This is a genomic window from Nocardioides euryhalodurans (genome assembly GCF_004564375.1).
Taxonomy (GTDB): Bacteria; Actinomycetota; Actinomycetes; order Propionibacteriales; family Nocardioidaceae; genus Nocardioides; species Nocardioides euryhalodurans.
This window is the reverse complement of record NZ_CP038267.1, coordinates 3,063,874-3,174,954: the sequence shown is the minus strand read 5'-3', so window position 1 is coordinate 3,174,954 and position 111,081 is coordinate 3,063,874. Positions and strand designations below refer to the sequence as shown.

Genomic DNA, 111,081 nt, shown 5'->3' with positions numbered 1-111,081 from the left:
GATCGCGCCCGGGCACCGGGATCACCGGGCGGCCGGCATGGCCGCGAGCCGGCCGGACCGGCGCATCCGGGAGGCCGCGTAGAGCGTCAGCGCACCGACGACCAGCCCCATCGGCGGGAAGGTGATCGCCCCCACCGCGGTCATCGCGAGGCCGAGCAACGCGATCCGCTGCCAGCCCCGGTGCCGCGCAGCCTCCCGCTCGGCCTCCTCCGGCGAGGTAGGTGCCGCCTGCTCCCGCGATCCGAGCCCGCGCAGGCCCCACGCCAGGAGGGCGACCGCGGCCAGGACGAGCAGGCCGGCAGCCGCCGGCTCCCCCTCCTGCAGGCGGAGGAGCGAGAGCAGCGCGAGGCAGCCGGCGGCGACGAAGCTTCCGTGTCCCATGCCGGTCACCCCGCGAAGAGCTGCCAGGTCGACAGCAGTCCGAGGGCCATGAGCAGCACGCCGGAGACGATGACCCACCAGCGCGCGGCCCGGCCGAGCCGGTAGGCGGGCGGCAGCACCTTGTGCTCGGTCCACACGACGGCCAGGCAGAAGATGCCGCTCATGAGCAGCCCGCCCAGCACCGACGCCGGCGTCACGATCACCACCAGCTCCCCGACCGTCCACACCAGGATCAGCGCGGCGACCAGCATGTAGCCGTACATGTAGGGACGCACGGCCCGCTGGCCGGCGAGCCGGACCCTGTCCGAGACCGCCCCGAGGCTCTCGTACGCGGTGTAGCTGTACATCTCCCAGAACGCGTAGAGCGACCCGAAGAACGCGAAGAACACCGCCACGAAGTAGAGGTACTCGAAGGTCGGGTGGACCGCGGTCAGGAAGTCGGCCTGGTGGGTCAGCGTCTGGTCGTCGGTCGGGATCAGCCGCTCCTCGGAGAGGAGCGAGGCGCCGTTGGTCATGAACATGGCGGCGAAGAACGTGATCGCCGCGAAGGAGATCAGCGCGTCGCCGAGCGGGACCCGCGACCAGGCGCGCGCCTTGGCGACCTCGTCCGCGTCGTCGCTCAGCGGGAGCCGCTCGCCACGCCGGCCGGCGGTGGCGAAGCGGTCGCTCACCTTGTCGATCTCGCGCCGCGAGAGCATGCCCCACCGCTTCTCGCGCAGCATCCCGGAGTAGGCGATGTAGTCGTAGGTGCCGCCGCCGATAGCGCCGAGGTAGGCACCGAGCTCGAGCCAGGTGGGTCGCTCCGCGATCTCGGGGTAGTCCTGCGCGACCCAGGTCGGGTACTCCGGCAGGCTCGGGACCAGGCCGCCGAGGACGCCGAGCCAGTTCGGCTCCAGCACGACCACGCTGACGGCAACGGCGAGCAGCATGAACCCGACGATCACCGTCTGGGCCTTCTCGAGCCGGTCGTAGCCGCCGACCCACGACAGGATCGCCGACAGCACGATGAGCAGGGTCGCCCACATCGCTCCCGTGCCGACCGTGTTCTCCCCGATCAGGTCGCCGATCCCCAGCCCGAGCCCGCTCACCCACGACGGGACCACCGCGATCGAGGTGGCGCCGAAGACGATCGGGAACCAGCCGCGCGGACCCGGGAAGAGGGTGGCCCACCGGGTCATCAGGTGCTCGCCGGCGACGACGGTGTAGCGGTTCATGGAGTAGGCGAGCGCGGCCTTGGTGACGGCCGCGACGACGAAGGCCCACAGCAGGGTGTAGCCGAAGATCGACCCGCCCCGGGAGGCGAAGATCATCTCGCCGCTGCCGATGTTGGCCGAGGCGATGATGGCGCCGGGCCCGAGCACGGTCGCGGCACCGACGAGGGTGAGGCGCTCCCGCATCCGCGCGGGCGGCTCCGGGTAGGTCAGCCGGGCGGGCGTGACCGGCGTACGGCGGGGCGTGGTGCTCATGCCGCACCTCCGTTCGCGGCCGCCCGTTCCATGGCGTGCAGCTTCTCGACGCGACGGCGGAAGTCGGGGTCGGTGCTGAAGGTGGCCGACAGGAAGGAGCGGATCACGTCCTCGGCGATGATGGGGCCGACGATCCACGCGCCGAGGCACAGGACGTTGACGTCGTCGTGCTCCACGCCCTGGTGGGCGCAGTAGGAGTCGTGGCAGAGGGCCGCCCGGATGCCGGGCACCTTGTTGGCGGCGATGGAGGCACCGACGCCGGTGCCGCACAGCAGGATGCCGCGGTCGGCCTCGCCGGCGACCACCGGCCGGCACACCTGCTGGGTGATGTCGGGGAAGTCGACGGGCTCCTCGGTGTGGGTGCCGACGTCGACCACCTCGTGCCCGAGGCCCTCCAGCAGTCGCAGCACGTGGGGCTTGAGCCCGAGGCCGGCATGGTCATTTCCGAGTGACAGTCGCATGGTCTTCCTCCGGTGTGTGGGTGATCGGGGGCAGGTCCTCGACCCGGGGGATCGCGGTCTGCGCCCCCAGCCGGGTCACGGCCAGCGAGGCCGCGGTGACCGCCCGTCGTACGGCGTAGGAGTGGTCGCGTCCCTCGGCGAGGGCCGCGGCGAGGTAGCCGGCGAAGGTGTCGCCGGCACCGACGGTGTCCCGGGCCTCGACGGCCGGGGCGGTGACGTGCTCCTCGCGCCCGTCGGCCCCGCAGAGCACCGCGCCACGGGCGCCCAGGGTGACGACGACGTCGAGCGACGCGCCGGCCGCCAGGTCTCGCGCCAGGACGGTGGGGTCGCCGTCCTCGACCCCGCTGGCAGCGCGTACCTCGTGCTCGTTGACGACGAGGACGTCGACGTCGTCGAGCAGGCCGGGCACGGCCGTGTGGAGAGGAGCCGCGTTGAGGACGACGGTTGCCCCGCGGCGACGAGCGACGCGGGCGGCGGCGAGGGTCACCGCCGCCGGCACCTCCAGCTGCAGCAGCAGCACGTCGCCGTCCGTCACGCCGTGCAGCGCAGCGGGGGCGTCGCCGTCGTCCCAGTGGGCGTTGGCGCCCGGTCCGATCGCGATCATGTTCTCGCCGCCCTGCTCGACCAGGATGGTCGCAGTCCCGGTGGGGACGTCAGGGAGCCGACGTACGCCCGCCACGTCGACGCCCTCCTCGACGAGGGCGCCCAGGACGAGCTCGCCCCCGTCGTCGGCGCCGCACGCGCCGACCATGCGCACCCGGGCTCCGGCCCGGGCGGCGGCCACGGCCTGGTTGGCGCCCTTGCCTCCCGGGTGGCGGCGCAGGTCGCCGCCGGCCACGGTCTCGCCCGGGCGGGGCAGCCGCGGGACCTCCGTGACCAGGTCGATGTTGAGGCTGCCGAGCACGATCACGCCGCCCATCAGCGTCCTCTCCTGACCGGACGGGTGCTGTCGCGCCGGACCAGCTCGACGTCGAGCACGTCGTGCTGCTCGGGACGGCTGCCGACGGCTGCCTCCAGGAGGAGCGTCGCGGCGCGGCGGCCGAGCTCGTGGATGGGTTGCCGCACGGTCGTGAGCGAGGGGCGGAGGTAGCGGGCGAGGTGGATGTCGTCGAAGCCGACGAGGCTCACGTCGTCGGGGACCCGGAAGCCCGCCTCGTCGAGGGCGCGGAGCGCGCCCACGGCCGCCAGGTCGTTGCTGCAGAAGACGGCCGTGAACTCGCGGCGCCGGCGCAGCAGCGTGCGCAGGGCGTCGTAGCCTCCGGCCTCCCCGAAGTCCCCGTGCACGACGAGGGACTCGTCGGGCTCGATCCCCGAAGCCTGCAGCGCCTCCCGGTGGCCCGCGAGTCGCTCCTGCGCGACGGTCAGCGCCGCCGGACCCGCGATGTGGGCGATCTGCTCGTGGCCGAGCTCGACGAGGTGCTCGGTCGCCATCCGACCACCGCCGCGGTGGTCGGCGCGGACCGACCAGGAGGCCGGCCACCCGGCGTCGCGGTCGACGGTCACCACCGGCAGGTCGCCGACGGCGGCGCCGAGGTCGTCGGTCGCGGGCAGCCCGCCCACCAGCACGACACCGTCGACCCGCTTGCGGCGCAGGTGCCGCAGCTCCCGCACGGCGGTCGTCGGGTCCTCGCCGGTCTGGCAGAGCAGCAAGAGGTTCTCCTGCTCGTTCGCCACGGCCTGGATGCCGGCGACCAGCTCGGGGAAGAACGGGTTGGTGATGTCGGGGACCAGAACCGCGATGGTGCCGGTCGCCCCGCCGTGCAGGCTCCGGGCGAGGTCGTTGGGCTGGTAGCCGAGGCGGCGCGCCGCCTCGGCGATGCGGTCACGGGTGGCCGGGCCGACGTGGCCGTTGCCGCTCAGGGCCCGGGAGACGGTCGCCACGGACACCCCGGCGTCGGAGGCGACGTCGCGGATGGTCACCGGCACGCGTGGCTCCCCGGGCACGTGCACACGGTTCCAGCCGTGTCAGCCTGAGGATGTGGAAACGTTTTCACCCGGGTGACTGTAGTCACAGCACGCGAGGTGTCAAGAGGCGCCGACGTGGGGAGGGACCTTCGACCCTGATCCACCCACCCGCCGAGCGGTGAGGATGGCCGCATGGTGGCCGAACCCGTCGAGCTCGCTCCGTGGGAGTGCGAGTCGCTGCTGCGCTCGCAGGTGGTGGGGCGGGTGGGCCTGACCACGCCGGATGGCCCCTCGGTGCTCCCCGTCAACTACTCGGTCGTGGACGGCACGATCTGGATGCGGACCGCGCCCGACAGCCAGCTCGGCCGGATCACCGCCGGCACGGTGGTGGCGCTGGAGATCGACGAGTTCGACCACGGTCGGCACCGCGGCTGGAGCGTGCTGGCGCGGGGTCCGGCCGCCGCGCTCACCGAGCCCGACGTCGTGGCGCACCTGGAGCGGGTGTGGCCGCCGCGGCCGTGGGCGTGGGGCGACAAGCCGACGTACGTGGGGCTGCGATGGGCGACCCTCACCGGTCTCAAGCTCGGGGCCGGATGGGACCCGCGCCATGAAACCGAGGTGCGCCGGACCGTCTAGGGGTGCCTAGGGCGCCGGCGGCCGGTCGACGTCGCGGCCGGTGGCCAGGTCGCCGCACTCCACGAGGACGACGTCGTGCCGGCCGAGGTACGAGCGCGCCCCGGCGTCGCCCGCGGCCTCGGCGAGGATCGCGGACCAGTGGTCCCGACCCAGCAGGACCGGGTGCCCGGGGACGCCGTCGTACGCGGCGCGGGCCAGGCCCGCCGGTCCTGGGGCCGTCGCGAGCAGCCGGCGTACGACCTCGGGGCCGACGTCGGGGAGGTCGACGAGCGACACCACGGCGACGTCTCCGGCCGAGCCGGCCAGCGCACCCAGACCGGTCCGGAGCGAGGCACCCATCCCCTCGGCCCAGTCGTCGGCGACGACGGTGGTCACCGGTCCGGGCGGGACCAGCTGCGCCGCGTCCTCGGCGCCCGCGCCGAGGACGACCGTGACGGCATCGCACCCGCCCACGAGCAGGGTCCGGGCGCTCCGCGCCAGCCACGCCGTCCCGTCGTCGTCACGGACCAGCGCCTTGGGTCGGCCCATCCGCGAGCCCGAGCCGGCGGCCAGCAGCAGTCCCTCGACGGTCACGGAGCCACCCTGACAGACGGCAGGGCCCCCGGCCGTGACGACCGGGGGCCCTGTTCCGCGTGGACGGTCAGCGGCGCAGCTGCTCCGCGAGGCCGGCGAGCTCCTCGAGCTCGTCGAAGAGCCCGCCCAGCTCACCGTCACGACGCTCGGAGGGCACGAAGCCGTGCTCGCCGAAGTCGGTGAAGAGCGAGAGGGAGAGCTGGGTCCGGGCGTCGAGCATCGACATGTTGGCGACGACGGTGCGCCACTGCTCGACCGCGCGGACGCCGCCGTCGGCGCCGTACGCGACGAAGGCGATCGCCTTCTTCTGCCACTCCGGACCGAGCACGTCGAAGGCGTTCTTGAGCGCGGCGGGGACACCGTGGTTGTACTCCGGCGTCACCCAGACGAAGCCGTCGAGCTCGTCGATGCGGGCACCCCAGCGACGGGTCTTGTCGCTGGCGTACTGGCGGTTGGCCGCGCCCGGGACCACCGGGTCGTCGAGCAGGTCGAGGTCGAAGTCCGCGACGTCGACGATCTCGTAGTCGGTGTCGCGGCCGACGGCCTGCTTGGCCACCCACTCCGCGACGGCGGTGCCGAGACGGCCGGGACGGGTGCTGCCGAGGACGATGCCGATCTTCACGTTGCTCCTGGGGGTGCTGGGGGTCAGTACACCCGGGTCAACAAGTTGAACGCGAAACTATTCCGGCCGGCGTTCCGATAGTGCGTCACAGAACGGTCGTCGTTCACGGCGGATCACGACCCGTTCGTGACGCACTATCGGGGCGTACGAAGGCTCAGCCGCCGAACGCCTCGGCGTAGAGGTCGGCCAGCTGGGCGTCGTACGCCCCGCTGAACCCGCAGACCATCACCTCGCCGGCGTCGGCGGCCACGAGGTAGCGCTGACCCTCCTCGAAGGGCACCGCACCCACCAGGTCCTGCATCGACGCGCTCGCCTGGTCCACGGACACCTCGTCGGCCGGTCCGCCCGCGTAGAAGTCGCTCGGCACGAGCGTCACCTGCGAGCCCGTCACCTCCACGACCTCGCCGTCGAAGGCGACCGACGCCCCGCCGAGGACCTCGGCGTTCGGCACCATGCACCGTCCGGCCCCGGCCCCCTCCGGGACGGAGAGGGCGAGCACGACCGGCTCGCGCTCCTCGCCCGCGACCGGCGGCGTGGTCGGGCTGCTCCCCCGCCCGGCGAGGGCGAACACCCCGGCTGCGGCGATCAGCACCACGGCCGCGGCGGCGACCACCCAGGTCAGCGGGCTGCGGTGACGCGGGCCGGTGTCGCGCGACTCGGTCAGCTCGTCGTGGCTCATGGCGTCCTCCAGCAGACGGGACACCCGGTCGGGTCCGGCCGGGGGAAGCGACGCCGCGGGATCGGCAGCACGCACCCGAGCGAACAGGTCGTCGTGGTCGCTCATCCGCGTCGCCCTCCTTCCACTCCCTCATGTCCGGCACCGGCCTCGACCTTTCCGATCGCGTCCCGGAGCCGGCCGCGGGCCCGGTGGAGCCGGATGCTGGCGGCGTTGGGGGTCACGCCCAGCACGGTCGCGATCTCCGAGGGCGTGAGCTGCTCCCAGGCCCACAGCCGCAGCAGCTCGGCGTCGTCGGGGTCGAGCGAGCCCAGCGCCTCGTGGAGCGCGTCGTCCGCCGGAGCGTCGTCGGCCTCGCGCGGCGGGTCCACCGCGGCGACCCGGGCCGCCAGCCGCTGCTGGCGCCGGGCGGACCGCTGGGCGTTGGCGAGGCAGAGCCGCGCCACGCCGTACGCCCAGGGCAACGGGGGGTCAGGCAGCTCGTCGAAGCGTCGCCAGCAGGCGAGCAGGGTGTCGGAGAGGACGTCGTCGGCCGTCTCCGGGTCGGTACGGCGACGCAGGAAGCGCCGCAGCGGCTCGACCAGGACGTCCCGCACCAACGCCTCGAAGCGGGCGCGGCGGATGTTGGGGTGCTCCTCGGTGCCCACCACTCCACCGTGCCACACGGCTCCGACCTCCCGGCCCTCAGCCGGCGGTGCGCTGCCGGACGAGCGCGTCGACCTGGGAGAGTGCGACGCCCACGTCAGCGTCGAGGCAGGTGAGCCCGGTCGTGGCGGCCAGCGCCTCGGTCGCCCCGGCGCCGCCGAGCACGACGACCGTGTCCTCGGCGAGCCGGCGCCACGCGCTGGTCCTCGCCTCGAGCACGGTGGTCCGGGTGCCCGAGACCACGACGAGGTCGGGCCGGCTCAGCTGGCACGCCCGCGCGAGCGTGACCAGCGGGGTGTCGGCGCCGAGGAAGTCGACCCGCCACCCGGCGTCGACGAGCAGCGTCGCGAAGGCCAACGGGCCCAGGTCGTGCCGTTCGCCGGGTGGGCACGCGACGAGGACCGAGGGGCGGCCGTCGACCGGCTCGGCGGCGGCACCGACCACGCGCAGCAGGTGCTCGCGCGACAGGCCGCTCGCGAAGTGCTCGTGGGCCACGCTGCGGGTGCCCCGCTCCCACTGCTCGCCGAGCAGCCGGAGATAGGGCAGCAGCACCTCGCGCACGGCGTCCACGATGCCGAGGCCGGCTACGGCGTCGTGCCAGGCGGCGTCGAAGGCCAGGTCGTCGAGGTCGTCGCAGGCGCGGTCGAGGCGCTCGAGGAGGTCGCGTGATCGGGGGGAGGTCACAGGATGAGGACCCTGCCAGACCACGCGGGGCAGCCGCCTCACCCCGACGGGCGGGTGGCCCCGGGGACGCCGCAGGGCCCCGGTCCGAAGACCGGGGCCCTGCGGGTGGTGATGGGAGCGGGTGGACTCAGAAGGCTCCTGCCTGGAGCCTTCCTCCCTGCGCCCGGGGCGTCACGGTCCGTGCTCGGCGCACGGACCGCCCCGCGCTTCGGTCAGAAGTCCATGCCGCCCATGCCGCCCATGTCGCCGCCGCCGGGCATGGCGGGGGCCTTCTCGGGCTTGTCGGCCACGACGGCCTCGGTGGTGAGGAACAGCGCGGCGATCGACGCGGCGTTCTGCAGCGCCGAGCGGGTCACCTTGGCCGGGTCCAGGATGCCGGCGTCGATCATGTCGACGTACTCGCCGGTCGCGGCGTTGAGGCCGTGACCCGGGGTGAGCCCGCGCACCTTCTCGACCACGACGCCGCCCTCGAGGCCGGCGTTGACCGCGATCTGCTTGAGCGGGGCCTCGGTCGCGGCACGCACGATCGCGGCACCGGTGGCCTCGTCACCGACGAGCTCGAGCTTCTCGAAGGCAGCCTCGGCCGCCTGCAGCAGCGCCACGCCGCCGCCGGCGACGATGCCCTCCTCGACGGCCGCCTTCGCGTTGCGAACGGCGTCCTCGATGCGGTGCTTGCGCTCCTTGAGCTCGACCTCGGTGGCCGCGCCGACCTTGATCACCGCGACGCCGCCGGCCAGCTTGGCCAGCCGCTCCTGCAGCTTCTCGCGGTCGTAGTCGGAGTCGCTCTTCTCGATCTCGGCGCGGATCTGGTTGACCCGGCCCTCGATCTGGGCGGCGTCGCCGGAACCCTCGACGATGGTGGTCTCGTCCTTGGTGATGACGACCTTGCGGGCCTGGCCGAGCAGCTCGACGCCGGCGTTCTCGAGCTTGAGGCCGACCTCCTCGGAGATGACCTGGCCGCCGGTGAGGATCGCGATGTCCTGCAGCATGGCCTTGCGACGGTCACCGAAGCCCGGGGCCTTGACGGCGACGGACTTGAAGGTGCCCTTGATCTTGTTGACGACCAGCGTGGACAGCGCCTCGCCGTCGACGTCCTCGGCGATGATGACCAGCGGCTTGCCGGACTGCATGACCTTCTCGAGCAGCGGCAGCAGGTCCTTGACCGAGCTGACCTTGCTGTTCGCGATGAGGATGTAGGGGTCCTCGACCACGGTCTCCATGCGCTCGGCGTCGGTGACGAAGTAGGCCGAGATGTAGCCCTTGTCGAACCGCATGCCCTCGGTCAGCTCGAGGTCCAGCCCGAAGGTGTTGGACTCCTCGACGGTGATGACGCCTTCCTTGCCGACCTTGTCCATCGCCTCGGCGATGATCTCGCCGACGGTGGTGTCAGCGGCGGAGATCGACGCGGTGGCGGCGATCTGCTCCTTGGTCTCGACGTCCTTGGCCATGCCGAGCAGCTGCTCGGCGACCTGGTCGACGGCGGCCTCGATGCCGCGCTTGAGGCTCATCGGGTTGGCGCCGGCGGCGACGTTGCGCAGGCCCTCGCGGACCATCGCCTGGGCCAGGACGGTCGCGGTGGTCGTACCGTCACCCGCGACGTCGTCGGTCTTCTTGGCGACCTCCTTGACCAGCTCGGCGCCGATCTTCTCGTAGGGGTCCTCGAGCTCGATCTCCTTGGCGATGGAGACGCCGTCGTTGGTGATCGTGGGGGCGCCCCACTTCTTCTCGAGCACGACGTTGCGGCCCTTGGGACCGAGCGTGACCTTGACCGCGTCGGCGAGGGTGTTCATACCCTTCTCCAGCCCGCGGCGGGCCTCCTCGTTGAAAGCAATCAGCTTCGGCATAACTCCTGTGATTCCTTCTGGGAGCTGTGGTGGCACCCGGTGGGTTGCCCGCGACGGACGGCCCGTCCGCGCCGGCGAACCCTGCTCGCCGGTCGGTGCGGACCTCAACGCACACCAGGTCGGTGTTGTCACTCTCATGGTACGAGTGCCAGATCATGTTTAGCACTCGGGGTGGTCGAGTGCAAACAGCTCGTCGCAGGCCGCTCAGGGGAGGCGGATCAGCCGGATGCCTCCGCCGGCGGACCCGATCGCCGTCCGGAACACGTTGGCCATGTCGTCGCCGCTCGCCGCGCAGAAGAAGAAGTCTCCGTCGGCGTTCTCGGTGGCGCGCAGCGTGGCGTTGCCGCAGGAGTTGTCAGCGTCGCTGGCGTTCCCGTTGGAGTCGCGCGAGGCGGCGGCGGCGAGGGTGCCGGTCACGGTGGGTCCGGAGCTGCCCGAGCACCGGTCCGTCGACAGGTTGTAGGCGACCGTGATGACGAGGATGTCGGCAGCCTTGGCGTTGGTGGCGACGTTGCCCAGGTTGGTGCAGGCGGTGCCGCCGCTGGTGCTCCCCGGGTAGGAGTTGGTCGTCAGGTTGGTGCTGGTCCCGGAGAACGACTCGTTGGGCTGACCGTCGGTCTCGAAGATCAGCACCTTGCGCGGCGTGCCTGTGCGGGCCGGCAGCGAGGCGAGGTTGTTGGCGTCGTGGCCCAGCAGGTACCGGGCCGCGGCCTTCATCGGCGCCGCGAGGTGGGTGCCGGTGCTCGAGGAGCGGTTGAGGCAGTTGATCGCCTTCACCAGGTTGCTGCTGGTGTTCACGGTGGGCGTCGCTGCGGCCGTCAGGTAGTCGGTATGGAAGGGCAACGACATCCACTTCCAGCTGGTTCCGGTCGAGCTCAGCGACCCGGAGTACGGGTCGGACCGACAGGTGGTGCTGGTGGTCGTCGTGTCGCTCCTGGCGGGGCCGATCGTCCCGAGCGAGACGTACTGCTGCGACGGCGTCATCACGGTGAGCATCGCCTTGATGCCGTTGATCATGGAGTTGATGTCGGTGGAGCTCATCGAGCCCGTCCGGTCCGCCACCACCGCCACGTCCATCGGGTTGGGCACCTCGCTCCCGCAGGAACCCTTGCAGGCGACCGAGACCACCTCGCCGGTCGACCCCTCGTCGTACCCGATCACGGGCGCGAAGGCGTACGGGACGGTCTTGCTGTCGGCCACCCGGACGGTGTTGCACTGGTCGCCCTGGGCCGGGACGCACGGGATGGCGCAGATCGCGTCGTTGCAGCGCAGGCCGGGGTAGTTCCCCGGCGTGTACGGCGGCGACCCCGGGTTGCAGGTGGAGGGGATCTGGCTCGTGCTCACCGTCGGCGGGGTGCCGGTCGAGGCCACGACGCACCAGAGGTCCGTGACCGGATCGGCTCTCGGGTCGGCGGCCGTCGCCATCGTGGTCGCCGCGGCCGCGGCCCCCGCTCCGTTGGCCGGGAGCTCGTAGGCGCCCGCGTGGGCGGCCGCGTCCATGGTGTCGTGCAGCGACTGCTTCGAGGTCATCTGGCTGGCGATGTCGACACCCAGTGCCGCGGCCGCGAAGAGGACGACGACGAGCGCGGCCACCATCACCGCGACGGCACCACGGCCGTCCCGCGCCCGGCGGGAGACCCGGGGAACCAGCCTGCGGGGCGCGGCCATCACTCGATCCTCATCCGGGCGGTCCGCGACACGTCGACGGAGTCGCCGAACACCATGCTGATCGGCGTGATCATCTCGTGCACGTACGTGACCGTGACGATCACCGTGCCGCCGGCGGCCGCGTCGGCGTCGTAGCTCACCCCGCACGCCGTGCCGTCCGGCTTCGTGCAGGTGACCTCGGTCGACGTCCCGGGCACCCCCGAGAGCGCGTCGTCGGCGACCGCGAGGATCTCCGCGCTGGTCGCGTGCAGGCTCCCCTCGCGGGCCGCGTCACGGGCCGCGTTGTTGACCATCGAGCTGCGGTTGACCAGGTAGCCGAAGTCGATGATCCCGAAGACCAGCATCAGCAGCAGCGGGAGGACCAGCGCGAACTCCACCGCCGCGGCACCGCCCTGGTCCCTGCGGCACCTCCTGCGCATGCCGTCCACGGCGTCCTCCCCCGACTCCGCTGCCCGGCGGGGGGCCAACTGCCCGCCACCGTCAGGACCTCAGGTTAGGTAGACCTGATCTTTGCCTTCAGGCGAACGGCGAACTCTTTACGCAGCAGCGCGCGGGCTGTCTAGACACCGGGGCGGACCGGTGTCAGAGGGAGGAGGTGAGGACCGTCCGTCCGCGTACGTCGGTCACGAGCACCTCGGTCACGTCCTCCCGCAGCACCGCCGACTGGAGGAAGCAGGTCATCGGGTCGGCGCCGACGCCCAGGAACTCCCCGGCCGGGACGAGGTCGCCGTCCTCGGTGCGGAACGACGCACGGAAGGTGCGGCCCGCAGCGAAGCCCTCGGCCTCGATCCGCAGCTCGACGCCCCAGGTGTGGGCGACGAGGTTCGCGCTCTGGACGGTCACCCCGGAGTCACCCGGCGCCGCCATCGAGATCGGCTCGGTCGGCACGGTCGGTTGCTCCGGAGCGGTCGCCCGCCCGACCACGCCGCCCACCGCCACGCCGCCGATCACGAGTGCGGCGGCGACCAGGCCGCGACCCAGCAGGTGGCGCCGCCGTCCCCGGGCGTCGGTCGCTCGACGGGCGGCGAGCTCGTCCCCCTCCCGGACGGACCGCTCGCGCGAGACCTCGGCCCGGATCTGCTCCCCGAGACCGGCCGGGGGCGTCGGCGGCGAGGCGAACTGGGCGGGATCGACCTGGTCGAGCAGGCGCGCGACCGGCCGGATCTCCTGCAGGTCGGCGCGGCAGGCCGCGCAGCCGTCGAGGTGGGCCCGGACGAGCGCGGCCTCGGCCTCGTCGAGGTGGCCGAGGGCGTACGCGCCCAGCATCTCTCGCAGCACCTGGTGGCGGGGTTCGTCGCTCACAGGCTCACTCCCATCTCGTCCATGGCGGCGCGCAGTGCGCGCAGACCGTAGAAGACCCGGCTCCGCAGCGTCCCGACGGGGATCCCCAGCTCCACCGCCACCTCGTCGTAGGGCCGGTCCAGCAGGTGGGTCTGCACGATCGCCTGCCGGTGGTGGTCCGCCAGCCGGCGCAGCCCTTCCTCGAGGACCCAGGTGTCCATCAGCCGATCGGTGCCGTCGGCCGCTGCTCCCGCGATCTCCTGCACGCCGGGCGGGTCGACCAGGTTGGCCTGCCAGGGTCGCACCCCGGCCGCCCGGGCGTGGTCGATCATCGTGTTGCGCGCGATGCCGAAGAGCCAGACCCGCAGCGAGGACAGGTCCGGGTCGTAGCGGTCGGCGTGACGCCACGCCTTGAGGAACGTCTCCTGCGTGACGTCCTGCGCGGCCCCCGGGTCGCCGAGTCCCCGCAGCACGAACCGGTAGACCTCCGCGCCGTAGAGCCGGTACGCAGCATGGATCTCGTCCTCGTCCGCCAGCCCGGCGACAGCACGGGCACCGTCCCCCGCTGACATGTCGCCCAGTGTGCCGCTCACGACCGTGTGTACGGCGCAGGCGCGACCCACGTTCACGCGCGGCTCCTGCTGCCGGTGAACGCCGGCCCGCGCAGCGCCGTACACACCGGGCAGACGGCCGTGAGGCACGGCCGGCCGACGGGGATGACCGCCGGTGTCGCACCGACACGAAGGGCAGGCAGATGTCACGACGGAGCACCACGCGGGTGCGCATGCTCAGCGGGGCCGCCGTGGGCGCGCTCGCACTGAGCGCGCTCGCCACGATCCCGACCACGGCGGGGGCCGCAGAGCCCGCGGCCGGCCGACTCGCGGCCCAGGCCGCAGCCAAGGCCAACCGCACGATGGCCGTCTCGACCGAGAAGGAGCTGCGGATCGCCGTGGTCCGGGCCAACCGCACCGCCGGCCCCGACCGGATCCGGCTCACGGCGCCGATCACCTTCGACAAGCGACGTCCCGTCGACGGGGGTGCCCGCAAGGGCGACCTCGACGTGACCGACGACCTGGTGGTCCTCGGCCGCGGCAGGACGATCGACGCCCGCGGGGTCGACCGCATCTTCGACGTCGCGTCGGGCAGCAGGCTCGTGCTCCGCGGCCTGACCCTGCGCAACGGCGCTCCCGCCGCCGGCGAGAGCGGCGGGGCCATCCGCAGCCGCGGGTCGCTCGCGCTCTTCAACAGCGCCGTGACGGACAGCAGTGCCACCGGCACCGAGGCCTCGGGCGGCGCCATCATGAACGAGGGCGGCAGCCTCCGCGTGGTCGGCAGCACCCTGTCCGACAACACCGCCACCCGCGCCGGCGGAGCCATCGAGGCGCTCGCCGGTACGACGACGGTGGCACGCTCGGCCCTCACCGGGAACCAGACCGGAGCCGAACCGGGCAACGGCGGCGGCCTCCACCTCACGGGCGAGGGCAAGGTCTTCGTCAAGGACTCGCGCATCGTGGGCAACACCGCCTCGGCCGAGGGCGGCGGCCTCTGGAACTCCGCCACCGGCAGCTTCAGCGTCACCGGGTCACAGGTCCTCCGCAACACGGCGGCCGGCGCGGCCGCGGACCAGGGCGGCGGCGGCCTCTTCAACGACGGCGGCACCCTCACCGTCACCGGCTCCACGATCAGCGGCAACGAGGCGACCGGCGCGGCCGGCTCCGGCGGCGGCATCCTCAACAACCTCGGCACCCTCGAGGTCCGCGCGAGCGAGCTGGCCGGCAACAGCGCACCCCGCGCCGGGGGCGCAGTCGAGGCCAACGTCGGCGAGACCACGCTCCGCCAGACGACCCTGTCCGGGAACAGCACCGGCGCGGCCCCCGGCAACGGCGGCGGCCTGCACCTCACCGGCGCCGGGACGGTCGCCGTCGTCGGCGGGCTCGTCACCGGCAACACCGCGGCCGCCGAGGGCGGCGGCCTCTGGAACTCCGCCACCGGCACCTTCACCGTCGACAACACCCGGGTGACGGACAACTCCGCCGCGGGCGCGGCGGCCGACCAGGGCGGCGGTGGCCTCTTCAACGACGGCGGGACCATGACCGTCACCGGCGCGACGATCAGCGGCAACGAGGCGACCGGCGCGGCCGGCTCCGGCGGCGGCATCCTCAACAACCTCGGCACCCTCGAGCTCGACACCACCATGGTGGGCGAGAACACCGCTCCCCGCGCCGGTGGCGGCATCGAGGCCAACGCCGGCGAGACCACCCTGGTCCGCTCCACGCTGTGGCAGAACGGCACCGGTCCGGCCCCCGGCAACGGCGGCGGCCTGCACCTGACCGGCGCCGGCACGGTCGAGATCGGCAACAGCGAGGTCCGGGAGAACACGGCGGCCGCCGAGGGCGGCGGCCTCTGGAACTCCGCCACCGGCACGTTCACCGTCGACGACACCGTGGTCGCGGGCAACTCCGCGGCGGGCGCGGCCGCGGACCAGGGCGGCGGTGGTCTCTTCAACGACGGCGGCACGCTCACCGTCACCGGCTCCACCGTGTCCGACAACGACGCCACCGGCACCGCCGGCTCCGGCGGCGGCATCCTCAACAACCTCGGCACGCTCGAGGTCAGCGACACCGGGTTCGACGACAACAGCGCCCCGCGCGCCGGCGGCGCGCTCGAGACGAACGTCGGGACGGTCACCCTGGCGCAGGTCGACATGACCGGCAACAGCACCGGCGCCAACCCCGGCAACGGCGGCGGCCTGCACGTGACCGGCGCCGGGAACGTCACCTGGACCGGCGGCACCGTCACCGGCAACACGGCGACCAACGAGGGCGGTGGGCTGTGGAACAGCACCACCGGCACGATCATCGCCACGGCGCTGACGGTGTCGGGCAACACGGCTCCGACCGGGCCGAACGCCTACAACGACGGGGGCACGTTCGTGCTGAACGGCACCCCGGTCCCGCCGGGCGGCTGAGCCGGGCGTACGACGTGGGGGAGCTCGCCCCGGTGGCCGGACCGGTCGCCGGGGCGAGCTCCGTGCGGGCCCCGGGACGCAGCCCGGCGGACCCGCCCAGCTGAGCACTTGTACCCATGCGGCGGGGCCTCCGGCCGATCGACACTGGGGGCATGAGCACGCACGTGACCCCACGGCCGGACACCGGTCCCGGCACCCGCACCGCCACCCCGCGCCAGCTCGACTGGCTGCGGGGCGAGCTCTCGGCCTGGTCCCGCGAGGGACTCCTGGAGGCACCCCAGGTCGAGGAGATCCTCGGCCACTACCGAGCGTCGCGGCGGGTCTCGGTCGGTCGACTGCTGCTCGGCCTCGGCGCCGTCTTCGTCGGCGTCGGCGTGATCTGGTTGGTCGCCGCCAACCTCGACCAGCTCCCCCCGCTCGGCCGCTTCCTCGCGGTCACGGTGATCTGGCTGTCGCTGCTGGTGGGAGGCGAGGTCCTCGCCCACCGCACGGGCGAGCGCTGGGTCGCCGGCCGCGCCCTCGTCCCCGTCACCCGGCTGCTGGCGGCCCTGCTCTTCGGCGCGGTCGTCTTCCAGGCGGCACAGAGCCTGCAGGTCCCGGCGTACGAGCCCGCGCTCGTCGGCTGGTGGGCCGTCGGCGCCCTGCTCCACGCGTACGTCGTCCGCGACCTCGGCCCGCTGCTCGTCGGACTGCTGACCGGCGTCGGGTGGTTCCTCTGGCAGGTGCTGTGGACCGATCCCAGCGGGCTCACCGCGGTGATCGCGCTGCTGGCCGGGTGCGCCCTGGCCGTCGGTGTGGCCGCGGTCCACACCCGGGTGCTGCCGGTCTTCTCCCCGGCGTGGCGCGAGGTGGGCGCCCTGCTCGGGCTCGCCGGCCTCTTCGCGGCCGCGCTGCCGAACGTCTCGACGGAGGACTTCGGCTGGGAGCCCTGGCTGGTCGTCGGGGTGGCCGCCGCCGCGCTCGCGGTCGCGGCCGGGACGATCCTCGGGCAGGGCACCGCCCGGCTCGAGCCGCTCGCCGCCGTCGCGGTCTCGCTCCTCGCGGTCGTGCTCGTCCTGTGGGACACCGGCACCGACACCGACCAGCTGACCGCCGGCGACTGGCTGCACGCGCTCGTCAGCGTCGGGGCGTACGTCCTCGTCGCCGTCGGCGTCGCGGTCCTCGGCACGCTCCGCGACAGCTGGCGGCTGACCGCCCTCGCGACCGCGGCCCTGGTGGTGTTCACGACCTTCCAGAGCTTCGCCGTCTTCGCCCAGATCATCCAGGGCGCCTGGCTGTTCCTCGTCCTGGGGCTGGTGTTCCTCGGCACGGGGTTCCTCTTCGACCGGGCCCGTCGCGGCCTGGCAACCGCACTCGAGAACGAGGAGCAGCACCGATGATGCTGAAGATCGCAGCCCTGGCGGCCACCCAGCTGGCCCTCGTCGGCCTGGCCGTCGCCCCGCAGCTGTCCAGCCGGGTGACCGGCGAGGACTACCGGATGGCGGTCCGGCCGGTCGACCCGATCGATCCCTTCCGCGGGGCGTACGTGACCCTCTCCTACCCCGGCCTCCGTGAGGCCGGGCGGGCTGCGGAGCGTTCCGACGGCGGCGGGGACGTCTACGTCCCTCTCGTCGAGAAGGACGGGTCCTGGGTCGGCGACGGCTGGACCCGCGAGCGTCCCGACACGATGCCGTACCTCACCTGCGACGACCGGTCGTGGGAGCTCCGCTGCGGCATCGAGTCGTACTTCGTGCCGCAGGACCGGGCACAGGAGCTCGAGGACCAGCTCGTCGACGGGGGCGTCGCGACGATCCGGATCGACTCGCGCGGCAACGCCAGCGTGGTGACGGTGTCCGGCGACTGATGCCGTCTAGGACCGCGCGACGGGCGGGTGGTGTCCGTACGGCAGCTCGTCGTGCTCCCCCAGGGCGTGCAGCACCGACGGCAGCATGGCCTTCGCGGTCCGCTTGTAGCCCAGCCCGCTCGGGTGGAACCGGTCCAGGCTGAACATCTCCTCGGGGTTGGTAACGAAGAACGGCCCCACCACGTGGCGCAGCGAGACCGCGCGGGCTCCTGCCGCCGTGGCCGCCTCCCGCTGCGCCTCGGCCAGCAGGCGGGACATCCGCGACCCGAGGGCCCGCAGCGGCTGCGGCACCTGCTGCAGCGCCCCGAGGTCGGGGCAGGTCCCGACCACCACCTCGGCGCCGCGGGCACGCAGCGCCTCGACCGCCTCCGCCAGGTGGCGTACGGACTCGGCGACCGGCACCCGGTGGGTGACGTCGTTGCCCCCGACCACGATCACCGCCACGTCGGGGCGGTAGTCCACCGGGAGCGACCCGAGCTGCGTGGCGAGGGCGCTCGACTCCGACCCGACGACGGCCGCTGTCCGCAGCCGCACCGACCGTCGGGTCGCCCGGGCCAGGCCGCGGGCGAGCCGTGCGCCGAGGGTGTCCTTGCGCCGGTCCGCGCCCAGCCCGGCGGCGATCGAGTCGCCCAGGACGACCAGCTCGACGGGGTCGCCGTACCTCTTGCGCCAGGTGCGGTCGGCGTCGATCGCGTCCTCGCCGAGGGGCTTGCCGATCAGCTGCCGGGCGGTGGCGGCCTGACGGGCGAGCACCCGGCGACCGCCCCACCAGGCGCCCACGCCGATCCCGCCGACGACGCCGGCGAGGAGGGTCAGGCGGCTGCTGGTGCGGGACACGCTCCGGTTGAACCAGACCGGCCTGAACGGACGGCGAACTCCCCGGGGGTGTCAGGTGGAGACGAGGTCACCCTCCGGCGACCGCCGGGATCACCGAGATCTGGGCACCGTCGGGAGTCGGCGTCGACAGGTGGTCGAGGAACCGTACGTCGTCGTTGCCGACGTAGACGTTGACGAAGCGGCGCAGCTCGCCGCTCTCGTCGACGATCCGGCCCTTGATCCCCGAGTACTGGCCGTCGAGGTCGTCGAGCACCTCCGACAGCGTGGCGCCGCTGGCGCTCACCTCCGACTCACCGCTGGTGTAGGTGCGCAGGATGGTGGGGATCCGGACGGAGACGCTCATGGCTGACCTTTCGTGGGTGGGTCTGGTCGACGCTAGTCGGCGAGGCCGGTGGCCGTGAAGGCCGCGTACGTCGGGTCGATGGTGGCGGCCGGCCCGACGCGGTCGGCGACCGCGTCGAGGGTCTTGAGACCCATGCCGGTGTTGATGACGACGGTCTCGAGGGTCGGGTCGAGCCGACCGCTCTCGACCAGCTTGCGGAGCACGCCGACCGTCGTACCGCCGGCGGTCTCGGTGAAGATGCCCTCGGTGCGCGCCAGCAGCAGGATGCCCTCGCGGACCTCCTCGTCCGAGACGTCCTCGACGGCCCCGCCCGTACGCCGGCAGATGTCGAGCACGTAGATGCCGTCGGCCGGGTTGCCGATCGCCAGCGACTTGGCGATGGTGTCCGGCTTGACCGGGCGGATCGCGTCGGTGTCGGCCTTGAAGGCGGTGGCCACCGGCGAGCAGCCGGTCGCCTGGGCGCCGTAGACCTTGTAGGGCTTCTCCTCGACCAGCCCGAGGCTGATCAGCTCCTGGAAGGCCTTGTCGACCTTGGTCAGCTGCGCCCCGGACGCGACCGGGATCACGACCTGGTCGGGCAACCGCCAGCCGAGCTGCTCGGCGATCTCGTAGCCGAGCGTCTTGGACCCCTCCGCGTAGTAGGGCCGGACGTTGACGTTGACGAAGGCCCAGCCCTCCTCCTCGCCGGCGATCTCGGAGGCGAGCTTGTTGACGTCGTCGTAGTTGCCCTCGACGGCCACCAGCTTGTCGGTGTAGACGGCCGAGTTCACCTGCTTGGGCTTCTCGAGGTTGCTCGGGATGAAGACCACGGTCTTGATGCCGGCCCGGGCGCCGGCAGCGGCGACGGCGTTGGCGAGGTTGCCGGTCGAGGGGCAGGCGAAGACCTTGCTGCCCAGCTCGCGGGCGGCGCTCAGCGCACACGCCACGACCCGGTCCTTGAAGGAGTTGGTGGGGTTGGTGGAGTCGTCCTTGACCCAGAGCCGGGTCAGCCCGAGCTCGGCCGCGAGGTTGCGCGCCTCGAGCAGCCGGGTGAAGCCGGGCTCGGTGTTCGGCGAGTCCTCGATGTCTGACGGCACGGGGAGCAGCGCCTTGTAGCGCCACATGTTGCTCGGCCCGGCCTCGATCTCCTCGCGGGTCACCGCCGGGTAGTCGTAGGCCACCTCGAGCGGCCCGAAGCACTCCGGACAGGCGTAGTGGGGCCCGAGGGCGACCTGGTGGCCGCACTCGCGGCAGGACAGGGACGTGGCGTGCCCGAAGGCTCCTGCTCGGAGCCCGGCGTCGGTGCGTTCGGCCAGCGTGGCGCTCAAAGGATTCCTCCTCCTCATCTTCCCTGTGACGACTCTCGTCCCAGGCCGGAATTGGCACCGTCTCCACGACGACAGGAGTGTCGTGGCGGTTGCCGGGACGTCAACGGGCCGTTCCCTCAGTCCCTCTCGATGAGCTGTGCTCGACCCTACGCGGTGCGTCTCACGATGCGTACGCGGGTCCCAGATGCTGGATGCGCGCGGGGGTCAGTCGGCGCGGCGGGCGACCTGGCGCAGCAGGTCGAGGACGCCCTCGGGGCCCTTGACGAGGACGTCGGCGCGCGAGGCGAGGGCCGACTCCTCCTCGGAGAGGGAGCAGACCAGCAGCGTCGGGAGACCCTGCTCGCGCAGCTCCTCGACGGCCGCGAAGGCGTCGAGGTCGCCGAGGTCGTCGCCTGCGAACAGGAACCCCCCGGCGTCCTGCTCGGCCACCAGGGTGCGGACGGCGTGCCCCTTGTCCATCCCCGGGGAGCGCACCTCGATCACGTTGCGCCCGGGCTCGATCACCAGGCCGTGGCGCTCGGCGAGCTCCCGGATCGGGTCGAGCAGCCGCTCGCGGGCGGCAACGGGGTCCGGGAGCCGGCGCGTGTGGACGGCGACGGCCAGGCCCTTCTCCTCGATGTGGGCACCGGCCGCGTCAGCCCGGCGCAGCACGGCCGGCAGGTCGCGCTCGAAGGTGGACAGCCCGTGGGGCGGCCGCGGGGAGATCACGCGGCGCTGCGTCGAGGACCAGCGCTCGTTGCCGTACTGGCCGAAGACGAAGAGCTCCTTGCCGTGCTCGCCGAGCTCCGCACCGACCGCGTCGAGGTCACCGAGCGCGAGCGCCTGCCGGGCCGGCCTGCCGGTGATGACGGCGACCGCCCGGACGACCTCGGCCAGCTCGACCAGGACCTGTTGCGCGTCCGGGTGGATGTGGGCGCGGGCCGGGTCGTCGACGATCGGGGAGAGCACCCCGTCGAAGTCGAGACCAACGACGCAGCGGTCGGCGGCGGCCACGAGCTCGTCGAAGCGCTGCTCGGCCGCGGCGGAGGTGAACTCCATGCCCCCATCCCACCACGGCGGACCGGGAAGCGTCAGGCGGCGTCCGCGGTGAGCACGACGGTGAGGCGGTCGCGGTTCATGTCGCCGACCGCGGGCATCGTGCGACCGATGTCGAGGTCCAGGGCGAGCAGCTCGGCGGCGTCGGCCAGCCGGGGCGGGTAGTAGACCGTCGAGCTGGGCACGGTGCCGTACCAGTTGTCGGTGCCGACGACCTGCCAGCCCACCTTCGCAGCGGTGCCGGCGACCGTGCCCGCGAGACCGGTGATCCCGGAGTTGTTGTAGACCTCGACGTAGACCTCGCCGCGCTGCACCTGGGGCTCGGCCTTGATCGGCTTCTTCTTCGCCTTGACGGTCTTCTGGGGCTGGGCGGTCGCGGTCTCCTCGGCGGACGGCTGGGCGACCGTGGTCACCTCCCGCTCCGTCGGCTCCTCGCCCTGGGTGGCGACGTAGGTGATGCCGGCCATGGCGATGGCGACGATGCTCAGGATCGCGACGGGCGACGGGAAGGCGACACCGCGCTGGTTGCGGATACGCATCTCAGAGCTCGAAGCCGAGGCGGCGGGCGGAGCGCTGGCGCTGGCGGGCCGCCCGCAGGCGACGCAGCCGACGGACCAGCAGCGGGTCGGCCGCAAGGGCCTCGGGCCGGTCGATCAGCGCGTTGAGGACCTGGTAGTAGCGCGTCGACGACATGTCGAAGCTGTCGCGGACGGCCGTCTCCTTGGCCCCGGCGTACTTCCACCACTGACGCTCGAACTCGAGGATCGCTGCGTCGCGGTCGCTCAGTCCCGGCTGCTCGGCGTCCGAGTGGCCGTGGAAGGCGTTCGCGGCGTCCATCTCGCTGTCTCCCCAGGTGTGAGTGGTGGTCTGGGGACAACTCTAGGCGACGAACCACAACGATGTCATTCGCATCGCGCGAGTCGCGGTCCCGCCTTCGCGGCTGGCAGGGTGGGGGCATGGAGCCAGCTGCCTGCCGGTGGGGGATCCTGGCCACCGGCCGGATCGCCCGCGACTTCGCCACCAACCTCCGCGCGGTGCCCGGCGCCGAGGTGGTGGCCGTCGGCTCCCGCTCCCCGGGGTCCGCCGAGGCCTTCGCCGCCGAGCACGGGTCGCCCGGCTGCCGCGCCCACGGATCGTACGACGCGCTCGTCGCCGATCCCGACGTGGACGTCGTCTACGTCGCCTCGCCCCACGCCTTCCACCTCGAGCACGCCCGGCTGGCGCTGGAGGCCGGCAAGCACGTGCTCTGCGAGAAGCCGCTGGCGCTCAACGTCGCCGAGGCCGAGGAGATGCTGGCCCTGGCCCGCACCCACGACCGCTTCCTGATGGAGGCGATGTGGATGACCTGCCACCCGGTCATCCGGGCGGTCGCCGACGGGGTGCACGCGGGACGCTTCGGCACGCCCCGGCAGCTCCACGCCGACCTCGGCTTCGTCGTGGAGAAGCCTCCCGGCGACCGGATGCTCGACCCGGCCCTCGGTGCGGGCGCGCTGCTCGACATGGGCGTCTACCCCCTGACGCTGGCCGACCTGCTGCTCGGCCCGGCGACGACGCTGGCCGCGACGGCCGTGCTCGACGACCGCAGCGTCGACGTCGACGTCGCCGTGGCCGGGCGGCACGAGGGCGGCGCCGTCTCCGCCCTCACGGCGTCGATGACCTCGGCCTCGTCACGGACCGCGACCCTGGCCACCGACGCGGGACGGATCGACCTGCCCGGCGGCTTCCACCACCCGGCGTACGCCGTCTGGACGCCGCGCGACGGCGAGCCCGAGCGCATCGAGGGGCTCGGCCGGGTCCTCGGCACCGGTCTCGGCAACGAGGCGGCCGAGGTCGCCCGGTGCCTCGCCGAGGGGCTGCGCGAGAGCCCGCTGGTCCCCCACGACCGGACCCTGCGGGTGCTGCGCGCGATGGACGACGTCCGCCGCCAGGTGGGCGTCCGGTACGCCGCCGACTCACCCGTTCAGGGGGGTTCCACCGGCGCATAGGGTGGGGGCCGTGCCCGACTCCGCCCAGCTCGTCATCGTCGCGAACCGACTTCCGGTCGACCGCGTCGACCTGCCGGACGGGACCCGCGGCTGGCGCCGCTCCCCCGGTGGCCTGGTCACCGCCCTCGACCCGGTGATGCGGGCCAACGACGGGGTCTGGATCGGCTGGCCCGGAGGCACGGAGTCCGACCTCGAGCCCTTCGAGGACGACGGCCTGTCGCTGGTCCCGGTCTCCCTCACCGAGGACGAGATCGAGGAGTTCTACGAGGGCATGTCCAACGCCACGCTGTGGCCGATCTACCACGACGTCGTGGCCAAGCCGGAGTTCCACCGCGAGTGGTGGGACTCCTACGTCACCGTCAACCGCCGCTTCGCCGAGAAGGCCGTCGAGGTCGCCGAGGAGGGCGCCACGGTCTGGGTGCACGACTACCAGCTGCAGCTGGTGCCCCAGATGCTGCGCGACCTGCGGCCCGACCTGCGGATCGGGTTCTACCTGCACATCCCGTTCCCCCCGGCCGAGCTCTTCGCCCAGCTCCCCTGGCGCCGCCAGATCCTCGAGGGGCTGCTCGGCGCCGACCTCGTCGGCTTCCAGATGAGCGGCGGGGCGCAGAACTTCGTCCGCCTGGTCCGCCAGCGCGTGGGCCACAAGACCCACCGCGACCTGGTCTACCTGCCCGACGGTCGCACCATCCGGGCCGCTGCCTTCCCGATCTCCATCGACGCCGAGGGCTTCGAGGAGCTCGCCCGCAGCGAGGGGGTGACCAAGCGCGCGGCGGAGATCCGCGAGGCGCTCGGCGAGGAGCGGCGGGTCTTCCTCGGCATCGACCGGCTCGACTACACCAAGGGGATCGTCGCTCGGCTGCGGGCCTTCGCCGAGCTGGTCGAGGAGGGCAAGCTCGACGTCGACGACGCCGTCTTCGTGCAGGTCGCGACCCCGTCCCGCGAGCGCGTCGAGCAGTACCGGATCCTCCGCGACGAGATCGACCGGTTCGTCGGGCGGGTCAACGGCGACCTCGGCCGGATCGGCACCCCGGCGATCAGCTACCTCCACTCCTCCTACCCGCGCGAGGAGATGGCCGCCCTGTACCGGGCCGCCGACATCATGGTCGTGACGCCGTACCGGGACGGGATGAACCTCGTCGCCAAGGAGTACGTCGCCTGCCGCTACGACGACGCCGGCGCGCTGGTGCTCTCCGAGTTCGCCGGTGCGGCCGACGAGCTGCGCCAGGCGTGGCAGGTCAACCCCTACGACATCAACGGCATGAAGAGCGCGCTGCTCGAGGCGTTCCACGCACCCGAGAAGGACACGACGCGACGGATGCGTGCGATGCGCCGGACCGTGCTGCGCAAGGACGTCGCGGCGTGGGCGCGGAGCTTCCTGGAGGGGCTCTCCGAGATCCGGCCCGAGCACGGCAAGACGGTCCGTCCGCCGCGCACCTGAACGGGACGTGGCCCCCGGGGAGCGGGTAGTTTCTCCCCATGGATCTGATCCCCAAGCCCGATCAGGTCATCTCCGCCGCCGGCAACGTCGCGCACAAGGTCCTCTACGGCGGTCTGGCCGACCTGCGGCCGATGCCGCGCACCCTCATCGACGACGGCACGCTGCGCGAGGTCTACCACTACCGGCCCGCCGCCAAGGTCCGCGAGCAGGGCGATCCCGTGCTGCTCGTGACCCCGCTGGCGGCGCCGTCCTCCTGCTTCGACCTGCGCCGCGGGTGCTCGCTGGTCGAGCACCTCGTCGGGCAGGGGCGACCGACGTACGTCGTGGAGTACGGGCGGGTGTCCTTCAAGGACCGCAACCTCGGCATGGAGCACTGGATCGACGAGGTCGTCCCGACCGCGGTCCGCGAGGTGTCCGCCCACGCCGGCGGGCGGCCCGTGCACCTGGTCGGCTGGTCGCTCGGCGGGATCTTCGCGCTGCTGACCGCGGCCGACGACGCCGCGCTCCCGATCGCCTCCCTCACCGTCCTCGGTGCGCCGGTCGACGTGGCGCGGGTGCCGTTGGTGGCGCCGCTGCGGCCGCTGCTCAACGCGACCCAGGGCCGCGGTGCGATCACCCGTGCCTACCAGGCGATCGGGGGCGCGCCGACGCCGCTGGTCCGGTGGGCCTTCCAGCTCTCGTCGTTCCAGAAGCTGGTGACCAAGCCGCTCGCCGTCGCCCAGAACCTCGACGACACCGACTTCCTGGCCCAGCTCGAGGCGGTCGACCGCTTCACCGACGACATGCTCGCCTACCCGGGTCGGACCTTCGGCCAGCTCTACCACCGCTTCGTCAAGGGGAACGCTCTCGTCGAGGGCAGCTTCGAGCTCGGGGACCGGACGATCCGGCTCTCCGACATCACCGCCCCGGTGCTGGCCTTCGGGGGTGCCACCGACGGGATCGCGCCGATCGCGGCGGTCAACGCCGTCGTACCCCTGCTCTCCGGGGCGGCGGAGGTCCGCTTCGAGGTCGTCCCCGGTGGGCACCTCGGGATGCTGACCGGCCGCGCCGCCCGTGGGGCCACCTGGCCGATCATCGACGAGTGGATCGACCAGTGGTCCGCCGCAGCAGGCGCCGAACCGGTCGAGCCCACCCCGGCCCGTCCGACCGAGCCCTCCCGCGAGTCGATCGGCGCCAACCCGACCCGCCGCTACGGCTCGGGCGGGTCGCGCTCGCTCGCTCGCCGATAGTCCGCCGCCCGATGCGTCACTTTCACGCGTCGGGAGACGTCTGGGGCGGCGGACTATCCCGCTGTCAGGGCGTGAGCCCGCGCGACTCCAGCCACGTCCGGGCGGCGGTCCTCGAGGCCCGGGCGAGCCAGGCGTCCTGGACGACCTCGGCGAGCTCGTCACGGGTGAGCCGATCCAGGTGGGCTGCCCGGAGCAGCACCGAGGGGTGGCCGTCGAAGTGCGGCGTCGTGAAGAACGGCGTCGACGCGTCGAGCACCATCGCCTGCTTGGCCGCCTCCGACTCGACCCAGAAGACGATGACGTCGTCGTAGCGGACCCCCGTCTCGGGGTCGACCGCGTCCGGCCGCGGGGTCCGGAAGAAGACGAAGCTGCGACGCGAGACCTGGTAGACCGCCACGCCTCCCTCGGCCAGCGTCACCCCCGGCATCGCGCGGGCGAGCTCGTGCACGTCCTCGACGGTGGCCGGGCGGCTCATGCCGTCCAGCGTACGGGCGGTCGGGGGACTGGTCGGCTTCCCCGCCTGAGCGGGAAACCGACAGCCCCCACCCCCGCCCCGATACCGTTCCCCCATGAGCGCGCTGGCCGGCCTGGTGGACAAGGGGCTGGTGGCGCCGGACTGGGCGGAGGCGCTGGCCCCGGTCGACGACCGGATCGGCGCGATGGGGCAGTTCCTGCGGGACGAGCTGGCGGCGGGGCGGCCCTACCTGCCGGCCGGCGACGCGATCCTTCGGGCGTTCGAGCAGCCCCTGGCCGACGTACGCGTGCTCGTGGTGGGGCAGGACCCCTACCCCACCCCCGGCCACCCGATCGGGCTGAGCTTCGCGGTCGCCCGGGACGTCCGGCCACTGCCGGGCAGCCTGCGCAACATCTACACCGAGATCCGCTCCGACCTCGGCCTGACTCCGCCCGACCACGGCGACCTCACGGCGTGGACCGAGCAGGGCGTGATGCTGCTCAACCGGGTGCTGACCGTCCGGCCCGGAGAGCCCGCCAGCCACCGCGGCCGGGGGTGGGAGGAGGTCACGTCCTGCGCCATCGACGCCCTCGTCGCGCGGGGCGGGCCCTGCGTGGCGATCCTCTGGGGCCGCGACGCGCAGACCCTCAAGGGGCAGCTCGGGCCGATCCCGTGGGTCGAGTCGGCCCACCCGTCGCCGCTGTCGGCCAGCCGCGGCTTCTTCGGGTCGCGACCGTTCAGCCGGGTCGACCGGCTGCTCGAGGAGCAGGGTGGCGCACCGGTTGCGTGGGGCCGCGGCTGGGAATAAAGTTCAATCTTCAACTATTGGGGTGGACATGAACGACCGCATGCCTGCGCTGTACCTCGGCCACGGAGCGCCGCCGCTCCTCGACGACCCGGTGTGGTCCGGACAGCTCGCCGCGTGGGCGGCCGACCTCCCCCGCCCGAAGGCGATCCTGATCGTCAGCGCGCACTGGGAGTCGGCGCCCGTGATGTTGTCGGCGAGCCACGCTCCCCTGGTCTACGACTTCGGCGGCTTCGCGCCGAAGTACTACCAGATGACCTACGAGACCCCCGACGCCTCCGCACTCGCCCAGCGGGTCGCCGCGATGATGCCCGCGACCGAGCCGGTGCACCAGCACGTCAGCCGCGGTCTCGACCACGGCGCGTGGGTCCCGCTGCGGATCATGTACCCCGAGGCCGACATCCCGGTCCTGCAGATGTCGCTCCCGACCCAGGACCCCGCCCGGCTGCTCGCCCTCGGCGAGCGCCTCCGCCCGCTGCGCGACGAGGGCGTCCTGGTCATCGGCTCCGGCTTCCTCACCCACGGCCTCCCGTTCCTCACCGAGTTCCGCATCGACGCCGCCGTCCCCGGCTGGTCCTCCGACTTCGACGCCTGGGCCGGCGAGGCGCTGGCGCGAGGCGACGTCGACGCGCTGGCGGCGTACGGCTCTCAAGCGCCCGGGATGCCGTACGCCCACCCCACCGTGGAGCACTACACCCCGCTCTTCGTGACCCTCGGCGCGGCGAGCAACCCCGAGGAGCCGGGCGAGCAGGTCATCGACGGGTTCTGGATGGGGCTGTCGAAGCGGTCGCTGCAGGTCGCCTGAGCAGGCGCCCGCTCCACGCCCCGAGCGCGGTCCACGCACCGGTCCCGGTGACCGGAGCGTGAGACGGCGGTAGCGCGCCCCGACCCCCGATTGTATACATTCGGGACGAACGGACCGCCTCCCGCAAGGAGAAGAACCGTGTCACCCAGGCATGCTCGGATGCCCGCCCGGACCGCGACAGCAGCACTCGCCGGTCTCACCCTGCTGCTCGTCGGCTGCTACCCCGTCCAGCCCCGCGCCGCGACGCCGGAGCGCCCCGACGTCACCACCGTCAGCGCCGAGGGAACCTCCGTGGAGGACGGCGGGGACCTGGTGATGGGCCTCTCCGCGGACCCCGACCAGCTGGACCCGACGACGTCCTCCTCCCTGTACACGCGCTACGTCATGAGCTCGATCTGCGAGAAGCTCTACGACATCGACGCCGAAGGCGAGCTGGTCCCCCAGCTCGCGACCGCCCTGCCCGAGCTCCGCGACGACGGCCGCACCGTCCGCATCCCTCTCCGCACCGGGGTCGAGTTCGCCGACGGCACGCCGTTCGACGCGGCGGCGGTCCGCACCAGCCTCGAGCGCCACCTCACCAAGGAGGACTCGGCGCGCGCCGCGGAGATGGGACCGGTGAAGGAGGTCGCCATGGTCGACGACCGCACCGTCGAGCTCCGCTACGACCAGCCGTTCGGCCCGATCACGGCCTCGCTCGCCGACCGGGCCGGGATGATCATGTCGCCGACGGCGCTCGAGGAGCTCGGTGACGACTTCGGCAACGCCCCGGTCTGCGTGGGGCCCTTCCGGTTCGTGGAGCGGGTGCCGGCCACCGAGATCCGCGTCGAGCGGGACCCCCGCTACTACGCGGCCGACGAGGTCCGCCTCGACTCGATCACCTACCGGATCATGACCGACGCCAACATCCGCGCCGCCAACCTCCGTTCCGGCGACGTGCAGGTCGTCGACTCGGTCTCGCCGACCTCGATCGAGTCGCTGCTGCGAGAGCCCGGCATCGGCCTCCTGCAGACCGGGTCGCTGGGCTACCAGGGCATCACCTTCAACGTCGGGAACGCCGACGGGGTCGGGGAACCGCCGGGCGAGGTGGACTCCCCCCTCGCCGACGACCGCCGGGTCCGCCAGGCCTTCGAGCTCTCGCTGGACCGTGCGGCGCTGGTGAACTCGGTGTTCGACAACTGGTTCCAGCCGGCCTGCTCGCCGATCTCACCCGAGACGAGCTTCGCGACCAAGGCCAGCAACGCGTGCCCGCCGTACGACCCGGAGCGCTCGCTCGAGCTGCTCGAGGAGGCCGGCCTCGAGACGCCCGTGCAGCTGTCGATGAAGGTCTCCAACACCCCCGACACCCTCCGGCTCGCGCAGGCCATCCAGGGCAGCGTCGCCAAGGGCGGCTTCGAGATCGAGATCGAGCCGGTCGAGTACACCACCCTGCTCGACGCCCAGACCCGCGGCGACTTCCAGCTGCTGCAGCTCGGCTGGTCGGGACGGATCGACCCCCACGGCAACATGTACTCCTTCCTCGCCACCGGCCAGTCCTCGAACTACTCCGGCTACAGCGACCCCACGGTCGACCGGCTCCTGAAGAAGGCCGCCCGGCAGGTCGGGACCGCCGAGCGCGCGGAGACGTACGGCGAGGTGGTCCGCCTCGTCCACCGGGACGACCCGCTGATCTACCTCTACCGGCAACGCAACCTCACCGCCTACTCCGAGGACGTCGTGGGTGTCTCGACGTACGCCGACGGGGTGGTGCGGCTCAGCCGGGCCGGCTTCGTGGAGGGAGACGACTGATGGCGCGCTACCTGCTCCACCGGCTCTGGCAGTCGCTGGTGACCCTCTTCCTCGCCTCGGTCGTGGTGTTCGTGGGCGTCCGTGCCCTCCCCGGCGACCCGGCGCTCGCGCTGGCCGGGGAGGAGGCAGACCCGGCGACCCTCGCCGCCGTCCGCGCCGACCTCGGCCTCGACCAGCCCCTCGTCGTCCAGTACGGCGCGTTCGTCAAGAACCTCTTCCGGGGCGACCTCGGGACCTCCATCGCCACCGGCACGCCCGTGACCGACCTGATCGCGACCACGCTGCCGGTCACCCTGTGGCTGTCGCTGTACGCGCTCACGGTCGCGGTGGTGATCGGCATCGGGGCCGGCGTCGTGGCGGCCGTGCACCGCGGCCGGTGGCCCGAGTGGATCGCCAACGGCTTCACCCTGATCGGTCTCTCGGTGCCGAGCTTCTGGCTGGGGATCCTCGCGATCCTCTACCTCGCGGTGGGGCTGCGGTGGTTCCCCGCCTCCGGCTACGTCCCGGTCCTCGAGGAGCCGTTGCGCGGGCTCTACTACCTGACCCTCCCCGCGCTGGTGCTCGGCACGGCACTGGCGGCGGTCATCATGCGGCAGACCCGCTCCTCGATGCTGGAGACACTCTCCGCCGACTACGTGCGCACCGCCCGCGCCAAGGGGATGCGGGAGCGCCGGGTGCTGAGCCGGTTCGCGCTGCGCAACTCGATGATCGTCGTGGTGACGATCATCGGCCTGCAGCTGGGCGGCCTGGTGTCCGGCGCGGTGGTGACCGAGCGCATCTTCGGCCTCCCGGGCTTCGGGAAGCTGACCCTCGACTCGGTGTTCACCCGCGACTACCCCGTGATCCAGGCGGTCGTGATCATCACGACGCTCGCCTACATCGTCATCAACCTGGGGATCGACGTCCTCTACTCCCTGATCAATCCCCGGATCCGAGTGGGAGGCAAGGCCTGATGAGCGAGGCAACCCCTGTCGTGACCGCCAGCCCGGAGGGCCTCGCCGGCCCCAGCACCGTCGACCTCGGCCGGGCGCGCGGCCAGGTGCTCCGGCAGCTGGTCCGCAACCCGATGGGCATCGTCGGCGGCGCACTGCTGCTGCTGGTGGTCGCCACCGCCGTGCTGGCGCCGCTGCTGGCGCCGTACTCCCCCTCGGAGGTCCACTTCGACACCCCGTTCCAGCGGCCCTTCACCGTCGGCTTCCCGCTCGGCACCGACGACCTGGGCCGCGACGTGCTGTCGCGGATCGTGTACGGGACCCGGGTCTCGCTGCTCGTCGGCCTGCTGTCGGTCCTGCTCGCCGTCCTCGTCGGCACCCCGCTCGGCCTGCTGGCGGGTTACTGGGGCTGGCTCGACGTCCTGGTGAGCCGGCTGACCGACCTGACCCTGGCCTTCCCGTTCCTGATCATCGCGGTCGGCCTCGCGGCCATCAACGGCCCGTCGGTGACCAACGCCGCGATCGCCCTGGGCATCGCCCAGGTCCCGACGATGGTGCGCGTGGTGAGGGCCGAGACGCTGCGCTTCAAGGAGCAGGAGTTCGTGCTGGCGGCCCGCAGCCTGGACGCCTCCGGACCGCGCATCCTGGCCCAGCACATCCTCCCGAACGCGCTCCCGGCCGTGATCGTGCAGGCCACGGTGATCATGCCGGTGGCGGTGATCGGCGAGGCGCTGCTGTCCTTTCTCGGGCTCGGCATCCAGCCGCCGACGCCGAGCCTCGGGATCATGCTCTCGGACGCCCAGCAGTACATCTTCCGGGCACCGACCGCGGCGATCTTCCCCGGGCTCGCGATCGCGGTGATCTGCCTGGGGTTCAACCTCTTCGGCGACGCCCTCCGCGACGCCCTCGACCCGACGACCAGGAAGCGCTGACCGTGACGCCCGAACCCCAGACCTCCGGCTTCACGCCGCCGGACGCGTTCACCACCCGCCCGACGCTGCAGGGCCGCTTCGGCATGAGCGCCTCCACGCACTGGGTCGCCAGCTCCACCGCCCAGGCGGTGCTCGAGCGTGGCGGCAACGCCTTCGACGCGGCGGTCGCCGCCGGCTTCGTGCTGCACGTCGTCGAGCCCCACCTCAACGGCCCCGGTGGCGACCTGACCGCGGTGGTGGCGACCGCGGACGACCCCGCGCCGGTCGTCGTCGTCGGCCAGGGCCCCGCCCCGAAGGGCGCGACCATCGAGCACTTCCGGGACGAGGGGCTGGACCTCGTCCCGGGCGCCGGTGCCCTGGCGGCCGCCGTGCCGGGGGCGGTCGACGCCTGGCTGATGCTGCTGACCGAGCACGGCACTTGGGAGCTCGCCGACGTGCTCGAGTTCGCGATCACGTACGCCGCGGAGGGCCAGCCGGCGCTCGACCGCGTCTGCTCCACCATCGCCGGGGTGGCCGACCTGATGACCGAGCACTGGCCGACCTCGGCCGCGGTGTGGCTGCCCGGCGGCGAGGTCCCCAGGCCCGGTGACGTGCTCAGGCTCGAGCAGTACGCCACCACGCTGCGGCGCCTCGTCGCGGCCGGGGACGGCGCGGCCACCCGCGAGGACCGGATCGAGGCGGCCCGGCGGGCGTGGGGCGAGGGGTTCGTGGCGGAGGCCGTGGAGGCGTTCGTCCGCACGCCGCACCGCCACTCCTCGGGGACCGACCACGCCGGCGTGGTCACCGCGGCCGACCTGGCCGGCTTCCGGGCGAGCACCGAGCCGGCCCTGACCCGCGACTTCCACGGCGTGACCGTCGCCAAGACCGGGCCGTGGGGGCAGGGTCCGGTGCTGCTGCAGGCCCTCGCGATCCTGGAGGGGTACGCCCCCCACGAGGTCGACCCGTCGACCGCGGACGGCGCCCACCGGGTGATCGAGACGCTCAAGCTCGCCCTGGCCGACCGCGACGCCCACTACGGCGACCCGGACCCCGCGGGCGACGTCCCGACGGCGCCGCTGGAGGTGCTGCTCTCCCCCGAGTACGCCGCCACCCGGCGCGCCCTGATCGGCGACCGCGCCTCCCACGAGCTCCGGCCCGGCTCGGTCGGCGGCGCGACGCCGTACCTCCCGCCGCTGTCGACCGACCGCGACGGCGGCGCCGGGGCGGGCGAGCCGACGGTGTCGGTGAGCGGCCGTACGCGGGGCGACACCTGCCACGTCGACGTCGTCGACCGGTGGGGGAACTTCGTCTCGGCCACGCCCTCGGGCGGATGGCTGCAGTCCTCCCCGATGATCCCGGAGCTCGGCTTCTGCCTGGGCACCAGGCTCCAGATGACCTGGCTCGACGAGCGCTCTCCCTCGGCGCTGCGGCCCGGACGCCGACCGCGGACCACGCTGTCGCCGACGCTCTTGCTGCGCGACGGCCGACCCTGGTGCGCGCTCGGCACGCCGGGAGGCGACCAGCAGGACCAGTGGCAGCTGCTCTACCTCCTGCGCACGATCCTCGGCGGCTACACGCCGCAGCAGGCGATCGACGCGCCTGCCCTGCACACCACGTCGATGCCGGGCTCGTTCTGGCCCCGCAACTGGACCCCGGGCGGCGCCGTCGTCGAGGACCGGCTCGGCGAGGACGTCATCGCCGACCTCGAGGCGCGGGGCCACGTGGTCACGCGGGCCGGGGACTGGGCGCTGGGGCGGCTCTCGGCCGTCACCCGCGACCCCCGGACAGGCCTGATGAGCGCCGCCGCCAACCCGAGAGGAGCCCAGGGCTATGCCGTCGGACGTTGAGGCACCCACCCCGGACGAGCAGGCGACGCCGTTGCTGTCGCTGCGCGACGTGGAGGTCAGCTATGCGGGGACACCGGTCCTGCACGGCATCGACCTGGACATCGCCGAGGGCGAGCGCGTCGCGCTGGTCGGGGAGTCCGGGTCGGGCAAGTCGACCACCGCAGCGGCCGTGCTCAACCTGCTGCCGCCCGGAGGCGTCGTCACCCGCGGCCAGATCCTCTTCCGCGGCGAGGACGTCGCCCACGCCGACCCGCGCCGGCTGCGGGGACTGCGCGGCAAGGAGGTCGGCCTGGTCCCGCAGGACCCGATGTCCAACCTCAACCCGGCCACCCGGGTCGGCCAGCAGGTCGCCGAGACCCTCGTCGCCCACGGCGTCGCCACCGGCGCCGAGGCCCAGCGCCGAGCCGTGGAGCTGCTCGGCGAGGCCGGCATCCCGGAGGCCGACCGCCGGGCCCGGCAGTACCCGCACGAGTTCTCCGGCGGCATGCGGCAGCGGGTGCTGATCGCCATCGCCCTGGCCTGCGGACCGGACCTGCTGATCGCCGACGAGCCCACCTCGGCGCTCGACGTCACCGTGCAGCGGCAGATCCTCGACCACCTCGAGGGACTGCGCTCGGCGGCCGGCACCTCCCTGCTGCTGGTGACCCACGACCTCGGCCTCGCGGCCGACCGGGCCGACCGCGTCGTGGTCATGTCGCAGGGGCGGATCGTGGAGCAGGGCCCCGCCCGCCGCATCCTGGGCGACCCGCAGCACGACTACACCCGACGACTCGTCGCCGCGGCGCCGTCGACCACCAGCACCACCAGCCTCGCCGTGCGCCCGCAGCCCCCCTCGGCCGTCGACGCGGCGAACGGGACGGTGCCGATCCTCTCCGTCACCGACCTCCACAAGGAGTTCCGGATCCGGGGGCGCAGCGAGCCCCTGACGGCGGTGGACCACGTCTCGTTCACGGTCCCGAGCGGCACCACGGCGGCGATCGTGGGCGAGTCCGGCTCGGGGAAGACGACGGTCGCCCGGATCGCGCTGGGCCTGGAGGCCCCGACCGGCGGCGAGGTCGAGGTCGACGGGGTGCCCGTCACGACCGCCCGGGGTGCGCAGCGGCGGGCGATCCGGCGCGCGATGCAGCCGGTGTTCCAGGACCCGTACGCCTCGCTGAACCCGATGTTCACGATCGAGCACATCATCGCCGAGCCGCTGCGGGTCTTCAGGACGGGCGACCGCCGCGCCCGGCGGGCACGGGTGGCCGAGCTGCTCGACCACGTGGCGCTCCCCCACAGCGTGGCGCAGCGCCACCCCAACGAGCTCTCGGGCGGCCAGCGGCAGCGGGTCGCGATCGCCCGTGCGCTGGCCCTCGACCCGCGGCTGGTGATCTGTGACGAGGCGGTCTCGGCGCTCGACGTGCTCGTGCAGGACCAGATCCTCCGGCTGCTCACCGACCTGCAGCGCGACCTCGGGCTGTCCTACCTGTTCATCACCCACGACCTCGCGGTCGTCCGGCTGATCGCCCACGAGGTGCTGGTGATGCGGCAGGGTCGGGTCGTGGAGGAGGGCACCGTCGCCGACGTCTTCGACCGTCCCCGGTCCGGCTACACCCGCGAGCTCCTGGCCGCCATCCCCGGGACCGAGGTCTTCGCATGAGGCCGCGGTGACCCGCCGGGCCGACGAGGTGCTGCGCCTGGTGCGGCGGGACATCGTGGCGGGCGTGCACCCCCCGGGTTCCCGGCTCACCGAGGCGTCGCTGACGAAGGCGTACGGCGGCTCCCGGGTGCCGGTCCGCGAGGCCCTCAAGCAGCTGGAGGTCGAGGGCTTCGTGACCTCGCGGGCGTACGCCGGCGTGACGGTCGCCCACATGCACGCGGACGAGGCCGCCGAGCTGTTCACGGTCCGGCGCACGATCGAGCAGATCACCGTGAAGCGCTGCGCCCAGCGGTTCCGGCGTACGCCGGACTCCCCCGAGGTGATCGCGTTCGGCGAGCAGCTCGAGCAGCTCGTGGTCACCGGCTGCGGGGCGGTCGAGCGGCCGGACCGCTCCGACCTGCCGCCGCTCAACACCGAGTTCCACCTGTCCCTGGCGGCGTTCAGCGGGAGCGCGTCGATGCTGTCGCTGCTGCGGCAGGTGTCCTCGAAGATCGAGTGGCTCTATGCGATGGACGTCGACGTGCGCGGTCCGCACTCCTGGACCGAGCACCGCGAGATCGCCGACGCGGTCCGCGCCGGACGGGTGGGCGACGCGGGGCGGCTGATGCGCCAGCACATCGCCAACTCGCTCGACGGCTACCTGCTGCGCCACACCCCCGGCCCCGGGTCCGCCCCGTGAGCGCGCCCGCCGACCGGATCTCGACCGGCCTGATGCTCGTGCTGTCCTTCGGCACGGGCGTCCTCGACGCGGCCACCTACCTCGGCCTGCACGGCGTGTTCACCGCCAACATGACCGGCAACGTCGTGTTCGTCGGTCTCGGCATCGCGGACGACGGGTCGGTGCCGCTGCTGCGGGCCTCGCTGGCGCTGGCGGGCTTCGTCGTCGGCGCCACGGTCATCGGCCTCGTGCAGCGTGGCCGGCAGGTCCAGCGCAACCGCGACACCGTGGCCGCGGTGACGTTCCTCGTCGCGGGCCTGCTCGTCGCGGGCACCGCCGCCGCCCTGTGGCGGGGCGACCTGTCCGAGCTGGTGCTGGACGCCGTGACCGGGGTGATCGCGTTCGCGATGGGAGCGCAGGCCGTCGCCGCCCGCCGGGTCGGCGTGGGCGACGTCTCCACGGTGGTGGTCACCTCCACGCTCGCCGGGATGGCCGCCGAGGCGCCGTGGACCGGCGGCGGCTCCGACGGGCGCACCACGCTGCGCCGCGCCGCCGCCGTCGTGTCGATGGGCGGGGGCGCCGTGGCCGGCGCCTTCCTGCTCCACCTCGGGATCGCCGTCCCCGTGGCCCTCAGCGCGGGGCTGCTGCTGGTCGTCGGGACGGTGGGTGTCGCCCGGGTCGGCCGCGCACGCAGGCGCGACCGGATCGCCGCGGCTGCCGGGTTCGCCGGGCAGCCGGACGAGCGGGTCCGCCGACCCGTGTCCTGACCCGCCGCGGCGCGGGGTTTGTGCCCCACGCCGGTCGGCGGCAGGATCGGCGGGTGCGCATCCTGTCGATCCAGTCCCACGTCGCCTACGGGCACGTCGGCAACTCCGCGGCTGTCTTCCCTCTGCAGCGTCTGGGCCACGAGGTCTGGCCCGTGCTGACGGTGAACTTCTCCAACCACACCGGTTACGGCGCCTGGCGAGGACCATTGATCGACCCCGCCGACGTCACCGACGTGGTGCAGGGGATCGAGGACCGCGAGGTGCTGCCGACCTGCGACGCGGTGCTGTCCGGCTACCAGGGCAGCCCCGCCGTCGCCGGCGTCATCGTCGACGCGGTCGCGCGGGTCAAGGCGGCCAACCCGCAGGCGACGTACACCTGCGACCCGGTGATGGGGAACGCGACGTCGGGCTGCTTCGTCGACCCGGAGATCCCGCCGATCATCCGGGAGCAGGTGGTTCCCGTCGCCGACGTCATCACCCCCAACCAGTTCGAGCTCGGCTTCCTCACCGGCACCGAGCCCTCGACCCTCGACGAGGTGCTCGAGAGCGCCGACCTGGCCCGCGCGATGGGTCCCTCGACGATCCTGGTCACCAGCGTGGAGACGGGCGAGGACACGATCGGCCTGATGGCCGTCGACGGCGACGGGGCGTGGCTGGTCGAGACGCCGCGGCTGCCGATGAAGGCCAACGGCTCGGGCGACATCACCGCCGCGCTGTTCACCGCCCACCTGCACGACACCGGGTCGGCGGCGCGGGCGCTGGAGCGCACGGTCAGCTCGGTCTTCGCCGTGCTGTCACGGACCCTGGAGTCCGGCGAGCGGGAGCTGCGGCTGGTCGCCGCCCAGGACGCCATCGCCCAGCCGGCCTGCGAGTTCGGGGCGCGTCGGCTGCGCTGAGCAACCCCGCGCTAGCGTGGAGGAGTGGACCTCCGGCCTGCCCCGCTGCGCTCGGCGCTGGTGGCTGCGGTCCTGCTGGCGGGTCTGTTCGCGATGCACGGGCTGACCCACCACGGCGAGCACCTCCCGACAGCGGCCGACCACTCCGCCGCCGCCGCACCGGCGCCGTCGGCCGTCGGTGGGCACGAGGATCCGGCACCGGGTGACGGCGGCGCGATGGCCCTCTGCCTGACGGTCCTGGTCGGGGCGACCCTGGTGTGGCTGGCCCGGGGCCGCCCCCGGCTCGGGCTGCTTCCGCTGCCCCGCCTGATGGGCTCCCGGGTCGTGGTGAGCCCACCGCCCGTACGCGCGCACGGCCCACCGGGCCGCTGGTCCCTCTCGGTCTGCCGGTGCTGAGGAGCCGGTCGCTCCGCGCGACCGGCACCCAGTCCTGCACACCTGACCCGAGAGGAACACCCATGACCACGTACCACCGCACCGCCGCGCTGCTCGCTGCCGCGACGCTGGCGCTGGCCGGCTGCAGCGACGACGACGACCCCGACGCCGCTGGCGGCACCGTCCCGGAGTCAGCGCCCTACAACGACGCCGACGTCGACTTCGCGACCGAGATGATCCCCCACCACGCCCAGGCGCTGATCATGGTCGACATGGCAGCGACCCGGGACGTGTCGCCCGAGTTCGGCAGCCTGCTCGAGCAGATCCGCGCTGCCCAGGCCCCCGAGATCGAGCAGATGAGCGACTGGCTCGTCGAGTGGGGCGAGCCGGTCCCCGACAACGCCCGCGACCACGGCGGGATGGGCGACGGGTCCGGGGAGGACATGCCCGGCATGATGGACCCCGACGACGTCGACGACCTGGGCTCGATGATGGGGTCGGGCTTCGAGGACCGCTGGCTCACGATGATGATCGAGCACCACGAGGGGGCGATCGAGATGTCCGAGGAGGAGCTCGCCGACGGCGAGTTCGACGAGGCCACCGACCTGGCCGGGAGCATCGTCGAGTCCCAGACCGCCGAGATCGAGCAGATGGAGCAGATGCTCGCGGGCTGACCGCCCCCATCGCCGCGTGTGCCTGAGGACGGCGCGGGGACCGTCCTCAGGCACACGCCACGGTCCGTGGAGCCGCGTAGGAGGATCGAACTCCTGACCTTCCGCTTACAAGGCGGGCGCTCTACCAGCTGAGCTAACGCGGCGCAGGGCGCGGCACATGCTAGCCCGGCCGACACCTAGGCTGACCCCGTGACCCACCTCGACGACTGGCCGGCCCTCGCCGAGCTCGCGGACCGGTACGGCGTCTCCCGGGAGTACTGGGACTGGCAGGGCCGACACGTCCCGGTGCCGGTGCCGACCGTGCAGGCGGTGCTCGGCGCGCTCGGCGTCGAGGCGACCACCGAGGAGTCGGTCCACGCCGCCCTGGCCGACCTCGACGAGGGGCCGTGGCGCCGGATGGTCCCCGTCGTCACCGTCGCCCGCGCCGGCCGGCCGGTCGACGTCCTCGCCCACGTCCCCCACGGCGACCTGCTGCAGGTCGAGGTCCGGACGGAGGAGGGCGACCTGGTCGCCGCCACCCAGGTCACCCACGACGTCGAGCCCCGCCAGGTCGGCGGCGTGCTCACCGGCGAGGCCCGCTTCGCCCTCCCCGCCGACCTCCCGACCGGCTACCACACGGTGCTCGGCCGCAGCGGTGGCCGGACGCAGGAGGGGCTGCTGGTCGTGGCACCCGACCGTCTCGAGCTGCCCGACGCGCTCGCCGGCCAGGTGTGGGGCCTGATGACCCAGCTCTACTCCGTCCGCTCGCGGCAGTCGTGGGGCATCGGCGACTTCGGCGACCTCGCCGGGCTGGCCCGGTGGGGCGCCGACCTCGGGGCCGACTTCGTGCTGGTCAACCCGCTGCACGCGGCCGAGCCGGTGCCACCGGTCGAGGACTCGCCGTACCTCCCGACGTCGCGGCGGTTCCTCAACCCGATCTACGTCCGCGTGGCCGACCTGCCCGAGGTGGCCGATCTCGACGAGGCCGCCCGCGCGCGGATCGACGCGTACGCCGCGGACCTCACCACCGACGCCGCCCTGCTCGACCGGCAGTCGGCGTACGCCGCCAAGCTCGCCGCCCTCGACCTGGTCCACGACGTCGCCCGCTCCCCCGAGCGCGAGGCGGCCTTCGCGGCGTTCCGCGAGGAGGAGGGCGAAGGGCTGCGCCAGTTCGCGGTGTGGTGCGCCCTCGCCGAGCACTACGCCGGTCAGGAGTGGCCCGCCGACCTGCAGGACCCGGCCGCCGACGAGGTCGCCGAGCTCGCCCGGACCCTCGCGGACCGGGTCGACTTCTTCACCTGGTTGCAGTGGGTGAGCGACCAGCAGCTCGCCGACGCCCAGGCCGCCGCCCGTGGCGCCGGCATGTCGATCGGGCTGATCACCGACCTGGCGGTGGGAGTGCACCCCTCCGGAGCCGAGGTCTGGACCCTCGGCCCCGCGCTGGCCCGCGGGGTCTCCGTCGGCGCCCCGCCCGACGCCTTCAACCAGATCGGCCAGAACTGGTCGCAGCCGCCGTGGCGGCCCGACGTGCTCGCCGAGCTCGGCTATGCCCCCTACCGCGCCGTGCTGCGGGCTGCCCTGCGTCACGCGGGCGGCCTCCGGATCGACCACGTGATGGGGCTGTTCCGGCTCTGGTGCATCCCCGACGGCGCCGCGCCGGCGCAGGGCGCGTACCTCCGCTACGACCACGAGGCGATGGTCTCGATCCTGCTGCTCGAGGCCCAGCGGGCAGGCGCCTTCGTCGTCGGCGAGGACCTCGGCGTGGTGGAGCCCTTCGTGCGCGACTACCTCGCCGACCGCGGCGTGCTCGGCACCTCGATCCTGTGGTTCGAGGTCGACGACGGGCAGCCCCGCCCGCCCGAGACCTGGCGCGAGCTGTGCCTGGCGACGGTGTCGACGCACGACCTGCCCCCGACCGCGGGCTACCTGCTCGGCGAGCACGTCCGGCTGCGTGAGTCGCTCGGCCTGCTGACCCGACCCCTCGAGGAGGAGCTGGCCGTCTCCGAGCGCGAGCGGGAGGTGTTCCTCGAGGAGCTGCGCCGCCGCGGGCTGCTCGCCGCCGATGCCGGGGAGCAGGAGACGGTCGAGGCGCTCCACGCGCTGCTCTCCGTGGCGCCGTCGCGGCTGCTGGGCGTGATGGTCTCGGACCTGGTCGGCGACCGACGTACGCAGAACCAGCCCGGCACCCACCGCGAGTACCCCAACTGGCAGGTGCCGCTCTCCGGACCCGACGGCAGCCCGCTGCTGCTGGAGGACCTGCCCGGCTCCGAGCGGGCGCGCAGGCTGGCCGCGACGCTCGACCTCGGCAAGCCCTAGTCTGGGTCCATGGCCCTCCGCATCGTGGCCAGCCGCCCCGACCCGGCGATCATCCGACTGCCCTGGTCGACGCCGCTGGAGGAGTGGACCGACGACTACGTCGTGCCGCTGCCCCGTGGCCTGTCACGCCACGTGGTGCGGATCGTGCGCCTCGGCGACCGGGTGTACGCCGTCAAGGAGACGGTCGAGGAGATCGCGTTCCGCGAGTACCGGCTGCTGCGCGACCTGCAGCGGATGGGACTGCCCGCCGTGGTCCCGCAGGGGGTCGTGACCGGCCGCGTCGACGAGCAGGGCGAGGAGCTGCCCGCGGCGCTCATGACCGAGCACCTGCGCTTCTCGCTCCCCTACCGGAGCCTCTTCTGCCACGGCCTCTCGGCGGAGAGCCTGCCGTCCCTGGTCGACGCCCTCGTCGTGCTGCTCGTCCGCCTGCACCTCGCGGAGTTCTACTGGGGCGACGTGTCGCTCTCCAACGTGCTCTTCCGCCGCAGCGCGGGCGGCTTCTCCGCCTACCTCGTCGACGCCGAGACCGGCGAGCTGCGGTCCAACCTGTCGGGCACGATGCGCGAGTACGACATCACCGTCGGCTGTGAGAACGTCTACGCCGAGCTGCTCGACCTGCAGGCCAGTGGCCAGCTCGACGAGCACGTCGACGCCTTCGACATCGTCGAGATGGTCGGCTCCCGCTACCACGCGCTGTGGGACGAGCTGACCGGCGAGGAGGAGTTCCCGGCCGGGGAGATGTGGCGGATCGAGCAGCGGATCGAGCGGCTCAACGATCTCGGCTTCGACGTCGACGAGCTCGACATCGTCACCGACTTCGACGGCGACCGGGTCCAGATCCAGCCCCGGGTGGTCGAGCTCGGCCACCACAGCCGCGAGCTGCAGGGCCTGACCGGCATGTACGCCGAGGAGGCCCAGGCCCGGCGGATGCTCAACGACATCGCGGCGTACGCCGTCGCGCACGACCTCGGCCGCGAGGACCGGGCGCTGGTGGCGAACCGGTGGCTCACCGAGGTCTACGAGCCGATCATGGCGATGGTGCCCCCGAGCGCCCGCGGCAAGCTCGAGCCGGCCGAGATCTTCCACGAGATCCTCGTGCACCGGTGGTACCTCTCCGAGCGAGCCGGCCGCGAGGTCGGGATCCTCGAGGCAGCGTCCGACTACATCGCCAACGAGCTCACCAAGAAGCCCGAGGAGGCGGTGGCCAGTCCGGCGGCCGGGGAGGCCGAGCTGCTCGGCTCAGCGGAGTAGGTCGCGCCCGACGACCATCCGCTGGATCTGGTTGGTGCCCTCGAAGATCTGGGTGACCTTGGCGTCGCGGAAGAGCCGCTCCACGGGGTAGTCGCGCGTGTAGCCGTTCCCGCCGAGCACCTGCACGGCGTCGGTCGTCACCCGCATCGCGGTGTCGGTCGCCGTCAGCTTGGCGATGCTCGCCTGCCGGGAGAACGACTTGCCGGAGTCCTTGAGCCGCGCGGCGTGGAGGTAGGTGGCGCGGGCCCGCTCGACCTCCGCCCCCATCTCCGCCAGCAGGAACTGCATCCCCTGGAAGTCGCCGATCGCCTGCCCGAACTGCACGCGCTCGCGGGCGTACGCGACGGCGTGGGCCAGCGCGGCCTGGGCGATGCCGGTGGCGACGGCCGCGATGCCGAGGCGGCCGGCGTCGAGCGCGGAGAGCGCCACGCGCATGCCGTCGCCCTCCTCGCCGATCCGCTGGGCGACGGGGATCCGCGCGCCCTCGAAGATCACCTGGGTGGTGACGTCGCAGGCCAGGCCCATCTTCTTCTCCGGCGCCCCGAAGGACATGCCCTCGGTGCCGTCGGTGACCACGAACGCGGAGAGCCCACGGCGCGGGTCGTCGCCGGTCCGCGCGAAGAGGATGTAGTAGTCGGCGCAGGAGCCGTTGCTGATCCACTGCTTGGTGCCGTGGACGACGTACTCCTCACCGTCGCGGGCCGCCTTCGTACGGATCCCGCTGACGTCGGAGCCGGCCTGCGGCTCGGAGAGGCAGTAGGCGCCGAGCCAGTCGCCGCCGAGCATCCGCGGCAACCACTCGGCCTGCTGCTCGGAGGCTGCGTTCGCGGCCACGACGGTGGCGGTCAGGCTGTGGACGCTGGTGCCGACGGCCACGCTGGGCCACGCGGTCGCGATCTCCTCGACGACCTGGAGGTAGACCTCGTACGGCTGTCCGCCCCCACCGTGCTCCTCCGCAAAGGGCAGGCTCAGCAGCCCGGACTTGCCGAGCAGCCGGTAGGCGGCCTCCGGGAACTCCGCCCGCTCCTCGGCCTCGGCGACCTGCGGTGCGAGCTCCTTGGTGGCGATGTCGCGGGTGAGCGCCAGCAGCGCCTCCGCCTCCTCGGTCGGCAGCAGCCGCTCCACGTCCGTGCTCACCCGGCCACCCTAGTCCCCCGCCCCACCCCGGTGGTCCGCCGCCGGATGCATCACGAACGACGGCCGGATGATGACTCGCGCGGCGGACTATCGAGCCTCGGCCGCCGGCTCGTAGGACAGCGGCACGAAGCTGCTGACGACGAACTGGCCGTTGGTCTGGAGCACGACCGGCTGGATGCCGACCGGGCGCCCCTCGGCGTAGGTGATGAGCGAGACGGTGGCGTCGCGTCGCGGCTTCGAGCCGATCGCGATGGCGTACGCCGCCCCGCCGGTCGTGCCGGTGGTGAAGGAGTAGCCCACCTGGCCCTCCGGCCCCTCGACCCGGTCGGGGCCGATCCGCACGTGCACGTGCCCGCCGACGACCAGGTCGACGCAGCCGCGCTCGAGGGCGGGCTGGGCGAGGTCGGTGTCGTGCACGAGGGCGGTCGAGACCCGCTCCTCGGCGGCGCAGATCTCGTCGCTGAGCCGCGTGGCCACCTCGTCGAACCCCAGGTCCGTCTCGTCCCGCCAGTTGCCGAGCCCGCTGGCGCGCGGGTCGTCGGCGCCGATCAGCGGCGCCCCGCCCGGCCCCTCCACCACCGACCCGTCGAGCATCTCCCACCCGCGGTCGGCGAGGTAGTCGCGCACGAAGGTGCCGTTGTCGTGGTTGCCGGCGACGCCGTAGCGGTCGTAGCCCTCGAACGCCTCGCTCACCGAGTCGAGGCTGAAGGCCTCCCAGCTCTTGCCGGTGGAGGTGTCGTCGCCGGCGTCGAAGACCGCGGTGGCGCCGGCGCGGTCGCCGATCGCCCGCGCGACCCGGTCCATGCCGATGTTGTCGTGCCGGTCGGAGACCAGGACCACCACGGTCTCGCCCTCCTCGGGCTCGCGCAGCGGGAGGTCACCGGCCGCGACGGCGGCCTCGTCGTAGAACTCCTTGCTCCGCTCGTACGTCGAGATCGCGCTCAGCACGAGCCGACGCGACTCGACCACGGTCGAGTCCGAGCGGACCTCGACCCCGCTGACCGACTCCGGCACCGTGACCTCGCCGTCGAGGAACTCGGCCAGCGAGACCCACGTCCGCTCCTCGTCGACGCTCGGCTCGTCGGGCTGCCAGGGCTCCCAGACGAGCACCCCGGCCACGACCAGGGCGACCCCGACGGCGATGCCTCGACGGCTGCGCGCGCCTCGCCACAGCTCCTGACGACGCGCGGGTCCCACCAGCAGCCAGACCACCACCGGGACGAGCCCGATCAGGGTGCCGCGAACCGCCGCGTCGTAGGCCATGTCGGCGACGGCGTCGCGGGCCTTGGCCACCGAGCCCTCGGGCTGGCCGGCGATGAAGGCGTACCGGTCGACCAGCTCGCCCGGGGACTCCGCCGTCGTCTTGCCCAGCTCGACGTCGATCCCGATCGGGCTGCCCGAGTCGAGCCGGAGGTCGGGGAAGACCGGGCCGGTGTGGAGCACGACCCAGCCGTCGAGCGTCGGCCGCACGACCGAGTCGTGGCTGGCCAGCACGATGTCGCGGCTGGAGCTGGTGAAGATGGCGAGCCCGCTCGACACGGCCACCACGAACCAGACCCCGGCCAGGCCGAAGCCTCGCAGGAGCCGGGCGGTCATGCCACCACCGTACGAGGTCAGGCCCGGGCCCGAGCGATCGCGTAGAGGGTGACCGAGGCGGCGACGCCGGCGTTGAGCGACTCGAGCGAGTTGGCCATCGGGATCGACACCAGCTGGTCGCAGGTCTCGGCCACGAGCCGCGACAGCCCGCCGCCCTCGGCGCCCACGACGACCACGAGCGGTCCGTCGGCGAGGTCGAGCTCGGGGAGCTGCACGTCGCCGTCGGCGGCCAGGCCGATCACCATGCAGCCGGCCTCCTGGTAGGCCTTGAGCTGCCGGACGATGTTGACGGTCTGGGCGACAGGGAGCCGCGCGGCCGCGCCGGCGCTGGTCTTCCACGCCGACGCGGTCATGCCGGCGGCACGGCGCTCCGCGACCACGACGCCGTGGGCGCCGAAGCCGGCCGCGCTGCGGACGACCGCACCGAGGTTGCGCGGGTCGGTGACCGAGTCGAGGACGACGATGAGGGGCGGCTCGCCGATCTCCTGCGCGCGGACGAGCAGGTCGTCGGGGTGGGCGTACTCGTAGGCCGGGATCCGCGCGGCGAGGCCCTGGTGGACCGCACCGTCGGTGAGCCGGTCGAGCTCGTTGCGGCTGACCTCGAGCAGGCTGGTTCCCTGGTCCGACGCCAGCCGGAACGCCTCCCGGAGCCGGCCGTCGCGCTCGGCGCCCTCGGCGACGTAGACGCCACTGACCGGGATCCCGGCGCGCAGCGCCTCGACGACCGAGTTGCGACCTGCCACCCACTCGGCGTCACCGCCGGTCTTGCGACGCGGACGGGCCTGCGACCGCTCGGCCTGCCGGGCGGCCTTGTAGGCCTTGTGGTTGGGGCGGTCCTTGGCCTTCGGCGTCGGCCCCTTGCCCTCCAGGCCGCGCTTGACCCGGCCGCCGGACCCGGCGGTCGGCTTCTTGGAGCTCTTGCGGATCGAGCCCTTCCGCTGGCTGTTCCCTGCCATCACACGCTCCACTTCGGGCCGTCGGGGGTGTCCTCGATCTCGATGCCGGCGCTCTTGATCCGGTCCCGGATCGCGTCGGCGCGTGCCCAGTCCTTGTCGGCGCGCGCCTGCGCGCGCTCCTCGAGCAGGCCCTGGACGAGGGCGTCCACGACACCGGTCAACCGGTCATCAACCCGGCTGTCGGTGAAGTCCGACCTGCTGAGGCCGAGGACGTCGAGCATCTGGGCGACCTCCACGAAGCGGCTCGACAGCGCCTCGGACGGTCCGTCGGGAAGCAGGCGGTTGCCCTCCCGCACCGTGTCGTGCAGCACCGCGATCGCAGCCGGGGTCCCCAGGTCGTCGTCCATGGCGTCGGCGAACGCCTGCGGGATCCGGGTGGCGTACCAGCCGTCGTCGACCAGGGGCTTGGCGCGATCCAGGAAGGACTCGATCCGGCGGAACGACGTCGCTGCCTCGTGCAGCGCGTCGAAGGAGAACTCGACCATCGAGCGGTAGTGGGCGCTCACCATGTAGAAGCGCAGCTCGATGCCCCGCACCTGCTCGAGCACCTTGGGCACCAGCAGCGAGTTGCCGAGCGACTTGCTCATCTTCTCGCCGGAGGTGGTGATCCAGGCGTTGTGGAGCCAGTACGACGCGAACGGGTCACCCGCCGCGCGCGACTGCGCCTGCTCGTTCTCGTGGTGCGGGAAGCGCAGGTCGACGCCGCCGCCGTGGATGTCGAAGGCCGCTCCGAGGTACTTCCGCGCCATCGCGGAGCACTCGATGTGCCAGCCCGGCCGCCCCGGGCCGTGGGACGAGGGCCAGGCCGCGGTCTCCGGCTCGCTGTCCTTCTTCCACCCCTTCCAGAGGGCGAAGTCGCGCGGGTCGCGCTTGCCACGCGGGTCGGCATCGGTGGCCGGTTCCATGTCGTCGAGCTTCTGCCGCGTGAGCTCCCCGTACGCCGGCCAGGACCGGACGTCGAAGTAGACGTCGCCGGACCCGTCCTCGGCGGCGTAGGCGTGGCCCTTGGCGACCAGCCGGTCGATCAGCTCCAGGATCTCGGGGACGTGCCCGGTCGCGCCCGGCTCGTAGGTCGGGGGCAGCACGTTGATCGAGGCCAGCGCCCGGTCGAGCTCGCGGTGCATGTCGTAGGCGAGGTTGAACCATGGCCTGCCCTGCTCGGCGGCCTTGCTCAGGATCTTGTCGTCGATGTCGGTGACGTTCCGGATGAACGTGACGTCGTAGCCCTGGTGGGTGAGCCACCGGCGCAGCACGTCGAAGTTGACCGCCGACCGCACGTGGCCGACGTGGGGCTCGGACTGGACCGTCAGGCCGCACACGTAGATGCCCGCCTTCCCCTCCTCGAGGGGGACGAAGTCGCGGACCTCGCGGGTCGCGGTGTCGTGGAGCCTGAGAGTCACCCGGCTGATTCTAGGGGCGCGGGGCGTCCCGACCACGATCGGCGGCGGTGGTCACGGTTGTGTGACGCGTGGGACAGGAGTGGCGATCTCGCCGTACCCTCGAGCGGTGTCCCCTCGACTGATCCGCACCCTGCTGCCCGGTCTCGCCCTCGCGCTGGCCGCGCCGCTGCTCGCCACGACCCCCGCCGAGGCGGCGCCGCCGCGGCGCAAGATCACCTACGCGGAGTGGCGCAGCAGCGACCTCGCCGCCGGCACCCTCGCGGGTGCGGCGCTCCGCAAGGGCCAGGTCCGCATCACCGACCCGGTCGCCACCCGGACCTACGGCGGCGACACCTACCAGGTCGGTCGGTGGACCTCCCCGTGGTCGACCCCCGGCTTCTCGCTCACCGAGCTGATCGCCTCCTGGCAGGCCAGCACCCCGGGCAACTCCTGGATCGAGATCGAGGTGCGCGGCCGACGTGCCGACGGCACGCGCTCCTCGTGGGACGTCCTGGGCCGGTGGGCCGCCGGTGACGGTCACGTCGACCGCGGCACGGTCAACGGCCAGTCCGACGACCTCGGCAGCGTGGCGACCGACACCTGGCGAACGTCCGGGGTCGCGTCCTGGCAGCTGCGGGTCAACCTGATGAAGGCCGGCGCCAGGTCGCCCGGGCTGCGGGCCGTCGGTGCGATGGCCTCACGGCTCCCCGACGTCAACGGCGTGGCGACCTCGGCTCCGGGGCGCGCCGCCCGTGGCGTCGTCCTCGACGTGCCCTCGTACTCCCAGATGGTCCACAGCGGCCACTACCCCCGCTGGGGTGGCGGCGGGCAGGCGTGGTGCTCGCCGACCTCCACGTCGATGGTGCTCGGCCACTACGGCGCGCTCCCGCGCCCGCGGACCTACCGCTGGGTCCCCGACGACCACCCGCAGCCGTGGGTCGACCTCGCCGCGCGCCGGACCTTCGACCACGCCTACGACGGCACCGGGAACTGGCCCTTCAACACGGCGTACGCCGCGGAGCGCACGGGTGGTCCCGCCTTCGTCACGCGCCTGAAGAGCCTGCGCCAGGCCGAGCGGTTCATCGTCAGGGGGATCCCGCTCGTGGCGTCGATCTCCTTCAGCGCGGGGGAGCTCGACGGGGCGCCGATCTCCTCGACCAACGGCCACCTGCTGGTGATCGTCGGCTTCCGCCAGAACGGCGACGTCGTGGTCAACGACCCGGCTGCGAAGACCAACGCGGGCGTCCGCCGGACCTACGACCGCGGCCAGTTCGAGGACGTCTGGCTGCCGACGTCCGGCGGGCTGGTCTACGTGATCACCGACGCCGAGCACCCGCTGCCCGGGGGCAAGTCCCCCAACTGGTGAGGGTCAGCCCTCGGCCGTGATCTCCACGGTGTGCCAGCCGGTGGCGCCGTCGGGCACGACGTCCCGCTCGACACCGGTCTGCACCTCGCCCGCCTTGCTGGTCGCCCGCACGCGCAGGACGTGGGCACCGGGCTCCATCGGGACCGAGCCGGCCCACTGCACCCAGGTGTCGTCGGTGGGCGGGGAGGCGATCTCCACGGGCAGCCACGCGCCGCCGTCCACGGAGACCTCGACCCCGCTGATGCCGACCTGCTGCGCCCACGCGACGCCACCGACGCGGACCGCACCGGCGGGCACGTCGTCGCCGGAGCGCGGTACGTCGATGCGCGACGCGAGCCGCACCGGTGCCTGCTCGGCCCAGCCCTTGCCGGTCCAGTAGGCCTCGATCCGGTCGAAGCGGGTCACCTCCAGGTCGACCACCCACTTGGTCGCCGACACGAAGCCGTAGAGCCCGGGGACGATGGTGCGGACCGGGAAGCCGTGCTCGATGGGCAGCGGCCGGCCGTTCATCGCCAGCGCCAGCATCGCGTCGCGGTCGTCGGTGAGGGCGGCGAGCGGGGTGCCGCAGGTCCAGCCGTCCTCCGAGGTCTGCAGCACGGCGTCGGCCTCGGGGAGCACCCCTGCCCTCTCGAGCAGCTCCGCCAGGCGTACACCGCTCCACCAGGCGTTGCCGATCAGGTTGCCGCCCACCGGGTTGGAGACGCAGTTGAGCGTCACCCACGCCTCGGTCAACCGGTGGTCGACGAGGTCCTGGTAGTTGAGCACGACCTCGTTCTCGACCAGGCCGTGGATGCGCAGCCGCCACTTGTCCGGCTCGATGGTCGGGAGCGTGATGGCGGTGTGGATCAGGTAGAAGTCCTCCTCGGAGGTCTGCCACGGGCTCACGCCTGCCAGCCCGATCCGGGCCGCGTGCGGGACCCGGGGCTCGCTCACCCCGGGCAGCCGCAGCAGCGCGCGCGCCTCCTCCACGTTGCGGCGGCCGCGACCGACCACCCGGCCGAGACCCGTGAGCCCGACGGCGAGCACCGCGACCGTCGAGGCGCCCAGCACGAAGCCGCGCCGCGATCCGGCGGCCGCGACCTCCCCCGTCGGGGCGGTGGTCGCCGGCTCGTCGCGGAACCGCCGCGTCAGCAGCTCCAGGGTCGCCACCCAGGTGATGAAGCCGACGACGAGCGGGACGTACGCCACGGGAGGCACCGCGTCCTGGACGGCGACCGCGGCGACGCCGATCCCGGCCAGCAGCACCCAGCCGACGAGGGCTGCCCACCGCCAGCGCGCCGCCAGCGCGCCGATCGCCGCGAAGGCCAGCGCGAGCACGACGAGGATGCCGACGATGAGCACCGGCTTGTCCCAGACGCCGAGCTGCTGGATGCCCCACTCGACGAGCGTGCCGGGGCTCAGCTGGATCACGGTCTCGGCCACGGCGACGACCGGGGTGTCGCGCACGGCGAGGAGCGCGGCGACGAAGTAGCTGGTCGCGAGCCCGGCCAGCCCGGCCACGAGACCGGACACCGGCCACGCCCAGCGGTGTGTGCTCACGGTGTCGATTGTCTCTCAGGCATGATCATCGCGTGAATCCCACGCTCCGGATCGGTGTCGGCACCGACGTCCACCGTCTCGTCGACGGGGTCCCGATGCACCTCGCCGGACTCGCCTGGCCCGAGGAGCCGCAGGGCCTCGAGGGCCACTCCGACGCCGACGTGGCCGCCCATGCGGCGTGCGACGCGCTGCTGTCGGCCAGCGGCCTGGGCGACCTCGGGAGCAACTTCGGTACGGCGGAGCCCCGCTGGGCCGGGGCGTCCGGGACGGACCTGCTGGCGGAGACCGCCCGGCGGCTGCGCGAGGCGGGCTGGGAGATCGGCAACGTGGCCGTGCAGGTGATCGGCAACCGGCCCCGGCTGGGCCCGCGCCGGGGCGAGGCCGAGGACGCGCTGGGCGCAGCGGCCGGCGCCCCGGTCACGGTCTCGGCCACGACGACCGACGGGCTCGGCCTCACCGGCCGCGGCGAGGGCGTTGCCGCGATCGCGACCGCCCTCGTGCAGCGAGCGGACTGAGCCTCGCACAGGCGTACCGGCGCCGGGGCGGTCCCTGCACCTCCCGGGTGTGGCAACGTCCGGGAAGTGCACGACAACGGCCCCCGGGAGTTCCCGGGGGCCGTGCCATGAGGTGGTGCAGGGTCAGGAAGCGAGGACCTCGTCGAGGATCGCCTCTGCCTTGTCCTCGTTGGTGTGCTCGGCCAGGGCCAGCTCCGAGACCAGGATCTGTCGCGCCTTGGCCAGCATCCGCTTCTCGCCTGCGGAGAGGCCACGGTCACGCTCACGGCGCCAGAGGTCGCGGACGACCTCGGACACCTTCATCACGTCTCCGCTGTGCAGCTTCTCCAGGTTGGCCTTGTAGCGACGCGACCAGTTGGTCGGCTCCTCGACGTGCGCGGCACGGAGGATGTCGAACACACGGTCGAGACCCTCCTTGTCGACGACGTCGCGAACGCCCACCAGGTCGAGGTTGCAGGCCGGGACCCTCACGACGAGATCCTGCTGGGCGACGATCCGCAGGACGAGGTACTGCCGGTCCTCTCCCTTGATCTTCCGCATCTCGATGTCTTCGATGACTGCGGCTCCGTGATTCGGGTAAACAACCGTTTCGCCGACGGTGAAAGTCATATGTCAAGTACCCCTTTCCAGGTGACCAGTCTAACACGGCCCCGGGAGTGCTCCCGCCACGTTTGCGCAGGTCAGAGGCCCAATGCGGGCTTGACAGAACACGTGTTCGTGTGGTGGAGCCCGAGCCCCGGCTCGCCGGGTGCCCGAACCTGCTGCCACGGAGGGGTGCGTGGTCGATACTGCCTGCCATGGACGGGACCACCACCGCGGACGGGCCGCCGCGGCGGCGTACGCAGCGCTCGTGGCGCTCGTGGCGCCCCGTCGCCATGGTGCAGGCGGCGCACCCCCGGCTCGGCCTGCTGAGCGCCCTCGGGCTCGCCGGCGGCGCCGCCCTCAGCGGCCGCCCCACGCGGGAGGTCGCCATGGTGCTCGCGACCGCAGTGGTCGGCCAGGCGGTCCTCGGCTGGCACAACGACCTCGTCGACAGGGAGCGCGACACCGCCCACGACCGGCAGGACAAGCCCCTGGCGCAGGGGCGGCTCGACCCGGGTTCGATGTGGTTCTGGCTCGCGGTCGGCGTGCTGCTCGTGGTGCCGCTGGCGGTCTTCCACGGCCTGTGGGCGGCCGGCGCCTACCTCGGCGCCCTCGTCCTCGGCCTGGTCGGCAACGTCGTGCTGCGCCGCGGGATGCTCTCGTGGCTGACGTGGGCGGCGTCGTACGCCCTCTATCCCGCATTCCTCGCCTACGGCGGCTGGGGCGGCGTCGGCCGGGAGGCCCCGCCGGAGGTCGCGATGACCTTCCTCGCCGCCCTGCTCGGCGTCTGCGTGCACGTGCTGGCCGCGCTCCCGGGCCTGGTGGCCGACAACGAGGACGGGCTGCGCCACCTGCCGCTGCGGCTCGCGCTCCGCATCGGGGCACCCCGGCTGCTGTGGGCGACGCTGGTCGCGACGGCGCTCGTGCTGGCAGCGCTGCTGGGGACCGGCGCCCGCGTCGGGCTGACGCAGTGACCTGACCGGACGGAGGGCCGCCCACGACCGTTAGCATGCTGCCCATGCACATGCGACGCTCCCTGGCGCTGCTGACCGGCGCGCTCCTGATGACCGCGCCCCTCACCGCGTGCGGCTTCGACAAGGCGACCGACCGGGTCAACACGATCGTCGTCGGCACGTCCGACCGGGAGACGTCGGTCGACGTCCTCGGCGCGGTGGTGGTCTCCGCCGAGGAGGGCTCCGGCACGTTCATCGCGTCCTTCGTCAACAACGACCTCGAGGAGCCGGCCACTGTCGCCGCGATCACCCCGCAGGACCCCGAGGCCGTCCAGGTCCCGGAGTTCTCCCCCATCGAGATCGAGCCCAACGGGATCGTCAACCTCGCCGAGGACGACCAGGGCGTCGGGGTCGAGGGCGAGGTGGAGGCCGGGGGCCTGGTCACCATGACCGTGGAGCTCGAGGGTGGCGAGCTGGTCGAGCTCGACGTCCCCGTGGTGGCCAACTGCGACGAGTACGAAGGCCTCGACGGGGTCGGCGGCGAGTGCGAGGTCGCCGAGCCGGTGGGAGACCACGGATGACCTACACCCTGGTCCTGCTCCGCCACGGCGAGAGCGAGTGGAACGCCAAGAACCTCTTCACGGGCTGGGTCGACGTCGACCTCACCGAGAAGGGCCGCGTGGAGGCCGTCCGCGGCGGCGAGCAGCTGCGCGAGGCCGGGCTGCTGCCCGACGTCGTCCACACCTCGCTCCAGCGTCGCGCGATCACGACCGCCCACCTCGCGCTCGACGCCGCGGACCGCCACTGGATCCCCGTGCGTCGCTCGTGGCGCCTCAACGAGCGCCACTACGGGGCGCTGCAGGGCAAGGACAAGAAGCAGACCCTCGAGCAGTACGGCGAGGAGCAGTTCATGACGTGGCGTCGCTCGTTCGACGTCCCGCCACCACCCCTCGACGACGACGACCAGTGGTCGCAGGCCGGCGACCCGCGCTACGCCGACCTCGGCGACGAGATGCCGCGCACCGAGTGCCTCAAGGACGTCATCGGCCGGATGCTCCCCTACTGGGAGTCGGCGGTCGTCCCCGACCTCGAGGCCGACCGGACGGTGCTGGTCGCTGCCCACGGCAACAGCCTGCGCGCGATCGTGAAGCACCTCGACGGCATCAGCGACGAGGACATCGCCGGCCTCAACATCCCGACCGGGATGCCGCTGGTCTACCGCCTCGACGGCGCGCTCCAGCCCACGGTCGTCGGCGGCGAGTACCTCGACCCGGACGCCGCGGCCGAGGCGGCTGCCGCCGTGGCCAACCAGGGGCGCTGACGCCTCATCCGACCCGGTGCTGCCGACGCAGCACGGGCGGCAGGTAGGCCGCTCCCGGGGCGTCGTCGCCGACGGCTGCGACGTCGCCGGGGTTGGAGAACGCGCAGCGCTGCAGCGACAGGCAGCCGCAGCCGATGCAGGAGTCGAGCCCGTCGCGCAGCTTCTCGAGAGCGGCGATCTGCTCGTCGAGCCCGGCCGCGCCAGTGCCGGGAGATGCGGCCCCAGTCCGCCTTGGTCGGCGTCCGCGACGCCGGGAGCTCGTCGAGCTCGCCGCGGATCTCCTCCAGGGTGAGGCCGATGTTGCTCGCCGCCCGGATGAAGGCCAGGCGGCGCAGCACGCTGCGCTCGAAGAGCCGTCGGCCGCCCGGCGAGCGCGAGGCCGTGATCAGGCCCTCCGCCTCGTAGAAGCGGAGCGCCGAGGCAGCGAAGCCGCTCCTGGCGGAGATCTCCCCCATCGGCAGCAGGTCGCGCTTGTCCATCCTCGCTCCTTGAACTCAAGTTCACTTGAGCTTGAATACTGGCAGGCATGACACACGAACTCAACCGCACCGCCCTCGTCACCGGGGGCTCCGCCGGGCTCGGCCTCGAGCTCGTCCGCTCCCTCACCGACGACGGGTGGCAGGTCGTCACCGACGCACGGAACTCCTCCCGGCTCGCTTCCGGCGTCGGATCCCTCTCCGCGTCGGACCGCGTCACGGCGCCGTCGTGGGTGACGTCGCAGACGCCGACCACCGGGCCTCCCTCGTCGAGGCCGTCGAGCGCCTCGGCGGCCTCGACCTCCTGGTGCTCAACGCCAGCACGTTGGGCCCGCTCCCGATGCGGCCGCTCAGCGAGCTCACCGCAGCCGAGCTCGGCGACACGATCCGGGGCACGGCCGGCGCCAACGCGGCGCTGATGATCGAGCTCACCGCACCGCTGCTCCGGAGGCAGGGCGTGGTGCTGGGGATCTCCTCCGACGCCGCGGTCGAGCACTACGAGACCTGGGGGCCGTACGGCGCCGCCAAGGCGGCGCTCGACCACCTGGTGCTGACCTTCGGCGCCGAGACCGGGCTGACGGCGTACGCCGTGGACCCCGGCGACATGCGCACCCGGATGCACCAGGACGCCTTCCCCGGCGAGGACATCTCCGATCGGCCGTTGCCCGGCGCCGTGGTGCCGCGGCTGCGCGCCCTGCTCGAGCAGCGCCCGGCCTCGGGACGGTTGCGCGCCGCCGACGTCGCCCTGCCTCGGGAGAACGTCGAGGTGCCCGCGTGACGACCCTCGCCCTGCGGCCGACCACGACCTTCACCGCCCCCGGGACCTCGTTCGCCGCCGGGCCGCCCGAGTCCCGCGGGCTGCCGCGCGACGGCGTACGGCTGCTCGTCGCGAGCCCGGCCGGCACCGTCGACACCCGGTTCCCCCGCCTGCCCGAGCACCTCGACCCCGGCGACCTGCTGGTGGTCAACGACTCCGCGGTGGTGCCGGGCCAGCTCGATGGCAGCCGTCACCCGGCCAACGGTGACGCTGCCGGCGAGGTCGTCCTGCACGTCGGGAGCGAGCTGGCACACCGCGAGCACGTCGTGGAGCTCCGGACCGCGCCCGACGCCGGGCGGTCCGTCCTCGTCGCCTCCCCGGGCGACCGGGTGCGGGTCCGCGGCGCGGAGCTGCGGCTCGTCGCGGCGTACCCCGGCGAGGGGTCCTCCCCCACCGGTACCGGCAACCGGCTCTGGCGGGCGCGCGTGGTCGCCGGCGACCTGGCGGCGTCGCTGCGCCACCGCGGCCGACCGATCAGCTACGGCTACCTCGACCGCGACTACCCGCTCGCGGCCTACCAGTCGGTCTTCGCGCGGACGCCGGGCAGCGTCGAGATGCCGTCGGCCGGCCGGCCCTTCAGCGACGCCGTCCTCGCCGCGCTCTCCCACCGGGGCGTCCGGATGGCCCCGGTGACCCTGCACACCGGCTTCTCCTCCCAGGAGGCGGGCGAGGCGCCGCAACCCGAGTGGTACGACGTCCCGGCCGCCACCGCGCGGCTCGTCGGGGCCACCCGGGCCGCCGGCGGCCGGGTGGTCGCGGTGGGGACCACCGCGACCCGGGCGCTGGAGTCGGCGGTCGCGCGGGACGGCAGGGTCACCGCGTCACGCGGCTGGACCGAGCGAGTCGTGACCCCGGCCGAGCCGCCACGGGTCGTCGACGGACTGGTCACCGGGTGGCACGACCCGGGCGCCTCGCACCTGCTGCTGGTCGAGGCCGTCGCCGGCCGGGACACCGCCCAGGCGGCGTACGACGTGGCCTCGACCGCGGGCTACCTCTGGCACGAGTTCGGCGACTCGGCCCTGCTGCTGCGGCGCTGAGCGTGGCCCAGCGCCGAGATGGGCTCAGGCGTCGACGGGGATCTGGCCGGTGACGACGAAGACGATCCGGTTGGCGACCGACACGGCGTGGTCGGCGATCCGCTCGTAGTAGCGGCCCAGCAGCGCCACGTCGACGGCGGCCTCCACCCCGTGGGCCCAGTCGTCGCTCAGCAGCTCGGTGAAGCTGCGGCGGCGGAGCTGGTCCATGATCTCGTCGTCGCGGCCGAGCTCGATGGCCGCCTCGACGTCCTTGTCGGTGATGATCCGCGACACCCGCGCGACCATGTCCTCGGCCACCTCGGCCATCCGGGTCATGGTGGGCCGGATCTGCTCCGGCACGGCGACCTCGGGGACCCGGAGCCGGGCGATCTTGGCGACGTGGACGGACAGGTCGCCCATCCGCTCGAGCTCGCTGATCATCCGCAGCGCGGACACGACGACCCGCAGGTCGCCCGCGACGGGCTGCTGCAGCGAGAGCAGCGAGAAGCACTTGTCCTCGATCTTCTCGCGCGCGGAGTCGATGGTCGCGTCGGAGCTGATCACCCGCTCGGCGATCTCGGCGTCGCCCTGCAGCAGGGCTGCCGTGGCGTCGCGGACGGCGATCTCGACCAGGCGGCACACGTCTGCCAGGTCGCCGAAGACGGAGTCGAGCTGTTCATGGAAGGCCTCACGCATGTCACCCACCCTAGGTGGCCCAGGTGACCAGACGGGGAGGATCCGTGAACGGGCGGTGAACAGTCGACTGCGGGGCGTCTCGGCGAGGAACTGTGGGTGAATCCCACCGTACGCTGGGCGCGTGGACCCGACGCTCCAGGCGCTGCTCGCCGCCCTCACGGGCGCGCTCGTGGCCGGTGGTGCCGTGCTCGCCTGGGCCGTCAGCGACCGGCAGCAGCGCCGCATCGCGCCCCTCGAGGAGCCGGTCGTGCCCCCCGGGGTCGCCACCGTGCTGTCGGTGCTGCGCAGCAGCGCGGTCCTCGTCGGCGAGGACGACGTCGTGCTCAAGGCCAGCGCCCCGGCGTACTCCATGGGGCTGGTGCGGGGCAGCTCGCTGGTCTCGGAGGGCCTCGCCACCCTGGTCACCCAGGTTCGCCGCGACGGGCAGATCCGCGAGACCGAGCTGCTCATCCACCGGGCCGGCCTGTCCGCCCGCCACGTCACCGCGCGGGTCGCCCCGCTGAGCTCCCACCTGGTCCTCGCCCTGGTCGAGGACCGTACGCGGGAGCGGCAGGTCGAAGCGGTTCGTCGTGACTTCGTCGCCAACGTCAGCCACGAGCTGAAGACGCCCGTGGGGGCGATCCGGCTGCTGGCCGAGGCCGTCCACGAGGCCGCCGAGGACCCCGAGGCGGTGCAGCGCTTCAGCGGACGCATGATCACCGAGTCCGACCGGCTCACCCGGCTGGTGCAGCAGATCATCGAGCTCTCCCGCCTGCAGGGGGACGAGCCGGTGGACGAGCCCGCCCCGATCCAGGTCGACGAGATCGTCAAGACCGCCGTCGACACCAGCGCCATCGATGCTGACGCGCGCCGGATCTCGATCGTCACCGGAGGCGCGACCGGGCTCGAGGTGTTCGGCAGCAGCGAGCAGATCACGGCCGCGGTCGCCAACCTGGTCGCCAACGCCGTCGCGTACTCCGAGGACGACTCGACGGTGCTGGTCTCGACCAAGGGGCTCGAGGAGTCCGTCGAGATCTCCGTCGTCGACCAGGGCATCGGCATCCCGGAACGCGAGGTCGACCGGATCTTCGAGCGCTTCTACCGGGTCGACCCGGCGCGCCACCGCTCCACGGGCGGCACCGGGCTCGGCCTCTCGATCGTCAAGCACGTCGCGGCCACCCACGGTGGCGACGTGAGAGTGTGGTCGGTGGAGGGGCAGGGCTCGACCTTCACGCTCCGCCTCCCGAGAAGGAATCAGGAGACAGGCCGGTGACCCGGGTACTCGTCGTCGAGGACGAAGAGAGCTACAGCGACGCTCTCGCCTACATGCTGCGCAAGGAGGGGTACGACGTCGCCGTCGCGGCGACCGGCCCCGACGCGCTGACCGAGTTCGACCGCAACGGCGCCGACATCGTGCTGCTGGACCTGATGCTCCCCGGTCTGCCCGGCACCGAGGTGTGCCGGCAGATCCGGGCGACGTCCAGCGTGCCGGTGATCATGGTCTCGGCGAAGGACGACGAGGTCGACAAGGTCGTCGGGCTGGAGCTCGGCGCCGACGACTACGTCACCAAGCCGTACTCCCCCCGTGAGCTGGTCGCCCGGATCCGGGCGGTGCTGCGACGCGGGGTCGAGCCCGACCTGGCGCCCTCCGCGCTGGAGGCCGGGCCGGTCCGGATGGACGTCGAGCGCCACGTCGTGACCGTCGACGGCGAGGAGCAGCGGCTGCCGCTCAAGGAGTTCGAGCTGCTCGAGATGTTCCTGCGCAACCCCGGCCGGGTGCTCACCCGGGGGCAGCTCATCGACCGGGTCTGGGGCTCGGACTACGTGGGCGACACCAAGACCCTCGACGTCCACGTGAAGCGGCTGCGCGCCAAGCTCGAGCCCGATCCGGCGGCCCCGACGTTCCTCGTGACCGTGCGGGGGCTGGGTTACAAGCTGGACCTGTGATCCTGCGGGTCGTCGGTCTCCCCGCCTGAGCGAGGAGACCGACACCACCCAGGTCCACCCACCCGATTGGCGGGAAGTCGCGGCGCGACGTCCGATAACCGCGTGTCCCGCGGGGTCCGGGGTTCCTAGGCTGGCGGCGTGACCCGGACGTCGACACCTCCCAGCTGGCTGCCGCTCGCCGCGGTCGCCACCACCCTCGTCTTCTGGGCGAGCGCGTTCGTCGCGATCCGCCACCTGGGGTCGGACTTCTCCCCGGGCGCGCTGTCGCTGGGGCGGCTGGTCGTCGGTGCCGCGTGCCTGGCGGTGGTGGCCCTCGCCAGCGGGCTCCCGCGTCCCACCGCGGCCGAGTGGCGCTCGCTGGTCATCATCGGGGTGCTGTGGTTCGGCCTCTACAACGTGGCGCTCAACGAGGGTGAGCAGCGCGTCGACGCCGGCACCGCCGCGATGCTCATCCAGGTCTCACCGGTGCTGATCGCCCTGCTGGCGGCGGTCTTCCTCGACGAGCCGTTCACCCGCTGGCTCGCGCTGGGGCTGGCGCTCGCCTTCAGCGGCATCGCGCTCATCGGCACGGCCACGTCGCCGGGCGGTGACCGCGACCTGGTGGGGGTCGTGCTGGTGCTGGTCTCCGCCACGGCGTACGCCGTCAGCGTGATCCTGCAGAAGCCGCTGATGCGGCGCATGCGCAGCGTCCACGTGACGTGGCTGGCCTGCACGATCGGGGCGGTCTCGTGCCTGCCGTGGGCGGGGCAGCTGGTCTCCGAGGTGGGCGAGGCGCCGGCGTCGTCGGTGTGGTGGCTGGTCTACCTCGGGGTGTTCCCGACGGCCCTGGCCTTCACGACGTATGCCTATGCACTCACCCACATGGACGCCAGCCGGCTCGGCATCACGACCTACCTCGTGCCGCCGATCACGATCGTGATGGGGCTGGTGTTCCTCGACGAGGTCCCGCCGACCATGGCGTACGTCGGCGGCGCGCTCGCCCTGGTCGGCGTGGCGGTCGCGCGGCGTCGGCCACGGCCGCGGGAGCGGGCCGAGGAGCCGGCCCTCACGCCGTCGTGAACAATGCGTCCGTGACCGACCCGCGAGAGTCCGCGCCCCTCGACGTCGACGCCGCCGAGCAGATGTGGCAGACGTACGCCGCCGCCCGCCCGGAGCTCGCGCGCACCGGCCCGGAGCACACCGTCGAGCGGTTCGGCGACTCGGCCCGGCTCGCCGACGAGCTGCTACGCCTGGTGACCCACGGCCCGAAGCGGGCCACCGCCGAGCTGGTCGACGCGTTCGTGTCGGCCGGTGACCCGCTGCCGCGCGTCGGCGCGCACTGGATCGCGTGCGACGGCGAAGGGGTGCCGCGGGTGGTGCTCCGCAGCACCGAGCTGCGGGTCACGACCTTCGACCAGGTCGACGCCGCCTTCGCGTGGGACGAGGGCGAGGACGACCGCACGCTGGAGAGCTGGCGGCGCGAGCACAGCCGCTACTGGCGACGCACCTGCGCCGCCCGTGGGCAGGAGTGGTCGGAGACGGACGAGATCCTGCTGGAGCGCTTCACGGTGGTCTGGCCGCCGGAGCTCGCCGACGACTGAGCCCGCTGCGTCAGACCGGCCGGGCGCCGGACTCCAGCCAGCCCCGGAAGGCGTCGAGGTTGCGGGTCGACTCGCCGCGGGAGGTCCGCCACTCCCACTCCTTGCGGATCGCGGACCCGAAGCCGAGCTCGAGGATGGTGTTGAAGGACTCGTCGGCGTAGGTCAGCACCGAGCCCAGCAGCCGGTCGAGCTCCTCGGGGGTGACCGTCGAGAGCGGCAGCCGTGCGTCGAGGTAGATGTCGCCGAGCGGGTCGATGCCGAAGGCGACGGCGTACATCCGGAGGTTGCGCTGCAGCAACCAGCGGTAGACGCCCTCGAAGTTCTCGTCGGGCCGGCGGCACACGAAGGCGTGGACGCCGAGCGCGTGGGGTCCGACGTCGAGCCGTACGGCGGTCTCGAGCTTGCGCTCGCCGGGCAGCCGCAGCGAGAAGACGCCCTCGGAGAGCTCCTCGTGGTCGATCCCCACATCGGTCAGGTGGTCACGGATCACCTGGGCGACGTCGGTCACGAGGCCTCCTCCATCACGGTCTGCGCCTGCTCGTACACCTCGAGGGTACGGTCCGCGGTCCGCTCCCACGAGAACTCCCGCGCCTGCTCGACCGCGCCCGCCGACAGCCGGGACCGCAGCTCGCCGTCGGTGATCAGCCGCCTGATGGCGACGGCCCAGTCGCGCGGCTCGTGGCCGTCGACCAGCAGGCCCGAGTGCCCGTCGCGGACGACGGTGGTGAGGCCGCCGACGGCCGCGGCCACCACGGGGGTACCGGTCGCCTGCGCCTCGACGGCCACCAGGCCGAACGACTCGTTGTAGGAGGGAACGGCGACCAGGTCGGCTGCGGCGCACCACTGGGCAAGCTCGGGCTGGGCCACGGGCGGCACGAACCGCACCACGTCGTCGAGGCCGAGGCCGCTCGCGAGGTCGGCCAGCGCCTCGGGGTGCTCGAGGCCGGAGCCGGACGGGCCGCCGACGACGGGGACCACGAGCTGCGACCGCAGCTGCGGCGAGTCGTCGAGCAGCACCGCGACGGCGCGCAGCAGCACGTCCGGCGCCTTGAGCGGCTGGATCCGGCCGGCGAAGAGCAGCACGTGCGCGTCCTCGGGCAGGCCGAGGCCGCGTCGGGCGGCACGGGGGTCCTGCGGCCGGAAGACGTCGAGGTCGACGCCGGGGTGGATCACCTCGACCCGGCCCGGGTCGGCGTCGTAGAGGTTGATCAGCTGCTTGGCCTCGATGTCGGTGTTGGCGACGAGCACGTCGGCGGCGGCGACCACCTGCTCCTCGCCGATGATGCGACCCTCGGGCTCGGGGGTGTCGCCCTCCGCGAGCGCCTCGTTCTTGACCTTCGCCATGGTGTGCATCGAGTGGACCAGCGGGACGCCCCAGCGGTCACGGGCCAGTGCTCCCACCTGGCCGGAGAGCCAGTAGTGGGAGTGGACGGCGTCGTAGTGGCCGACCGGCTGCACCGCCTCCGCGCGCAACACCTCCCGCGCGAAGACGCACAGCTGACCGGGCAGCTCGCCCTTGCTGAGGCCCTCGAAGGGCCCGGCGGTGATGTGTCGCACGAGCACCCCGTCCGCGGCGAGCACGCTCGGCGGCTGGACGGACCCGGTGGCACGCGTGAAGACGTCGACCTCGACGCCTCGCGTGGCGAGCCGCTTGGCGAGCTCGACCACGTAGACGTTCATGCCCCCCGCGTCACCGGTGCCCGGCTGGTCGAGGGGTGAGGTGTGCAGGCTGATCATCGCCACGCGTTCGATGCGGCGCTCCACGCGGTCTCCTGTCTGCGGACGTCCTTGGCTCAACGCACGCGGGGCCGTGCTCATTCCACGTCGCCGGATCGGCCGCCTAGATTGGGGTCGTGCTGGTGTACGACGGCGACTGCGGCTTCTGCCGCCGCAGCCTCGGCTGGGGGCGTCGGCTCGGCGTCCGCGTCGAGGCGGTCCCGGCGTCCGCCGTCGACCCGGGTGCCCTGGGGCTGACGCGGGAACAGCTCGCCGAGGCGGTCTGGTACGTCGACGAGGCCGGCGTACGCCACCGTGGCCACGCGGCGATCGCCCGGGCGCTGCGGACCAGCCGCTGGCTGCCGGTGCGGCTCGCCGGCCGGGTCCTCGGGAGCCGGCCGGTCTCGCCGCTGGCGAGCCGGGCGTACGCCTGGGTGGCGACCCACCGCGGCCGCTTCCCCTCGTGGCTGGGCTGAGCGTCCCTCAGCGGGAGGCGTGGGACCCGTGCCGGCCACCGCGCGGCGCGGGGTCGCTGCGACGACCGGTCGCGAGCAGGACGGCGGACCCGACCACCGCGAGCGCGCCGAGCACCCCGTCGAGCGTGACGCCGTCCGCGTCGCCCTTGACGACGAGGTAGACCGACCAGACGAGCAGCGGGAACGCGACGGCCACGATCACGCGCAGCCACAGGGCGCTGCGACTGACCAGGCCCGCGCCGACGACGGCCAGGGCGAGTCCGATCAGGACCAGCCCCGCCAGCTGGGCGGTGTCACCCCATGACGGGCTGCTTCCGGCCAGCTCGACCCCCCACCGGACGGCCCAGCACAGGCCGCCGAGCAGGCCCGCCACCAGACCCAGGACGCGCAGGTTCATGGCCCCCTCGGCTCCTCACGACGCGATCAGGATCGCCCAATACTGCCATCCGGACGGCCTCGCTCTCACCCGGACGGGTGGTCCCGGCACAATCATGGCCATGAGCGAACCACGGACTGCCGTCGTCACGGGTGCCAGCAGCGGGATCGGGGCCGCAACCGCCAGGACCCTCGCAGCAGCGGGGTTCCGGGTCGTCTGCGCCGCACGCCGTACGGACCGCATCGAGCAGCTGGCCGGCGAGATCGGTGGCGTCGCGGTCGAGTGCGACGTCACCTCGCGCGAGTCGGTCGCGGGCCTCGCCGACGCCGTGGGCGGGGTGCTCCACGTGCTGGTCAACAACGCCGGCGGCGCCTTCGGGTCCGACCCGGTCGCCTCGGCCGACCCCGAGGACTGGCGGGCGATGTACGACGTCAACGTGCTCGGCACCCTCCACGTCACCCAGGCGCTGCTGCCCGCCCTGCGCGCCTCCGGCGACGGCCTGGTCGTCAACGTCGGCTCGACCGCGGGACGGATCGCCTACGAGGGCGGGGGCGGCTACACCGCCGCCAAGCACGGCACCCAGGTGCTCACCGAGACGCTGCGGCTCGAGCTGTGCGGCGAGCCGATCCGGGTCTCGGAGATCGCGCCCGGCATGGTCCGCACCGACGAGTTCTCCCTCGTGCGCTTCGACGGCGACCAGGAGAAGGCGGACGCGATCTACCAGGGCGTCCCCGACCCGCTGGTCGCCGAGGACGTCGCCGACGCGATCGGCTGGATCGCGACCCGACCCTCCCACGTCAACATCGACGAGCTGGTGATCCGGCCGCGGGCGCAAGCGGCCCAGCACAAGGTCCACCGGGTCTGAGAGACTCGGCGACGTGCAGACCATCGGACTCGTCGGAGGCATGAGCTGGGAGTCCAGCCTCGTCTACTACCGCGACCTGAACCTCGGCGTCCAGCAACGTCTCGGCGGGCTCTCCTCCCCCACGCTGGTGCTCTCCACGGTCGACTTCGCGGAGCTGACCGCGCTCGAGGACGCCGAGCGGTGGGACCGGATCGGCGAGCTGCTGGCCGAGGCCGCCCGAGGGGTGGAACGGGCCGGGGCCGACTTCCTGCTGCTCTGCACGACCACCTTCCACAAGGTGGCCGACCAGGTGGAGGCCGCGGTCGGCATCCCGCTGCTGCACCTCGCCGACGTCGTCGCCGACGCCTGCCACGCCGCCAAGACGACCAAGGTCGGCCTGGTCGGGACCACCGTCGCCATGTCGGACCCGTTCTTCCGCGACCGGATGGCGAGCCTGGGCGTCGAGGTGCTGGTGCCGCCGGCCGACGACCACGACTTCCTCAACACCGCGATCTACGACGAGCTGGTCCACGGCCGCGTCGTCGACGCCACGCGGCGCCGGGTCGTCGACATCATCGACCACCTCTGGGACGCGGGCGCCGAGGGTGTGCTGCTCGGCTGCACCGAGCTCGAGCTGCTGATCTCGCAGTCCGACGTGGAGCTGCCGGTCTTCCCGTGCACGACGCTGCACGTGAACGCGGCGCTCGACCGCGCGCTGGCCTGAGCCCCCGGGCGGTCTCCCGGCCGCCCCCTCAGGCCTCGGGCGTGCCCTGGTGGAAGCGCTGCACCCAGCGGCCTGACGCCTTCACCCACAGCGAGCTGCGCAGCGTCGACCCGGTGCCCCGCACCGAGCGCCAGACCAGCAGCAGCGTGTCGTCGCCGACCCGGTCGATGCCGAGGACCTCGAGCGACAGCGCCTCGTCCAGGGGGCCGATCTCGGCCAGGAGCTCCTCGCGTGACCAGTGGCGGCCCGACTGGCCGATCTCCTCCCAGTCGGGGTGGAGCAGCGCGGCGACGGCCGCGGGGTCCGCGCGGACGTCGTCGGTGAGCAGCGACCGCTCGAGGGCGACCACCGTGTCCTCGTCGGAGGGCTCCTCGACCAGCGAGAAGAGGTCGGCGTCCGGCTCCGGCTGCCTGGTCACCTCGAACGCGTGCTCGCCGCGGCGGCCCGCGATGCCGGGCCCGTGGGCGGGCTGCTCCCCGTTCTGGAAGGCCAGTGCCGCCGCGTTGGCGAGCTTGTCGGCCGCCTCGTTGAGCGGGTGCCCGCTGTGGCCCTTGACCCACTCGAAGGCGACCCGGTCGCGGCGCCCGTCCATGGCCGCGTCGAGCGCCTTCATGATCTCGACGTTGGCGACCGGCTTGCCGTCGCCCTTCTTCCAGCCACGCCGCTTCCAGCCCGGCATCCACTCCCGGATCGCCTTGATGGCGTACGTCGAGTCGCAGATGACCCGCAGGTCGTCCTCGATCCCGGCGGTCTGCTGCAGCAGGTCCAGCACGGCGGTGAGCTCGCCCATGTTGTTGGTGCCGTGGGGCCAGCCCCCGCTGGCCCAGCAGTCGTCGTCGACGTACCACGCCCACCCGGCCGGGCCGGGGTTCCCCAGCGCGGACCCGTCGGCGGCAGCGACCAGCGTCATGCGCGGTCGGGCGGGAAGCCGCCGGTCGCGACCGGGCCCCACGACTCGACGGAGATCCGGACCAGGGACTTGCCCTGACGGCGCATCGCCTCGCGGTACTCGTCCCAGTCGTCGTGCTCGCCGGCGATGCAGCGGAAGTAGTCGACGAGCCCGTCCTCGGCCTCCTGCGAGGGCATGTCGAGCACCTCGGCGGTCCCGTCGACCTGCACCCACGGGCCGTCGAACTCGTCGGACATCACGAGCACCGTCGCCGCGGGGTCGCGCCGCAGGTTGCGCGCCTTCGCGCGCTCCGGGTACGTCGAGATCACCAGGTGGCCGGTGGAGTCGACGCCGCCGGTGACGGGTGAGACCTGGGGGCGGCCGTCCTGCCGGGTGGTGATCAACGCGTAGCGGTGCCGCTCGCGTGCGAAGTCGAGCAGCCCCTCCCGGTCGACCGTCGTGTTCGTCGCGATGGAAGCCATGCCCGACAGCGTAGGACGCGAGGAATCGTGGGGTGGGGCCGAGGCTCCGTAGGATTCATCGGTGCCCACCACCACTCGTAGTGATCTCCGCAACGTCGCGATCGTCGCCCACGTCGACCACGGCAAGACCACGCTCGTCGACGCCATGCTCCGCCAGGGCGGCGCGTTCACCGAGCACCAGGCCGAGGGTGTCGGCGACCGGGTCATGGACTCCGGCGACCTCGAGCGGGAGAAGGGGATCACGATCCTCGCGAAGAACACCGCGATCCACTACACCGGCCCTTCCGCAACCACTGTTGACGGACATGCCGGAGGCATGACCATCAACATCATCGACACCCCGGGCCACGCCGACTTCGGTGGCGAGGTCGAGCGCGGGCTGTCGATGGTGGACGGGATCGTGCTGCTCGTCGACGCCAGCGAGGGCCCGCTGCCGCAGACCCGGTTCGTGCTCCGCAAGGCGCTCAACGCCGACATGCCGGTCGTGCTGGTCGTCAACAAGGTGGACCGCTCCGACGCACGGATCGCCGAGGTCGTGGACGAGACCTACGAGCTCTTCATGGACCTGCTCGACGAGTCGCACAGCCAGGACGCCCTGGACTTCCCGGTCGTCTACGCCAGCGCCAAGGCCGGCCGCGCCAGCCTCGAGGTCCCCGAGAACGGCGGGCTGCCGGACTCCCCCGACCTCGAGCCGCTGTTCCGGACCATCCTGGAGTCGATCCCCGCGCCGACGTACGACGAGGGCGCGCCGCTGCAGGCTCACGTCACCAACCTCGACGCCTCGCCGTTCCTCGGCCGGCTGGCGCTGCTGCGGATCCACCAGGGCACCCTGAAGAAGGGCCAGACCGTCGCGTGGATGCGCCGCAACGGTGAGGTCAAGAACGTCCGCGTCACCGAGCTCCTCGTCACCGAGGGCCTGGAGCGCAAGACGGGCGAGTCCGCAGGCCCGGGTGACATCGTCGCCATCGCCGGCATCCCCGAGATCACCATCGGCGAGACCCTCGCCGACCCCGAGTCGCCCGTCGCGCTCCCCCTGATCCACGTCGACGAGCCCGCGATCTCGATGACGATCGGCACCAACACCTCGCCGCTGGTCGGCAAGGTGAAGGGGGCGAAGGTGACGGCCCGCCTGGTCAAGGACCGCCTCGACGCCGAGCTCGTCGGCAACGTGTCGCTGCGGATCCTCCCGACCGAGCGTCCCGACGCGTGGGAGGTGCAGGGCCGCGGCGAGCTGGCGCTGGCGATCCTGGTCGAGCAGATGCGCCGCGAGGGCTTCGAGCTGACCGTCGGCAAGCCGCAGGTGGTCACCCGCGAGGTCGACGGCAAGGTGCACGAGCCGGTCGAGCGGCTCACGATCGACGCTCCCGAGGAGTACCTCGGCACCATCACCGAGCTGCTCGCCTCCCGCAAGGGCCGGATGGAGCAGATGACCAACCACGGCACCGGCTGGGTCCGGATGGAGTTCCTGGTCCCGGCGCGCGGCCTGATCGGCTTCCGGACCGAGTTCCTAACCGACACCCGCGGCACCGGGATCGCCCACCACATCTCCGAGGGCTACGAGCCCTGGGCCGGCGAGATCCGCGGCCGCAACAACGGTTCCCTGGTCGCCGACCGCAAGGGGGCGGCGACGGCGTACGCGATGACGAACCTGCAGGAGCGGGGCGTCATGTTCGTCGAGCCGACCACCGAGGTCTACGAGGGCATGATCGTCGGCGAGAACTCCCGCGCCGACGACATGGACGTCAACATCACCAAGGAGAAGCAGCAGACCAACATCCGGTCCGCCACCTCCGACAACTTCGAGAAGCTGATCCCGCCGCGCAAGCTGTCGCTCGAGCAGTGCCTGGAGTTCTGCCGCGAGGACGAGTGCGTCGAGGTGACCCCCGAGACGGTCCGCATCCGCAAGCTGATCCTCGACGCCAACGAGCGCGCCAAGATCGCGTCGCGGGCGCGCAAGTCGAAGTAACTGTCACCCCCACGGGTTGGGTAGTCCCCGAATCTTCGGTCGCCGGACGGACGCGTCGACGACCAGAGGTTCGGGGACTATCCGATTTTGCGGCGCGGAGGCCTCACGCGGCGTAGGGGTCGCGCGCCCGACGCCGCCCGGCGTGGACGTACGCCGCCACCACACCGCCGACGGCCCCGAACAGGTGGCCCTGCCACGACACGCCCGCGGCACCGGGCAGCACACCGAGCAGCACGCTGCCGTAGAACAGGAACACCGCGACGCCGACGAGGATCCGCATCGGCCGACGCTCGAGGAAGCCGGCCACCATCAGGTAGGTCAGCAGCCCGAAGACCAGCCCGGACGCCCCGATGGTGAGCGAGTTGGCGGGGGCGAGCAGCCAGACGCCCAGCCCGCTGACCACGGCCGCCCAGGCCATCACGGCCAGCCAGCGACCGACCGACACGGTCGCGACGAGGAAGCCGAGCACGAGCAGCGGACCGGAGTTCGCCTCGAGGTGGTCCCAGCCGCCGTGCAGGAAGGGCGCCGCGGGGATCCCCCAGAGGCCCTCCTGGGTGCGGGGACGGATCCCGTAGGAGTCGAGGTCCCCGCCCTGGGTGGCGTCGACGATCTCCACCACCCACAGGAGGGCGACGAAGGCGAGGCTGAGCAGGCCGGCCTTCACCCACGACATCGTGGGGTCGTCGGTGGTCGTGCGCGTGCTCACCCTCGCAACCTACCGACCACCACCCAGCGCCGCGGCCGGCTCACAGGATGGGCGGCAGGCTGCGCCTGTTGGCCGCTATCCCCAGCCCCGCGAAGGCCATCGTCGCGGTCAGCGCGGTGACCGCGGCCAGGGCGACCGGCATCATCGGGGCCAGCGGGGTGAGCCCGGCGTGGGCCAGCATCAGCGCCGGCACCCACCGCGACACCCGCCGGGCCTGCAGCAGCGCCATCGCGATCAGCACCTCCCCCACCGCGAACACCGACACCCAGCCGTGGAGCAGCACCGCCAGCCAGGCGTCCTCGGCCAGGCCGCCGACGCCGCCTGCCAGCGGCACCCCGCCCACGACCAGCGCACGCAGCACCGACATCAGCACGGCGTACGCGGCGGCTCCGAGGATCCCCACGGCCAGGGTCCCCACCCCGACGAGCGCCCAGCGGGCACCGCGCCGGTCGAAGATCGACGTCACCGCAGGCAGCCCGACGGCCAGCCCGACCGCCGCGAGCAGGTAGAGCACGGAGATCGCCAGCCATCGGTCGTCCTCACCGGCCCCCATCCCCAGTGGTGAGGCAGGGTCCCCGGGCTGCGGCATCAGCAGCGCCCCGACGGACAGTCCGGCGGCACCGACGACCAGGCCGGATGCGGAGTACGGCACCCAGTCGACTCGCATGAGCTCCCCCTTGCTCGTGCTGAAGAACCGGGGGGTGCGGCACAGCGTAGGGGACGGATCCTCCGATGGGGAGGGACCACGCGCACAACCACCCGAAAGGGTCAGGCGGACATCCACCGGGTGAGCAGGGTTCCCTCGTGCTCGACGAGCGTGTGCAGCGTGAGGGGTACGTCGACCGGCGCACCGTCGGTGATCCGCGGGTGGTGGCCGCCGATCACGCGCGGCACGATCGTGGTGTCGATCTCGTCGACGCAGCCCTGGTCGAGCAGGTCCCGCAGCGCGTGGGGACCACCCTCGGACAGCAGCTTCTCGAAGCCCCGCTCGGCGAGCTCGGCCCGCATCCGCCGCAGGTCCAGCCGGTGGGAGCCGAGCACGATCACCTGGTCCTCACCGAGCAGCTCGCGCGCCTCGCCGAGTCCGGGCGACTGCGAGCAGGTGGCCATCAGCACCGGGCCCGACCCCGGACCGCGCAAGGTCTCCGGCACCGAACCGCTCCGGCTCACGACCACCACCGGCTTGGGGTTGGGTCGGTAGCGCTCGGCGCGGATCGTGCCCGCACCGACCACCAGCGCGTCGGAGAGCTCGCGCAACAGGTCGAAGACGATCTTGTCCGCCTCGTTGTTGATGGAGCTGCTGGTGCCCGTGACGCCGGTGGACGCGCCGTCCACGGTGGCGACCATGTTGGCCCGCAGCCAGGGCCCGTCCGGTGCGGCGTAGACCTCCCGCAGCGAAGCATCGGGACCGATCAGGACTCGCATACGCACACCCCCATGTGACGTCGAGCCCTGAAGGTAGCCGATGCCCGGCCGACTCCTGCGACCCCCCTCCCTAGACTCGACGGGGTGATCTCCCTGGCCGCGCTCGCGGCGCTCCACGAGGCCGGCCGCAGCGACGCCGCCCTGCCCGTCCAGCCCGTGACCGTCGCCGACGGCGTGGTCGTGCGCGACGGCTCGGTCACGGTGATGGCGACGATCAACCTCTCGCGGGACTCGACGTACCGCGAGAGCGTGGCGGTCTCCACGGAGGCCGCGGTCCGGATGGCACGGGTCCAGTCCGCCCTCGGCGCGCACATCGTCGACGTCGGCGCCGAGGCCAGCAGCGAGCGCGCGGGGCGGGTCACCGCCTCGCAGCAGGTCGACCGGCTGCTGCCCGTCGTCGCGGCGCTGCGGGACGAGGTGGTGCTGTCGGTCGAGACCTACGAGCCGGAGGTCGTGGCCGCCGTCCTGGGCGCCGGCGCGCGGATGCTGAACCTGACCGGTCGCGAGCACGAGGACGAGATGCTGCGGCTGGTCGCCGAGCACGACGCGACCGTGCTGATGTGCTTCGGCGAGGGCGCCAACGTGCGCGAGGCCTCCGAGCTGCCGGTCGACGGTGACGCGATGGCGGTGCTCGCCGACCACTTCGCACCGCGGATCGAGCGGGCCCGCTCGCTGGGGGTCGAGCGGATCGTGGTCGACCCGGGGGTCGGGTTCCACTACACCAACCTCGACCGGCCGCTGGAGCGCGTACGCCACCAGACGCGGATCCTGTCCCAGTCGTTCCGGCTGCGCTCGCTCGGTGTCCCGGTCGGGATCTCGCTGCCCCACAGCTACGACCTCTTCGAGGACGAGTTCCGCAAGGGTGAGGGGTTCTTCACCGTCCTCGCCGCCCTCGGGGGCACCCAGCTGGTGAGGACCCACGAGACGGCGCACGTGCACCGGGTGCTGCGCGCGCTCGACGTGCTCGAGGTCAGCTGAGTCCGGTCGGGTCGCCCGGCGACCCGGTGTGCACCATCGCTACCACGTCGGGGGCGGACGCCGGCAGCCACGCCGGGCGCGCGTGTCCGACGACGCGCCAGCCCAGCGCGGCGTACATCTGCGCCGCCGGCCGGTGCACGGGCACCACGTCGAGGCACGCCGCGAGGTCGTGGTCGTGGAGCCAGTCCAGAGCGGTGTCGTGGAGCCGTCGGCCGATGCCCGATCCCCGCAGGCCGGAGTCGACGAAGAGGGTGCCGAGCACGCCGAGCTGCTCGGGCGGCCGGCCGTGCGCCGCGGCCCACAGGTCGGTCAGCGGGCTGTCCGGCGCGGGCTCGTGGACGGCGACGTGCCCGACGGGTCGCCCGTCCAGCTCGGCCGTCCACGCCACCACCTGTCCGGGACGGACGATGAACTCCTCGACGGGGAAGGGCAGCGGCCACCGCATCGGGTAGCGGCTCACCGCCTGCTGGGCCGCCAGGACCTCGACGAGTCCCGGGACGTCGCCGTCGCGCCTCGTCCTGACGACGACCTCGCCGGCGGGGGGCGTCGGTGGCCGGCCGTGGGCCAGCACCCGGGCCCGCGTGCTCCCGGCGTCCGCCCAGCCGCCCTTCCAGGCGAGCACGGCCAGGCACGAGGTCGACAGCGTCAGCCGGACGTCGGCGACCAGCTCGACCAGCTCCTCGAGGGCGGGGTTGTGGCCGACCAGGGCGACTGCGCCTGCCTCCGCGGGGAGGTCGCGGACCACGTGACGCAGCGCCATGCCGTCGAAGGCGTACGCCGTCTCGTCCAGCCGGACCGCCGGTGAGTGTTGGAGCTCCGCCGCGGCCAGCTCCCACGCCGCGGCGGCCCGGGTCGCGGGCGACACCACCGCGAGGTCGAGCGCCGGCCCGTGCCCGGCCAGCCAGCGACCGGCCTCGGCGGCCTGCCGGCGGCCCCGACCGGTCAGCGGCCGGTGCCGGTCGTCGTGGTTGCCGGACCAGTCGGACTTGCCGTGCCGCAGCAGGACGAGCGTGCGGGTCGGCATCGTCAGCCGTCCGTGGCCCGGTGGTCGGTCATGCAGGTGACCCTAGTGCGGGGGGTCGGCCGGTTTCCCCGGCTGGCCGGGGAAACCGGACCCTTGTGCCCTTTGCATGCGTGACGAACCCCCGGGATACCCGGCCGACCGGGTAAAGCCCAAGGCCCCCGGCCACCCTCAGACCGAGTACCCGTCCGGGTTCTGCGACTGCCAGCGCCAGGTGTCGGCGCACATCTCCTCGACCGACTTGAGCGTGCGCCAGCCGAGCTCGGCGTTGGCCTTGGCCGGGTCGGCGTACGACGTGGCGACGTCCCCGGGGCGGCGGGCGACGACCTCGTAGGGCAGCTCGCGCCCGACCGCCTTCTCGAAGGCGTGGAGCAGCTCCAGGACGCTGGTGCCGCGGCCGGAGCCGAGGTTCCAGGTGTTCACGGGCTCGGTGGTGGTGGTCAGCGCCTCGAGGGCGGCGACGTGGCCGGCGGCGAGGTCCTCGACGTGGATGTAGTCGCGGACGCCGGTGCCGTCGGGGGTGTCGTAGTCGTCCCCGAAGACGTGCAGCTTGTCGCGCTTGCCGACGGCCACCTGCGCGATGAAGGGCATCAGGTTGTTGGGGATGCCCGAGGGGTCCTCGCCGATGGTGCCGGAGGGGTGCGCCCCGACCGGGTTGAAGTAGCGGAGCAGGGCGAAGCGCATCTCGGGGGCGGCCTCGGCGACATCACGCAGGATCTGCTCCTGCATCACCTTGGTCCAGCCGTACGGGTTGGTCGCGAACGTACGCCGGTCCTCGGTCGCGCCGGCCTGGTCGGTGCCGTAGACGGTGGCGCTGGAGGAGAACACCAGCGTGGACACGTCGTGGCGCTTCATCGCCCGCAGCAGCGAGAACGTCGAGCCGAGGTTGTTCTCGTAGTAGTCCAGCGGCTTGGACACGCTCTCGCCCACGGCCTTGTAGCCCGCGAAGTGGATCACCGCGTCGAAGCCCTCGACCGCGAAGAGGTGGGCGGTCTTGTCGTGGTCGCACAGGTCGAAGGCGTGGTTGGCGATGGTGGTCCCGGTCAGGGCCTCCAGCCGACCGAGCACCGCGGGCACCGCGTTGCTGAAGTTGTCGACGACCACCACGTCGTGACCGGCCTCCACGAGCCGGACGACCGTGTGCGACCCGATGTAACCGGCACCACCACTCACGAGGACCTTCATGGCGGGCAGCGTAGCGACCGTCGGCCCCGACCCGGCACGCTGGCATGATCGGCGCATGCCGACCGCGCTGATCACCGGGATCACCGGCCAGGACGGGCTCTACCTCGCCGAGCTGCTCCTCGCCAAGGGGTACGACGTCCACGGACTGATCCGCGGGCAGAACAACCCCCGTCGTGACCTGGTGTCCGACCTGCTGCCCGACGTCCGGCTCCACGCCGGCGACCTGACCGACATGTCGAGCCTGGTCCGGGCGCTGCGCGAGTCCGACCCCGACGAGGTCTACAACCTCGGCGCGATCTCCTACGTCGCCTACTCGTGGGAGAACGCCTCGCTCACCACCGACGTGACCGCGAAGGGCGTCCTCAACCTGCTGGAGGCGATCCGGCTCCACGCCTTCGACGATCCCTCCCGGGTCCGCTTCTACCAGGCGTCGAGCTCGGAGATGTTCGGCGCGGCGCAGCAGGTCCCGCAGACCGAGCGCACCCTGCTCTGGCCCCGCTCGCCCTACGGCGTGAGCAAGGTGTTCGGGCACCACATGACGATCAACTACCGCGAGTCCTACGGCATGCACGCCAGCTCGGGGATCCTCTTCAACCACGAGTCGCCCCGCCGCGGCCCGGAGTTCGTCACCCGCAAGATCAGCCGCGCGGTGGCGCGGATCGGCCTCGGCCTCCAGGACCACGTCACCCTCGGCAACATCGACGCCCGGCGTGACTGGGGCTTCGCGGGGGACTACGTCGAGGCGATGTGGCTGATGCTCCAGCAGCCGTCCGCCGACGACTACGTCGTGGCCACCGGGGAGACCCGCTCGGTCCGGGACTTCCTCGACCTGGCCTTCGCCCACGTCGGGATCGACGACTGGTCGGCCCACGTCCGCCACGACGAGCGGCTGCTGCGCCCCGCGGAGGTCGACGTCCTGGTGGGCGACGCGTCCAAGGCGCGCGAGGTGCTCGGCTGGAAGCCCCGGATGGACTTCCCCGACCTGGTGCGGACCATGGTGGAGTCCGACCTGGCCGCCACCCGCCAGGGCTGGTGACGTGCGCGCCCTCGTCACCGGCGTCGGCGGCCAGGACGGTCGCTACCTCGTCGACCGGCTGCTCGCCGAGGGGACCGAGGTCCACGGCTTCGCCCACGAGGCGGAGCCGCGGCCGGACCTCCCGGGCGTGGAGGTCCACCTCGGCGACCTGACCCGCCACGACGACGTACGCCGCCTGGTGCTCGACGTGGCCCCCGACGAGATCTACAACCTGGCGGCCGTCAGCTCGGTTGCCCGGTCGTGGCAGGAGCCGGACCTCGTGGCGGCGGTCAACGGCGACGCGGCGGTGGCCCTGCTCGAGACGGCTCTGCAGGTGCAGCAGCGGTCGGGGCGCGAGGTCCGCTTCGTGCAGGCGTCGAGCGCAGAGATCTTCGGGGAGCCCGGGAGCGAGCCGCAGACCGAGCGCACCCCCCTCCGGCCGGTCAACCCGTACGGCGAGGCGAAGGCCGCTGCGCACCGCGCCTGCGCAACCCACCGACGGCGCGGCCTGCACGCCGCGAGCCTGGTCCTCTACAGCCACGAGTCGCCGCGGCGCCCGCCGGGGTTCGTGACGCGCCGGATCACCAGCACCGTGGCGGCCATCGCCCGCGGGGAGGCCGACGAGCTCGTGCTCGGCAACCTCGAGGCCCGCCGCGACTGGGGCTGGGCGCCCGACTATGTCGACGCGATGGTCCGCGCGGCGCGCGCCGACCGGCCGGACGACTTCGTGGTGGCCACTGGCGTCGCCCACTCGGTGCGCGACTTCGTGGCCGCCGCCTTCCGGCACGCCGGGGTGCCCGACCCGGAGGCCCACCTCCGGGTCGACGGCTCCCGGCTGCGGCCGAGGGACGCCGGCGTGCAGGTCGGAGACGCCACCCGGGCCCGTACGGTGCTGGGCTGGCAGCCGACCGTCGCGTTCGACGAGCTGGTGCGGCGGATGGTCGAGGCCGACCTCAGCGAGGGTGGCGGAGCAGGTCGAGCAGGTAGTCGCCGTACCCGCTCTTCGTGAGCTCCCCGGCGGCCGCCCGGAGCTGGTCGTCGTCGATGAACCCCATGCGCCACGCGACCTCCTCGGGGCACCCGATCTTGAGCCCCTGCCGGCTCTCGACCGTGCGCACGAAGTCGCTGGCGTCGTTGAGGCTCTCGAACGTGCCGGTGTCCAACCATGCTGCGCCGCGGGGCAGCACCTCCACCTTCAGCCGCCCCTCGTCGAGGTAGGTGCGGTTGAGGTCGGTGATCTCGAGCTCGCCGCGCGCCGACGGCCGCAACGCCCGCGCCCGCTCGGTGACGTCCGGGCCGTAGAAGTAGAGGCCGGGCACGGCGTACGGGCTGCGCGGCTGCGCGGGCTTCTCCTCCAGCGAGATCGCGGTCCCGTCGGCATCGAACTCCACCACGCCGTACGCCGTGGGGTCGGACACCCGGTAGCCGAAGACCGCTGCTCCGTCGATGTCCCAGAAGCGGCGCAGGTGCTTGCCCATCCCGCCGCCGTAGAAGATGTTGTCGCCGAGCACGAGGGCCACGGGCTCCTCCCCCACGTGGTCGGCCCCGATCACGAAGGCCTGCGCGAGGCCGTCCGGGCTGGGCTGGACGGCGTAGGTCACCTCCATGCCCCAGTCGCTGCCGTCGCCGAGGAGCCGCTCGAACTGCGGCGCCTCGTGAGGCGTGGTGATGATCAGGACCTGCCGGATGCCGGCCAGCATCAGCGTGGTCAGGGGGTAGTAGATCATCGGCTTGTCGTAGACGGGGACCAGCTGCTTGCTCACGCCCTTGGTGATCGGGTGCAGGCGCGTTCCGGTTCCTCCGGCCAGGATGATCCCTCGCATGCGCGGACAATAACGGCCCTTAGGGTTGCCGCATGGATCGACTCCTCGTGACAGGCGGCGCCGGCTTCATCGGCTCCAACTTCGTCCACCACCTCGTCGAGCACACCGACGTCGCCGTGACGGTGCTGGACAAGCTGACCTACGCCGCCAGCGAGGCGTCACTGGCGGAGCTGCCGCGCGACCGCGTCGAGCTGGTGGTGGGGGACGTCGTCGACGCCGACCTCGTCGAGCGCCTCGTGGGTGAGCACGACGCCGTCGTCCACTACGCCGCGGAGTCCCACAACGACAACTCGCTCGCTGACCCCAGCCCCTTCATCCAGACCAACCTGGTCGGGACCTTCACGCTCCTCGAGGCCGTCCGCAGGGCGGGGACACGGCTCCACCACGTGTCCACGGACGAGGTCTACGGCGATCTCGAGCTCGACGACCCAGAGCGCTTCACCGAGTCGACCCCGTACAACCCGAGCAGTCCCTACTCCGCCTCCAAGGCCGGCTCGGACCATCTCGTGCGCGCCTGGGTGCGCAGCTTCGGGGTGCAGGCGACCATCTCCAACTGCTCCAACAACTACGGCCCCTGGCAGCACGTCGAGAAGTTCATCCCGCGCCAGATCACGAACATCATCGACGGCGGGCGCCCCAAGCTGTACGGCGCCGGGCTCAACGTGCGCGACTGGATCCATGCCGACGACCACTCCTCCGCGGTCTGGACGATCCTCAACCACGGCCGGATCGGTGAGACGTACCTCATCGGCGCCGACGGCGAGCGCAACAACCTCGAGGTCGTCCAGATGATCCTCACCCACTTCGGCCGGCCGGCGGACGACTTCGACCACGTGACCGACCGCGCCGGCCACGACCTGCGCTACGCGATCGACTCCAGCAAGCTCCGGGACGAGCTGGGCTGGCACCCCCGATTCGGGGACTTCGCGACCGGGTTGGCCCGCACCATCGAGTGGTACGAGAAGCACGCCGAGTGGTGGCAACCCCACAAGCGCGCCACGGAGGCGTCCTACGCCGCCCGGGGCCAGTGATGGAGCTGCGCCTCGACGAGACCCCGGTCCCCGGCCTGGTGGTCGTCCACCTGCCCGTCCACGAGGACTCCCGCGGCTGGTTCAAGGAGAACTGGCAGCGCGAGAAGATGACGGCGCTCGGGGTCCCCGACTTCGGTCCCGTGCAGAACAACATGTCCTTCAACGCCCGCAGGGGCACCACCCGAGGCGTCCACGCGGAGCCGTGGGACAAGTTCGTGTCCGTCGCCAGCGGTCGGGTTTTCGCGGCATGGGTCGACCTGCGTGAAGGACCCTCGTTCGGGAGAACCTTCCACTGCGAGCTCGGCCCCGACACCGCGGTGTTCGTGCCTCGCGGGATCGGCAACTCCTACCAGGCGCTCGAGGACGGCACGGTCTACAGCTACCTCGTGAACGACCACTGGCGGCCCGACCAGCCCTATCCGGCGCTGCACCTGGGAGACCCCGACGCGGGCATCCCCTGGCCGATCCCGCTCGACGAGGCCGACATCTCCGAGAAGGACCGGACGAACCCCCTGCTGACCGAGGTCACGCCCATGAGGCCGCGACGGACGTTGATCGTCGGCGCTCACGGGCAGCTCGGTCGCGGCCTGCGGGCCGAGTTCCCCCAGGCCGACTGTGCCGACCGGGAGGAGCTCGACATCACGGACCCGGCCGCCCTGGCCTCGTGGCCGTGGCACGAGTACGGCCTGGTGCTCAACGCCGCCGGCTACACCGCGGTCGACGAGGCCGAGAGCGACGCCGGACGTGTCCTCGCCTGGGCCATCAATGCGCACGCGCCCGCCCAGCTGGCCCTGCTGGCTCGGCAGCACCGGTTCACGCTGGTCCACTACTCCAGCGACTACGTGTTCGACGGAACGGCCTCCGAGCACGCCGAGTCCGAAGGACTCTCACCCCTCGGCGTCTACGGGCAGAGCAAGGCGGCCGGTGACCTGGCGGTGGCGAGCGTCGCTGCCCACTACGTCATCAGGACGTCCTGGGTCGTCGGCGAGGGGAGGAACTTCGTCCGCACGATGGCTTCGCTGGCCAGAGCGGGGGTCTCGCCCAGCGTCGTCTGCGACCAGGTCGGCCGTCTCACGTTCACGACCGAGCTCTCCCGCGCCACCCGACACCTGGTGGAGACCGGCGCTCCCTACGGCACCTACAACTGCACCAACTCCGGTCCGCCGATGTCCTGGGCGGAGATCGCGCGTGCGGTCTTCCGCCTCTGCGGTCGGGACGGCGCGGACGTCGGCGAGGTCACGAGCGCGGAGTACGCGGCAGGAAAGGCGCTCGCGCGTCGCCCCGGCTGCAGCGTGCTGAGCCTCGACAGGCTCCGGGACACCGGGTTCTCCTCCACCGAGGCCACCGCCGCGCTGGCCGACTACCTGGAGCACGCGGCGACCGGCTAGCCCCGCTCGCGACACCCCGTGTCGCGTTCCTCACAGATTCGGTTGTTTGCCCTCGGCAACGTAACGTTCCGCGATAGAACTCGTTGGTCTGGTCCAGTGGGGACTCGGGACGAAGCCGGGCGACATGGGGAGCCTTCTCGGATGACTGTGACGACGGACGCGCTACGCGTCGGCCGTACCTCGGGTGTGCATCGGGTGCTCTCGGCGTTGCCGATGACGGCGCTGGCCCTCGACCTCGCGATCATCAGCATCTCCGTGTTCGGTGCAGCACAGCTGCGGAGGACCGGCTTCCTCCTCGACGAGGCCGCCACGGTCTCCAACCTCACCTGGGTCGGCACGCTGATCGGCGCCTGCTGGATCACCCTGATCGCGATGCGGGGTGGCTACGTCCAGGACGTCTTCGGCGCGGGAGTCGACGAGTACAAGCGGGTCGCGGAGGCCTCGGCATCAGCCGCAGCCCTCCTCGGCATCGGCTGCTACCTCGCTCACTATCCCTTGTCCCGTGGCTTCTTCGTGCTCACCCTCGTCGTGGGAACCGCAGCCCTCCTCATCGGTCGGTTCATGCTGCGGAGGGCGGTGCACCGCGCCCGCCAGCAGGGCCACCTGCGGAGCCGGGCCCTGCTGGTCGGCACGACGGCGTCGACCGACGACATCGCCCGGGTGCTCCAGCGCGAGACCTGGCTGGGTTACGAGGTCATGGGTGCGCTCACCCCGGCCACCGAGGTCGACATCGAGACGGCGGCCGGGGTACCGGTCCTCGGCAACGTCGACGAGGTGACCGACCTCGCTCCGCGGCTGAACGCGGACGTCGTGCTCCTCACCGGTGGCGGCATCACCTCGTCGGCCGGGATGCGGCGCACGATGTGGGCCCTGGAGAACCAGGACATCCACGTCGTCGTGGCGCCGAGCATGACCGACATCGCGAGGGAGAGGCTCCGCATCCGGCCCGTCGGCGGGCTGCCGCTGATCCACGTCAGCAAGCCTCGTACCGCCGCGGCACTGAGCTGGGCCAAGCGTGCCTTCGACGTGGTCGGCGCCCTGTCCATCCTGGCCCTCTTGCTGCCCCTGATGGTCGTCACCGCCGTTCGCGTCCGCCTGCACGACCGTGGCCCCGCCCTGTTCAAGCAGCAGCGCGTCGGCAGGGACGGCGAGATCTTCGACTGTCTCAAGTTCCGCACCATGGTCGTCGACGCCGAGGACCGGCTTCGCGCGCTCCACGAGCAGCAGCAGCACACCCACGGCCTGTTCAAGATGAGCGACGACCCCCGGATCACGGGCCCGGGTCGCCTGTTGCGCCGCTACTCCATCGACGAGCTGCCCCAGCTGTGGAACGTCGTCCGCGGCGAGATGAGTCTCGTCGGTCCCCGGCCACCGCTCCCCAGCGAGGTGGCGACGTACGACCCGGTCGCCTCGCGTCGCCTGCGCGTGCGTCCGGGGATGACCGGCCTCTGGCAGGTCTCCGGACGGTCCAACCTCTCCTGGGACGAGGCGATCCGCCTCGACGTCTACTACGTCGACAACTGGTCGATGCTGCAGGACGTCTCGATCCTGTTCAAGACCGTCCGTGCCGTGGTGGGGAGCGACGGCGCCTACTGACCCTCCTCCCCTCTCACCGCCGATCACGCCCGGTCTGGCAAGCCCGGCTATCGTGGCGCCGATCCACGCCGGGCCGCCTCCCCGGCGGCCCGCCCCCCATCCCTGGACACCGCAGACATGTCACCACGCCCCACCCGCAAGGCCCCTCGGTCGCGTCGTCGGCGCATCATCGGCGCGCTCGCCGGGCTCTTCCTCCTGATCGTGGTGCTCGGGGTGCTCGCGCTGCCGTTCCTCGGTGTTCCCGGTGAGGCCGAGGCAGCCAAGGAGGACCTCGACACCGCCGTGTCCGCCCTGCAGAGCGGAGACCTGCGGGCGTCGCGGGACGCGGTCGCCGACGCGCGAGAACACGTCGACGCCGCCCAGGGCGACATCCAGGGCCTCGGCGGGGACGTGTGGAGCGTCATCCCGTTCCTCGGGACGCCGGTCGCCGACGCGCGCCACCTCGTGCAGGCCCTCGACGACGCCACCGCCGTTGCAGAGATCGGCGTCGACCTGTCCCCGAAGGTGTCGGGGAAGCAGGCGACGCTCTTCCGCGACGACCAGGTCGACGAGGCGACGCTGGACGAGGTGCTCGAGGGGACGCGGCGGATCGCTGACCACCTGCGCTCAGCAGAGGCGGAGCTCGACGACGTACGCGGCACCTCACCGGTCGTCGGCACCACGATCGCGGCCCGTCGCGACGAGGCCGCCGCCCAGGTGACCCCGATGCTCGACACCTACGAGGGTCTCGAGCCGACGCTCGATCAGCTGCCGGCCTTCCTCGGGTTCGAGGGTGAGCGGAGCTACCTGGTCGCGATGCTCAACCCCGCCGAGCTGCGCTACTCCGGCGGCGCCGCCCTCGCCTTCTCACCCCTCTTCTTCGACGAGGGAAGCCTCGAGCTCGGCGAGTCCCGCACCGTGGCCAACGACCCCGGGCTGCAGACCGAGGCCTCGTGGCGCAAGGTGAGCCGCAACAACTTCCACCTCGGGAAGACGCGCGTGGCGAACTCCACCTTCGCTCCGGGGTGGTCGGTCTCCGGCGAGGAGCTCCTGCGCGCGTGGCGGGAGACCCACGACAAGCGTCACGACGGGGTCATCGCCCTCGACGTGGTGGCGCTGTCCAAGCTGCTCGGCGTCGTCGGCGGCATCGAGGTGCCCGGCTACGGCGAGGTCACCCAGAGCAACCTGGTCGAGACCCTGATCGGGAGCTACGACCAGTACTACCCGGACCCCAATGCCCAGGACAGCCTCAACGACCCCTTGATCCCTGCGTTCAAGGACGCCATGTTCAGCGGTGGCGACTACCTCACCAAGGCCCGCGCCCTGGGCGCCGCGGCCGACGGTCGGCACTTCGCCATGTACTTCCGTGACGAGGCGGTCCAGGAGGGCATCACGACGTTGGGTCTCGACGGCGACCTGGCCGACGTCGAGGGCGACTACGTCGGGGTGTTCACGCAGAACATCAACGGCAGCAAGGTCGACTACTTCCAGCGTCGCCGGCTGAGCCTCGACGTGACCCTGGGCAAGGAGGGTGCGGCGACCAACCAGCTGGACGTCGTCGTGGACAACGCCACCCCGCCGTACGCACTCCCGGTTCCCGATCCCCGGTTCGGCTACTTCACCCGGTACGCCGTCATCAACGTGGCTGCGTTCCTGCCCGCAGGCATCTCGATGGACCAGGCGACGTTGCGCGGAGAGAGCTGGGAGCCGAGGGTGCGGTCCCATTACCAGCACTCGTACGCCGTGGCTCGCATGGAGCTGGACCCCGCGACGTACGGCGAGGCGTCGATGGACTACACGGTTCCGGACGCAGCCACGGTGGACGAGGCCGGGAACCTGGTGTACCGGCTGGCCATCGACCCCCAGGGGACGGTGGACCCGCAGACCGTGGAGGTCAGGGTCCACATCCCGAGGGGGTACCGAGCCACGACTCTTCCGGAGGGCTGGTCGGCCCGGGGACGGACGCTCTCGTTCACGACCGGCGCCCTCGAGGCGACCCAGACGTGGGAGATCCCGATCGCGGCGACGGAGTCGACCCGATGATCGAGAGGTTGAAGGGCCTCGCGGTCCGCCACGTCAAGCCGCACCTCAGCGACGACACGTGGGCGCGGCTGCGCGGCGGGACGGACCCCGTGCGCCCCGACCTCACCGAGATCGCGCGCCGGACGGGCACCGACAAGTGGGGGCTCCACTTCTACACGCCCCACTACGAGCGCCACCTCGCGCACCTGCGGGACGAGGAGTTCGTGCTGCTCGAGATCGGCGTCGGCGGCTACGCCCGCTCCGGGCAGGGCGGTGGCTCGCTGCGCATGTGGCGTCGCTACTTCCGGCAGGCTCAGGTCGTCGGGCTCGACATCGAGGACAAGTCGTTCGTCGACCGGCCGCGCATGACCACCGTGCAGGGCGACCAGTCCGACCCGGCCGTCCTGGAGTCGATCGTCGAGCGCTTCGGCGTGCCCCGCGTCGTGATCGACGACGGCAGCCACCGGCCCGAGCACGTCAAGGCCACGTTCGACGTCCTCTTCCCGCTGCTCCCCTCAGGTGCGATCTATGCGATCGAGGACACCCAGACGTCGTACTGGCCGGAGTTCGGCGGCAGCGAGGACCGCGACTCCCCGGACACCACGATGGGCCTGGTCAAGCGCCTCGTCGACGGCCTCAACCACGAGGAGTTCCTCGACCCGGACTACACGGCGACCTACACCGACACCCACGTCCGGGCGGTGCACTGCTACCACAACCTCGTCGTGCTGGAGAAGGGCGAGAACCTCGAGGGCAGCAACAAGCGATCCGTGCTGCGCAAGCGCTACGGTCGCGCCTCCGCAGCCGAGCGCTGATCCAGGGTCGCGGTCACGAGGGCCAGCAGGGTCCGTGCGCGGTCGGAGAAGGTCAACGACGGACGGGGAACCGCGGGGTCCGGCACCGTACGGGCCAGCTCGTCGACCGCGCGGGCCACGTCGTCGGCCGTCCTCGCCACCACGACGTCCCGCGGGTCGAACACGTCGTTCACGCCGGCGACCTCGTCACAGATCACCCGGGCACCCGAGGCCAGGGCGTCGAAGACCCGGTTGGCGATGAACCCGTGGCGCGCCATGTCCGGCCAGTGGTCGGCCAGCACGATCCCGTGCCGCTGGTAGAGCCCGGCGAGCTCGGCGTTGTCGACGTGCTCGGCGCGCCACACACCGTCCGGGAGGTCCTCCCAACCTCGGCCGTAGACCGCGAGCGGGACCCCGGCCTCGACCGCCTTCCGCACCAGGGGGCGGTCCCGGTCGGCGCGCGCGTTGCCCACGAACACCACCTCGGCCGTGCCCCGGTCGCCGGCCGCCGCCTCGGCCGGGGGCACGAACTCCGTGGCCTGCAGCAGCGGGACGACCTCGCGTCCGGTGCGTGAGGACAGCTCGGCGCTCCACGCGTCCGACGCCGCGCACACGACGTCGTAGCCCTCGAGCTCCTCGGGGTCGACGTCGTCGGGGTGGCTGATCACCCACAGCACGTTGACCTGCCCCGGCGTGGGCGGGATCGGGAACAGGCCGCGCAGCGCCACCGAGACGTCGTCGAGGTGGGTGGGACCCGACTCGTGGGCGCCCCGACGACGGGTGACGACCTCCTGTCCGAGGTCACGCAGCGCCGTCGCCAGCGCGTCCGCGAAGTAGGTGTCGCCCCAGAGGTCGCCGCGGCGCCCGGGGCCGGACGGCAGCTTCAGCGACCACCGGAGACCCTCACCGACCCCGCGGTCGGGAGCGGTGCCCTCCTGCTGGTCCGGGTCCGGGGCGCGGTGCCAGGTGACCAGGGAGGTCGGTACCAGTCGGAAGCCCCCCGGGCGCATCCTCAGCAGCCGCTCGCCGAGAGGGTCGTCAGCCGACCACCCCCGGAGTGCCACGAGGTCGTCGGCCCGGACGGCCATGGCCACACCGCAGGTCGCCGGGAGCGCCCGGTCGTGGAGTCGCAGCGCGTCCTCCTTGGGGTGCCCGGCCAGCAGGTGCACGGGAGCGTCGTGCGACGGCGTGAGCAGTCCTGCGGAGTGGATGGAGTCGTCGGGCCGCAGCACCAGGGGTTGCACGCCCGCGACGTCCGGGTCCGCCAGCGCGTCGCGGAGCGGGCCGAGCCACCCGCGCCGCACGACGACGTGGGGGTCGAGCAGGACGACCACGTCCCCGGTGGTGCGTACGAGACCCAGGTCGGCGGCTGCCGCCTCGCCGGCCGGCTGCGCCACCCGGAACAGCGAGACACCGTCCCGGTCGTGGAACGACGCGTGCAGGCCGAGGGCGGCATGGGCCGGCAGCCCGGGCTCCACCACGACTACCTCCAGCTCGTCCCGGCCGTCCTCGAGGATGCTCTCCACGGCCCGTCGCGTCGCCTGGACCTCGGCAGCGACCACGACCACCGACGTACGGCCGGGAACGCGTGGCTGCGCCCCTGCCTCGTGCCAGTCGATCACCGGGAGGTCGGAGACCTGGGTGGCGCCGAGCGCCCGGGCGAGGTCGAGAGCCTGCGCCCGGGCAGCGGCCGGGTCGGCGGACCCGGCCAACGGACCGACCAGCCGCGGCCGGCCGTGCTCGTCCGCGAGTGCCTGGAGCACCTCGTCCACGCGGCCACGCCGCCACGCGCGCCTGACCTCGGCGGGCAGGCTGTGGAAGTCGAGGAGCGGGTGGCTGCTCAGCCGCTCCGCCATCCCGTGGTCGACGAAGTCGCGGGCCGCGTCGAGGGGTGACGCGAACGCGCGCCCGCGGAGGGCGGCGTAGAACGGCAGGTCGACCAGGCCGGAGTCCCGCCACCGCTCAGCGCGACGGAGCCCGGGCTCGGCATGATCGGTGCTGGCGGTCCTCCGGAGCAGGAGGCGGCGCAGACGCGACATGGGTTCCGATCTCGTGGCGGCGGGGGGAGCCGGGCGGCGGGTCAGCGGCGCGTGAGCGAGTTCAGCGCGGGGCGGACGTCGGCCAGGTAGACCAGGGCCGCGATCGTGGCCGCCAGGTTGATCAGGTTCATCGGCGACCCGCTCAGCAGCAGGTTGGCGACGACCCCGAGCCCGAGGATCGCCACCCACGTCGGCTTGGTCAGCTTGTCGGCCGCGCGGTAGTGCTCGGGCGTGAACATCAGGGAGGTGACCAGGGCGAAGATCTTCACCGCGAGCAGGGCAAGGCTCAGGACCAGCATGATCGTGGACTCGATCTGGAATACGTGCGGCACCACCACAGGGTACGCGGTGACGGCAGCCATGACCCGGGGACGGGACACGGCGAGGCCCCCGGGGAACCGTCCCCGGGGGCCTCGTCGATGCTCAGAACAGCGTCAGCTGTCCAACATCAGGTGCCTGGTCTCTTCAGTCGCCGACCTTCTCGGCGGCCTCGGTGACGGCCTGGGTGGCGTTCGACGCGGTGGTCTTGGCCGCGGTCGCGGTCGCCTTGGCGCTGCTCTTGGCAGGCGCGCTCTTCTTGGCGGCCGTCTTCTTGGTGGTGGCGGCCGACTTCTTGGCGGTGCTGGTGGCCTTCTTCGCGGTAGACGTGGTCGCCTTGGTGGCCTGGGTCTTGGTGGTCTTGGCCTTGGCGGTGGTGGTCTTGGCCGCGGTGGCGGTCGCCCGGGTGGACTCCTGGCGACGGATCCGGGTCACGAGGCCCTCGCCGCGGGTGACGAGGTCGCCGTAGGCGCTGTTGACGGTGGCGACGTTCTCGTCGACCAGGGCCTGCACGCGGGTCGGCAGCGCCTTGGCCTCGCCCTGGAGCTCGGCGACGCGCTTCTCGATCGACGTACGGCGGGCCTTGGCGTCCTTGGCGAGGGCGTCGACGCGCGCGTTGACGCGGGTCACGGCCTGGTCGCGCAGCGCCTTGGGCTCGAGCTCGACGGAGCGGACGTTCTTCTGGACGCCGGCGAGGCGCTTCTGCGCCTCGGCGACGTAGTCGCGGATCGCCTCGACGGCGAGGTCGGTGACGCCGACGCCGGCGTAGAGGGGCTTGGTCGCCTCGGACTTGATGTTGAACGTGGCCATGGCCAGCTCACTCCTTCTCGGTGGTGGTGTTGAGAGCCAGGAAGGACGCGTAGACGTCCAGCAGGGACTGCTTCTGGCGCTCGTTCAGGTGGGGGTCGTTCAGGATCGCGAGCTCCACGGACCGCTCGGGGGCGCCGGGCACCTCTTCGGGGCTGACGATGCCGGCCCGGATGTAGAGCTGCTCGGCGGAGATCCGCAGCGCCTTGGCGATCTGTTGCAGCACCTCGGCCGAGGGCTTGCGCAGACCACGCTCGATCTGGCTCAGGTAGGGGTTGGAGACGCCGGCCTGCTCGGCGAGCTGGCGCAGCGAGAGCCGCGACGCCTGTCGCTGCTCCTTGAGGTAGTCCCCGAGGGAACCCACGGTCTTCCCGACCTTGCCCTTGGCCATGTCCCCATAGTGCTAACTCCAGCTAGCAAAATGCAAACACAGCAAGCGTGATGCTGTTCACAGGGCCTCTCCCAGGGGCCGTCGGGCTGGGGTTCGTCCGCGAGCTGCCGGGTTCGTGCCCCTTGCCAAGGGCACACATCCCGGGTTTCCCCGGCCGGCCGGGGAGAGCCCCCAGGAGCCCCCACCCTCAGAAGCTCGCCCGGATCTCCCCCACCGGCTCGCCCCCACCGAGCAGCGCGAAGCGCCCGGTCCGGCGTACGGCCTCGGCGTCGACGGCCGGGTCGTCGAGGACCCCGCTGCGCTCGAGGGCAGCCGCCATCAGCACCGGCCGCACGCGCGCGGCGCCGTCGTCGGTCTTGAGCGCGAAGGAGCGACCGTCGGGCAGGGCGACGGCGTAGCAGGACTCCGCCCCCGCCTTGCCGATCGCGCCGGGGATCGCCGTGAGGAGCTCGCGCTCGTCGCGCCGGCTCCCGGAGACGTACGCCGGGAACTCACGGATCGCCCCCGCGACCCGGGCGGCGGCCGGGTCGGGGCGGTCCTGCCCGTCGAGGCCGAGGGCCAGCCGACGGAAGGCGCGGGCCAGGCCGGTCAGCGAGGTCGAGAGCAACGGCGCCCCGCAGCCGTCGACGGCGACGGCCGCGACCGGCTCGCCGGTCATCGAGGCGAAGGTGTCGGCGATGGCGAGCTGCAGCGGGTGGTCGGGCTGCCGGTAGGTGGCGGTGTCCCACCCGTTGGCGACGCAGGTCGCGAGCATGGCGGCGTGCTTGCCGGAGCAGTTCATCAGCACCGGCGCCTTCCCACCACCGGCCCGGACCACGGCCTCGCGGGCCGCGTCGTCGAGCGGATAGTCGGGCGGTGTCTGCAGCGCCGACTCGTCGAGCCCGGCACCGGCGAGGATCTCGCGGGCGCCCTCGACGTGGAAGTCCTCCCCCGAGTGGGAGGCGCAGGCAAGGGCGAGCAGCCGGTCCGGGAGGTCCAGACCAGCGCGGACCATGCCGAGCGCCTGCACGGGCTTGTTGCACGACCGCGGCAGCACCGGCGCAGCCACGTCACCGACGGCCCACTCGACCCCGCCGGCTGAGTCCAGGGCGACGATCGAGCCGTAGTGGTGGCCCTCGACGAAGCCGGACCGCACGATCTCGGCGACCGCAGGCATCATCACGGCGTCTCACACCTGTCGTAGTCGTCCTCGAGCCGCACGATGTCGTCCTCCTCGGTGTAGGCGCCCAGCTGGGTCTCCACGATCACCAGCAGCTCCCCGTGGTCGTTGCTGACGCGGTGCGCGACGCCCTCACCGACCACGACGTGCTGGCCGGTCCGCGCCACGACGACCTCGCCGTCGAGGAGGCAGGTCGCCGTACCGGCGACGACGACCCAGTGCTCCGAGCGACGGCTGTGGGTCTGGTAGGACAGCCGGTGGCCCGGCTGCACCTCGATCCGCTTGACCTTGAAGCCGTCTCCGGAGTCCAGGACCTGCCACGAACCCCAGGGTCGATCGGCTCGGACCTGCTCATCCGCTGACATGGCGTGCACCCTAGCCAGTCACCACCAGCCGCTTCGGTGGCAGGATGCATGCGTGCCGAACCAGCCTCTCCCGCAGCACTGCCCCACGCCCCGTGAGCTCGACGACCTGGAGCTGCTCACCACGGGCGCCCTCGCGCCGCTCGTCGGTTTCGGCCACGACGGCAGCCCCGTCACGCTGTCGCTGCCGGACGGCCTGGCCGACACGGAGGTCGTGGAGCTGGTCGACCCCGAGGGCCTCCCGCTGGCGCGCGTGACGACCGCGACGGGTGCGGTCGAGCCGCTGACCCACCACCAGTACGGCCCCTTCCGCCGGCTCTACCTCACTCCCGCGCAGGTGCGGGAGCAGTACGCCGGCGCCACGTTCGTCCCCGTCACGGACGCGCTCACCACGACCCAGCTCGACGAGCTCGCCTCGCTGGGCGGCCGGACCGTGCTGCTGGCCCTCGTCGGCACCGGCACCCCCGCCCTGTCCCCCGTCGCGACGATCCGCGCCACGCTCGCCGCCGCCTCGCGGATCGGTGCCGAGGTGGTCGCGGTCCCGCTGGCCTCCCACGGTGACGCCGAGGCCGACCACGCCCTCGGCGTCCAGGTCGTGGCGACGTACGCAGACGGCGACCCGGTCCACGCCCTGCCCGAGCCCGCGTCCGACGACGCGTGGCCCGACGACGTCGCCGCGATCGTCGAGGCCGACCAGCCGGCGCCGGAGGACCAGGGGCTCGTCCTCTTCTTCACCGGCCTCTCCGGCAGCGGGAAGTCGACGCTGGCCCGCGCGCTCATGGACCGCATCCTCGAGCAGGGAGAGCGCAGCGTGACCAGCCTCGACGGCGACGTCGTGCGTCGCCACCTCTCCGCAGGGCTGACCTTCTCCAAGGCCGACCGCGAGACCAACATCCGGCGGATCGGCTGGGTCGCGGCCGAGATCTCCCGTCACGGCGGGCTCGCGGTCTGCAGCCCGATCGCCCCGTTCGCCGAGACCCGCGCCCAGGTGCGCGAGATGGTCGAGGAGGCCGGCGGCGCCTTCTTCCTGGTCCATGTCGCGACCCCGCTCGAGGAGTGCGAGCGGCGCGACCGCAAGGGTCTCTACGCCAAGGCCCGCCGCGGCGAGATCCCCGAGTTCACCGGCATCTCCTCCCCCTACGAGGAGCCCGACGACGCCGCGGTCGTGGTCGACACCACCGGCCGCACCATCGAGGACGCCCTCGACGACGTCATCGAGGGCCTGCGCGCCTCGGGTCACCTCGACCTGGCAGGTGGCCCCGGATGACCGAGCCGCTGCACGTCCTCTTCGTCTGCACCGCCAACATCTGCCGCTCCCCCTTCATGGAGCTGCTGGCCCGGGAGCTCGCCGACGGCGGCCTCGAGGTCTCGAGCGCGGGCACGCACGGGCTGCCCGACCACCCGATGGACCCGGCCATGACGGTCGGCCTCACCCGCAGGGGCGTGGCCCACGACTCCTTCCGGAGCCGACCGCTGACGGCCGACCTCGTGGACACCGCCGACCTGGTGCTGACCGCGGAGGTCGCCCACCGCAGGCTGATCCTCGACCAGCAGCCGGGGGCGTTCCGCAAGGTCTTCACCCTGGGCCAGTTCGCCTCGGCCGTCCCGGACGCCGACGGCACCACCGGGCGCGCGCTCGTCGAGCTCGTCGGTACCCGGCGACCCCCCGCGTCGGCGTCGCTCGACGTCGACGACCCCTATCGCCGCGGACCGGAACGGGCGACCGCCTGCGGCGACCGGATCGAGGCGCTGCTGCGCGTCGTGGTCCCGGCACTCACCACATCGGGGAGGATCAGCGCATGATCGAACTGGTCACCGGCACCTTCTTCGCCATCCTGGTGGCGGGGTTCCTCGTCGGCATCGTGGTCGGGCTGACGGGCATGGGCGGCGGCGCGCTGATGACGCCTGCCCTGATCTTCCTCGGGGTCGGCGAGGCCGCCACCGTGGTCACGGCCGACCTGACGGCCGCCGCCGTCTACAAGACGGGCGGCGCGGTGGTGCACCACCGCGAGGGCACCCCCAACATGCAGCTCGCCAAGTGGCTGATCATCGGCTCGGTCCCGACTGCGCTGCTGGGCCCGTACCTCGTCAACTGGTTCGCCGGCGGCGACTCCGAGGAGCTCGACCGCGTCCTCAAGCTCTGCATCGGCTTCGCGCTGCTCTTCGCCGCGCTGACGTACGCCCTCCGCCTGTGGATCAACCTGCGCCGGGTCCGCGCCGGCCACCACTCGACCAGCGACCCGAGGATCCGGCCGATCCCGACGCTGCTCGTCGGCGCCCTCGGCGGCCTGCTCGTCGGCATCACCAGCGTCGGCTCCGGCTCGGTCATCATGATCTCGCTGCTGATGCTCTATCCCGGCCTCTCCGCGGCCAAGCTGGTCGGCACCGACCTGGTGCAGGCCGTGCCGCTCGTCCTCGCGGCCGCGATCTCCAACATCGCCCTCCACGGCCTCGACTGGGGCGTGCTGATCCCGCTCCTGATCGGCTCCGTCCCGGGCACGATCCTCGGCGCCCGGCTCGCCCCGCGGGTGCCGCAGTCGCTGATCCGGCGCGGCATCGTGGTGGTGCTGACGATGTCCGGGGTCGCGCTGCTCGACAAGGCCGGCTGGGCCCCGCTCGGCGCCGGCGAGGACGAGACCTCGCCGATGGCGATCGTCGGCGTGGGCCTCGCGATGATCGTGCTGGTCCCGCTGGTCTGGGGCATCATCCGGCGGACCCAGGGGCTGCCGATGTTCGGCTCCCCGACGGTCGCGGAGCTCGAGGACCCCGACTACAAGCCGGGCATCATCGGGATGAAGCGCGGCGGCAGCTGAGTCAGCGCGGAACGGTGATCGTCCGGGTGACGCGCGGCGCCTCGAAGCCCCCGCCGCCGGCGTAGGTGACCGTCAGGGTGTGGGTCCCGGCCCGCACCCGACGGTGACGGCCGATCGTGGTCGCGGCAGCGCCGCGGCTGAGAGTGAGGGTGCGGTCGGCACGGCCGAGCGTCACGGTGACCTTGCCGGAGGGCCGACGACGGACGCCGTCCGGCCCCTCGACGGTGACACGCACCGTCACCCGGCCCCTCCGGCTCGTCACGTCGGTGACGATCTGCGCCCGGGCTCCGACGTCGACCGCCGAGGTGGTCTGCGTGACCGTGGGCAGGCCGTCCTTGGCCAGGGTGACCCGGCAGCTGACCCGCTGGCCGATGTCGCGGGCGCGGGCACGGTAGGTCTCGACCTTCGCGCCGGCGCCGGGGATCGGCTTCCCGTTGCGCAGCCACCGCCAGCTGACGCTGGCGTCGCCGGGCGTGAAGCGGCCGGGGTCGCCCCGGAGCACGCGGCCGAGCAGCGCGGTGCCGGTGATGGCTGCCGGCTCGGTCACGGTGATGGTGGCCGGCTCGCTGCCGCCGGCCCGCCGGATCTGGCGCGCGGCGCGGCGGCGTACGGCGGGGAGCTGGGCGTAGAGGTGGCGGCCGGGGCAGGCGGTCTCGTTGGTGTCGCGATGGCCGTCGATCACCGGGAGGCTGACGGTCCGGCCGGACGGGAACCGGTCGCTGCCCTCGGAGCGCACGCTGATCCTGCCGCGCGGCTTGCGGCCGTAGGGGTGGAGCTTCCACGCCGCGATCGCCGCGACGGCGGTGAGGGTTGCTGAGCTGGGGGTGGCGACCTCGAAGTTGCCGATCACCGAGATGCCGGTCGACTCGTGGTTGAAGCCCAGCGTGTGGGCGCCGCGGACGGGACGCTGCGGGCCGCCCGCGCGGCCCACCCAGATCCGGCCGAAGCGGTCGACGAGGAAGTTGTAGCCGAGGTCGGACCAGCCGAGGTTCTGGGTGTGGTAGCGGTACATGCCGCGGACCAGCCCAGCGACGTCGCCGCGGGAGTAGTTGTTGGCGTTGACCGTGTGGTGGACGTGGACCTGCTTGATGGTCCGGTTGATGGTCGGCGTACCGCTGCGCCACCGCTCGTCGGCGCCCCAGTCCGCGCGGGAGAACATCGTCGGCATCGGCACCCGCCGCTCCGCCGTCTCGGCCTCCGCGGCGGCCAGGCCGCGGGCGAGCGGTGCCGCCTGCGTGTCGAGCGCGCGGCGGGCGGGGTGGAGCAGCACCAGCGTCAGCCCGCCGGGACGTGACCCTTCGACCTGGATCTGGATGCCGTCCGAGGCGCCGATCCACACCAGGTCGGTGCCGGTGACGGCGTTGCCCTCCCCCGAGTCGGGGTCGGGGGCGTCGTGGAGCCGCGGGACCGGCTGCCACGGCTGCCAGGCGCCGGCCACCCGCGAGCGGATCCGGATCGTGGGCGCCGGGGCCTCCTCGGGCCAGGTGAAGCCCACCATGGAGTGGGTGGAGGTCGGGAGCCGGCGGGTCTCCCAGCGCCCCTTCCCGACCCGTGGCAGCAGCTCGTCGCCGAGCCGGAGGTCGAGCGCGCGTACGTCGGAGTCGCCCTGGGCGGAGAGCAGCAGCGGCGGCCCGTCGGCGCCGGGGTCGGGATCGTCACCGGGGTGGAGCGCGACGCGGGAGGCGACCCCGACCGCGCCGAGGGCGACCAGCCCGCCGGCCGCGGCCTTGAGGAGCGGGCGCCGCCCCGAGAGGTCCGGGACCGGACTGCTTTTCGTCACACGCGCCACTCTAGATTTACAGTGACGGCAGACTCCGCAGCACGCGCGGCGGGTCGCGTGCCCGTGACTGGGCCCCCCAGCCCTGAGACGCTAGCGTTCAGCGACCCCGCGAGGAGGCCTGACCACCGATGACGCCGGATTGAGCGTCGCCGGGTGGGCACGGCTAGCATGACTCCCGCTGTCCCCGAGGAAGGTCCCGCAACCACATGAGCGCACCACCGACCCATGCCGACTACCAGCTGAGCCAGCTCGAGCAGCTCGAGGCCGAGTCGATCCACATCTTCCGTGAGGTCGCCGCCGAGTTCGAGAAGCCCGTCCTGATGTTCTCCGGCGGCAAGGACTCCATCGTCATGCTCCGCCTGGCGGAGAAGGCTTTCTACCCCGCCAAGGTCCCGTTCCCGCTGCTGCAGGTGGACACGGGCTACGACTTCCCCGAGGTGCTCGACTGCCGCGACCGCTGGGTCGACCGGCTCGGCACGCGGATGATCGTCGCCAGCGTGGAGGAGGCCATCAAGAACGGCATCGTCCACGAGGACGGCAAGACGACCCGCAACCGTCTCCAGATCGGCACCCTGCTCAACGCCATCGAGGAGAACGCGTTCACCGCCGCCTTCGGTGGCGGTCGCCGCGACGAGGAGAAGGCCCGCGCCAAGGAGCGCGTCTACTCCCACCGCGACGAGTTCGGCCAGTGGGACCCGAAGATGCAGCGCCCCGAGCTGTGGAGCCTCTACAACGGCCGGATCCACGAGGGCGAGCACATGCGCGTCTTCCCGCTGTCCAACTGGACCGAGCTCGACATCTGGCACTACATCGGCCGCGAGGGCATCGACATCCCCTCGATCTACTACTCCCACCAGCGGCGCGTGTTCAACCGCGGTGGCATGTGGATGACCGAGTCCGAGTTCAACCCCTGCCGCGAGGGCGAGGAGGTCGTCGAGAAGACCGTGCGCTTCCGCACGGTCGGCGACCTGACCCTGACTGGCGCGGTGGAGTCGGATGCCGACACCATCGCCAAGATCATCGACGAGGTTGCGGCCTCCCGCATCACCGAGCGGGGTGCCACCCGCGGGGACGACAAGTTCTCCGAGGCTGCCATGGAGGACCGGAAGAAGGAGGGCTACTTCTGATGGCCGACACCACCGCAGAGAACACGCAGACCACGATCGTCTCCGACGACATGGACCTGCTCCGCTTCGCCACCGCCGGCTCGGTCGACGACGGCAAGTCGACCCTGATCGGCCGGCTGCTGCTCGACTCCAAGTCGATCTTCGAGGACCAGCTCGAGGCGGTGGAGACCTCCTCGCAGGCGAAGGGGTACGACTACACCGACCTCGCGCTGCTGACCGACGGGCTCCGCTCGGAGCGGGAGCAGGGCATCACCATCGATGTCGCCTACCGCTACTTCGCGACGCCGAACCGCAAGTTCATCATCGCCGACACCCCCGGCCACATCCAGTACACCCGCAACATGGTCACCGGCGCCTCGACCGCCGACCTGGGCCTGGTGCTGGTCGACGCCCGCCAGGGCCTCACCGAGCAGAGCCGCCGCCACGCGGTGCTGCTCTCGCTGCTGCGCGTGCCCCACCTGGTGCTGGCGATCAACAAGATGGACCTCGTGGACTACTCGCAGGAGACCTACGAGAAGATCCACCAGGAGTTCAAGCAGTTCGCGACGAAGCTCAACATCCCCGACCTCGAGGTCATCCCGATCTCGGCGCTCAAGGGTGACAACGTCGTGGACCGCAGCGAGCACATGTCCTGGTACTCCGGGCCGACGCTGCTCCACCACCTCGAGCACGTCCACGTCGCCTCCGACCGCGACCTGATGGACACCCGCTTCCCGGTCCAGTACGTCGTGCGCCCCAAGTCCGACGAGTTCCACGACTACCGCGGCTACGCCGGTCAGGTGGCCGGCGGCGTGCTCAAGCCGGGCGACGAGGTCGTCGTGCTGCCCAGCGGCATGACCTCGACCATCGAGTCCATCGACCTGTTCGACCAGCAGCTCGACGAGGCGTTCCCGCCGATGAGCGTGACGGTCCGCCTGGCCGACGACGTCGACGTGTCGCGCGGCGACATGATCGCGCGGGTCAAGAACGCCCCCACCCCGGCTCAGGACATCGACGCGATGATCTGCTGGATGACCAACAAGCCGCTGCAGCCGCGGCAGAAGCTGGCCATCAAGCACACCACCCGGACCGGACGCGCGATGGTGAAGGACCTCCAGTACCGCCTGGACGTCAACACCCTGCACCGCGACCAGGACACCCAGGAGCTCGGGCTCAACGAGATCGGCCGCGTCACGCTGCGCACCACGGTGCCGCTGCTGTGCGACCCGTACTCCAAGAACCGCACCACCGGGTCGTTCATCCTGATCGACGAGCAGACCGGTGTGACGGTGGGTGCCGGGATGATCAACTCCGGCAGCTGAGCGTTCTTCACGTCTCGACGCCGAGCCATTCGAATCGGCTCGGCGTCGAGATACGCTCGCGACGGACTTCGTGCTTGGCGTCTGGCGCTCAGCGGCGAGGCGCAGCGGCGGCGGCACGACCCTTGTAGCGTTCAAAGCGGCGGACCGACCACGCCCGCCGTAGTCCAGGAAGACTGGAGCGCTCCCGGACTACGACCGCCGTGACCACGGTCAGATCGCGTATCAGCGCGGATGCAGCGCTGCCCGGCCGTTCGGGACCAAGCCTTGCCCTCATTAGGAACCGATTCTGCACGCCCAGCAGGCGCTGCAGAGGGCTGGTGCGTTCAGCGTTGCGTGCCCCTCGCCGATGCCGGAAGCCAGGAGTGGGGTGGATGAGGCATGAACCTCCCATGACTCGGATTCGGCGCCCTAGCTCGGCGTCCTCACGGTAGGCGAGGAACAATTCGTCCAGAAACTCTCCACCGCCGTCGAGGAGCTTGGCATGGGTATCACGAGACAGCGTCAGCAGTGCTCCGCTGACGCCGTCAGCTGAGTGGACCCAGTCGGGCAATTGCACCGCCGGCTGCCCCTGGTCGGCGTCGAAGTGCCGTGCATCTCGGGACCACACGATCCCGGCCGAGTCGATCACCTCACCCTCGTCCGTGCGCGTCACAAGGTGCGGCCCATGGATCGCGAACCCTTCTGCGTGCTCTTCTACTGATGCCCAGTAGCGCTCAAGAGCGTCTGGGTCCATGTCCAGATCAGGATTGAGGAGTGTGACCCAGTCGGCACCGGCCGCGAACGCTTTGTCGGCAAGGTAGTTGTGGCCCCCCGCAAATCCAAGGTTGTCCGCACGGACGATCACCCGGCACGTGGTTCCCGACGTGGCAGCGGAGCACGCGCGATTCACCCCGGCCGCCAAGGGGTCATCGGGGCCGCTCCCTGAAACCAGCACTTGGAGCAGGTCCGGCGGGCGACTCTGCGTGAGCGTGCTCTCGATCGTGCGGAGCACAAGCACGGGGTCGGAGTTGAAGACGATCACCGAGACGGCATGCATCATCGCGTCCTCCAGCCAGCTTCCATCGAGGGCATCGCCTCGGCGATCCGCTCCGCCCTGCGGCTCCATGCGTGATCGGCCGCGAATCCGTGCCGCTGGCTAGGCGTGATGACCGTTCGAGCAGCCCCCGAGAGCACGTCGTCGACGCCAACGCCTCGCTCGAAGACCTGGCCGAGGTCGCGTGAGATCGCATGTGGCCACAAGGCGTTGGGGACGCACACCGGAAGCCCCATCGCAATTGCCTGATAGGCCTTCATCAGGTCCTGGCTCAGCGTGTAGTCGGACACCACGTGTGGGATGGCGAACACAGTTCGCTCGCCTACGTCGCCAGCCATTGATTGCAGTGTCATCGACGTGCGAGCTTGCACTGGGCGTCCAGCCGTCCTTGCCCGCGTGACCATGGCGTCCACGCGCGGGTGCTCGCCAACGACGATCACTTCCTCCATTGAGGGGGCATGCAGGATCTCATCAAGGAGTCGCCAGTCCGTACGCCCATCGAAGAAGTGGCCCATGACGATCACCCTGAGGCGGTCGTCGCCGGTGGTCGGGACCGCGGCCAGGTCGGGCGACACCCCGTTGGGCACGAGAACGGTCGGTCGCGGGCGCAGCTTGAGTTGCATGTAGCGGGAGTTGACTGTGACGAGCGCCGGCGAGGAAGCCGCCCGCAGGGCGCGATAGTTGCGAGCGGCCAACAGTCGCACACCCCAAGACATGTCCGGAGCCAATGAATAGTCGTCGTAGGCATCTATCCACGTCGCCGCCTCGGCCTCTCGGACGAAGTAGAGCGGATGGAAGCACCACGAGGGGCTGCCGGTTTGGGGGCGGACCAGCGTGGCCACACGCGAGGCATCCCGCAGGCCCGACCCGGAGCGCCCTCCGCGCTCCACCATTGGCTCGATGCCCATCAGCTTGCTGACCTCGTCCAGCAGACGCGCGGGCCGACTCGTGAAGGCAAGCCCCTCCGGTACCGGAGTAATCACGCGCACGACGCTCGCCTCCATCGCATCAGCAGGCAAAGTGCAAGGAAGCCGGCCATCGGGAAGGTGCTGGCCCCTGAGAAGCCTGCGACGTGAGCTCCGACCGACCACGCGATGACGTAGCCGTAGAGGGCCAGCCCCGCCCGTCGTTCCTCTGCCGTGAGACGCGCGACTGTCGCGAGCCGGGAGAAGCGAACGGCTAGCCATCCCATCGCCAGGCCCCCGAGTAGAACGCCCGGCCAGCCGAAATTGACGTACCCCTCACCCGCCAGCGTCGGTGGTATGCCACCTCCCACGAACTCCTTCCCCGACGCCTCCTTCAACTTCATGTCGAGAGTGTCCTGATGTCCAGGCAGAGCTGTGACGAAGAGGCTCGCGTACGTCGCTCCGTACTGCCTTGGCAGCTCACCGGCGTCGATCAACGACACCGCGAGCTCGGCGTTGGAGGGCACCACCCGGGCATAGTGACTGAACGCGGTCAGCCCCACGGCGGCGTAGTTGCCCGACTCGATGTCGGACCGGTACTCAGGAAACGTACGGAACTCTGGCTGGGTCACGATTCGGTAGGCACCCAGCCCAATCACCGCTACAGCCATGCCCGCGATCGCAGCCCCGAACGCCAACTGCCGGTACCGCCCAATCTGCAGCCTTGAACGATTCCCAGCGTTGAGCAGCACAAGAACGCAGGGCGTCACCAGGTAGAGGATGGGGCTGCGGTTGGCAAGCCCGGCGACGACCAGGGCGGCGCAAACGGGCAGCAACCACGCGGACCTATGCCTCGTACAGATCAGCACGATCGAAGCGGGGATCATCATGTAGGCGAGGAGCCGCACGTACCCAGTGCCGGACGCGGCCGCATCGACGCGCCCCTGCTCGACGCTATCAGCGAGGAGCGGCACGCCCGCTCCCACGAAGAAGTACAACCCGGCCGCGACTCCGACCACCATCAGTCCGACGGCCAGTCGTGGTCGCGGGGAGACAACCCAGTCGCGACCCCGCTCCGCGAGAAGCATGCCGATGGCCATGCCAGCCGTCACGACGATCGAGAGCTTCGCGACGACCGACTGGACGTCCGGCAGGAGGGTGCCGGATACGAAGCCGATGACCACCACCGGCGCCATGAGTACGACGACCGGCCTCAGTATCCAAGGCATCGAGTTCTGACGCGCGCTCATCAGCACGACCGAAACCACCGCGGCGGCAACAGCCGCGAAGGACCACGGCGCCAGAGTCGCTGCCGCCGCACCGAGCACCGTCACGGCTGCCGCAAGGGACAGGGCTGCATTCAGGGACCAGGCGCTCGGAAGCGCGAGATCCGAGACCTTGCTCACGAGGCGGCCCCCACCGGGCGCAGGGATCCATGACGAGCGCTCAGGACGAGCATCACAGTCAGCACAACGGTCTCGGCAATCACGATTCCTAGGGCATTGATGGCAGCCAGCTCCGCCGTCAGCGACACGAGCACAGCCACCGTAGCTCCAGCTGCTGCCGCGCCGGCGACCAGACCCGCGTGGCCGTGCACCCGAATCCCTGCCCCGACGAGCGGGTTGGCCAACGCCATCGGCAGGACGCAGAGGAGGACCGTCAACGTCCAGACAGCATCACCGGGAGCCACCAAGGGGCCAATTGCCGCCGTTGCTGTTGCTGCCAGGGCGGTTGCGGCCACCAGCAGCCCCACGGCCCGTCGTCGAGGAACAAGTTGGCTGAGTCCTTGCCGCCCACCGATGAGAATCAACGGGGCGCTACCCGCCGACACCAGCACCAGTGCCTGAACAGGGTAGATGGCGGTCGCGAGGTAGCCAGCCTGCTCCACTGCCCCCTTCATTCCCAGCGCAATCACGCCGACACGCCACGTCACGTTCGCAGCAACGGTGCTGGCAACGAACGGCAGCGCGTGCGTGATCAGCTCCCGCGCAAGGGAGCGCCCTGCCCGTGGCGGGCGGATCACCAGGATTGTCAAGAGACATCCGAGGGCTTGGCCGGCCAGGAACAGCAGTATCAGGGCCTCGAGCTCGGCCCCTGCGACGAGGCCAGCGAGGAAGGGGACTGCGCTGACGCACCGGTCCGCGGCCAGAACTCTCATTTCGCGTGCAGGGCTCTCCAGCCGCAGTCGGAGTCGACACGTCGCGGCAATGGAGGACAACACGACCGCGACTGCGGCGAGAGACAGAACGGTGGCTGTCGCTGGAAGGGCAAGCGGAAGGAGGAGGGGAGGCAGGACGGCGACTGCGAGGAGCGCGGCCACCATGAGCCGCAGGGTGAGGAGCGACGACAGGGTCGCAGGAGCCGGCCGACCGCTACCTACCAGCAGTGAGGCGGAGGAGTCGAGCCCGCCTTCAGCAATACCGATGCATAGCGTGACCGCAGCGACGACACCCGCGAGGGCGCCAAACTCTGCAGCCGGGATCAGGAAGGAGGCCCCCATGAGGGCAATGAGGGGGACGGCGCGCGCGCAGGTGGATACGAGCCCGTAGCCGACCAAGGCTCTCCCGGAGGGCGAGATCAGCACTTCTCCAGGAAGACGTGATTGCCCGAGTCCTGCACCACCCTGCACAGCCCGCTTCGAACCCAGCCCCGCACCATCTTGCGCTCGTCGGGGCGGTCGGTGTCATCGACGAGAACGAGGGCGCCCGCGGGCATCCGCTCCTCGATGACGCGCCTCGCCGGGGAGCGACGCCCTTTGCCGTCCCAGTTGGGCGGCCCGTCGACCAGCAGCGCATCGACACGTTCAGGCAACGCCGAGACCGAGTCGCCGGAGTACCACGCAGTCTCTTCGGCTGTTGCGCGCAACGGCGCATCCACCACCGTCACCCCGCTCAGACCCCAGCCCGTGGCCGCCGCCCGAATGCGGTCGCCGTACACAGGGTCGTGCTCAACCGCGTGAACTCTGGCATGCGGGACGGCGCGGGCGAGCAAGAGCGTGGAACTCCCCGGGCCGAGCTCGACGACCTGCGGGGTCTCCATGGCCGAGACACGGCGGATCCACTCCGTCACCGCGGCCGGCCCCAAGGCCCAGCCACCCATCGTCGGCCAGGTCTCACCGGTGCCCATCAAGCCCGCAAGGGCCCACCGCGCGTTGGCGTCGGACTCGCGCGCTTCGGCGTCGACCCGGCTACGGAACAGCGACTCCGAGATCCATCCGACCAGCACGACCAGCAGCATCACCTCCACCGCGGAGGCCCGATCAGTCGCGAGGTCGATCGCCACAACAACCACCATCAGCACGATGAGCCCAACGAGCACTGGGCGGCGAGCGATGAACCGGGGGCGCGACATCATGAACCTCAATCGTGTTGGCGGGCCGTCAATGCACCAAGCGACTACGCGAGCATCCTAAGGAGGGCGTTGCGTGGCGCCCAGTCGCCCCGCCCGGCGGGTGACAATCTGCCCTCCGGTGGCGGCCGCAGGTCCGGACGGCGATACGGTCAGGAACATCCAAGAACTCGGCCTGGACGGAAGGACGTTGTGCACGTCGCGATGATCGGGACCCGCGGGGTGCCCGCGCAGTACGGCGGGTTCGAGACCGCGGTCGAGGAGATCGGGTCGCGGATGGCGGCCGACGGGCATCGGGTGACGGTCTACTGCCGCAACCCCGACCAGACACTCGAGGAACACCTCGGGATGACGCTGGTGAACCTCCCAGCACTGCGGAAGCGGTCGCTGGAGACCCTCAGCCACAGCGGCCTGTCCGTGGCCCATGCGGCCCGGCACCGCCCGGACGCAGCGGTCCTCTTCAACGCCGGCAACGCGCCGTTCATCCCCCTCCTGAAGGCCCGCCGCATCCCGACGGCCGTCCACGTGGACGGCCTGGAGTGGAAGCGGGCCAAGTGGCAGGGAGCAGGCGCGCGGTACTACCGCTGGGCCGAGAGGTACGCCGCGTCGTCCGGTCTGGCGCTCATCGCCGACGCCCAGGGCATCGCCGACCACCTGCGGGAGACCTATGGCGTGGACAGCCACGTCATCCCGTACGGAGCCCCCATCATGGACCCGGGCGCCGACCGGCTCGGCGAGCTGGCCCTCTCCCCCGGGGCGTACCACCTCGTCGTGGCTCGGCTCGAGCCCGAGAACCACGTCGACGTCATCGTGCGCGGCTACGCCGCAGCAGGATCCCCCCACCCCCTGGTGGTGGTCGGGTCGGCGCCCTACGGGGACGATCACATCGCCGACATCCGTGGCGCTGCGGGAGAGTCCGACGCCCGCTTCGTCGGCGCCGTCTGGGACCAGGACCTGCTCAACCAACTCTACGCGAACTCGTTGAGCTACCTTCACGGCCACTCGGTCGGTGGCACGAACCCGTCGCTGCTGCGGGCGCTCGGATGCGCAGCGCCGGTGACGGCCTACGACGTCAACTTCAACCGTGAGGTCACCGCCGGGCACGCTCGCTTCTTCTCGGACCCCGCCACCGTTGCGGCTGAGATCCGTGGCGACGACGCCGATCCCGAAGGCGCCCGCAAGCGAGGAGCACTCGGGCAGCAGCACGCCGCGGCGACCTATCGCTGGGACGACGTGGCGGAGCGCTACCTGCGGATGCTCACGGAGATCGCCGGTCGTTGACCGCCCTCATCCAGGCCGTCACAGGAAGCACGACGACCGCCCCCATCAGGCCGCCGAGGGTGTTGGCCACCACGTCGACGTACTCGGCGGACCGAGGCTCGAGCGCGAAGGCCTGCACCACCTCGACGGCGCCCGACGCCAGGAAGGCGTAGGCCACCCAGTTCCCCCAGGCCTGTCGGGGGAACGCGAGCGAGGCCAGGGCGGTGATGGGAGCGAACATGAAGGCGTTCAGCATCATCTGGACCCGGTCTCCCCACGTCATCCAGTCCGGTGCCCCGCGCTCGCGCAAGGCCTGCTCCGTGCGAGCGATCACGTCCGTCGGGAGTGACTGGTCGGCCGACAGCAGGACGGCGGAGATCAGCAGCACGTAGCCGCACAGAAGGCCCGCCGCCACGAGACGGACCGCGGTGACGGGACTCGACGTCACGACCGCGCCACGACCATCACCGGCGTCTCACCCACCGGCACCCGACAGGTGTCGCGGCACCTGGTCACGTCGCCGTCGGCGTCGGTCCACGACAGGGCGTCCCGGACGACGACACGGGTGGCCGGCCCGTGGGCCCGCCACCAGAAGGACCGCTCCTCGCGCCCCTTGCGCACCGTGCAGCTCCACACCCCGCGGTCGGTCTCCGACGGGAGGCACTCCTCCGCCACGGTGCCCCCCAGCCACGCACGGACCACGTCGAAGGAGCGCCCGGCGAGGGTCTCGGTCGTGACGTCCTCCTCGGTGAGGTAGGTGTTGGCGATCCGGCTGATGTCCCAGCGGTACCAGTAGACCCGTTCTACGCCGAGACCCGCGTTGAGCAGGTAGGTCCGCATCAGGAACGCACGCTGCCGCTCCTCGGGGATCGGCGGCGGCTCCGGGCCACCCAGGAGCCCGAAGTTGATCTCGGTGTTCCAGACCGGGAGGTCGACACCCTGCTGCGCCAGCACCTCGCGGGCACCTTCGAGCAGGCGGACCTGCGTCTCGGGGAGCTCCTCGGCCGGTGGGTAGAGGTGGACGGCGACCGCGTCGACCGAACCAGCCAGGTCGGTGCGGCGCGACTGGAGCGACCAGTAGTCCTCGAAGTACCGTCGCTGACCGGCGAGCCGCAGCGCGAACGGAGGAGCCACCACCGTCGCTCGTGGCACCACCTGCCGGATCGCCCGGCTCGCGACCACGGTGAGCTCGGCCATCTGCCGGGGAGTCCCCGCCCAGTAGCCCTTGATGTTGGTCTCGTTCCAGACCTGGTAGTCGATCCGGTCGCCGTACCGTTCGGCCACGGCCGTGACGTAGCGCCGCCACGCGTCCACGTCCGGCATGGACGCAGCGCCCGGGCCGTACGCCGCCTCCTGCGCCGGCTGGGAGGCGTGGAACGTGGGCGTCTGCCCCATCACGAGCAGCGGCCGTGCTCGCGCGGCCTCCGACGTGGCGACCGCGGTGTCCAGCGCACCCCAGGAGAACTGTCCGGGGCTGGTCTCCACGTGGAGCCAGCTGGTGCCGGAGTCCCAGAAGCGCAGCGCACCGACCGGAGCCTCAGGGGCGACGCCCGTGGCCACCCGTCCCTCGTGCATGCCGAAGAAGCTCGGTCGTACGCGCATCCTGGTCGCCTCGTCCTCCGCACCCTCGTCCGACGGCGCGCTCGGCGCTCCGGTCTCGGACGGCGAGGTTGCGGCCGACGGGGTGGGGGCCTCGGTCCCGCCCACGTCGGTGTCACCGGCTGAGCAGGCGGTGACACCGACGAGCAGGGCAGCGACCAGGAGCGTGAGGGGTTGTCGACGGTGTCGACGCAGCAGCATGCATTCCTCTCCGGCGCGTGGGCTCCGTGGGTGGGCCGGTCAGCTGCGGGAGCTCACCATGACCGGGAGCGATCCGACCCTGAGGCGGTAGCGGCCGTTGCGGTCGGTCGTGGTCCCGGCGAGGTTGGTCCAGGAGCGCGTCGAGCGGGGCGTGGTGATGGTCGCCGCCCTCCCGGAGGGCTTCCAGTGGACCCGGCGGACCTCGGTCCGGCTCACCCGGACGGTGCAGGTGTAGACGCCCTTCAGCTTGCCCCGGCGCGCCTGGGAGCAGCTCTTCACGTCGGTCCGGTTGATCCAGCCGTGGACCGTGTCCCACGCCCGACCAGCCCGGGTCAGGGTGGTGCGGTCGTCCTCGACGAGGTGGGTGTTGGCGATGGGGCCGACGGCCCAGCGGTACCAGTAGACGCGGCGGATCGGGCTCGCGGCATTCAGCAGGAGGGTGCGGGCGACGAAGGAGGCCTGCTTCGCCGCGGAGATCCGCCTGGCGGTGTCCCCACCGAGGAGTCCGTAGTTGATCTCGGTGTTCCACATCGGCTTCTTGCGTGCCGCCTTGGGCAGCTGCCGCTTGGCGATGTTCAGCAGCTGGAGCTGCGCCTCGGGTGCCTGCTTCGCCTCGGGGTAGAGGTTGACCGCCACGACGTTGACGAAGGCGGCCACGCTCTTGCGCCCGACCTTGGAGGCCCAGTACTTCGTGTACCAGCCCTGCTGGCCCTTCAGGCGCAGCGGGAAGGCCGGGGCGACCACGGTGGCCCTGCGGCCGGCGGCTCGCTTGATCCTGGTCGACGCCGTCGCGGTCAGCTTGGCCATCTGGGCAGTGGTGCCGGTCCAGTAGTTCTTGACGTTGGGCTCGTTCCAGATCTGGTAGTCGACACGGTTGCCGTAGCGCTGCGCGACCCGCCCGACGTAGCGGGTCCAGGCCGCGATCCTCGGCATGCTGGTGGCGCCTCGGCCGTACGCACCGGCGGCGTTGCGCTTCGTGGCGTGGAACCGGGGGGTCTGGCCCAGGACGAGCATCGGACGGAGTCCGGCAGCCTCCGCGTTCTCGACGGCCTGGTCCGTGGCGGTGAAGTCGAAGACACCGTTCGCCGTCTCGATCTGGCGCCAGCTCGTGCCGGAGTCCCAGAGCCGCACCGCACCGAGCTCGACGCCCGGAATCGATCCGCTCGAGATCAGTCCGTCGTGCATGCCGAAGAACGTCGGCCGGATCTTCTGCGCCTGGGCGGGCGCGGAGGCCAGCAGGGTGCTCAGCACGAGGAGAGGGGCGAGTCCGAGGGCGACGAGCGCGCGGACGGACCGGTGGGCGTTGAGGGACATCAGCGGACTCCCGAGGAAGGGCAAGGATGGAGCTCTGCTCCAGGTCTCACGGTGGTCGAGGACACCGCGGGACGCCTGGAGGCGCTCGACATCGTCCCCCAGCGGTGGACCCCACGACCCACGCTTGGCAGCAGCATACGTCGAGACCCCGGGACGTCCCACCATCCACACCAGGCTCGTGCGCCACGGTCGGGCCGCGTGCCACTCAGCCGGCCACCCGGGTGCCGTGGCGCAGCCACCAGGTGGCCGCACCGCTCACCTCGGGGTCGGCGTCGCCGGCCCAGCGGACGAGGATCGGGTGGCCGGTCATGCCGGCGGCGTACGTCGCGGCGCAGCGGCTGGTGCGCAGCGCCTCCTCGAGCACCGGCTCGGCGACCAGCCGGCCGGCCGCGCCGGCCATCCGCACCGCGCAGTTGCGGAGCACCTCGTCCTCACCGGCCAGCCAGCGCTCGGCCGCGGCGGGGAAGGTGCCGTGGAGGGTGCCCGGCAGGCGGCGTACGGCGCGGGCCGCGAGCACCTCGTCGCGGGTCTCCTCCGCGAACGCGGCCAGCCGGTCGCCGACCAGCGCCGCGACCTCGGCACGGCGCCGACGAGCATGTAGCTGGTCACCGCGCGGGACTCCCACGGGCTGACGGCGATGTCGAACAGCAGCCGCGCCAGCACCGGCTCGTCGGGAAGCCCCAACCGCCGGGCGATCTCGGCCGCCCTGGCGCGGCACGCCATCCAGTGCCGGTTGCGGTGCGTCCGGCTCCAGTCGGGAATGTCCGCGAGCGGCGCCAGCGGGAGGGCGGCCCGGACGTCGTGGCCCTCACGGACCGGCTGCGGCACCAGCCGGAGCAGGTGGGAGAGCCACTCCCACCGGTGTCCGCCCTCCTCGGCGGCGGCCAGTCGGCCGACCAGCGTCGGCACCAGCGGGTCCCAGAAGGTGGCCGCGTCGGTGATCTGCCCCATGTTCTCGAGGGCGAGCGCGCCACCGGTCACGACCCGGTCGCGCGGGTCGTCGAGCAGGTCCAGGCACCAGCCGACCGCGGCCGGCGTCACCGACTCCCCCACCGCGCTCATCAGGTCGAGAAGTCCCTGCACGTGCGGGTCGGCGACCACCTCCCGGGCCACCGCGAGCACCACTCCGCCGTAGGCGCTGCAGCGCAGCAGCGAGAGCGCCTCGTAGCGCGAGGGATAGCCGTGGGAGACCGAGCGCCCCAGCTCGCTGGCGAGGCGGTGCACCAGCGGCTGGGCCAGGAAGTCGGGCAGCCCGATCGCCCCGGGCTGCGACACCGCGCGCGCCCAGTCGAGCCACTGCCCCCCGGTGGGGTGCTGCCCCTCGTCGAGGAGGAGCTCCGTCAGCCGGGACAGGTCGTGCACCCGGTCGATCGGGGCGCCCGGCGCCCTGTCCCGCGGACTGCTCCTCCGGAAGGTCCGGCACATGATGTCGATCGGCGCGCGCAGCGAGCCTCCCGGCAGGTCGAGGGCACGCTCGTAGGCATCGACGAGGAGCCCGTCGCGGAGCTGGCCGGTCTCGAGGCGGTGCAGGCGGGTGGCGTTGGAGCCGGTGCGGCGGGCGAGGTCCTCGAGACGACGGTTGCCCGGCTCCTGCCGGAGCAGGCGCGCGGTCCGCACCACCCACCCGATCCGGACGGCCGGGTCGATCGACGGTCCGTTGAGCGGCGTGGTGTCGTCGAGTGCGATCAGCCCCCCATGGCCCACGTCGCCATGGTCGCACCCCGCGACGGGGGCGTGGTGGATTCCGGGTCCCGACGGCCCTCGCACAACACCCCGCTGCTCTCGGGCCGCCGGTCCCTCCCCCGGTTCCTGCGAGCAGCGTGGCAAACGAAGCCGTCCGTGCGGCGTCCGTTTCAGATCGGGCCGAACTGAAACGTCAGGCGTCAGGCGGCCGTGCGTGGGGCGTACATGATGACCGCGACACCGACGAGGCAGATGAGGGCTCCCGCGACGTCGTAGCGGTCGGGTCGGAAGCCGTCGACCGCCATCCCCCACGCGAGCGAGCCGGCCACGAACACACCGCCGTGGAGGCCGAGCGCGATGACACCGGCCCCCACCCAGATCCAGCCGCGCTGCTCCCGGACGCCCTGCCAGACCAGCCACGCGCCCCCGGTCTCCGCGAGCGCGGCGACGGCGAACAGCACGAGGGACTTCGCGACGGGCGTGCCGGTCAGTCTTCCTCAGACGGTCGTGGCGAGCCCCGCGGCCGCGAGCTGCTGCAGGAAGCCCGCGGTGTCGGCAGCCACCTGGGCGGGGTCGACGTCGTCGTACTCGTCGGTGAGGGCCGTCACCAGCTCGGCCTGGGTCCGCGGCTCAGCGAGCAGCCGCCAGATCGTCGCGGCGGTGCCCTCGAGCACCTGGGGCCGCGGGTCCCGTGCGGTCAGGTCCACGACCACGACCCGGTCGCCGGAGTCGACGTCGGTCGCCTCGGGCGCGTGTCGCCAGCGGGTCTCGGTCATGCCGAAATTCTGCACCAGCCGGTTCCGGTCGTGGCCGCGGCCCACGCCTCGGTCACGGGCCGAACCGCGTCGCCAGGCGCCGCCCCAGCTCCGCGACGACGTCGTCGACGTCTCCCGGCGGCAGGGCGACCCCGGGGACGCACCGCTCCCAGGCGTGCTCCGCCGCGCGGCGCAGCTCCGTGGGGTCGGGCGGCGGGATCGACGACGCCTCCCCCTCGCCACCCGTCACGGGAAGGTCGCCGGCCGAGCCGACGACGCGGACGCCCCGACGCTCGAGGACGCGCAGGATCCGCTGGTTGAGCTCGCGGGCCAGGTCACCGCCCGTACGGTCGAGCACCGGACGCGCCTCCGGTTCGCGGGGTGAGAGCAGGGCGCCCAGGACCACCCGGCGCGCCCGCGCCGGCTCCGGCCGGCGCATGCCGGCCAGCGACGGGTTGAGCAGGCGGACCACCTCGCACGAGGCGTAGCCGAGGGAGGGGTTGAGCCGGGTGCCGACGTCCGGCGGCTCGGGCGCCTCGATCCCGGCGGCCTCGCAGAAGCGCTGCCACAACAGCTGGGGCGCGGAGCCGGGCGGGGGAACGAGCGCCACGGCGACCGACGACACCCCGGGGTCACCACCCCACCGGGCCACGATCTGCTGGACGCCCTGGGCGCGGCGATAGTTGGTCTCGGCGGGCGTACGACGTCGTTGCCCGCCCTCGAGGACGGTCTCCAGGCCCCGGACGTACTCCTCCCAGGTGGCGACCCCGCTGTTGCGGACGAAGGTCTGCCACTGCGCGGGGATCGCCGAGTGCTGGTCGCGGACGGTGAGGACGACGTCCACCGGCGTCCCGCCGAACGACTCGACGACCCGTCGTACCCGCTTCCTCGAGGCGAAGGAGAGGAACTCGTGGGAGTAGAAGGCGGTGCCCGGCCGGTGCTGCACCCGCTGGGCGAGGGCACGCCACGCACGGGGCGGACGCCGCTCCGTCCACTGCGGCAGGCTGTCCACCGCCCGCGCCTGGGCCTTGAACGACCCGCCGGCGTAGAAGCCGCCAGCGCTCTCGAGCACGCCCGTGTCGAGCACGCGCTGGAGGTACGTCGTGCCGGACTTCATGGTCCCGACGTGCAGGACGACCCGTTCGACCACCGTGACCGCTCCTCCTGCCGCAGAGGTGTCGCCACGGCCAAGGATGGCACTCCTCGGCCGTGGCGACGGGCCACGACGCACCGGGGCGTCGCGGTCAGGTCAGAGAGGGATGGTCAGCTCGGCCACCGAGCCGGTCTGCGCCACCACGCGACGGTCGACCGGGTCGGCCTTCGGCGCGAGGGTGCGCAGCGTCCACTCGCCGTCGCCGGCGAAGAACCGGAAGTGACCGGTCGCGCTCGTCGGGACCTCGGCCGTGAACTCGCCGGTCCGGTCGAGGAGGCGTACGTAGGCGTTGCCGACCGGCTCGCCGTCACGCACGACCTGGCCCTGGATCACGGCCTCCTTGGCCACGTCGACCCCGTCGAGGGAGAGCCCGCCCTCGGTCGCGCCGCACATCAGGCCTCACCCTTCTCGTCACCGAGGGCGACCGGGACGCCGACCAGCGAGCCGTACTCGGTCCACGAGCCGTCGTAGTTCTTCACGTTCTGCTGGCCGAGCAGCTCCTTGAGCACGAACCAGGTGTGGCTGGAGCGCTCCCCGATGCGGCAGTAGGCGATCGTGTCCTTGTCCCAGTCGACGCCGGCCTCGGTGTAGATCTGCTTCAGCTCGTCGTCGGACTTGAAGGTGCCGTCGTCGTTGGCCGCCTTGCTCCACGGCACGTTGGCCGCAGTCGGGATGTGCCCGGCACGCTGCGCCTGCTCCTGCGGGAGGTGGGCCGGGGCGAGCAGCCGCCCGGCGTACTCGTCGGGGCTGCGGACGTCGACCAGGTTCTGCGCGCCGATCGCGGCGACCGTCTCGTCGCGGAAGGCGCGGATCGAGAGGTCCTGCTCCTGGGCGGAGTACGTCGTCTGCTCGCGCGTCGGCAGCTCGTCGGTCAGCTCGCGGGAGTCCAGCTCCCACTTCTTGCGGCCGCCGTCGAGGAGGCGGACGTCCTGGTGGCCGTAGAGCTTGAAGTACCAGTATGCGTAGGCGGCGAACCAGTTGTTGTTGCCGCCGTAGAGCACCACGGTGTGGTCGTTGGCGACCCCGCGGCCGGAGAGCAGCGCCTCGAACTGCTCCTTGTCCACGAAGTCGCGCCGCACCTGGTCCTGCAGGTCGGTCGTCCAGTCGAGCTTGATGGCGCCCCGGATGTGCCCCTTGTCGTACGCGGTGGTGTCCTCGTCGACCTCGACCAGGACGACCTGGTCGTTGTCGAGGTTCTCCTCCACCCACTGGGCGGAGACGAGCGTGGTGTCGCGGCTCATGGCGTGCCTTTCGGTTGACTTCTCAGGTGGTGACGGTGGTGGAGCGGGTGGTGACGCGCTTGATCAGGAGGTAGGCCTCGCAGCCGAGGCAGAAGCGGAAGAGGGCGTTGAGCAGGGCCGCCACCAGCGCGAAGCCGGTCGCGACGAGCCCGAGGACGACGACGCCCGAGGCGAAGCCGGCGAACGCCACGAGGGCGAACCCCAGCCCCACCGCCTGCGCGAACCGCGGCGGGCGCGGGTCCTCGAACTCCGTCGTGCCCGAGAGCCGCGGCCGGACGACCCGCCGGAACAGCCACGCGGTCGGGGTGTGCTGCACCCCGAGGAACGCGCCGATCGCGAACAGCACTGCCTGGACGCCGATCAGCACGGTCGCGGCGGCCGGTGGCAACGACAGCACCGCGATCAGGAGGACCGCGGTGACCGCGGCCGTGAACTGGGGGCCACGCGCGTCGATCCGCGCACTGGCCACGTCGTGGCGCTGCTCGCTCGTGAGGGTGGACATGTCGCTCCTGCGGGAAGTGGAGGCCGACGGGTCGTCGGCACGGTTGCTGCGAGTTTAGTCAACTAACTTGGTCGACTAAAGGGGGAATGGGCAGCAGGCCCCGTCAGGGCATTCGACACAGGGACGAGCGGACGCGGCAGTGATCCACTGCGCGGCGCTTCGTCAGGTGTGTCGAGGACATGTCGTGAACTGTAGGGCGGCCGGACGACTCACTCATCTCGCGGTCCCGCATCGTGGGACTCTCGTCCATCATCTGGGACGTCGAGCGTGGCCAAGGCGACCAGGACCTGCTCCTTGCGGGGCGCTCCGGCGGCCCGCGTCACCTCGCGGCCGGCGGCGTCGAGCACCAGCGTGGTGGGCGTCCGCAGGATCCCGACCCGGCGGACCAGCTCGAGGTGCTCCTCGGCGTCGACCTCCACGTGCGACACGCCCGGGACGACCTCGGCGATGTCGGCCAGCACCCGACGGGTCGCACGGCACGGCGCGCAGAAGGCGCTCGAGAACTGCAGCAGCGTGGCCCGCTCCCCCAGCTGCTCCGCCGGAACCAGGGGCTCCACCTCGGGTTCCGGCTCCGGCCGGCCGCGGAACCGGCCGTCGGCGTACGCCCGCCAGCCGCCGAAGGCGACGGCGAGCACCACGCTCGCCAGCGCGATCCACAGGCCGGTCGTCATGCGGGCCACAACGCGGCACGGGTCCGCGTTTGTTCCGGGCGGCGGCGGGGTCTCGACCCGGTGCGGGGCGCTACCGCCCGCCGAGGCGGTCGGCGAGCTCGGCTCGCGAGCGGATGTCGAGCTTCAGGTAGACGTTGCGCAGGTGGTACTCGACCGTCTTGGGACTGAGGAAGAGGGCGGCCGCGGCCTCGCGGGTCGTACGGCCGGCGGCCAGGAGCTGGGCGACCTGGCGCTCCTGCGGGGTGAGGTGGTCGGCCGGGTCGGCGTCACGGCGGCGGGCCACCTCGCCCGTGGCCTCCACCTCCTGCGCCGCCCGCTCCGCCCACGGTCCGGCCCCGAGGTGCTCGAAGGCGTCCAGGGCGGCGCGGAGCACCGGGCGGGCCTCGACCCGCCGGCGCTCCCGCCGCAACCAGGCGCCGTACGCGAGCTGGGTGCGGGCGGTCTCGTAGGCGTCCGGTGTCGCGGCGTGCAGCGCGAGGGCGGTACGGAAGCACTCCTCGGCCGCGGGCCCCTCCGCGCACAACGCGCGGGCCCGGGCGGCGCGAGCCAGGCTCCACGCCTGGTCCTTCGCCGCCGCCCTCCGCGCGAACGCCTCCGCGACCCGCCGTGCGTCCTCGACCCGACCGCTGTGGACGTACGCCTCCACGAGCTCGGGCGCGCACGACTGGTCGGGGTCGGCGAAGCCGAGCCCCGCCAGCAGCTCCTCGACGCGTTCGTAGTGGACCACCGCCGCAGCCGGGTCGCCCGCACCCACGGCGAGGTCCCCCCTCCCCTGCCAGGCCCAGACCAGGGCGATCCGGATGTCGCGCACCCCAGCGACCTGCTCGGCCTCGTCGGCCGCCGCCGCGCACTCGGGGCCGCGTCCCTGCCGCCCCAGCAGCACGGCCAGCCCACCAAGGGACATCGCGAGGTCGGTCGTCTGGCCCGTCTCGCCGGCCAGCCGGATCGCCTCGGCGTACGCCGCCTCCGCGTCCTCCCACCGGTCCGTGGTGGCAGCGTCGCGGCCGAGCTGCATCAGCAGCAGCGGCAGGGAGCCGAAGGCGGCACGGTCGCGCATCCGCGCGACCACCTCGTTGACCTCGTCGCGGGTCGAGCCGCGCTCGC

General features: G+C 72.3%; 115 protein-coding genes, 1 tRNA gene, 1 pseudogene and 1 riboswitch (1 of these 118 only partly in view). Of the genes and pseudogenes, 51 read left to right on the top strand and 66 right to left on the bottom strand.

The genetic code is table 11. The features are described 5' to 3' along the window. Positions 1-21: 21 nt before the first annotated feature. From EXE57_RS15285 to EXE57_RS15265, 5 genes are read right to left on the bottom strand one after another with little or no spacing between them, the layout of a single operon-like run. The gene (locus EXE57_RS15285; RefSeq protein ID WP_135078956.1) at positions 22-381 is read right to left on the bottom strand and encodes a hypothetical protein; all 360 of its coding nucleotides are present in this window, start codon (positions 379-381) and stop codon (positions 22-24) included. A gap of 5 nt (positions 382-386) precedes the next feature. Beyond that, positions 387-1,847 carry an Nramp family divalent metal transporter gene (locus EXE57_RS15280; RefSeq protein ID WP_135078954.1) on the bottom strand — a complete coding sequence of 487 codons (1,461 nt, stop codon included), beginning with the start codon at positions 1,845-1,847 and terminating at the stop codon, positions 387-389. Then, positions 1,844-2,308 carry a ribose 5-phosphate isomerase B gene (gene rpiB, locus EXE57_RS15275; RefSeq protein ID WP_135078952.1) on the bottom strand — a complete coding sequence of 155 codons (465 nt, stop codon included), beginning with the start codon at positions 2,306-2,308 and terminating at the stop codon, positions 1,844-1,846. Before rpiB ends, EXE57_RS15280 begins: the two co-directional genes overlap by 4 nt. Beyond that, complete coding sequence (locus EXE57_RS15270; RefSeq protein WP_208542872.1) at positions 2,286-3,227, bottom strand: ribokinase; 942 nt, start codon at positions 3,225-3,227, stop codon at positions 2,286-2,288. Before EXE57_RS15270 ends, rpiB begins: the two co-directional genes overlap by 23 nt. Further along, positions 3,227-4,234, bottom strand: coding sequence for a LacI family DNA-binding transcriptional regulator (locus tag EXE57_RS15265; protein ID WP_167305929.1), 1,008 nt, complete (start codon positions 4,232-4,234; stop codon positions 3,227-3,229). Before EXE57_RS15265 ends, EXE57_RS15270 begins: the two co-directional genes overlap by 1 nt. A gap of 171 nt (positions 4,235-4,405) precedes the next feature. Here EXE57_RS15265 and EXE57_RS15260 point away from each other — a divergent pair, with 171 nt between their 5' ends. Next, positions 4,406-4,849: a pyridoxamine 5'-phosphate oxidase family protein gene (locus tag EXE57_RS15260; RefSeq protein WP_135078948.1), complete on the top strand. Its 444-nt coding sequence runs from the start codon at positions 4,406-4,408 to the stop codon at positions 4,847-4,849. 6 nt (positions 4,850-4,855) lie between these two features. Here EXE57_RS15260 and EXE57_RS15255 read toward each other — a convergent pair whose 3' ends face one another. The 10 genes from EXE57_RS15255 to EXE57_RS15210 all read right to left on the bottom strand — a co-directional run bounded on the left by EXE57_RS15255 (position 4,856) and on the right by EXE57_RS15210 (position 13,414). Then, positions 4,856-5,422 (bottom strand): nucleotidyltransferase family protein, encoded by a 567-nt coding sequence (locus EXE57_RS15255; RefSeq protein WP_135078946.1) that lies wholly within the window; start codon positions 5,420-5,422, stop codon positions 4,856-4,858. A 67-nt stretch (positions 5,423-5,489) separates the two neighbouring features. Further along, the gene (locus EXE57_RS15250; RefSeq protein WP_135078944.1) at positions 5,490-6,044 is read right to left on the bottom strand and encodes an NADPH-dependent FMN reductase; all 555 of its coding nucleotides are present in this window, start codon (positions 6,042-6,044) and stop codon (positions 5,490-5,492) included. A 154-nt stretch (positions 6,045-6,198) separates the two neighbouring features. Continuing rightward, complete coding sequence (locus EXE57_RS15245; RefSeq protein WP_135078942.1) at positions 6,199-6,828, bottom strand: hypothetical protein; 630 nt, start codon at positions 6,826-6,828, stop codon at positions 6,199-6,201. Then, a complete protein-coding gene (locus EXE57_RS15240; RefSeq protein WP_244246861.1) occupies positions 6,825-7,367 on the bottom strand; it encodes an RNA polymerase sigma factor in 543 nt (180 codons plus the stop codon). The genes EXE57_RS15245 and EXE57_RS15240 overlap by 4 nt, the downstream gene beginning before the upstream one ends. 37 nt (positions 7,368-7,404) lie before the next feature. Continuing rightward, positions 7,405-8,049 carry a cobalamin B12-binding domain-containing protein gene (locus EXE57_RS15235; protein WP_135078940.1) on the bottom strand — a complete coding sequence of 215 codons (645 nt, stop codon included), beginning with the start codon at positions 8,047-8,049 and terminating at the stop codon, positions 7,405-7,407. Positions 8,050-8,261: 212 nt separating this feature from the next. Then, complete coding sequence (gene groL, locus EXE57_RS15230) at positions 8,262-9,893, bottom strand: chaperonin GroEL (protein WP_135078938.1); 1,632 nt, start codon at positions 9,891-9,893, stop codon at positions 8,262-8,264. A gap of 204 nt (positions 9,894-10,097) precedes the next feature. Then, positions 10,098-11,561, bottom strand: a complete 1,464-nt coding sequence (locus EXE57_RS15225; protein WP_135078936.1) for a vWA domain-containing protein — start codon at positions 11,559-11,561, stop codon at positions 10,098-10,100. Continuing rightward, the gene (locus tag EXE57_RS15220) at positions 11,561-11,980 is read right to left on the bottom strand and encodes a TadE/TadG family type IV pilus assembly protein (protein ID WP_167305928.1); all 420 of its coding nucleotides are present in this window, start codon (positions 11,978-11,980) and stop codon (positions 11,561-11,563) included. The genes EXE57_RS15225 and EXE57_RS15220 overlap by 1 nt, the downstream gene beginning before the upstream one ends. A 163-nt stretch (positions 11,981-12,143) precedes the next feature. Further along, on the bottom strand, positions 12,144-12,863 hold the full coding sequence (locus tag EXE57_RS15215) for a zf-HC2 domain-containing protein (RefSeq protein WP_135078932.1): 720 nt from the start codon (positions 12,861-12,863) through the stop codon (positions 12,144-12,146). After that, the gene (locus tag EXE57_RS15210) at positions 12,860-13,414 is read right to left on the bottom strand and encodes a sigma-70 family RNA polymerase sigma factor (RefSeq protein ID WP_135078930.1); all 555 of its coding nucleotides are present in this window, start codon (positions 13,412-13,414) and stop codon (positions 12,860-12,862) included. Before EXE57_RS15210 ends, EXE57_RS15215 begins: the two co-directional genes overlap by 4 nt. Positions 13,415-13,596: 182 nt before the next feature. On the opposite strand from EXE57_RS15210, the gene EXE57_RS15205 reads away from it, so the two are divergent. The 3 genes from EXE57_RS15205 (at position 13,597) to EXE57_RS15195 (ending at position 17,653) form a co-directional block, all read left to right on the top strand. After that, complete coding sequence (locus EXE57_RS15205; RefSeq protein WP_135078928.1) at positions 13,597-15,810, top strand: beta strand repeat-containing protein; 2,214 nt, start codon at positions 13,597-13,599, stop codon at positions 15,808-15,810. A gap of 152 nt (positions 15,811-15,962) precedes the next feature. Then, complete coding sequence (locus tag EXE57_RS15200) at positions 15,963-17,189, top strand: DUF2157 domain-containing protein (protein WP_167305927.1); 1,227 nt, start codon at positions 15,963-15,965, stop codon at positions 17,187-17,189. Beyond that, positions 17,186-17,653 carry a GDYXXLXY domain-containing protein gene (locus EXE57_RS15195; RefSeq protein ID WP_135078924.1) on the top strand — a complete coding sequence of 156 codons (468 nt, stop codon included), beginning with the start codon at positions 17,186-17,188 and terminating at the stop codon, positions 17,651-17,653. The genes EXE57_RS15200 and EXE57_RS15195 overlap by 4 nt, the downstream gene beginning before the upstream one ends. Before the next feature lie 6 nt (positions 17,654-17,659). On the opposite strand, the gene EXE57_RS15190 is transcribed toward EXE57_RS15195, so the two are convergent. The 6 genes from EXE57_RS15190 to EXE57_RS15165 all read right to left on the bottom strand — a co-directional run bounded on the left by EXE57_RS15190 (position 17,660) and on the right by EXE57_RS15165 (position 22,012). Then, a complete protein-coding gene (locus tag EXE57_RS15190; protein WP_208542871.1) occupies positions 17,660-18,490 on the bottom strand; it encodes an SGNH/GDSL hydrolase family protein in 831 nt (276 codons plus the stop codon). A 67-nt stretch (positions 18,491-18,557) separates the two neighbouring features. Continuing rightward, entirely contained in the window at positions 18,558-18,833 is a 276-nt protein-coding gene (locus EXE57_RS15185) for a MoaD/ThiS family protein (RefSeq protein WP_135078922.1), read from the bottom strand. Between the two features lie 32 nt (positions 18,834-18,865). Next, positions 18,866-20,140, bottom strand: a complete 1,275-nt coding sequence (gene thrC / locus EXE57_RS15180; RefSeq protein WP_244246860.1) for a threonine synthase — start codon at positions 20,138-20,140, stop codon at positions 18,866-18,868. Positions 20,141-20,151: 11 nt separating this feature from the next. Further along, positions 20,152-20,276, bottom strand: a riboswitch (SAM riboswitch). A gap of 68 nt (positions 20,277-20,344) precedes the next feature. Beyond that, the gene (gene otsB / locus EXE57_RS15175) at positions 20,345-21,178 is read right to left on the bottom strand and encodes a trehalose-phosphatase (RefSeq protein ID WP_135078918.1); all 834 of its coding nucleotides are present in this window, start codon (positions 21,176-21,178) and stop codon (positions 20,345-20,347) included. 32 nt (positions 21,179-21,210) lie between these two features. Beyond that, on the bottom strand, positions 21,211-21,714 hold the full coding sequence (locus EXE57_RS15170; RefSeq protein WP_135078916.1) for a LytR C-terminal domain-containing protein: 504 nt from the start codon (positions 21,712-21,714) through the stop codon (positions 21,211-21,213). A 1-nt stretch (position 21,715) separates the two neighbouring features. After that, positions 21,716-22,012: a nucleoid-associated protein NapA gene (locus EXE57_RS15165; RefSeq protein ID WP_135078914.1), complete on the bottom strand. Its 297-nt coding sequence runs from the start codon at positions 22,010-22,012 to the stop codon at positions 21,716-21,718. Positions 22,013-22,131: 119 nt separating this feature from the next. On the opposite strand from EXE57_RS15165, the gene EXE57_RS15160 reads away from it, so the two are divergent. From EXE57_RS15160 to EXE57_RS15150, 3 genes are read left to right on the top strand one after another with little or no spacing between them, the layout of a single operon-like run. Then, complete coding sequence (locus EXE57_RS15160) at positions 22,132-23,160, top strand: Gfo/Idh/MocA family protein (protein ID WP_135078912.1); 1,029 nt, start codon at positions 22,132-22,134, stop codon at positions 23,158-23,160. Between the two features lie 10 nt (positions 23,161-23,170). Beyond that, a complete protein-coding gene (locus EXE57_RS15155) occupies positions 23,171-24,601 on the top strand; it encodes an alpha,alpha-trehalose-phosphate synthase (UDP-forming) (RefSeq protein ID WP_135078910.1) in 1,431 nt (476 codons plus the stop codon). A gap of 38 nt (positions 24,602-24,639) precedes the next feature. Then, a complete protein-coding gene (locus EXE57_RS15150) occupies positions 24,640-25,830 on the top strand; it encodes an alpha/beta fold hydrolase (RefSeq protein ID WP_135078908.1) in 1,191 nt (396 codons plus the stop codon). Between the two features lie 64 nt (positions 25,831-25,894). Here EXE57_RS15150 and EXE57_RS15145 read toward each other — a convergent pair whose 3' ends face one another. Next, positions 25,895-26,305: an MmcQ/YjbR family DNA-binding protein gene (locus EXE57_RS15145; protein ID WP_135078906.1), complete on the bottom strand. Its 411-nt coding sequence runs from the start codon at positions 26,303-26,305 to the stop codon at positions 25,895-25,897. 94 nt (positions 26,306-26,399) lie between these two features. On the opposite strand from EXE57_RS15145, the gene EXE57_RS15140 reads away from it, so the two are divergent. The 12 genes from EXE57_RS15140 to EXE57_RS15085 all read left to right on the top strand — a co-directional run bounded on the left by EXE57_RS15140 (position 26,400) and on the right by EXE57_RS15085 (position 38,378). Further along, the gene (locus EXE57_RS15140) at positions 26,400-27,092 is read left to right on the top strand and encodes a uracil-DNA glycosylase (protein ID WP_135078904.1); all 693 of its coding nucleotides are present in this window, start codon (positions 26,400-26,402) and stop codon (positions 27,090-27,092) included. Between the two features lie 40 nt (positions 27,093-27,132). Further along, entirely contained in the window at positions 27,133-27,894 is a 762-nt protein-coding gene (locus EXE57_RS15135; RefSeq protein ID WP_135078902.1) for a dioxygenase family protein, read from the top strand. A gap of 159 nt (positions 27,895-28,053) precedes the next feature. Next, entirely contained in the window at positions 28,054-29,679 is a 1,626-nt protein-coding gene (locus tag EXE57_RS15130) for an ABC transporter substrate-binding protein (RefSeq protein ID WP_135078900.1), read from the top strand. Beyond that, positions 29,679-30,632, top strand: coding sequence for an ABC transporter permease (locus EXE57_RS15125; protein WP_135078898.1), 954 nt, complete (start codon positions 29,679-29,681; stop codon positions 30,630-30,632). Before EXE57_RS15130 ends, EXE57_RS15125 begins: the two co-directional genes overlap by 1 nt. Beyond that, the gene (locus EXE57_RS15120) at positions 30,632-31,543 is read left to right on the top strand and encodes an ABC transporter permease (RefSeq protein ID WP_135078896.1); all 912 of its coding nucleotides are present in this window, start codon (positions 30,632-30,634) and stop codon (positions 31,541-31,543) included. The genes EXE57_RS15125 and EXE57_RS15120 overlap by 1 nt, the downstream gene beginning before the upstream one ends. A gap of 2 nt (positions 31,544-31,545) precedes the next feature. Beyond that, positions 31,546-33,369 (top strand): gamma-glutamyltransferase family protein, encoded by a 1,824-nt coding sequence (locus EXE57_RS15115; protein ID WP_341869394.1) that lies wholly within the window; start codon positions 31,546-31,548, stop codon positions 33,367-33,369. Further along, positions 33,353-35,008, top strand: coding sequence for a dipeptide ABC transporter ATP-binding protein (locus tag EXE57_RS15110; protein ID WP_135078894.1), 1,656 nt, complete (start codon positions 33,353-33,355; stop codon positions 35,006-35,008). The genes EXE57_RS15115 and EXE57_RS15110 overlap by 17 nt, the downstream gene beginning before the upstream one ends. 7 nt (positions 35,009-35,015) lie before the next feature. Then, the gene (locus EXE57_RS15105; protein WP_208542869.1) at positions 35,016-35,687 is read left to right on the top strand and encodes a GntR family transcriptional regulator; all 672 of its coding nucleotides are present in this window, start codon (positions 35,016-35,018) and stop codon (positions 35,685-35,687) included. Next, a complete protein-coding gene (locus tag EXE57_RS15100) occupies positions 35,684-36,433 on the top strand; it encodes a YoaK family protein (RefSeq protein ID WP_135078892.1) in 750 nt (249 codons plus the stop codon). The genes EXE57_RS15105 and EXE57_RS15100 overlap by 4 nt, the downstream gene beginning before the upstream one ends. A 53-nt stretch (positions 36,434-36,486) precedes the next feature. Next, the gene (gene pdxY, locus EXE57_RS15095) at positions 36,487-37,329 is read left to right on the top strand and encodes a pyridoxal kinase PdxY (protein WP_135078890.1); all 843 of its coding nucleotides are present in this window, start codon (positions 36,487-36,489) and stop codon (positions 37,327-37,329) included. A gap of 24 nt (positions 37,330-37,353) precedes the next feature. Continuing rightward, complete coding sequence (locus EXE57_RS15090; RefSeq protein ID WP_135078888.1) at positions 37,354-37,725, top strand: hypothetical protein; 372 nt, start codon at positions 37,354-37,356, stop codon at positions 37,723-37,725. A gap of 62 nt (positions 37,726-37,787) precedes the next feature. Further along, the gene (locus EXE57_RS15085; RefSeq protein ID WP_135078886.1) at positions 37,788-38,378 is read left to right on the top strand and encodes a DUF305 domain-containing protein; all 591 of its coding nucleotides are present in this window, start codon (positions 37,788-37,790) and stop codon (positions 38,376-38,378) included. A gap of 67 nt (positions 38,379-38,445) precedes the next feature. Here EXE57_RS15085 and EXE57_RS15080 read toward each other — a convergent pair. Further along, positions 38,446-38,521: transfer RNA gene (locus EXE57_RS15080), tRNA-Thr, on the bottom strand. Positions 38,522-38,567: 46 nt separating this feature from the next. Between EXE57_RS15080 and malQ the strand changes: the two genes are divergently transcribed. Further along, positions 38,568-40,673, top strand: coding sequence for a 4-alpha-glucanotransferase (gene malQ, locus EXE57_RS15075; RefSeq protein ID WP_135078884.1), 2,106 nt, complete (start codon positions 38,568-38,570; stop codon positions 40,671-40,673). A 9-nt stretch (positions 40,674-40,682) separates the two neighbouring features. After that, complete coding sequence (locus tag EXE57_RS15070; RefSeq protein ID WP_135078883.1) at positions 40,683-41,924, top strand: DUF4032 domain-containing protein; 1,242 nt, start codon at positions 40,683-40,685, stop codon at positions 41,922-41,924. Here the strand turns inward: EXE57_RS15070 and EXE57_RS15065 are convergent. From EXE57_RS15065 to cysS, 4 genes are all read right to left on the bottom strand, one after another. Further along, positions 41,913-43,061: an acyl-CoA dehydrogenase family protein gene (locus tag EXE57_RS15065; RefSeq protein WP_244246859.1), complete on the bottom strand. Its 1,149-nt coding sequence runs from the start codon at positions 43,059-43,061 to the stop codon at positions 41,913-41,915. The two genes, EXE57_RS15070 and EXE57_RS15065, sit on opposite strands and share 12 nt — an antisense overlap. An 87-nt stretch (positions 43,062-43,148) precedes the next feature. After that, the gene (locus tag EXE57_RS15060; protein WP_135078881.1) at positions 43,149-44,657 is read right to left on the bottom strand and encodes a metallophosphoesterase; all 1,509 of its coding nucleotides are present in this window, start codon (positions 44,655-44,657) and stop codon (positions 43,149-43,151) included. A gap of 17 nt (positions 44,658-44,674) precedes the next feature. Continuing rightward, on the bottom strand, positions 44,675-45,613 hold the full coding sequence (gene rlmB, locus EXE57_RS15055) for a 23S rRNA (guanosine(2251)-2'-O)-methyltransferase RlmB (protein WP_135078879.1): 939 nt from the start codon (positions 45,611-45,613) through the stop codon (positions 44,675-44,677). Then, positions 45,613-47,013, bottom strand: coding sequence for a cysteine--tRNA ligase (gene cysS / locus EXE57_RS15050; protein WP_135078877.1), 1,401 nt, complete (start codon positions 47,011-47,013; stop codon positions 45,613-45,615). Before cysS ends, rlmB begins: the two co-directional genes overlap by 1 nt. Positions 47,014-47,119: 106 nt before the next feature. On the opposite strand from cysS, the gene EXE57_RS15045 reads away from it, so the two are divergent. After that, a complete protein-coding gene (locus EXE57_RS15045; RefSeq protein WP_244246858.1) occupies positions 47,120-48,358 on the top strand; it encodes a C39 family peptidase in 1,239 nt (412 codons plus the stop codon). A gap of 3 nt (positions 48,359-48,361) precedes the next feature. On the opposite strand, the gene EXE57_RS15040 is transcribed toward EXE57_RS15045, so the two are convergent. Continuing rightward, the gene (locus tag EXE57_RS15040) at positions 48,362-49,897 is read right to left on the bottom strand and encodes a molybdopterin-dependent oxidoreductase (RefSeq protein ID WP_135078873.1); all 1,536 of its coding nucleotides are present in this window, start codon (positions 49,895-49,897) and stop codon (positions 48,362-48,364) included. Positions 49,898-49,992: 95 nt separating this feature from the next. On the opposite strand from EXE57_RS15040, the gene ispF reads away from it, so the two are divergent. Next, positions 49,993-50,412, top strand: coding sequence for a 2-C-methyl-D-erythritol 2,4-cyclodiphosphate synthase (gene ispF / locus EXE57_RS15035; protein ID WP_425271714.1), 420 nt, complete (start codon positions 49,993-49,995; stop codon positions 50,410-50,412). A gap of 123 nt (positions 50,413-50,535) precedes the next feature. Here the strand turns inward: ispF and EXE57_RS15030 are convergent, their stop codons facing one another. Then, positions 50,536-51,021 carry a CarD family transcriptional regulator gene (locus EXE57_RS15030; protein WP_135078869.1) on the bottom strand — a complete coding sequence of 162 codons (486 nt, stop codon included), beginning with the start codon at positions 51,019-51,021 and terminating at the stop codon, positions 50,536-50,538. A 188-nt stretch (positions 51,022-51,209) separates the two neighbouring features. On the opposite strand from EXE57_RS15030, the gene EXE57_RS15025 reads away from it, so the two are divergent. Genes EXE57_RS15025 through EXE57_RS15015 form a run of 3 tightly spaced genes read left to right on the top strand, consistent with a single transcriptional unit; the run spans position 51,210 to position 53,268 of the window. Beyond that, on the top strand, positions 51,210-51,968 hold the full coding sequence (locus EXE57_RS15025) for a UbiA family prenyltransferase (protein WP_135078867.1): 759 nt from the start codon (positions 51,210-51,212) through the stop codon (positions 51,966-51,968). Between the two features lie 44 nt (positions 51,969-52,012). Then, complete coding sequence (locus tag EXE57_RS15020) at positions 52,013-52,528, top strand: hypothetical protein (RefSeq protein ID WP_135078865.1); 516 nt, start codon at positions 52,013-52,015, stop codon at positions 52,526-52,528. Beyond that, a complete protein-coding gene (locus EXE57_RS15015) occupies positions 52,525-53,268 on the top strand; it encodes a phosphoglyceromutase (RefSeq protein ID WP_135078864.1) in 744 nt (247 codons plus the stop codon). The genes EXE57_RS15020 and EXE57_RS15015 overlap by 4 nt, the downstream gene beginning before the upstream one ends. Here EXE57_RS15015 and EXE57_RS15010 read toward each other — a convergent pair. Continuing rightward, positions 53,163-53,723: a MerR family transcriptional regulator gene (locus EXE57_RS15010; protein ID WP_244247097.1), complete on the bottom strand. Its 561-nt coding sequence runs from the start codon at positions 53,721-53,723 to the stop codon at positions 53,163-53,165. The genes EXE57_RS15015 and EXE57_RS15010 overlap by 106 nt on opposite strands. A gap of 71 nt (positions 53,724-53,794) precedes the next feature. Here EXE57_RS15010 and EXE57_RS20395 point away from each other — a divergent pair. From EXE57_RS20395 to EXE57_RS15000, 3 genes and pseudogenes are all read left to right on the top strand, one after another. Continuing rightward, positions 53,795-53,893 (top strand): annotated as a pseudogene (locus EXE57_RS20395) (short-chain dehydrogenase); the annotation flags it as partial. A gap of 80 nt (positions 53,894-53,973) precedes the next feature. Continuing rightward, positions 53,974-54,522, top strand: a complete 549-nt coding sequence (locus EXE57_RS15005; RefSeq protein ID WP_279633152.1) for an SDR family NAD(P)-dependent oxidoreductase — start codon at positions 53,974-53,976, stop codon at positions 54,520-54,522. Next, the gene (locus tag EXE57_RS15000) at positions 54,519-55,598 is read left to right on the top strand and encodes an S-adenosylmethionine:tRNA ribosyltransferase-isomerase (RefSeq protein ID WP_135078862.1); all 1,080 of its coding nucleotides are present in this window, start codon (positions 54,519-54,521) and stop codon (positions 55,596-55,598) included. Before EXE57_RS15005 ends, EXE57_RS15000 begins: the two co-directional genes overlap by 4 nt. A 24-nt stretch (positions 55,599-55,622) precedes the next feature. Here EXE57_RS15000 and phoU read toward each other — a convergent pair whose 3' ends face one another. After that, on the bottom strand, positions 55,623-56,273 hold the full coding sequence (gene phoU, locus EXE57_RS14995) for a phosphate signaling complex protein PhoU (RefSeq protein WP_135078860.1): 651 nt from the start codon (positions 56,271-56,273) through the stop codon (positions 55,623-55,625). Between the two features lie 121 nt (positions 56,274-56,394). Here phoU and EXE57_RS14990 point away from each other — a divergent pair, with 121 nt between their 5' ends. The 4 genes from EXE57_RS14990 (at position 56,395) to EXE57_RS14975 (ending at position 59,779) form a co-directional block, all read left to right on the top strand. Next, positions 56,395-57,525 (top strand): sensor histidine kinase, encoded by a 1,131-nt coding sequence (locus EXE57_RS14990; protein WP_135078858.1) that lies wholly within the window; start codon positions 56,395-56,397, stop codon positions 57,523-57,525. Then, positions 57,522-58,199: a response regulator transcription factor gene (locus EXE57_RS14985; RefSeq protein ID WP_135078856.1), complete on the top strand. Its 678-nt coding sequence runs from the start codon at positions 57,522-57,524 to the stop codon at positions 58,197-58,199. Before EXE57_RS14990 ends, EXE57_RS14985 begins: the two co-directional genes overlap by 4 nt. Positions 58,200-58,337: 138 nt before the next feature. After that, positions 58,338-59,258, top strand: coding sequence for a DMT family transporter (locus tag EXE57_RS14980; RefSeq protein WP_135078854.1), 921 nt, complete (start codon positions 58,338-58,340; stop codon positions 59,256-59,258). An 11-nt stretch (positions 59,259-59,269) separates the two neighbouring features. Continuing rightward, positions 59,270-59,779, top strand: coding sequence for an ASCH domain-containing protein (locus EXE57_RS14975; protein WP_135078852.1), 510 nt, complete (start codon positions 59,270-59,272; stop codon positions 59,777-59,779). A gap of 10 nt (positions 59,780-59,789) precedes the next feature. On the opposite strand, the gene EXE57_RS14970 is transcribed toward EXE57_RS14975, so the two are convergent. Both EXE57_RS14970 and mshA read right to left on the bottom strand, forming a co-directional pair. After that, a complete protein-coding gene (locus tag EXE57_RS14970; RefSeq protein ID WP_135078849.1) occupies positions 59,790-60,287 on the bottom strand; it encodes a type III secretion system chaperone family protein in 498 nt (165 codons plus the stop codon). After that, the gene (gene mshA, locus EXE57_RS14965) at positions 60,284-61,543 is read right to left on the bottom strand and encodes a D-inositol-3-phosphate glycosyltransferase (protein ID WP_425271684.1); all 1,260 of its coding nucleotides are present in this window, start codon (positions 61,541-61,543) and stop codon (positions 60,284-60,286) included. Before mshA ends, EXE57_RS14970 begins: the two co-directional genes overlap by 4 nt. 89 nt (positions 61,544-61,632) lie before the next feature. Here mshA and EXE57_RS14960 point away from each other — a divergent pair, with 89 nt between their 5' ends. Next, positions 61,633-61,971 carry a thiol-disulfide oxidoreductase DCC family protein gene (locus EXE57_RS14960; RefSeq protein ID WP_167305926.1) on the top strand — a complete coding sequence of 113 codons (339 nt, stop codon included), beginning with the start codon at positions 61,633-61,635 and terminating at the stop codon, positions 61,969-61,971. Between the two features lie 7 nt (positions 61,972-61,978). Here EXE57_RS14960 and EXE57_RS14955 read toward each other — a convergent pair whose 3' ends face one another. Beyond that, a complete protein-coding gene (locus tag EXE57_RS14955) occupies positions 61,979-62,368 on the bottom strand; it encodes a hypothetical protein (protein WP_135078843.1) in 390 nt (129 codons plus the stop codon). 100 nt (positions 62,369-62,468) lie between these two features. On the opposite strand from EXE57_RS14955, the gene EXE57_RS14950 reads away from it, so the two are divergent. Then, the gene (locus tag EXE57_RS14950; RefSeq protein ID WP_135078841.1) at positions 62,469-63,212 is read left to right on the top strand and encodes an SDR family NAD(P)-dependent oxidoreductase; all 744 of its coding nucleotides are present in this window, start codon (positions 62,469-62,471) and stop codon (positions 63,210-63,212) included. Between the two features lie 13 nt (positions 63,213-63,225). Continuing rightward, the gene (locus tag EXE57_RS14945; RefSeq protein ID WP_135078839.1) at positions 63,226-63,915 is read left to right on the top strand and encodes an aspartate/glutamate racemase family protein; all 690 of its coding nucleotides are present in this window, start codon (positions 63,226-63,228) and stop codon (positions 63,913-63,915) included. Positions 63,916-63,943: 28 nt separating this feature from the next. Here the strand turns inward: EXE57_RS14945 and EXE57_RS14940 are convergent, their stop codons facing one another. Both EXE57_RS14940 and EXE57_RS14935 read right to left on the bottom strand, forming a co-directional pair. Next, complete coding sequence (locus EXE57_RS14940) at positions 63,944-64,825, bottom strand: ribonuclease HI family protein (protein WP_135078837.1); 882 nt, start codon at positions 64,823-64,825, stop codon at positions 63,944-63,946. Beyond that, complete coding sequence (locus EXE57_RS14935) at positions 64,822-65,286, bottom strand: PPOX class F420-dependent oxidoreductase (protein WP_135078835.1); 465 nt, start codon at positions 65,284-65,286, stop codon at positions 64,822-64,824. The genes EXE57_RS14940 and EXE57_RS14935 overlap by 4 nt, the downstream gene beginning before the upstream one ends. A gap of 61 nt (positions 65,287-65,347) precedes the next feature. Here EXE57_RS14935 and typA point away from each other — a divergent pair, with 61 nt between their 5' ends. Next, positions 65,348-67,252, top strand: coding sequence for a translational GTPase TypA (gene typA / locus EXE57_RS14930; protein WP_135078833.1), 1,905 nt, complete (start codon positions 65,348-65,350; stop codon positions 67,250-67,252). A gap of 103 nt (positions 67,253-67,355) precedes the next feature. On the opposite strand, the gene EXE57_RS14925 is transcribed toward typA, so the two are convergent. From EXE57_RS14925 to EXE57_RS14915, 3 genes are all read right to left on the bottom strand, one after another. Continuing rightward, positions 67,356-67,958 carry a rhomboid family intramembrane serine protease gene (locus EXE57_RS14925; RefSeq protein ID WP_244246857.1) on the bottom strand — a complete coding sequence of 201 codons (603 nt, stop codon included), beginning with the start codon at positions 67,956-67,958 and terminating at the stop codon, positions 67,356-67,358. A 40-nt stretch (positions 67,959-67,998) separates the two neighbouring features. Continuing rightward, positions 67,999-68,625 (bottom strand): hypothetical protein, encoded by a 627-nt coding sequence (locus tag EXE57_RS14920; protein ID WP_135078831.1) that lies wholly within the window; start codon positions 68,623-68,625, stop codon positions 67,999-68,001. Positions 68,626-68,726: 101 nt separating this feature from the next. Then, positions 68,727-69,383: a dihydrofolate reductase family protein gene (locus tag EXE57_RS14915; protein ID WP_135078829.1), complete on the bottom strand. Its 657-nt coding sequence runs from the start codon at positions 69,381-69,383 to the stop codon at positions 68,727-68,729. 84 nt (positions 69,384-69,467) lie between these two features. On the opposite strand from EXE57_RS14915, the gene EXE57_RS14910 reads away from it, so the two are divergent. Then, the gene (locus tag EXE57_RS14910) at positions 69,468-70,361 is read left to right on the top strand and encodes a dihydropteroate synthase (RefSeq protein WP_135078827.1); all 894 of its coding nucleotides are present in this window, start codon (positions 69,468-69,470) and stop codon (positions 70,359-70,361) included. Here the strand turns inward: EXE57_RS14910 and EXE57_RS14905 are convergent. Next, on the bottom strand, positions 70,354-71,385 hold the full coding sequence (locus EXE57_RS14905; RefSeq protein ID WP_135078825.1) for a GNAT family N-acetyltransferase: 1,032 nt from the start codon (positions 71,383-71,385) through the stop codon (positions 70,354-70,356). The two genes, EXE57_RS14910 and EXE57_RS14905, sit on opposite strands and share 8 nt — an antisense overlap. Positions 71,386-71,553: 168 nt before the next feature. Further along, complete coding sequence (gene galE / locus EXE57_RS14900) at positions 71,554-72,567, bottom strand: UDP-glucose 4-epimerase GalE (protein ID WP_135078823.1); 1,014 nt, start codon at positions 72,565-72,567, stop codon at positions 71,554-71,556. Positions 72,568-72,622: 55 nt separating this feature from the next. Here galE and gmd point away from each other — a divergent pair, with 55 nt between their 5' ends. After that, positions 72,623-73,603: a GDP-mannose 4,6-dehydratase gene (gmd, locus tag EXE57_RS14895; protein WP_135078821.1), complete on the top strand. Its 981-nt coding sequence runs from the start codon at positions 72,623-72,625 to the stop codon at positions 73,601-73,603. A 1-nt stretch (position 73,604) separates the two neighbouring features. Next, positions 73,605-74,591, top strand: a complete 987-nt coding sequence (locus EXE57_RS14890) for a GDP-mannose 4,6-dehydratase (protein ID WP_135078819.1) — start codon at positions 73,605-73,607, stop codon at positions 74,589-74,591. Here the strand turns inward: EXE57_RS14890 and rfbA are convergent. Further along, the gene (gene rfbA / locus EXE57_RS14885; RefSeq protein WP_135078817.1) at positions 74,536-75,405 is read right to left on the bottom strand and encodes a glucose-1-phosphate thymidylyltransferase RfbA; all 870 of its coding nucleotides are present in this window, start codon (positions 75,403-75,405) and stop codon (positions 74,536-74,538) included. The two genes, EXE57_RS14890 and rfbA, sit on opposite strands and share 56 nt — an antisense overlap. A 32-nt stretch (positions 75,406-75,437) precedes the next feature. Between rfbA and rfbB the strand changes: the two genes are divergently transcribed. The 5 genes from rfbB to EXE57_RS14860 all read left to right on the top strand — a co-directional run bounded on the left by rfbB (position 75,438) and on the right by EXE57_RS14860 (position 82,236). Continuing rightward, entirely contained in the window at positions 75,438-76,436 is a 999-nt protein-coding gene (gene rfbB / locus EXE57_RS14880; protein ID WP_135078815.1) for a dTDP-glucose 4,6-dehydratase, read from the top strand. Then, positions 76,433-77,824: a sugar nucleotide-binding protein gene (locus EXE57_RS14875; protein WP_135078813.1), complete on the top strand. Its 1,392-nt coding sequence runs from the start codon at positions 76,433-76,435 to the stop codon at positions 77,822-77,824. The genes rfbB and EXE57_RS14875 overlap by 4 nt, the downstream gene beginning before the upstream one ends. 141 nt (positions 77,825-77,965) lie before the next feature. Continuing rightward, positions 77,966-79,420 (top strand): sugar transferase, encoded by a 1,455-nt coding sequence (locus EXE57_RS14870; RefSeq protein ID WP_135078811.1) that lies wholly within the window; start codon positions 77,966-77,968, stop codon positions 79,418-79,420. Between the two features lie 117 nt (positions 79,421-79,537). Continuing rightward, on the top strand, positions 79,538-81,442 hold the full coding sequence (locus EXE57_RS14865) for a DUF4012 domain-containing protein (RefSeq protein WP_135078809.1): 1,905 nt from the start codon (positions 79,538-79,540) through the stop codon (positions 81,440-81,442). After that, entirely contained in the window at positions 81,439-82,236 is a 798-nt protein-coding gene (locus tag EXE57_RS14860) for a class I SAM-dependent methyltransferase (RefSeq protein ID WP_135078807.1), read from the top strand. Before EXE57_RS14865 ends, EXE57_RS14860 begins: the two co-directional genes overlap by 4 nt. Here EXE57_RS14860 and EXE57_RS14855 read toward each other — a convergent pair. The 6 genes from EXE57_RS14855 to EXE57_RS14830 all read right to left on the bottom strand — a co-directional run bounded on the left by EXE57_RS14855 (position 82,206) and on the right by EXE57_RS14830 (position 87,294). Then, the gene (locus tag EXE57_RS14855; protein ID WP_135078805.1) at positions 82,206-84,254 is read right to left on the bottom strand and encodes a glycosyltransferase family protein; all 2,049 of its coding nucleotides are present in this window, start codon (positions 84,252-84,254) and stop codon (positions 82,206-82,208) included. The two genes, EXE57_RS14860 and EXE57_RS14855, sit on opposite strands and share 31 nt — an antisense overlap. Before the next feature lie 41 nt (positions 84,255-84,295). Then, on the bottom strand, positions 84,296-84,586 hold the full coding sequence (locus tag EXE57_RS14850; protein ID WP_208542868.1) for a DUF2516 family protein: 291 nt from the start codon (positions 84,584-84,586) through the stop codon (positions 84,296-84,298). Between the two features lie 133 nt (positions 84,587-84,719). Further along, complete coding sequence (locus EXE57_RS14845) at positions 84,720-85,382, bottom strand: hypothetical protein (RefSeq protein ID WP_135078801.1); 663 nt, start codon at positions 85,380-85,382, stop codon at positions 84,720-84,722. 7 nt (positions 85,383-85,389) lie between these two features. Further along, complete coding sequence (locus EXE57_RS14840) at positions 85,390-85,770, bottom strand: helix-turn-helix domain-containing protein (RefSeq protein ID WP_135078799.1); 381 nt, start codon at positions 85,768-85,770, stop codon at positions 85,390-85,392. Positions 85,771-85,957: 187 nt separating this feature from the next. Continuing rightward, a complete protein-coding gene (locus EXE57_RS14835) occupies positions 85,958-86,929 on the bottom strand; it encodes an asparaginase (RefSeq protein WP_244247095.1) in 972 nt (323 codons plus the stop codon). Next, positions 86,929-87,294 carry a phosphomannose isomerase type II C-terminal cupin domain gene (locus tag EXE57_RS14830; protein WP_135078797.1) on the bottom strand — a complete coding sequence of 122 codons (366 nt, stop codon included), beginning with the start codon at positions 87,292-87,294 and terminating at the stop codon, positions 86,929-86,931. The genes EXE57_RS14835 and EXE57_RS14830 overlap by 1 nt, the downstream gene beginning before the upstream one ends. Before the next feature lie 52 nt (positions 87,295-87,346). Here EXE57_RS14830 and cysC point away from each other — a divergent pair, with 52 nt between their 5' ends. From cysC to EXE57_RS14815, 3 genes are read left to right on the top strand one after another with little or no spacing between them, the layout of a single operon-like run. Beyond that, positions 87,347-88,558: an adenylyl-sulfate kinase gene (cysC, locus tag EXE57_RS14825; RefSeq protein WP_244246856.1), complete on the top strand. Its 1,212-nt coding sequence runs from the start codon at positions 87,347-87,349 to the stop codon at positions 88,556-88,558. After that, positions 88,555-89,094, top strand: coding sequence for an arsenate reductase/protein-tyrosine-phosphatase family protein (locus EXE57_RS20240; protein WP_135078793.1), 540 nt, complete (start codon positions 88,555-88,557; stop codon positions 89,092-89,094). The genes cysC and EXE57_RS20240 overlap by 4 nt, the downstream gene beginning before the upstream one ends. Then, positions 89,091-90,104, top strand: a complete 1,014-nt coding sequence (locus EXE57_RS14815) for a sulfite exporter TauE/SafE family protein (RefSeq protein WP_135078791.1) — start codon at positions 89,091-89,093, stop codon at positions 90,102-90,104. Before EXE57_RS20240 ends, EXE57_RS14815 begins: the two co-directional genes overlap by 4 nt. Before the next feature lies 1 nt (position 90,105). Here EXE57_RS14815 and EXE57_RS14810 read toward each other — a convergent pair whose 3' ends face one another. Further along, positions 90,106-91,884: an N-acetylmuramoyl-L-alanine amidase gene (locus EXE57_RS14810; protein WP_135078789.1), complete on the bottom strand. Its 1,779-nt coding sequence runs from the start codon at positions 91,882-91,884 to the stop codon at positions 90,106-90,108. 206 nt (positions 91,885-92,090) lie between these two features. On the opposite strand from EXE57_RS14810, the gene cysD reads away from it, so the two are divergent. Beyond that, positions 92,091-93,011, top strand: coding sequence for a sulfate adenylyltransferase subunit CysD (gene cysD / locus EXE57_RS14805; protein ID WP_135078787.1), 921 nt, complete (start codon positions 92,091-92,093; stop codon positions 93,009-93,011). Further along, on the top strand, positions 93,011-94,312 hold the full coding sequence (gene cysN, locus EXE57_RS14800; RefSeq protein ID WP_135078785.1) for a sulfate adenylyltransferase subunit CysN: 1,302 nt from the start codon (positions 93,011-93,013) through the stop codon (positions 94,310-94,312). Before cysD ends, cysN begins: the two co-directional genes overlap by 1 nt. Positions 94,313-94,400: 88 nt before the next feature. On the opposite strand, the gene EXE57_RS14795 is transcribed toward cysN, so the two are convergent. The 5 genes from EXE57_RS14795 to EXE57_RS14775 are packed head-to-tail and all read right to left on the bottom strand — an operon-like array spanning position 94,401 to position 99,604. Further along, entirely contained in the window at positions 94,401-95,417 is a 1,017-nt protein-coding gene (locus EXE57_RS14795; protein ID WP_135078783.1) for a glycosyltransferase family 2 protein, read from the bottom strand. Further along, the gene (locus tag EXE57_RS14790; RefSeq protein WP_135078781.1) at positions 95,348-96,349 is read right to left on the bottom strand and encodes a hypothetical protein; all 1,002 of its coding nucleotides are present in this window, start codon (positions 96,347-96,349) and stop codon (positions 95,348-95,350) included. The genes EXE57_RS14795 and EXE57_RS14790 overlap by 70 nt, the downstream gene beginning before the upstream one ends. After that, complete coding sequence (locus EXE57_RS14785) at positions 96,325-97,656, bottom strand: oligosaccharide repeat unit polymerase (protein ID WP_135078779.1); 1,332 nt, start codon at positions 97,654-97,656, stop codon at positions 96,325-96,327. Before EXE57_RS14785 ends, EXE57_RS14790 begins: the two co-directional genes overlap by 25 nt. Next, positions 97,653-98,834 carry an oligosaccharide flippase family protein gene (locus EXE57_RS14780; RefSeq protein WP_135078777.1) on the bottom strand — a complete coding sequence of 394 codons (1,182 nt, stop codon included), beginning with the start codon at positions 98,832-98,834 and terminating at the stop codon, positions 97,653-97,655. The genes EXE57_RS14785 and EXE57_RS14780 overlap by 4 nt, the downstream gene beginning before the upstream one ends. Further along, positions 98,828-99,604, bottom strand: a complete 777-nt coding sequence (locus EXE57_RS14775) for an O-methyltransferase (RefSeq protein WP_135078775.1) — start codon at positions 99,602-99,604, stop codon at positions 98,828-98,830. Before EXE57_RS14775 ends, EXE57_RS14780 begins: the two co-directional genes overlap by 7 nt. A gap of 198 nt (positions 99,605-99,802) precedes the next feature. Between EXE57_RS14775 and EXE57_RS14770 the strand changes: the two genes are divergently transcribed. Further along, positions 99,803-100,879 (top strand): glycosyltransferase, encoded by a 1,077-nt coding sequence (locus EXE57_RS14770; protein ID WP_208542867.1) that lies wholly within the window; start codon positions 99,803-99,805, stop codon positions 100,877-100,879. On the opposite strand, the gene EXE57_RS14765 is transcribed toward EXE57_RS14770, so the two are convergent. The 12 genes from EXE57_RS14765 to EXE57_RS14710 form a co-directional block, all read right to left on the bottom strand. Further along, on the bottom strand, positions 100,857-101,306 hold the full coding sequence (locus tag EXE57_RS14765) for a VanZ family protein (RefSeq protein WP_135078771.1): 450 nt from the start codon (positions 101,304-101,306) through the stop codon (positions 100,857-100,859). The two genes, EXE57_RS14770 and EXE57_RS14765, sit on opposite strands and share 23 nt — an antisense overlap. After that, the gene (locus EXE57_RS14760; RefSeq protein WP_135078769.1) at positions 101,303-102,658 is read right to left on the bottom strand and encodes a glycoside hydrolase family protein; all 1,356 of its coding nucleotides are present in this window, start codon (positions 102,656-102,658) and stop codon (positions 101,303-101,305) included. The genes EXE57_RS14765 and EXE57_RS14760 overlap by 4 nt, the downstream gene beginning before the upstream one ends. Before the next feature lie 39 nt (positions 102,659-102,697). Further along, on the bottom strand, positions 102,698-103,972 hold the full coding sequence (locus EXE57_RS14755) for a GH39 family glycosyl hydrolase (RefSeq protein WP_167305924.1): 1,275 nt from the start codon (positions 103,970-103,972) through the stop codon (positions 102,698-102,700). A 306-nt stretch (positions 103,973-104,278) separates the two neighbouring features. Then, entirely contained in the window at positions 104,279-105,676 is a 1,398-nt protein-coding gene (locus EXE57_RS14750) for a hypothetical protein (RefSeq protein WP_135078765.1), read from the bottom strand. A 179-nt stretch (positions 105,677-105,855) separates the two neighbouring features. After that, complete coding sequence (locus EXE57_RS14745) at positions 105,856-106,116, bottom strand: YnfA family protein (RefSeq protein WP_244246855.1); 261 nt, start codon at positions 106,114-106,116, stop codon at positions 105,856-105,858. Between the two features lie 36 nt (positions 106,117-106,152). Next, entirely contained in the window at positions 106,153-106,431 is a 279-nt protein-coding gene (locus EXE57_RS14740) for a PqqD family protein (RefSeq protein ID WP_135078761.1), read from the bottom strand. 52 nt (positions 106,432-106,483) lie between these two features. Then, on the bottom strand, positions 106,484-107,560 hold the full coding sequence (locus EXE57_RS14735; protein ID WP_135078759.1) for a hypothetical protein: 1,077 nt from the start codon (positions 107,558-107,560) through the stop codon (positions 106,484-106,486). Positions 107,561-107,659: 99 nt separating this feature from the next. Next, positions 107,660-107,956: a DUF1416 domain-containing protein gene (locus tag EXE57_RS14730; protein WP_135078757.1), complete on the bottom strand. Its 297-nt coding sequence runs from the start codon at positions 107,954-107,956 to the stop codon at positions 107,660-107,662. Further along, positions 107,956-108,804 (bottom strand): sulfurtransferase, encoded by an 849-nt coding sequence (locus EXE57_RS14725; protein WP_135078755.1) that lies wholly within the window; start codon positions 108,802-108,804, stop codon positions 107,956-107,958. Before EXE57_RS14725 ends, EXE57_RS14730 begins: the two co-directional genes overlap by 1 nt. A 22-nt stretch (positions 108,805-108,826) precedes the next feature. Next, positions 108,827-109,306, bottom strand: a complete 480-nt coding sequence (locus tag EXE57_RS14720) for a DUF4395 domain-containing protein (protein WP_135078753.1) — start codon at positions 109,304-109,306, stop codon at positions 108,827-108,829. Positions 109,307-109,515: 209 nt separating this feature from the next. After that, entirely contained in the window at positions 109,516-109,977 is a 462-nt protein-coding gene (locus EXE57_RS14715) for a TlpA family protein disulfide reductase (RefSeq protein WP_135078751.1), read from the bottom strand. 70 nt (positions 109,978-110,047) lie between these two features. Beyond that, on the bottom strand, positions 110,048-111,081 hold the final stretch of the coding sequence (locus tag EXE57_RS14710) for a helix-turn-helix transcriptional regulator (protein WP_135078749.1). It continues 1,708 nt past the right edge of the window; the window shows 1,034 of its 2,742 coding nt (coding positions 1,709-2,742); its start codon lies off the right edge, out of view — the gene reads right to left on this strand; the stop codon is at positions 110,048-110,050.

Excerpts from the sequence above, each read along its gene's own strand:
- EXE57_RS14790 (WP_135078781.1), bottom strand. The coding sequence starts at position 96,349 with ATGGAGGCGAGCGTCGTGCGCGTGATTACTCCGGTACCGGAGGGGCTT.
- EXE57_RS14730 (WP_135078757.1), bottom strand. The coding sequence starts at position 107,956 with ATGTGCGGCGCGACCGAGGGCGGGCTCTCCCTCGACGGGGTCGACGTG.
- EXE57_RS15025 (WP_135078867.1), top strand. The coding sequence starts at position 51,210 with ATGGACGGGACCACCACCGCGGACGGGCCGCCGCGGCGGCGTACGCAG.
- gmd (WP_135078821.1), top strand. The coding sequence starts at position 72,623 with ATGCCGACCGCGCTGATCACCGGGATCACCGGCCAGGACGGGCTCTAC.
- galE (WP_135078823.1), bottom strand. The coding sequence starts at position 72,567 with ATGAAGGTCCTCGTGAGTGGTGGTGCCGGTTACATCGGGTCGCACACG.
- EXE57_RS14795 (WP_135078783.1), bottom strand. The coding sequence starts at position 95,417 with ATGGAGCCGCAGGGCGGAGCGGATCGCCGAGGCGATGCCCTCGATGGA.
- EXE57_RS15280 (WP_135078954.1), bottom strand. The coding sequence starts at position 1,847 with ATGAGCACCACGCCCCGCCGTACGCCGGTCACGCCCGCCCGGCTGACC.
- EXE57_RS14860 (WP_135078807.1), top strand. The coding sequence starts at position 81,439 with ATGATCGAGAGGTTGAAGGGCCTCGCGGTCCGCCACGTCAAGCCGCAC.
- EXE57_RS14870 (WP_135078811.1), top strand. The coding sequence starts at position 77,966 with ATGACTGTGACGACGGACGCGCTACGCGTCGGCCGTACCTCGGGTGTG.
- EXE57_RS14775 (WP_135078775.1), bottom strand. The coding sequence starts at position 99,604 with ATGATGTCGCGCCCCCGGTTCATCGCTCGCCGCCCAGTGCTCGTTGGG.
- EXE57_RS14905 (WP_135078825.1), bottom strand. The coding sequence starts at position 71,385 with ATGCCGACCCGCACGCTCGTCCTGCTGCGGCACGGCAAGTCCGACTGG.
- EXE57_RS14955 (WP_135078843.1), bottom strand. The coding sequence starts at position 62,368 with ATGAACCTGCGCGTCCTGGGTCTGGTGGCGGGCCTGCTCGGCGGCCTG.
- EXE57_RS14940 (WP_135078837.1), bottom strand. The coding sequence starts at position 64,825 with ATGACGCTGGTCGCTGCCGCCGACGGGTCCGCGCTGGGGAACCCCGGC.
- EXE57_RS14840 (WP_135078799.1), bottom strand. The coding sequence starts at position 85,770 with ATGGCCAAGGGCAAGGTCGGGAAGACCGTGGGTTCCCTCGGGGACTAC.
- phoU (WP_135078860.1), bottom strand. The coding sequence starts at position 56,273 with ATGCGTGAGGCCTTCCATGAACAGCTCGACTCCGTCTTCGGCGACCTG.
- EXE57_RS14755 (WP_167305924.1), bottom strand. The coding sequence starts at position 103,972 with ATGTCCCTCAACGCCCACCGGTCCGTCCGCGCGCTCGTCGCCCTCGGA.
- EXE57_RS14950 (WP_135078841.1), top strand. The coding sequence starts at position 62,469 with ATGAGCGAACCACGGACTGCCGTCGTCACGGGTGCCAGCAGCGGGATC.
- EXE57_RS14760 (WP_135078769.1), bottom strand. The coding sequence starts at position 102,658 with ATGCTGCTGCGTCGACACCGTCGACAACCCCTCACGCTCCTGGTCGCT.
- EXE57_RS14935 (WP_135078835.1), bottom strand. The coding sequence starts at position 65,286 with ATGGCTTCCATCGCGACGAACACGACGGTCGACCGGGAGGGGCTGCTC.
- EXE57_RS14715 (WP_135078751.1), bottom strand. The coding sequence starts at position 109,977 with ATGACGACCGGCCTGTGGATCGCGCTGGCGAGCGTGGTGCTCGCCGTC.
- EXE57_RS15200 (WP_167305927.1), top strand. The coding sequence starts at position 15,963 with ATGAGCACGCACGTGACCCCACGGCCGGACACCGGTCCCGGCACCCGC.
- EXE57_RS14855 (WP_135078805.1), bottom strand. The coding sequence starts at position 84,254 with ATGTCGCGTCTGCGCCGCCTCCTGCTCCGGAGGACCGCCAGCACCGAT.
- EXE57_RS15020 (WP_135078865.1), top strand. The coding sequence starts at position 52,013 with ATGCACATGCGACGCTCCCTGGCGCTGCTGACCGGCGCGCTCCTGATG.
- EXE57_RS15185 (WP_135078922.1), bottom strand. The coding sequence starts at position 18,833 with ATGAGCGTCTCCGTCCGGATCCCCACCATCCTGCGCACCTACACCAGC.
- EXE57_RS15245 (WP_135078942.1), bottom strand. The coding sequence starts at position 6,828 with ATGAGCGACCACGACGACCTGTTCGCTCGGGTGCGTGCTGCCGATCCC.
- ispF (WP_425271714.1), top strand. The coding sequence starts at position 49,993 with ATGCACCTCGCCGGACTCGCCTGGCCCGAGGAGCCGCAGGGCCTCGAG.
- EXE57_RS15130 (WP_135078900.1), top strand. The coding sequence starts at position 28,054 with ATGCCCGCCCGGACCGCGACAGCAGCACTCGCCGGTCTCACCCTGCTG.
- EXE57_RS14815 (WP_135078791.1), top strand. The coding sequence starts at position 89,091 with ATGATCGAACTGGTCACCGGCACCTTCTTCGCCATCCTGGTGGCGGGG.
- EXE57_RS15225 (WP_135078936.1), bottom strand. The coding sequence starts at position 11,561 with ATGGCCGCGCCCCGCAGGCTGGTTCCCCGGGTCTCCCGCCGGGCGCGG.
- otsB (WP_135078918.1), bottom strand. The coding sequence starts at position 21,178 with ATGGAGTTCACCTCCGCCGCGGCCGAGCAGCGCTTCGACGAGCTCGTG.
- EXE57_RS14845 (WP_135078801.1), bottom strand. The coding sequence starts at position 85,382 with ATGGCCACGTTCAACATCAAGTCCGAGGCGACCAAGCCCCTCTACGCC.
- EXE57_RS15210 (WP_135078930.1), bottom strand. The coding sequence starts at position 13,414 with ATGTCAGCGGGGGACGGTGCCCGTGCTGTCGCCGGGCTGGCGGACGAG.
- EXE57_RS15205 (WP_135078928.1), top strand. The coding sequence starts at position 13,597 with ATGTCACGACGGAGCACCACGCGGGTGCGCATGCTCAGCGGGGCCGCC.
- EXE57_RS15220 (WP_167305928.1), bottom strand. The coding sequence starts at position 11,980 with ATGCGCAGGAGGTGCCGCAGGGACCAGGGCGGTGCCGCGGCGGTGGAG.
- EXE57_RS15160 (WP_135078912.1), top strand. The coding sequence starts at position 22,132 with ATGGAGCCAGCTGCCTGCCGGTGGGGGATCCTGGCCACCGGCCGGATC.
- rfbA (WP_135078817.1), bottom strand. The coding sequence starts at position 75,405 with ATGCGAGGGATCATCCTGGCCGGAGGAACCGGAACGCGCCTGCACCCG.
- EXE57_RS15140 (WP_135078904.1), top strand. The coding sequence starts at position 26,400 with ATGAGCGCGCTGGCCGGCCTGGTGGACAAGGGGCTGGTGGCGCCGGAC.
- cysN (WP_135078785.1), top strand. The coding sequence starts at position 93,011 with ATGGCCGACACCACCGCAGAGAACACGCAGACCACGATCGTCTCCGAC.
- EXE57_RS15110 (WP_135078894.1), top strand. The coding sequence starts at position 33,353 with ATGCCGTCGGACGTTGAGGCACCCACCCCGGACGAGCAGGCGACGCCG.
- EXE57_RS15070 (WP_135078883.1), top strand. The coding sequence starts at position 40,683 with ATGGCCCTCCGCATCGTGGCCAGCCGCCCCGACCCGGCGATCATCCGA.
- EXE57_RS14740 (WP_135078761.1), bottom strand. The coding sequence starts at position 106,431 with ATGACCGAGACCCGCTGGCGACACGCGCCCGAGGCGACCGACGTCGAC.
- EXE57_RS15145 (WP_135078906.1), bottom strand. The coding sequence starts at position 26,305 with ATGAGCCGCCCGGCCACCGTCGAGGACGTGCACGAGCTCGCCCGCGCG.
- EXE57_RS15010 (WP_244247097.1), bottom strand. The coding sequence starts at position 53,723 with ATGGGGGAGATCTCCGCCAGGAGCGGCTTCGCTGCCTCGGCGCTCCGC.
- EXE57_RS14725 (WP_135078755.1), bottom strand. The coding sequence starts at position 108,804 with ATGAGCCGCGACACCACGCTCGTCTCCGCCCAGTGGGTGGAGGAGAAC.
- cysD (WP_135078787.1), top strand. The coding sequence starts at position 92,091 with ATGAGCGCACCACCGACCCATGCCGACTACCAGCTGAGCCAGCTCGAG.
- EXE57_RS14720 (WP_135078753.1), bottom strand. The coding sequence starts at position 109,306 with ATGTCCACCCTCACGAGCGAGCAGCGCCACGACGTGGCCAGTGCGCGG.
- EXE57_RS15120 (WP_135078896.1), top strand. The coding sequence starts at position 30,632 with ATGAGCGAGGCAACCCCTGTCGTGACCGCCAGCCCGGAGGGCCTCGCC.
- EXE57_RS15060 (WP_135078881.1), bottom strand. The coding sequence starts at position 44,657 with ATGACCGCCCGGCTCCTGCGAGGCTTCGGCCTGGCCGGGGTCTGGTTC.
- EXE57_RS15170 (WP_135078916.1), bottom strand. The coding sequence starts at position 21,714 with ATGCGTATCCGCAACCAGCGCGGTGTCGCCTTCCCGTCGCCCGTCGCG.
- EXE57_RS15015 (WP_135078864.1), top strand. The coding sequence starts at position 52,525 with ATGACCTACACCCTGGTCCTGCTCCGCCACGGCGAGAGCGAGTGGAAC.
- EXE57_RS14830 (WP_135078797.1), bottom strand. The coding sequence starts at position 87,294 with ATGTCAGCGGATGAGCAGGTCCGAGCCGATCGACCCTGGGGTTCGTGG.
- EXE57_RS15285 (WP_135078956.1), bottom strand. The coding sequence starts at position 381 with ATGGGACACGGAAGCTTCGTCGCCGCCGGCTGCCTCGCGCTGCTCTCG.
- rlmB (WP_135078879.1), bottom strand. The coding sequence starts at position 45,613 with ATGGCAGGGAACAGCCAGCGGAAGGGCTCGATCCGCAAGAGCTCCAAG.
- EXE57_RS15270 (WP_208542872.1), bottom strand. The coding sequence starts at position 3,227 with ATGGGCGGCGTGATCGTGCTCGGCAGCCTCAACATCGACCTGGTCACG.
- EXE57_RS15085 (WP_135078886.1), top strand. The coding sequence starts at position 37,788 with ATGACCACGTACCACCGCACCGCCGCGCTGCTCGCTGCCGCGACGCTG.
- groL (WP_135078938.1), bottom strand. The coding sequence starts at position 9,893 with ATGCCGAAGCTGATTGCTTTCAACGAGGAGGCCCGCCGCGGGCTGGAG.
- EXE57_RS15125 (WP_135078898.1), top strand. The coding sequence starts at position 29,679 with ATGGCGCGCTACCTGCTCCACCGGCTCTGGCAGTCGCTGGTGACCCTC.
- EXE57_RS20240 (WP_135078793.1), top strand. The coding sequence starts at position 88,555 with ATGACCGAGCCGCTGCACGTCCTCTTCGTCTGCACCGCCAACATCTGC.
- rpiB (WP_135078952.1), bottom strand. The coding sequence starts at position 2,308 with ATGCGACTGTCACTCGGAAATGACCATGCCGGCCTCGGGCTCAAGCCC.
- EXE57_RS14920 (WP_135078831.1), bottom strand. The coding sequence starts at position 68,625 with ATGCGAGTCGACTGGGTGCCGTACTCCGCATCCGGCCTGGTCGTCGGT.
- EXE57_RS14835 (WP_244247095.1), bottom strand. The coding sequence starts at position 86,929 with ATGATGCCTGCGGTCGCCGAGATCGTGCGGTCCGGCTTCGTCGAGGGC.
- EXE57_RS15195 (WP_135078924.1), top strand. The coding sequence starts at position 17,186 with ATGATGCTGAAGATCGCAGCCCTGGCGGCCACCCAGCTGGCCCTCGTC.
- rfbB (WP_135078815.1), top strand. The coding sequence starts at position 75,438 with ATGGATCGACTCCTCGTGACAGGCGGCGCCGGCTTCATCGGCTCCAAC.
- EXE57_RS14865 (WP_135078809.1), top strand. The coding sequence starts at position 79,538 with ATGTCACCACGCCCCACCCGCAAGGCCCCTCGGTCGCGTCGTCGGCGC.
- EXE57_RS14915 (WP_135078829.1), bottom strand. The coding sequence starts at position 69,383 with ATGCGAGTCCTGATCGGTCCCGATGCTTCGCTGCGGGAGGTCTACGCC.
- EXE57_RS15165 (WP_135078914.1), bottom strand. The coding sequence starts at position 22,012 with ATGGACGCCGCGAACGCCTTCCACGGCCACTCGGACGCCGAGCAGCCG.
- EXE57_RS14770 (WP_208542867.1), top strand. The coding sequence starts at position 99,803 with ATGATCGGGACCCGCGGGGTGCCCGCGCAGTACGGCGGGTTCGAGACC.
- EXE57_RS15030 (WP_135078869.1), bottom strand. The coding sequence starts at position 51,021 with ATGACTTTCACCGTCGGCGAAACGGTTGTTTACCCGAATCACGGAGCC.
- EXE57_RS15135 (WP_135078902.1), top strand. The coding sequence starts at position 27,133 with ATGCCTGCGCTGTACCTCGGCCACGGAGCGCCGCCGCTCCTCGACGAC.
- EXE57_RS15150 (WP_135078908.1), top strand. The coding sequence starts at position 24,640 with ATGGATCTGATCCCCAAGCCCGATCAGGTCATCTCCGCCGCCGGCAAC.
- EXE57_RS15260 (WP_135078948.1), top strand. The coding sequence starts at position 4,406 with ATGGTGGCCGAACCCGTCGAGCTCGCTCCGTGGGAGTGCGAGTCGCTG.